The sequence below is a fragment of the Acinetobacter sp. NIPH 2699 genome, assembly GCF_022549355.1.
In the GTDB taxonomy this organism is placed as follows: Bacteria; Pseudomonadota; Gammaproteobacteria; order Pseudomonadales; family Moraxellaceae; genus Acinetobacter.
Window position 1 is genome coordinate 115,344 of the sequence record NZ_JAKZGL010000003.1, and the last position, 115,343, is coordinate 230,686.

Below are 115,343 nucleotides of genomic sequence, written 5' to 3' on the forward strand. Positions count from 1 at the left end.
TATGCATTACAACAAGATTTGTATATCGACCAAGGCAAGGCATTTGGTTTGATTTCGCCGTTAAAAGTCTTTGAAGATTATGATCATTATTACGAACTGGGTGAAAAACAAAAAGAGTCAATCGCCGCTTATGACGTGGTGTTGATGCGTAAAGACCCACCATTCGATATGAACTTTGTCTACAGCACTTATATTTTAGAACAGGCGGAGCGTGAAGGCGCGTGGATCATTAATAAACCGCAATCTTTACGTGATTGTAATGAAAAGCTGTTTGCAACGCAGTTCCCAGAGCTACAAGTGCCAACCTTGGTCACTTCACAACAAAGTTTAATTCGTGAATTTATCAAAGAACATGGCGATGTCATCGTCAAACCTTTAGATGGCATGGGCGGTACAGGGATTTTTCGCTTGTATCAAGATGGTGTCAATATCGGTTCAACTTTGGAAATGCTCACTGAACTTGGAACATGTCCAATCATGGCACAGCGCTATATTCCTGAAATCGTGGAAGGGGATAAACGCATTTTGATGGTCAATGGTGAGCCAATTCCGTATTGTTTGGCGCGTATTCCACAAAATGGTGAAGTACGTGGCAACTTGGCTGCGGGTGGTTTAGGTCAAGCCCGTCCATTGAGTGAAAATGATAAAATGATTGCGGCAAAAGTAGGTCCATTCTTACGTGAAAAAGGTTTGGTGTTTGTCGGTTTAGATGTGATTGGCAATTATGTGACTGAGATTAATGTGACGAGTCCGACCTGTATTCGAGAGATTGATGCACAATTTGGCACCTCAATTGCCGATGATTTATTTACGGTGTTAGAAGCGGGTCGTACACACTAAATTATTATCAATTTTTGACCGAATTGCCCGTTTATTTTTTATGTTAATTTAGCGGTAAATGGGCAATTAGATGTAGACATCATCATGTTTTTAGCAAACAATTGCAAAAAGTATAGCTTTCTGTTGTAAACAAGTGAAATTCGCTTTTCGTGAATCAAACTTTAGGATTAAAATAACTGCCGAAAACAATAGACGATAACCTTCTTTTTTTGAGTTGAAGAATTAGACCGTGACCAATTCACCACAGAACAAACCCAAACATGTCTTGATGATGGCCGCTGGTACGGGTGGGCATGTTTTTCCTGCGCTTGCCGTTGCAAAACAACTTCAACAAGACGGCTGCCAAGTGTCTTGGCTGGCGACCCCGACGGGCATGGAAAATCGCTTACTCAAAGATCAAAATATTCCGATTTATCAAATTGATATCCAAGGCGTGCGTGGTAATGGCATATTACGTAAACTCAGTGCGCCGTTTAAAATCTTAAAAGCAACCTTAAGCGCGATGCGCTACATGAAGCAGCTCAAGATTGATGCTGTTGCTGGTTTTGGTGGTTATGTCGCAGGACCGGGTGGTTTGGCGGCACGTTTGCTCGGTATCCCAGTACTCATTCATGAGCAAAATGCGATTGCTGGTTTTACCAATACCCAGCTGTCACGTATTGCCAAAACAGTTTGTCAGGCTTTTCCAAATACATTCCCAAGTAGTGATAAAGTGGTCACCACAGGTAATCCTGTACGGGCTGAAATCAGCGCGATTTTAAATCCATCATGGCGCTATCAAAGTCGTGAACAAGAACAACAGCCACTCAATATTTTGATTGTTGGTGGTTCATTGGGCGCACAAGCGTTAAATGAGCGTTTGCCAGACGCTTTGAAAAAACTCAATGTGCCGTTAAATGTCTTTCATCAGTGTGGTCAAAATCAGCAAGATACAACGCGAGATCGTTATCAAGCTGCACCTGAGGGGTTGCATGTCGACGTTCAGCCCTTTATTCAAGATATGGCCAAAGCTTATAGTGAAGCGGATCTGATTATCTGTCGTGCAGGCGCTTTAACGGTCACTGAAGTTGCAACTGCGGGTCTTGCTGCGATTTTTGTACCTTTGCCGATCGCGGTGGATGATCACCAAACTGCCAATGCTAAATTCCTTGCAAATGTGGGGGCTGCTAAGATTTGCCAGCAAGCAGACATGACACCTGTTGTTTTAGATGAGTTATTAGCGACGTTATTGAATCGTCAGCTCCTCTCTGAAATGGCCATTAAAGCACGTCAACAAGCACAACCGAATGCAACTCAGCATGTGGTTGATCTGATTAAAAAATTGTAATTCGAGTCTTATTTATGTCTCCAACAAATCCAAACCAAGCCAAAAAGCTGATTAAAGTGCCAGAGATGCGCCGTATTAAACACATCCATTTTGTTGGGATTGGTGGTGCGGGGATGTGCGGTATTGCCGAAGTATTGAGTAACCAAGGTTATAAAATTTCAGGTTCTGACATTAAAGCCTCAAAAACCACAGCGCAACTCGAAGCCAATGGCATCAAAGTGTATATTGGTCATAGTGCTGAAAATATTAAAAATGCCAATGTATTGGTGGTGTCGACTGCGATTGATCCTGAAAACCCAGAAATTAAAGCAGCCATCGAACAACGTACCCCGATTGTGCGTCGTGCGGAAATGTTAGGTGAGTTGATGCGCTACCGTCATGGTATCGCGGTTGCTGGAACGCATGGTAAAACCACCACCACCAGTTTGTTGACCACGATGTTGGCGGAAGAAAATCTTGATCCGACCTATGTGATCGGTGGATTGTTGAATAGTACAGGCGTCAATGCCGCACTCGGTGAAAGCCGTTTTATCGTGGCTGAAGCCGATGAGTCGGATGCGTCATTCTTGTATTTGCAGCCAATGGCGGCCATCGTCACCAATATTGATGCGGATCACATGGATACCTATGAAGGTAGCTTTGACAAGTTAAAAGATACTTTCATTCAATTTTTACATAATTTGCCGTTTTATGGCCTAGCTGTGGTCTGTGGCGATGATGCCAATATTCGCGAGATTCTTCCGCGAGTCGGTCGTCCTGTCATTACTTATGGCTTTGATGATGATAATGACGTGCGTGCCATTGATGTGGAACAGGATGGTATGCGTTCACACTTCACTGTGTTGCGTAAAGATCGTGAACCGTTACGTGTCACCGTCAACCAACCCGGCTTGCATAATGTGCTAAATGCACTTGCAGCGATTGGTGTAGCAACCGATGAAGGGGTTTCGGATGAGGCGATTTGTCGTGCTCTAGCTGGATTTAGTGGTGTCGGTCGTCGCTTCCAAGTTCAAGGTGAGTTTGAGGTCGGAGATGGCTTGGTGAAATTGGTGGATGATTATGGTCATCACCCTAAAGAAGTTGAAGCCACCATCAAAGCGGCCCGTGCCAGCCATCCTGATCGTCGTTTAGTGATGATGTTCCAGCCGCACCGTTATAGCCGTACTCGTGACTGTTTTGATGATTTTGTTGATGTGTTATCGCAAGTCGATCAATTGTTATTGTTAGAAGTCTATCCAGCAGGGGAAAAGCCAGTCGTCGGTGCGGATAGCCGTGCTTTGGCACGCAGTATTCGTCTACGCGGTCAGGTTGAACCGATCTTGGTTGATCCTGTCGAAGGTAATTTACCAAGTGTTTTACAAAAAGTGTTACAAGCGAATGACTTGTTATTAACACAAGGCGCAGGTAACGTGGGGGCAATTTCGGTAGAATTGGCTCAGCATCGCTTGTATGCCAAATAATTGTGTTTTGTGAATATTAAAAGTTTTACAGTTTTAAGGATATAAACGTGTCAAATGCTGCAAAATTCGGCAAAGTTGCTGTGTTGTTTGGTGGGAAGTCGGCTGAACGTGCTGTGTCATTGGATAGTGGTCAAGCTGTTTTAGATGCATTGCTGCGTTCGGGTGTGCAAGCAGAAGCCTTTGATCCACAAGATCGTAGTGTGACTGAGTTGGCTGCTTATGATCGCGCTTTTATCGTATTACATGGTCGCGGTGGCGAAGATGGTCAGATCCAAGGGGTATTGGAATGGTTAGATCTTCCCTATACAGGCACTGGGGTACAAGGTTCTGCGATTGGTATGGATAAGGTGAAAACCAAGCAAATTTGGCAAGGAAGTGACTTGCCAACAGCGCCATACCGTATCGTTAGCAAAGAGACTGACTTAGATGCTGTGATTGCGGATTTGGGTTTGCCTGTGATTATTAAACCTGTGCATGAAGGCTCAAGTGTGGGCATGAGTAAGGTTGAGAAAGCAGAAGACTTTGCAGCGGCGATTGAGAAAGCCACGCAGCATGATGCTGTGGTGATGGCTGAAAAATGGATTACTGGTCGTGAATTTACCATTTCATTTTTAAATGGTCAGCCTTTACCCGTGATTCGTTTACAACCGCCAGCAGATGTGGCGTTTTATGACTATGAAACAAAATATCAACGTAATGATGTTGAATATGGGATTCCTTGCGGGCTAAGTGAGGCAGAAGAGCAAAGCTTACAAGCACTTTGTTTGCGTGCTTTCCAAGCCGTTGGTGCGGAAGATTGGGGACGTATTGATGCGATGCAAGATGAGCAGGGCAACTTCTGGTTGTTGGAAGTGAATACTGTTCCAGGTATGACCAGTCATTCCCTTGTGCCAAAAGCAGCACAAGCCGTGGGTTATAGTTTCGATCAGCTCTGTGTTGCGATTTTAGAGCAAACCTTAGCAAAGTCGGCTTAATTTATGGCTCAACTCCCTGCATCTATGCGCCGTAAATCACGGCCTGCGATTAGCTCTATCCACGAGAAACCGCCTTCGCCTCAACAAAAGATGGTGAATGCGGGCGGCTGGGTGTTGCTGGTGATTGCATTTGCAGTGCTGGCGCTGGGTGTTTATGGCTTATATAAAGTCATGACCGATGCAACGGTGGCGGAATTGCAGGTGGTTGGTGCAAATTCAGAACAAGAAAACCAATTGTTGGTGCAGAAATTAACACCGATTATTAAAGATAATTATTTTACTTCAGATTTAGAACTCATTCGAGATCAAGCATTAAATGTTTCATGGGTCGACCGTGTGGTCGTGTCACGAGCTTGGCCAAATGCAATTCGTGTGCGGGTGATGCCGCGTCATGCAATTGCGCGTTGGGGAACAGGGCGTTTGCTCAGTGACAATGGTGAAGTATTTAGCGAAGCTGTGCCAAAAGCACATCCAAATTTACCGCTTTTACATGGTCCAACCAGTCAATCCAAAATGATGATGCGTCGTTATAATGAAATTAATCAGCTTTTTCTGCCTGCTGATTTGCGTTTAAAAGAGTTGTATTTAACCGAGCGTATGACGTGGTTTATGCAGTTTGATTCAGGTTTACGTATTATTGTAGATCAAGATCAGACCATGAATAAATTACAACGCTTAAGCCATTTGGCACAAACAGATCTTAAACCTGTATGGCCCAAAATCTCGGCGATTGACTTGCGTTATCGGAATGGTCTTGCCATTCAATGGAGAAATGCAACACCGCCTAAGATTGTCAACGGTCAGTTTGTTGTAACGATTGATGACACAAGCCTTGCAGGTGCAATTTAGGCAAAGCCATAATACGTGGCTTGAAAACAACAGGCAGTTTGCCCGTACTACACAACAAAATATGGTATTCAAGTAATGAGTGAAACTGTTCCCTCAGTTGTTACGATTGATATTGGGACTCATAAGGTCACAGTTTTAATTGGTAAAATCCATGCGCCGGATAAGATCCAAGTCATTGGCATGGCATCTGCTCGTAACCGAGGTATGGTTAAGGGCAAAATTGTCAGTCTGGATAAGGTCATTGCGGCAATCAAAAATGCAGTATCAGAAGCTGAGGATATGGCGGAGTGCCGTATCCATAGTGCTTGGGTTTCTATTCCGAGTACTGAATTACAGAGTTTTTATGCGTCTGGCCGTACGCCTGTAGCCAACCATGATCATATTATTACAACAAATGAAGTGGTCAGAGCGTTAGAGTTAGCGAAAGCCAGTCATGTGTCCCCAGATTATTATTTGGCGAGCGCAGTGCCACTGGGTTTTGAATTGGGTGACTCAGCAGAGTGGGTGCAGAATCCAGTCAATATGTCTGCGCACAGTATGACGGGTCATTATCAATTGATGATGATGCCGATTAGTACCATGCAAAACCTTGATCGTGCCATGAAAGGCGCAAATATCGGGGTGGAAAAAATGGTGGTCTCGTGCTTAGCAACCGCAGAAGCCAGCCTGCTCAAAGATGAAAAAGAATACGGTGTTTGTTTAGTGGATATTGGTGCGGGTATTACCAATATTGCGGTATACCTAGATGGACGTTTAGCGCTAGCGCGGACTTTGCAGCGTGGTGGTGAAAATGTAACGCGTGATATTGCCGCTGTTCTACAGACCACAACGGATGAAGCTGAGCGTATCAAGATACTACACGGTTGTGTTGACCTGAGTGTGGTGAAACCTGATCATATGATCCAAGTACAAGGAATTGATGGCACTCAAACCATTAGTCGCATTGAACTTGCAGAAATCATCATTGCTCGTTATGAAGAAATCTTCGCACTGATTCGTGAAGAGTTACAACATAGTGGTGCGATTCACGGTTTGTATCATGGCGTGGTGTTAACTGGCGATGCATGTCAAATTGAGGGTATGGTGAATTTGGCACGACGCATGCTTGGAGTTTCTGCACATTTGGGCAATCCACCTTTACAGGTGTATGCTGATGATCAACATTTACCTGCTTTGCGTCGTTCGATGTACGCTACAGCTTCTGGTTTGTTGATGTTTAGCCAAAGTGATTTGCAAGATGTGGTTGAAGAGCCAGAGGAAGCAGCGGACCGTAGTTTTGTGGATCGTGTTGCCAATGGCTGGAATGCATTGAATAGCAAATTAAAAGCTATATTTTAAGTTGTAGTTATTTTTAGGAAAATTTGTTAGGAAGTTGTAATAGTCGGTCGCTCTACTTGACAAGTTGGTGATTATTGCACAGCATCCTAAACATCAGTAGTTTTAAAAATCAGGGCAGTAACGGGCTGAAGTAACTGCCATTAATATATTAGGAAATCTAAAGGTCATGGCCTCATTTGAATTTATAGAAGATGAACTAGACGATGGCAACGGTCAAGCCCGTTTCACAGTGTTTGGCGTTGGTGGTGGTGGTGGTAATGCTGTTCAGCACATGGCGCAATCTGATATTCAAGGTGTGAAATTTGTCTGTGCCAATACAGATAAGCAAGCGCTTGACTGTATGAATGCACCATTCAAGATTCAATTGGGTGAGCAAAGTACCCGTGGCCTAGGCGCTGGTGCAAACCCAGAAGTGGGTCAGGTTGCTGCGGAAGAAAGTCGTGACCTCATCCGTCAACATCTTGAAGGCACTGACATGGTCTTTGTCACTGCGGGTATGGGTGGTGGTACAGGTACTGGCGCAGCGCCTGTGGTTGCTGAAGTTGCCAAAGAAATGGGCATCTTGACTGTGGGTGTCGTCACCACACCATTCAACTTTGAAGGTCGTCGTCGTCAAAAATCTGCGGAAAAAGGTATTGATGCTTTAGAAGCACATGTTGATTCTTTAATTATCATTCCGAACCAGCGCCTACTCAGCGTTTATGGTGATATTTCAATGAAAGATGCCTATAAAAAGGCAGATGATGTATTGTTAAATGCAGTGCGTAGTATCTTTGATCTCGTGGTCAATCGTGGTCATATTAACCTTGACTTTGCTGACTTGAAAACGGCGATGAGCACACGTGGCTATGCCATGATGGGTGCAGGTTTAGGTCGTGGTGAAGATCGTGCACGTCAAGCTGCAGAACAAGCGATTCGTAGTCCATTGCTGGATAATGTAAATATTATCAATGCGAAAGGTGTGTTGATCAATATCACGGGCGGTGATGATATTACCCTTCGTGAAACAGAAATTATTACCGATATTGTCAATCAAATTGTTGATTTGGATGATGGTGAGATTTTCTATGGCACCGTATTTGATCCAGATGCACGTGATGAGCTGCGCGTGACGGTGATTGCAACGGGTTTAACGCGCAATTCGGCTGAAGTTGATCATAAAAAACGTTCGACTACTCCTCATGCTTCGTCTCAAGGGACACAGGCAGTTGATGAAGATGATGTGCCGGCGATTAACAAGCGTGCAAATACGGAGTCTTCTGCGAGTACAGCACCAAGTTCATCACCACTTTCATCACCGATGAGTATTCAAGACTATTTGAAGAATCAGCAACGCAAATAGTAAGATTATAGAGTTGTTAGAAAGGGGTATTGATTACCCCTTTTTTTTATTTTTTAGAATACATCAGCAATAGTGTCGCTATTGCTTACGCTTTATCTCTAGTCTGATAAGATTGTCTTTGACAACGCAATCTATTTATGAAGTGCCAAAACACCCTAAATATGCTAACTTATAGCGGTTTTTGCAAATAAAGTTGGCATGGCATGTTGAAACAACGGACTCTCAAACGTGTGGTGAAAGCGAGCGGTATTGGTCTGCACAGTGGTCAAAAGGTGCTGATTAATTTTGTTCCACACCATATTGATGGAGGTATTGTCTTTCGCCGTATCGACTTAAATCCACCCGTTGACATTCCTGCTGATGCCTTGCTGATCCAAGAAGCATTCATGTGTTCCAATCTCGTTCGCGACGATATTAAGGTGGGGACCATTGAGCATGTCATGAGTGCCATTGCTGGACTCGGGATTGATAATTTAATCGTTGAGGTGTCCGCTTCTGAAGTTCCGATTATGGACGGAAGTGCAGGGCCATTTATTTATTTGCTGATGCAAGGTGAACTTGCAGAGCAAGATGCTCCAAAGAAATTTATTCGAATTCTAAAACCCGTCGAAGCATTAATCGAAGATAAGCAAGCAATTTTTACGCCCCATTCAGGTTTTCAGCTAAACTTTACCATTGATTTTGATCATCCTGCCTTTGCCAAAGAATATCAGTCCGCCACGATTGATTTTTCCACAGAAGTCTTTGTCTATGAAGTGAGTGAAGCTCGCACCTTTGGTTTTATGAAAGATCTCGATTACTTAAAAGCCAATAATCTTGCTTTAGGCGCAAGCTTGGACAATGCTATTGGGGTGGATGATACTGGTGTGGTCAATGAAGAAGGGCTACGTTTTGCAGATGAGTTTGTACGACATAAAATTTTAGATGCAGTCGGTGATTTATATCTACTCGGACATCAGGTCATTGCTAAGTTTGATGGCTATAAATCGGGTCATGCGCTCAATAATCAGCTTTTACGCAATGTTCAAAACGATCCAAGCAGTTATGAAATTGTAACATTTGATGACGAGAAAAATTGTCCAATTCCGTATGTAAGTGTGACATAAGTCATTGTCTTTCCATGCCTATGTTATAGTGTAACAGATTAAAATGAGATGTGTGTCACGGAAAATAACAACAGATTCCATCACTTAAGTTGAGCGGTTTACTTTTTATTGCTTGCCAAACGTAGTAAAGCTTGGCTAAGCTTAGGGTCGCTCACATATTCAGCGGCACTACGCAATAGCTCTTGGGTCTCTGATGTAAGTACTTTGGTTGAGGGGGAAGGTTCTTTAGGTACAATCACTTTGTGTCTTAAACGAACTTGAATTTTTCGTAAATCATGAAGTCCTTCGAGTTGAGCTAACTGCGCAACATAGTGGCTTTGCAAATAACTCAGTTGACTAATCATTGCTTGATTTTCACCGGTTATGATCAAAACACCATGTTGATAACAAACAACCTGCCATTGCTCTGGTTGGGGTAGTAAAGGTTGAATAATTTTCGTAAGTTGTGTCCATTGTGTGACTTGCGTCGTCAGAAACGTTAAGTTTCCAGTTTTTGTACGTTGTCCTTTCTGTTGAAAAACGTTACTAGGTTCAGACATGTCAACTTCCTTCGAGGTGATATGACCATCTTAAGCGTTTATTTTAACTGTTATCAAGGAAGAGATGATAAAGGGACTTTTTAAGGACGGTTTCAAGAGGTTTTTTATGCATCATACGCGTCGTATTTTACTGGCATTTTCATTGGCGGCTTCAGCTGCTTCAGTTGCTTTTGCAGACTATCAAAATATCAATCAAGCAAATGTTGCTGATCGTTTAGAACAGTTATCAAATACCTTGGCTCAAGGTTCTTATACTCATCCTGATGATATTGATCTACCTGCTGTATCCAATGTGTCGGTTAAATTACGCGAAAAAACCATTGAATTGAATAATGCCACCATTGAGAAAAAATATGGTCGTCAAGATGGTGGATCATCATTCTCAGCGGGTACAGGTCATTCTTGGTTGGTGAGTCATCCCCTACAAGAAGGTCGCGTCAGTTCCACTTGGGGCAATCGCACCTTATTGGGTTCGACTCGTCACCATTCAGGTGTAGATATTGCAGCGCCATCAGGTACAGCCATTTATGCAACAGGTCCTGGTGTCGTGACCAAAGCAGGTTGGGGTACAGGTTATGGTCAATATGTTGAAATTGATCATGGCAGCGGCTATGTGACACGTTATGCACATGCATCACGCTTAATGGTGAATGCAGGTGAACGTGTAGGTGCTGGTCAGCATATTGCCAATGTCGGATGTACAGGTCGTTGTACTGGACCTCATTTGCATTTTGAAGTTGTAAAAGATGGTCAGCGTAAAAACCCTTCAACTTATCTCGCGATGTTGCCTTAATGTAATTTGTAAACAGTTGTATATAAATATTTAAAAAAATCGCCTTTATTGGCGATTTTTTACGTTTTTTGTTAGAGTTGGGTCAATGACTATTTAGGAAAAAAATATTAAGTGGTTTTGTATTCATCTGGGGCGATACCTTTATGAAGCCAAAACATGATAAATATAGCAAGAACAATATAACTTAAGGGAAAAGGTGAATTATATGGCGTTTTATGGCGACTCTGACGCGCAGGAAACCCAAGAATGGCAAGATGCTTTTGATTCAGTATTGCAGCATATGGGCACGGAGCGCGCTGCTTTCTTACTGGAAAAGCTTTATCAACGGGCGATTGCGAAACACGTTCCAATACAACGCTTAAATACACCTTATACCAATACCATTTCAGTTGAAGAACAACCCGCGATGCCCGGTGATCAAGATATGGAGCGTCGTATTCGTGCTCTCATTCGCTGGAATGCATTAGCGATGGTATTACGTGCCAATAAAACTGGTGATGATCTGGGTGGTCACTTAGCTAGTTTTGCTTCATCGGCAACCTTATATGACGTTGGTTTTAACCATTTCTTCCGCGCTGCCTCAGATCATTTTGGTGGCGACATGATTTATTACCAAGGTCACTGTGCTCCTGGTATTTATGCACGTTCTTTCTTAGAAGGGCGTTTAACTGAAGATCAATTGAATAATTTCCGTCGTGAAGTCGGTGGCAATGGTCTACCGAGTTATCCGCATCCTTATTTAATGCCTGATTATTGGCAGTTCCCAACGGTTTCAATGGGTCTTGGCCCAATCATGTCGATCTACCAAGCACACATTCAAAAGTACTTGATGAATCGTGGTCTGATTAAAGAAGAAGAGCGTAAGATCTGGGCCTATCTCGGCGATGGTGAGATGGATGAGCCTGAAAGTTTAGGGGCAATTTCACTGGCAGGTCGTGAAAAGTTAGATAATTTAGTTTGGGTGATCAACTGTAATTTGCAGCGCCTAGATGGGCCAGTACGTGGTAATGGTAAAATCATTCAAGAGTTAGAATCGATTTTCCGTGGTGCAGGCTGGCGCGTGATTAAAGTGGTTTGGGGTCGTCATTGGGACCCACTGCTTGCACAAGATGCGACTGGTGCTTTGCAGGCTTGTATGGATGAAGCTGTCGATGGAGATTTCCAGCGCTATCAAGTGAAAGGTGGTGCTTATGCACGTGAAAACTTCTTCGGTAAATATCCCGAAGCGGCTGAGCTGGTGAAAAATCTCAGTGATGAAGATATTGATGCTTTAAATCGTGGTGGACACGATCCGTACAAAGTGTATGCCGCATATGCCGCAGCGACCAAGAGTAATGGTCAACCTACCGTGATCTTGGCGAAAACTGTGAAAGGTTACGGTTTGTCTGATGAAATTGAAGCCGTCAATAAAACCCATCAAATCAAGAAAATGCAAATTGAATCATTGCAGTATGTACGTGATCGTTTTAATCTGCCTTTTGATGATGAGCAGCTTGAAGAGCTACCATTCTATCGCCCTGCTGAAAACTCACCTGAATTGAAATACATGAAAGCGCGCCGTGAAGCGTTAGGTGGCTATTTACCTGCACGTCGTAAAGAAAGTGCAGCATTACCGATTCCTGAACTTTCGATTTTTGATGCGGTGTTAAAAGGCAGTGGTGGCAAAGCGCAATCGACCACCATGCTGATGGTTCGTTTGATCTCAGCCTTACTGAAAGAAAAAGCCATTAAAGACCATGTGGTGCCGATCGTACCTGATGAAGCGCGTACTTTTGGTTTGGAAGGTATGTTCCGTCAATTGGGTATTTACGCTGCACATGGCCAAAAATATACGCCAGAAGATAATGAACAGTTGATGAATTATCGTGAGGCGAAAGATGGTCACATGTTGCAAGAAGGGATCAACGAAGCAGGTGCCATGAGTGCATGGGCGGCGTTAGGCACCAGTTACTCGACCAATAATTTGCCAATGATTCCGATGTATATGTATTACTCGATGTTTGGTTTCCAGCGTATCGGTGATATTGCGTGGGCAGCAGGTGATGCACAAGCGCAAGGTTTCTTATTGGGTGCGACAGCGGGCCGTACTACCCTGAATGGTGAAGGCTTACAGCATCAAGATGGTCATTCGCATATCTTAGCAGGCACCATTCCAAACTGTGTTGCTTATGATCCTTGCTTTGGTTATGAACTTGCGGTGATTGTACATGATGGTCTAAAACGCATGTATCAAAATCAAGAGCGTGTGTTCTATTACCTCACGGTCATGAATGAAAACTATGAACATCCTGAGATGCCAGAAGGCGTTGAAGATGGGATTAAGCGCGGTATGTACTTATTGCAAAAAGATGAGCAGGCAAGCGTTCAACTGCTGGGTTCAGGTGTGATTCTGCGTGAAGTGATCAAAGCTGCACAGATTCTTCGTGATGAATACCAAATCCATTCCAATGTCTGGAGTGTCACCAGCTTTAATGAGCTTGCACGTGATGGGATGGCCTGTGACGAATATAACCGTTTACATCCATTAGCTGAAACAGCACAAGAATCATGGGTGTCGCAACAGTTACGCAGTACAGACGGTATTGTGGTTTCCGCAACCGATCATATGCGTGCCTATAGCGAACAAATCCGTGCCTATTTACCTGATAGCCGTCCATATGTGACCTTGGGTACAGATGGTTATGGGCGTTCAGATACGCGTGGCAATTTGCGTAGCTATTTTGGAGTTGATGCAGCACATATCGTGGTGGCGACTTTGAAGAAATTGGCGGATGAGGGTGAAGTTGAAAATCGTTTGGTCAAAGATGCGATTTCATCGTTTGAGTTAGATACTGATCGTCCAGTGGCTTGGGCACCGCAAGCACATCCACAAGTTCAAGCCGTGGCTGAATATACTGAAAATCAAGCAGGTGAGGGGAATTAATCATGCAAATCCAAGCACCTGACATTGGCGTAGATAAGGCTCTTGTTGCAGAAATTTTGGTAAAAGTCGGTGATCATGTTGCGGTTGAGGATAGCCTTTTGGTTCTAGAATCAGACAAAGCAACGGTTGAAGTACCCAGTACAGCAGCGGGAATAGTTAAGAGTATTCTCGTACAACAAGGTGATGAAGTCACAGAAGGTGTGGCGTTGATTGAGCTTGAAGAAGAATCTCAAGCGAATGAAGCAACCGTTACTGAAGCACCAAAGGCTGAAAGTCCGAAAGCGGAAGCAAAAGTTGAGAAAACTGAAGGTCAGTCAGCGCCAGTCACTGCTCAAACGGCGACTTCAAGCCAAGTGGTTGATGTAACAGTCCCTGATATTGGGGTTGAAAAAGCATTGGTTGCAGAAATCTTGGTTAAAGTGGGCGATCAGATTGAAGTTGAACAAAGTATTGTCGTGGTTGAGTCTGATAAAGCCACAGTAGAAGTGCCAAGTTCTGTCGCAGGTGTGGTTGAGGCGATTCAGGTTAAAGAAGGTGACAGCGTCAAAGAAGGCGTTGTGTTGATTCAAGTCAAAACCACAACAACTGAAACAGCGTCAGCTCCACAAGCTGAACCCGTTGAAGTGGAAGCGGCAGCATCAACCAGCACGGCAACAGGTGAAGTTGAAATCACAGTTCCAGATCTCGGTGTGGAAAAAGCAGTGGTTTCTGAGATTCTAGTGGGCGTGGGTGATCGCGTAGAAGCACAGCAAAGTCTATGTGTGGTTGAGTCGGACAAAGCTTCGGTTGAAGTGCCAAGTTCCTCTGCTGGGATCGTGAAAGCCATTCATGTGTCATTGAATCAAGATGTTCGCCAAGGCATGCCATTGGCAAGCATTGAAGTGAGTGGTCAGGCTGCTCCTGCCGCAGCAAAAGCACCGAAAACCTCTCCAGTAGCGGATACTCCTGCGACGAAACCACAACCAGTTGCAGCTCAATCACCGTCAGCACCAACGCAACCAGAAAAGTTGAGCAAGCAACAAGAAGCGGACAACGCTAAAGTTTATGCTGGGCCAGCTGTACGTAAATTGGCGCGTGAGTTAGGGGTCGTACTTGGTCAAGTCAAAGCCTCAGGTGAACATGGGCGCGTGATGAAAGACGATGTTTTTGCTTACGTCAAAACACGCCTTACCGCACCACAGGCGGCATCTACTGCTCAAGCGGTTCCTGCTGTTTCAGGTTTGCCATCATTACCAGACTTTAGTGCCTTTGGTGGCGGTGAAGTGAAAGCGATGACACGTTTGCAGCAAGTTTCTGTTCCGCAATTGTCATTGAATAACTTTATTCCTCAAGTCACACAGTTTGATTTGGCCGATATTACCGAGTTAGAAGCGTGGCGTGGTGAACTCAAAGATGGCTTTAAAAAGCAGGGTCTGAGCTTGACCATCTTGGCCTTTATTGCCAAGGCTGTGGCGCACTTGTTGAAAGAAGAGCCTTATTTTGCTGGACACTTGGCGGATGATCAAAAATCCGTGTTGTTGCGTAATGAAATTCATATGGGCATTGCCGTCGCAACACCAGATGGATTGACCGTTCCTGTATTGCGAAATCCTGACCAAAAATCGATTAAGCAAATCGCCACTGAATTGGCTGAGCTGAGCCAAAAAGCGCGTGATCGCAAGTTGTCGCCGAAAGATTTACAGGGTGCAAACTTTACCATTACCAGTTTAGGTAGTATTGGTGGAACGGCATTTACTCCACTTGTTAACTGGCCTCAAGTTGCAATTCTTGGTATTTCACCTGCAACTATGCAACCTGTGTGGAATGGTAAAGACTTTGATCCACGTTTGATGTTGCCACTGTCATTGTCTTATGATCACCGTGTCATTAATGGTGCAGATGCAGCGCGTTTTAGCAATAAACTCACCAAGTTATTAAAAGATATTCGTAGCTTATTGCTGTAAATATTGTTTGATTCAGACAACCTCGCGCAAGCGGGGTTTTCTTTTTGGGGGAATTTAAAATAAGAGCCTTTATTTGATCGGCATTTTATTTAGAATAAATCATAAGGATTCAATACTTTTTTTAGCCAAGGGGTAGAGATGTTCGCAATTTACAAAGTGATGTTACCGCTATTATTGATTGTTTTCGTATTGATGGGGCTGTGGGTGAGTTACTTGCACTTTCCATGGAATTGGATCATTTATGCTGTAATGGGCTTAGAAGTATCGCTTGCGACCATAGCGATGACAATGGAATATCAAGCGCAGCATGCGGGTAGTACCAGCGGTTGGGGAAGTATGGGTATTATTGGTGGCAATATCATTTTTGCATGCTTATTGGGTATTTTTAGATGTCTGCTGTGGTGGTATCAAAAAAGTTAAGTTCAAAGATTTAAAATAATATTGTTCTTTGATAGAATGATTTCACTTCATTGGGGAGTAGCCGCTCTTTACGCAAAGTAAAGAGGTGATGATCAACATAATTGTTCAACAGAACATGGTCATCATAGCAAAGAACCAAAAAACAGCTTTTTTGGCTGAGCTTTTGTTGGCAAGACCTTTGATTTATCACTCTGCAATCAATCTATTTGATTTTGGCTAGCAGGAGGGATAGGTCATCGGTATATTTTGCTAGCCAGAGCATTCAACAATGTATGAATTTCTCATCTCGACTTCAATTGTTGCCCTTGCAGAAATGGGCGATAAAACTCAACTTCTGGCTTTATTGCTTGCAGCACGTTTCCGTAAACCGATTCCAATTTTGATTGCCATATTATTAGCGACCTTAATTAATCATGGTTTATCGGCTGTACTTGGACAATGGATCACCACTGTATTGAGCCCTGAAATCTTATTGTGGATACTTGCATTGGGCTTCATTGGAATGGCAATTTGGATGTTAATTCCAGATGAGTTAGGCGATGAAACTGAAAACATCAATAAATGGCAAAAATTTGGTGTGTTTGGTGCAACTTTTATTCTCTTTTTCTTGGCGGAAATTGGCGACAAAACCCAAATTGCGACGGTTGCATTGGCGGCTCGTTTTGACAGTATTTTTTGGGTCACGCTGGGTACAACCTTAGGTATGCTGATTGCCAATGCGCCTGCGGTGTTTATTGGCAATAAATTGGCTGAACGTTTACCGATTGCTTTGATTCATAAGATTGGTGCAGCCATTTTCTTAATCATCGGTCTTTCTGCGTTGGTTCAGCATTACGTCTTTGCTTAATATGCCGTGGATGAAAATACATCTAATCGAGGACGGTTTAGGCCCATTTTCAGAAAAGTTTATCCTTGTTTCAGTCCCCCTTTTGATAAAAGGGGGACTTTTCGGGAAAAGGTGTAAGTGCTTGGATTAATATTTAAATTTTACCGTAAAGTTAATCTGACGTGGATCGCCTAAGCTGATTAGGTTTTCATTTAGCGCCCCCGCATAATAATCCTTATCAAACAAATTACGGATCGCCAGTTGAGCACCCCAGTGTTCGGCATCATAACCCGCCTGAGTATCAAACAAAGTGTAGCTTGGAATATCAACATCTAGGCCATTGATACTTTTCTTGGTTTCACCTCTAAAACCTGCACCGATGTACCAACCGAGCTGAGCATTTGCTTCGAAATGATAGCGCGTAGAAAAGCTATAACTGTGCTTAGGTACATTGTCGATACGTAGTCCAATATTCTCCACTTGAGTATCTGCACTGGTTTTTGCATCGGGCGTATAGGTATATGCTGCGGTCAGTGTGAGTTGATCAAACAGTTGTGCATTGACTTCGGTTTCGACACCGCGCGTCATTTGTTCACCGCGCTGTATTTTAAAGCCATTATTAATCGGGTCGGTAACCGAAACATTTTGGCGGCGTAGGTCAAACCAAGCAATGCTGCCTTGAATACGTTGGTCGGGGCTTTGCAGTTTTAAACCGACTTCGATTTGTTTGCCTTTTTCGGGTTTAAATGTGTTGTCATAGAAATCTGTTCCACTGACGGGTAAGAACGAGGTTGCATAACTGACATAAGGTGCAACGATATCATTGATGCTATACAGCAGCGAAGCATTGCCTGTAAAGGCATTGTCAGATTGCGTTGATTTGGTATTTTTGATCAAATTGGTGCTTTGTGTTTCTGCCCAATCATGACGACCCGCGAGATTTAAAACCAGTTGTTCATTCAGTTGAATACGATCACGTAGATATAAGCCCGTGTATTTGAGACGATTGATATCATGATTGGTTGGTGATTCTGGGCAAGTGACAGTCGTATTATATTGGGGTTTATATAGATTTAAATTATCGACTGTGCAGCGATTATTGATGTAATCACTTTTCTCTTGCATGGCATCGACACCAATGGTCAATTCATGCGACATATCGGCGAGCTTAAATGTTCTTTGTAGTTGGTTGTCGATCGCAAGGTTCAGATTGTCCACATCCTGATAGCGTCCCTGACGTTGAATGGTGGTGTAATCTATTTTTCCATCTTTATCTTTGGCCCAAAAGCTTTTCCCTGTTGCCGCAAACACCGCTGGACCCAGCATTTCGGTTTTTTGTATAGCGAAATTCTGTTTAAACTGCCATTCATTCTCAAAAGTATGAGCGACGTTATAACCTGCACGATAGACATCGGCGTTGTAGCCACCATGTGATGGTTCACTTATAAATAATTTTGAATCAAGTGAACCATTTGGATTGGTTAACAGCGTTCCCATGATAGGTAAGCCCTGTTGGCGCATATATTCACGATGTTGATAACTGGCAATCACGGAAAGATCAGTTTTTTCACCTAGATCAAAAGTATAAGACGGTGAAATATAGTAATTTTTAAAATAGACAAAGTCCGTTGGGTCATTCTGATCAGCAATACGTCCATTGATACGAAAGGCACCTTTATCGCTGTCATTGGGACTGTAGTTTAGATCAAATGTGCCTTGTTTGAGTTGATTGGAGCCATAGGTCAATGAACCATGATAAAAGGTTTCTGCTTGTGGCCGCTTGGTGACCATATTGACCATACCACCGGGCTGCACTAAACCAAAATTCACGGATGCGGGGCCTTTTAAAACTTGGACTTGATCCATGCCTGAAATTTCGGTGGCAACGAACGTACTTTGACCTTGGCGTAATCCATCAATAAACACCTGATCAGATGAGTTTTGTCCCCGAATAATAAAGTCATCCCAGCCACGTCGCCCGAGTTGTCCTGATACCACACCCGCAATACCATTGATGGCTTCGGTAAGGCTAGAGGCTTGCTTTTGTTCTAATTGTTGTTGGCTAATCACACTGACGGATTGAGCTGTTTTAAATAAAGGTGCATCTGACTTTAAGACCGAGCTGGCTTTGTTGGCAACGTAACTCAAAGTCGGTTCTTTTTCTGCCTGAATCTCAATCGTCGGCAAGATATTGGTTGATTGGTTATTTGGGGGAGTCACGTTTTCTGCATGACTTGTGGTCATGACGGTAAAAACAGCAAGAGCTAAGAGGGTGGGTGAAGATGGGAGTCGTTGCGATGGTCGCATAAGTGAGTCAGCCTAGACAAGCAGAAGTTGGATTTGATAATGAGAATTATTATATTTAAAAAGGGGCGTTTTTAAAATGTCCAAAATATTTATTTTTAAATTGAATGAGAGGGAAAACTACTGTCTAAAAAACAATCTAAAATCTGTAGTTATGATCAGAATCGTTGAGTGAGTCATGGATGAAATAGAAAAGAATGGGGTGTGTAAAAATTATTTCATCATAGAAAATGAAAAATACAGCGAAATTTGTTTATAATAGCTCACGGAAATTACCAGTGAGATTGTTATGCTGACCATCGTTCAAGAAGCGTTAACCTTCGATGATGTCTTATTACTTCCTGCCTACTCAACTGTTCTCCCAAAAGATGTCTCTCTAAAGACACGTTTAACTCGCGGAATTCAACTTAATATCCCTCTCGTTTCGGCTGCAATGGATACAGTGACTGAGTCACGTATGGCGATTGCGATGGCACAAAATGGTGGTATTGGTATTTTGCACAAAAACATGGATATTGCAGCGCAAGCCGCTGAAGTACGCCGTGTGAAAAAATTTGAAGCAGGTATGGTGAAAGATCCAATCACTGTGACACCTGAAACCACTGTTCGTGAATTGATTGCGATTACTCAAGCCAACAACATTAGTGGCGTGCCAGTAGTGAAAGATGGCAAAGTGGTTGGAATCGTGACAGGGCGTGATACACGTTTTGAAACCAATCTTGAGCAACCTGTAAGCAACATCATGACAGGTCAAGACCGTTTAGTTACCGTTCTTGAAAGCGAATCTAAAGAAAATATTCAAGCACTTCTTCAAAAGCACCGTATTGAAAAAGTATTGGTGGTTGATGAAAACAATGCGCTTAAAGGTTTAATCACGGTTACCGACTTCCGTAAAGCTGAGCTTTATCCAAATAGTTGTAAAGACGAACTCGGTCGTTTACGTGTGGGTGCTGCTGTTGGTACAGGTGCAGAAACACCTGCACGTGTAGAGGCGTTGGTCGAAGCAGGTGTGGATGTGATTGTCGTGGATACGGCACATGGTCACTCTGCGGGTGTGATTGAGCGTGTACGTTGGGTTAAACAAAACTTCCCACAAGTTCAAGTCATTGGTGGCAACATTGCCACTGGCGATGCAGCATTGGCATTACTTGATGCGGGTGCAGATGCGGTGAAAGTCGGTATCGGTCCAGGTTCAATTTGTACCACACGTATCGTTGCAGGGATTGGTGTTCCTCAGATGTCTGCGATTGATAATGTTGCCAGCGCTTTGAAAGGTCAAATTCCCTTAATTGCTGATGGTGGTATTCGTTACTCAGGCGATATGGCGAAAGCGATTGCTGCGGGTGCGAGCACGATTATGGTGGGTTCACTCATGGCGGGTACTGAAGAAGCACCAGGTGAGGTTGAATTTTTCCAAGGACGTTACTATAAAGCCTATCGTGGTATGGGTTCATTAGGTGCAATGTCTGGTGCTTCAGGTTCATCTGACCGTTATTTCCAAGATGCCAAAGCAGGTGTAGAGAAACTTGTTCCTGAAGGTATTGAAGGTCGTGTACCTTATAAAGGTCCAATGAGTGCCATCGTGCATCAAATGATGGGCGGTTTACGTTCATCTATGGGCTATACCGGTTCAGCGGATATCGAAGCAATGGCTCAAAACGCTAAGTTTGTGAAGATCACTTCTGCGGGTATGCAAGAATCACATGTGCATGACGTTACCATTACTAAAGAAGCACCAAATTATCGCATTGGTTGATTTTTGGTAACTGTTTAGATTGAAAAACCGTCAGTTCACTGGCGGTTTTTTGGTTTTGGTGTAAAGTGAATAACATGAGGAAGATATGGTTACAATCCATATAAAAGATAAGAAAGCGAGTAAATAATGAGTTATTTTGGTACTGATGGAATTCGTGGAAAATTTGGACAAATGCCGATTACCCCTGAGTTTGCATTAAAACTAGGCTTTGCGGCAGGAAAAGTATTAAAACGTACCAGCCCGAAAAATAAACCGATTGTCGTTTTGGGGAAAGATACACGTTTATCGGGTTATATTTTAGAAGCAGCATTGCAAGCAGGCCTCAATGCGGCAGGTGTTTATGTCCATTTATTGGGTCCGTTGCCAACACCAGCCATTGCCCATTTGACCCGTGCGCTACATGCCCATGCGGGGATTGTGATTTCAGCATCACATAACCCTTACTATGACAATGGGATTAAGTTTTTTTCGAGTGAGGGCAAAAAACTCCCAGATGCCTTACAAGAGCAAATTAACCAAGAATTAGAAAATGATCTTCAAATCGAGGACAATGCCAGCCTTGGTAAAAGTGTTCGGGTCAAAGATGCCAATGGACGCTATATCGAGTTTTGTAAGTCGACCTTCCCATATCATTTTGATTTGCGTAATTTAAAAATTGTGGTGGATTGTGCCAATGGTGCAGCCTATAGCGTTGGACCTTCGGTATTTCGTGAGTTAGGTGCGAAAGTGATTCCCCTTTATTACGAACCCGATGGTCTAAATATCAATGAAAACTGTGGTTCGACGCATCCTGAACATTTACAGAAAGCGGTTGTTGAACATAACGCTGATCTAGGTATTGCCTTTGATGGTGATGCTGATCGAGTGGTCATGGTGGATAAAAATGGTCAATTGATCGACGGTGATCATATTCTCTATATCCTTGCAACACAGGCAAAGCATAAGCCCGCAGGTGTGGTTGGAACGGTGATGAGCAATATGGCACTTGAGTTGGCATTGCAAAAAGCTAATGTTGATTTTGTCCGTGCAAACGTGGGTGACCGTTATGTTTTACAAGCACTGGAAGAAAAGGCTTGGGTCATTGGTGGTGAGCCATCAGGTCATATTCTGACACTGGATAAGAGCACCACAGGCGATGCGATTATCGCTGCATTACAAGTGCTCACCGTGATGGTTGAGCAAGGTAAAGCTTTACATGAGTTGGTCGAAGGCTTTGAATTATTCCCACAAATATTGGTTAATGTTCGCTTACAGCAGATGATTGATCCGTATTCTATTCCTGCCCTAGTTACCGAGTTTGAAAAAGCTGAACAACAATTGAAGGGACGTGGCAGATTATTGATCCGTAAATCTGGGACTGAGCCTGTGATTCGCGTGATGGTTGAAGGTGATCAACAGCAAGAAGTTGAAGCTTTAGCCCACCAATTGGCTGATGCAGTGCGCGCTCAAGCCCAAGTTGCATAGCGGAGAGTCAGCAATGAGTGATGTGATTAAAGACTTAAGTGAATTACGTTTAAGTTATGAACAAGGTGAGTTACACGAAGCGCAGATTAGTGACCACCCACATCTTCAGTTTTTAAATTGGTTTAATCATGCTCTGGCTGCACATTTGCATGAGCCGTATACCATGTCTTTGGCAACGGCAAATGCACAAGGGCGACCACATGTGCGTACCGTACTGTTGCGTGGCGCAACGGAAGTTGGCTATGACTTTTATACCAATTATGATAGTCAAAAAGGCGTCGATCTTACTGAGAATCCTTTCGCTGAGCTGTTATTTTACTGGCCGAGTTTAGAACGTCAGGTCCGTATCAGTGGTCAGGTGATCAAGATTTCTGAACAAGAATCAATGGAGTATTACCGCAAACGCCCACGTGATAGTCAGATTGCAGCACATATTAGTACGCCACAAAGTGGACGGATTGCCAGCCGTGATGAGTTACAGCAACGTTTCCAAGACCTACAACAGCAAATTGGTGAATTTGGTGAACTTGATAAGCCTGAATTTTGGGGAGGCTATCGTTTAGTTGCGGATTATTATGAGTTTTGGCAGGGACGACCGAATCGTTTACATGACCGTTTGAGTTATGAAAAACAAAATGGACTTTGGATTATCCAACGCTTGATGCCATAAATGACCAAGATACACATTCAACAAAGACCTTTTCTGACACGCCCTGAACAGTTTCAGGGCGTACCATCGTTTATGGCTGAAATTTTAGCGAGACGAGGAGTTCAATCTGAACAAGAACTTGAGCTGAAGCTCAAACATTTACGCTCACCTAACTTAAAAGGGCTAGATGTTGCGGTTGGACTGATTGATCAAGCGATTGACCAGCAGAGAAAAATTGTCATTATCGGTGATTATGATGCCGATGGTGCAACCAGTACTGCGTTGATGGTCTTAGTATTACGAGAAATGGGTGCACAGGTTGAGTATCTTGTTCCTGATCGTTTTAAATATGGTTATGGGCTGACGCCAAAGATTGCAGAGCTGGCACAACAAAGCTATCAACCTGATTTACTGATTACCGTCGATAATGGTATTTCCAGTCATGCAGGTGTAGAAACCGCACAAGCTTTGGGCATGCAAGTAATTATTACCGATCATCACTTGACCACAAAGGCGACGCCAAATGCAGAAGCGGTGGTCAACCCCAATCAATTGGGTTGTGATTTTCCGAGTAAGGCCTTGGCTGGTGTCGGCGTTGCTTTTTATGTGTTAGCAAAATTGGCGAGTTATCGTAGTCAGCAGGGCAAAAGTAGCTGTAAAGTTACCCAATATCTAGATTTGGTGGCACTCGGCACCTATGCCGATGTGGCGACCTTGGACTATAACAATCGGATTTTGATTGATACTGGTCTAAAGCGGATTCAGCAACAACAATGTCGCGCAGGAATTTTGGCTTTACTGGATATTGCGAAACGCGATGCAGCGACATTGCGTGCGCAAGACTTAGGTTTTGTTATCGGACCACGAATTAATGCCGCTGGGCGCATGGAAAGTATGCGTATCGGTATTGAGTGCCTGTTAGCTCCAGATATGGCAACGGCTTATCCGATCGCTCAGCAACTGAATCAACTCAATCTTGAACGTCGCCAAGTCGAAACTGAAATGAAGCAACAAGCATTAACGGCTTTGCAGCACATTCAGCTTGAAACTGAGCATTTACCAGCGGCTTTGGTGATGTTTGATGAACAATGGCATCAAGGTGTGATTGGTATTGTAGCGGGGCGCTTGAAGGAACAATTCTATCGTCCAAGCTTGGTATTCGCACCTGATGAAGATGGGATTCATATCAAAGGTTCAGCGCGTTCCATTGATGGGATTCATATTCGAGATATGATTGAACTGGTCGCAGAGCAGCGCCCAGATTTGATCAGCCATTTTGGTGGTCATGCAGCAGCGGCAGGGTTGACACTAAAAAAACAACACTTTGATGAATTTAAAATGGTATTTACCCAGTCGATTGCGGATATGGATAAAGATCTATTTCAAGCGACTTTGTGGACGGATGGGGCATTAGTTGATTCAGCATTGCATTTGTCTACACTGGACTGGATTGAGCAGTTGGGACCTTGGGGGCAAAAGTTTCCACTGCCGCAGTTTGAAGGTCGGTTTAAAGTGATTGATTATCGTTGGTTGAAAGACCAACATTTAAAATTAAAAGTCTCACTTGGGCAGCAATCTGTCGATGCAATTGCTTTTAATGCAGTTGATCGTTTTGAATTTAATCCAATGTTAGGTTATGTCGATTTGGTTTATACCCTAGAACGTAATATCTATAATGGAAATACCAGCTTACAATTGCAAGTGGTACATTTAACACAATAAAAAAGCCGCTTTTAATAGCGACTTTTTTATATATTTTTTAGAATTAGAAACGGAATGTACCGTTAATACCATAAGAATTTGCACCATCAATCGTTGTATAGCCAACACCTATGGCAAATTCAGGTGTAATGAATTTCTTGGCACGGATGTTGAAAATACTATCTGAGTCATCCGCAGTAGAGTCTGCAAATGAAATTCCTACGCTAAGTGTTGGATCAAGATAAAGATCAGCAGCCAAACGGTAAGTTGTTTCATCACCGATATAGGTTTGACCTTCAAAATTGGTATAAAAGCCTGCAATTTGAGAAACATACTTTGCACGAAGAGTAACTGCTGTATCTTCATCTTCTCCAGAAACAGCCGCTGCATTAGAATAAGTGGTGATAAAACCATATTGAGCGGCTTGTGCAGGATCAAAACTTTCGGATAAATCAGCAATTCCAACTGCGAATAATAAGCCATTGATAGGTAAGAAACCTGCTTCAATAGAGTAACCATTCCCATCATTGCTAGCGAATTTATAAGAATATCCCAAAGCTTTGGCAGTTGTATCGATCTCAGTTCTATGGAGGCTACCAGCAACATAGAATTGAGAGTTGGGGATAAAGAACTCACCATTGATACCTAGACTATTAAATTCTCGTTTGAGATCTACATCTGCAAGTGGCATTCCAAAAATGTTTGTAATTGGGTATTGGCCAGATTCTTTGGCATAAGTATAGCCTAATCCAATATTAGATGTTTTATCTAGGAAAGCTGCCTCAGCTAAAGGGGCACTGCGAGTTTGTACAGGATTGAAGTAATATTTACCATTGAGACTAACGGTATTTACTCGATGGCTATCAAGCTCACTGTCCTTAATATATGTATATTCATACGCACCTGCTACTTCTGTTTGATAGGCATTTGTATTCAATGCAAAAACAGATGCAAAAAGTGCTGTGGCTAAGCTGAGTTTTTTCATAAGGAGACCCCCTTCATTAAAATAATTAACTTATTAATATTTTGTTACAGCGGTAGTGTAATGAAAAATGGAAAAACGTCAATTATTAAATAAATGGTCAAATGCGTAATTCTCTTTTTATTTTAAGTGTTGTAATCAGACACTTTTTTATCATTTCGGTTGCTGATGATATTCAGTACGACATTTCATTTATGATGTTGAGATGGTTTATTCCAGCAGAGATATAAAATAAAAAATACCCTGAAAATAAATTTTCAGGGTATTTCGTTGTTGATTTAAAGTGTTTAACTTTAAGTATTAGAAGCGGTATGCACCACGGATACCGTAAGTATTGTAGTCATCACCGAAACCGACACGACCTTCAAAGCTCACTTGTTGGTTGAGGAATTTTTTCGCTGAAATGCCCCACTCATCACGATCAGTTAAGTCATTGTTGTAGTAGTCAGCTCCAACACTTAGCGTTTTATCAAGGTAGTAGTCACCTTTGATGCGATATTCGTCAAGATCACCAAACGCACCATATGCTTCTAGGTTAATGTCATTACCACCGACTTGAGTTACATATTTAGCACGTACTGTTGGATCTGCACCATCTTTACCATCTTTTTCATCATAGCCGACTACACCAAGCGCAAGTAATAGACCTGGTGCTGGTAAATAACCGATTTCTGCACCGTAGGTTGTGACTTTCTGATCAATCGGTGTCTTGTCTACTTCAAATTCGCTACGACCAAGACGACCACTTACATAGAAATCACTGTCGGGTACAAAATACTCTACACCAACGCTATATTGAGAGTTTTTCACGCCGCTATTATCAGCATAGTCGATTTTTGCGTTTACATTGCTGGCACGGTTTAAAAATGCTGCTTCTGCAAGGGGTGCATTACGAGTTTGCACTGGGTTAAAATAATAAGTCCCGTCAACACCAAAGCTATGATTACCATCGAAATCATCCCAATCTGTATAAGTATATGAACCACCTACTTCAGCTTGATAAGCATGAGCAGTTCCTGTTACTGCAAGTGCAGATAAAAGTGCTGATGCAATTGCTAATTTTTTCATGGTTATGCCCCTTTGAGATAATGAACCAAATGAAATTTCGATTACATGTTTTGTTACAACTTCCAGTCTAGGCTAAAAACATCGTGCGTCAATCATAAGTCGGTAATCGAATGGTACGAATGTAAGCATACTGTAACTTGTTTGATTTAATTTATTGATTATTATGGTAAAAAACTAATGTTTTGATTTATTAATACTTAGGAGAGATTGTGTGTTTTGGTATTTTAAGTGTAATTCATAAACACTATTGTCGCTAAATGTGTCGTTTGAAAATAATAAAATCAATAAGGAAAAAAGATCATTTTGAGATCAAAATCAGGAAATATCTTCGATTCACATAGGCTGTGTAGTGCAAAACACTTATGTTAAAATAATCGATTGAGTGAAAAATATTGTGAGACGAAACGCGTGGAAATTAATCCGTATTTAAACCAATTGAAAGATTTATCTGATCGTAGCCTGACACTACGGGGGTATCTTTGACTACGATCTAAAGGCTGAGCGCTTAGAAGAAGTTTTAAGAGAATTAGAAGACCCTGAGATTTGGAATGATCAAAGCCGTGCGCAAGCGATCGCAAAAGAAAAGGGCAATTTAGAAAATACATTGGGTGTGTTTGATCGTCTTGCTGAACAGTTGGATGATGCCAAAGCCATGCTTGATCTTGCTGTTGAAGCAGATGATGAAAGTTTGCTTATTGATGTACAAACAGAATTAGACAGTGCTGAAACTGCATTGGCCAATCTTGAATTCCGTCGTATGTTTAGTCATCCAATGGACCCAAACCCATGCTTCCTCGAAATCCAGTCAGGCTCTGGCGGTACCGAAGCGCAAGACTGGGCGTCCATGTTGTTGCGTATGTATATGCGTTGGATCGAGCGTCACGGTTTTAAAGCTGAATTGATGGAAGTGTCTGATGGTGATGTGGCAGGAATTAAATCTGCAACCATCCGTGTTGATGGTGAGTTTGCCTACGGTTGGTTACGGACTGAAACTGGCGTACATCGCTTAGTACGTAAATCACCATTTGATAGTAACAATAACCGTCATACCTCATTCTCCGCTGTGTTTATTTCTCCTGAGATTGATGACAATATTGAAATTGATATCAATCCATCCGATGTGCGTACCGATACTTATCGTGCTTCGGGTGCGGGTGGTCAGCACATTAACAAAACTGATTCGGCGGTGCGTTTAACCCATGCACCAACAGGGATTGTGGTGGCTTGTCAGAACCAACGTTCACAACATGCCAACCGTGATCATGCTTGGAAACAGTTACGTGCCAAACTCTATGAATTAGAGATGAGTAAACGTAATGAAGCCGCGCAAGCTTTGGAAGACTCGAAGTCGGATATCGGTTGGGGAAGTCAGATTCGTTCTTATGTTTTAGATGACTCACGGATTAAAGACTTGCGTACAGGTGTGGAAAACTCAAACACCAAAGCGGTTCTTGATGGTGATCTGGACAAGTTTATTGAAGCAAGTTTAAAGCAGGGTCTATAAACCTCTTTCCTAAAAAGAAAGGCTTTGTAAAATTAATTTAAACGGCAGGCTCGTTTAGCATTGGCTGGTTAATCGATAAAATATGATATTAATATCGAAAAAAATGGATATTAATATTTGAAAATTTCGATATACTGGTCTGAGGTGCTGAACGAAGCTCTGCTTGTTGAGAAACGTGGTGACTCTATGGATATTGATGTTATAAGCAAGGCCCTCGCCAATCCATTACGTCGACAGATTTTGCAATGGCTGAAAGAGCCAGAGCAATTTTTACCCGTTGAACAATGTGGTGGTAGTTTTGAACGTGGGGTATGTGCAGGGCACATCGAGCGTTTAGGCAAAGTTGCGCAATCGACCATGTCGAATCATTTGTCTGTGTTACAGCAGGCTGGTTTGATACAGGTTGAAAAATATGGGCAGTGGTCATATTTCACGCGTAATGAAGCTTTGATTCAGCAATATATCGAACATTTAAAACATACACTCTAAAACGTATTCAAGAGCAACCTCTAATACGCTGATAAAAGTGAAGTTGAGGCGATCATGGCTGAACTAAATTCTGCATTACAAGTAGGTGATTTCACAATTAAAAATCGCTTGGTATTAGCACCATTAACGAGAGCACGTAGCGGTGTGGAACGTATTCCAAACGATTTAATGGTGGAGTATTACCAACAACGTGCCAATGCGGGCTTAATCATCACCGAAGCAACGGTGATTAGCCCCAAAGCAGTCGGTTATGCCAATACGCCAGGTTTATGGTCACAAGCGCAAGCTCAGGCATGGCATAAAATTGTAGATGCTGTGCACGCGCAGGGTTCAAAAATCGTGGTTCAGCTCTGGCATGTTGGACGTATTTCACATCCAGACTTATTGGATGGTGATACGCCTGTTGCACCAAGCGCGATTCAGCCTGCTGGTGAAGTGAGTTTACTGCGTCCAAAACGCCCATTTGTGATACCTCGTGCTTTATCTCATGAAGAAATTCAGGAAATCGTCGCGCAATACAAAAATGCGGCTGAACTTGCCAAAGTGGCTGGTTTTGATGGGGTCGAATTGCATGCTGCCAATGGCTATTTGATCGATCAATTTCTGCAAAGCAAGACCAATATACGCGATGATGAGTATGGCGGTTCAATTGAAAACCGTGCGCGCTTATTGTTACAAGTGGTGGATGCTTTTATTGAAGTGTGGGGTGCTGGTCGCGTTGGCATACACTTGGCACCACGTGGTGATTCGCATGATATGGGCGATGAAGACCCATTAGCAACTTTTGGCTATGTGGTTGAGCAGTTAGATCAACGCAAAGTTGGCTTTATTTTTACCCGTGAATATGAAGCCGCAGACAGCTTATTGCCAAAATTGCGTCCTAAATTTAAAGGCGTATGGATTGCCAATGAAAACTTAACCGCAGATTCGGCGAAACGTATTTTGGCAACAGGCCAAGCGGATGCGGTTTCATTCGGTAAGCCATATATTGCCAACCCTGATTTACTAGACCGTTTAGAACATGATCTTCCTTTAAATCAGATCCAGTTTGAAACCTTATATGCGACAGGTGCAGAGGGTTATACCGATTATCCTGCATTTGAAAAGCTAGAAGCGTAATTCGTTTGAAAAATTACTCATGTCATTGTAGGGTTTGTTAAATATCAACAGACCCTACAAAAATGGCATGAGTTTTTTATTTAAATTCCGCATAATGAGCGAACATCAAATCGTGAATCATGGTCTCGAATGGCGCAGAACAACGCAGCACAGCAAACCCCATTTTGGTATAACCTTTTATTGGTTTGTCTCAAGCCGTTATATCGTTGGAAAATAAAGCAACGTGCCGAAAGTGATGTGCTGTTTCAGCAGGAATGTATCGAGCGTTTCGGACCTTTCCAGCCGCCTAAAAATCTCAATACCCTTTGGTTTCATGTGGTCTCTGTCGGTGAAACCAATGCAGCACAGCCTGTAATTGAGCATTATTTAAAACTAGGTCATCCTGTTCTAGTGACCAATACCACCAAGACGGGGCAAGCCCGCGCAAAATCATTATTTTTAAAAGAACCGTATCTCGATTTATTTCAGGCGGTATATTTGCCTGTCGATCAAAAGCCATTACTCAAGCAATTTTTTGCATTGTATCAGCCGAAAATTTTGGCTCTGGTTGAAACAGAAATCTGGCCAAATTTAATTGCTGAAGCACAACAGCAACAGATTCCATGTCTTTTGTTGAATGCTCGTCTTTCAGAAAAATCAGCCAAGGGTTATGCCAAAGTCAGTCGATTAACCAAACCGATGTTACAGCAACTCACATGGATGCTGGTTCAGGATTCTGCCACGCAACAGCGTTATGTCGACTTAGGTTTGGATCAAGCTAAAAGTCAGGTGGTGGGCAATATTAAGTTTGATATCACAGCACCAACTCATTTTATTGAACAAGCTGAACAGTTGAAACAAGACTGGCCGTTGGCTGGTCGCCAAATCATTACGCTGGCAAGCACTCATGCACCTGAAGAAGGAATCTTACTGAAGCAGCTTCAAACACATCTACATTCAAATCCAAACTTACTTTGTATCGTGGTGCCGCGTCACCCTGAACGTTTTGATGAGGTCTATAACGGTTGCCAAAATCTAAATTTAAATACTCAACGCCGCAGCTTAAAACAGCGTATTGAGGCTGATACGCAAGTTTTTTTAGCCGACAGTATGGGTGAAATGTGGCTGTGGTATGCACTGAGTCAGGCTTGTTTTGTTGGTGGTTCACTCAATGAACCTGGTGGTGGACACAATATTTTAGAGCCGATGGTACTCAATGTGCCGACGGTGATCGGCCCACGTTATTTTAATTTCCAAACGATCGTCGATGAATTTGTTGCAGAGCAAGGGATTTTGATTGGGGAAAATGCTGAGCAGGTTGTACAACAACTTTTAACCTGTTTAGATGATTCAACGCAAACCCAGCAACTGATTCAGCAAGCACAACTGGTGTTGCAACGTAATCAAGGTTCTCTACAAAAGCATATTCAGTTGCTCGATCATTATTTAACAGTAACCGATGTATCATGAATATTGTGTTACTTGAATCCGATCAAACGCTTCTCGCTGATGAATGGTTGATTGAAAATCCACGTCAATTACAACATTTAAGACAGCATATTCAGCTAAATATTGGTGATACGCTGAAAGTGGGTGTACGTAATGGTCAGCGTTATCTCACCGAAGTTTTGAGTATTTCAGAGCGGCAGATTGTGCTGAAACCGATTCAGCTCGAAGCTGTTCCAGAAAAACGACCTGTGCATTTAATTCTGGCTTTACCACGTCCTAAAGTGTTGCGTCGTATGATTATGGATGCGGTCACTTTAGGGGTTGAACGGATTAGCTTGATTCATAGTTATCGTGTGGATAAGAGCTATTGGCAAAGCCCATTTTTACAGCAGTTGAATAACTATGTCACTTTGGGGTTAGAGCAGGCAGGTGATACCATTGAACCTGAAATTCAATTGTATAAACGTTTTAAGCCTTTTGTCGAAGATGTCTTACCCACGTTGATTACTGAGCAAAAGCCAGCTTATGTGGCACATCCCTACGCTGAACAGCCGATGCCGTATGCCATTCAGCATTCATGTAGCTTGCTTGTTGGACCAGAGGGGGGATTTATCCCTTATGAAGTAGATTTGCTCAAAAAAAATGGCTGCCAAGCCATGAGCTTAGGCAACCGAATTTTGCGTACAGAAACCGCGGTGTCCCATATTTTAGGAAGATTGTTTGTCTGAAGGGTCCGTATTTTCAGCTTGATCACCACGATATACTTTGACTTCTTGAACTGGATAAGGAATAGAAATGCCTTGCTCATCGAAGGCAGTGACCACCAATTCCTGAATTTCACTGATGGAGGTGGCTGTAGAGGTTTCGGTGGTGTTGACCCACCAACGCACGGTTAAATTAATCGAGAAGTCAGCGAGTGCAGAGACATTGACGGAAAAGGCGGGTTGACTCAATACATTACGATTATGATTTAAAATTTTTAAAATAATATCTTTGGCTTTTTGCATGTCATCATCATAGCCAATACCCACGATAAAATCACAACGGCGACGCTGATAGGCGTTATTGACGGTAATTGCACTGGTGTAGACGGTGGCATTGGGAATCACGATACGGCGGCCATCTGGTGAACGTAAGAATGTTGCGCGGATTTGAATATCTTCAACATTGCCTTCCATACCATTGACCACAATATCATCGCCAATTTTGAACGGTTCTCCCAATAAAATCAGTACACCTGATAATAAGTTCTGGAAAATATCTTTAAATGCAAAGCCAATCGCGACCGAACCAATACCCAATGCCCCAATCAATTGACCTGGAGTGAAGCCTGGAATGGCAATCACCAGCGCAATCAAGAAACCAAAGAACAGAATAAAAGTACTCCCCACACGGTTCAGTACCAAGACCAGATTTTGGCGTGTGTAACTACGATTTTCTAAGGTCTTACGGATAAAGAATTTAAACAACTTGGTCAGTAGCCAAAAAATAATGAAAACTGTAATTGCAATACCGATATAGGGAATACGCTCCCAAAAACTATCCATGATTTTATCAATCGTGGTGTAGGCATCGTGATATTTTTCAGTATGCGCCAATACCGTTTGGCTGGTCTTTGTACCTGCTTGATGAATCAGTGCGCCTGTATCTTTAGCCACTTCAGTCAATGTTGTTTGTTCGTTTGCCAAAGGAAAGTCTCTATTTCGCTATGAGGGATAGTCAAGAACGTCATCATAATGAATTTCTGACTGCCCCATATGAGAAATTCATTAACCGATTTATATTTTTATTTTATAACGAGCCAGCCTGAATAGGTTATGCTGATTGTTGGGGGAAATGTTACTGGATGAACAATCAGGGTTGGTTTTTTTCTCATTGTTCGCTGTTTGGATCGATGGTCAATGATCAAAATAATGCACTTTTTTGAAAATAAAAAACATAGACAAGCAGTTCATATTTCAATTATTTTGAGTAAATTTTAAAGCTAAATTGGTTGTATAAGAACCACACTCCTACGACCAAAGCCGCATTGTTTAGGCTTGTAGTTGGTCGCCATACTGCAAGAGAGCACAACATACCCAAGAAATAGATGCGTACATCTAGGGCGTGAGATAAAAGACCAAGGAAGTATAAGTTATGAAAGAAATCTACCCAGTGCCTGAAAAATTTAAAGAAACGGCAAGAATCTCGGAAACAGACTATTTCAATCGCTATCAATATTCAATTGAACAGCCTGATGCATTTTGGGCAGAAGAAGCACAAAATATTGATTGGATGAAGCCATTTACCCAAGTCAAAAATACCAGTTTTGACCCAGATAATTTTAAAATCGAATGGTTTGCCGATGGTGAGCTGAATGTCTCTGCGAACTGTCTGGATCGTCATTTAAAAGATAACCCACTGAAGCCAGCGATTATATGGGAAGGCGATCACCCATCACGCCATAAAATCATTTCTTTTGCTGAGTTGCACGATGAAGTGTGCCGTTTTGCCAATGTGCTTAAGAAAAAGGGTATCGGCAAAGGTGATCGTGTGGTGTTGTATATGCCAATGGTACCCGAAGCGGCGATTGCCATGTTGGCATGTGCGCGTATCGGTGCCGTGCATTGTGTAGTGTTTGGTGGCTTCTCGCCAGACTCTTTGGCGAGCCGTATTGATGATAGCCAAGCAAAACTCGTTATCACTGCTGATGCTGGAATGCGCGGTGGCAAGATTATTCCACTGAAAGAAAACGTGGATGCTGCCTTAGAGATTCAAGGTACAGATAGCGTTGAACATGTGATTGTGGTGCATCGTACGGGCAACCCAATTCAGTTTAATGAAGCGCGTGATTTGTGGTATCACCTCGAAATCATGGAAGTGGATGAACATTGTCCACCTGAACCGATGAAAGCGGAAGACCCACTATTTATCTTATATACCTCAGGTTCGACAGGAAAACCGAAAGGCGTATTGCACACCACGGGTGGTTATTTAGTCTATGTGAATACGACTTTTAGAGAAGTATTTGATCTTAAAGAAGATGATGTGTACTGGTGTACGGCTGACGTGGGTTGGATTACAGGGCACAGCTATTTACTGTATGGACCGCTGTGTAATGGCACCACAACTGTGATGTTTGAGGGGATTCCTCAATACCCAACATGGGCGCGTATTGGTCATGTTATTGATAAACATAATGTCACCATTCTCTATACCGCACCAACCGCGATTCGCGCCATGATGCGTGAGGGTGATGCCTATGTCCGTGAAAGTGATCGTAGTAGCCTACGCTTATTAGGCTCGGTGGGTGAGCCGATTAATCCAGAAGCATGGAATTGGTATAATGAAGTGGTCGGTGAAGGACGCTGCCCAATTGTCGATACATGGTGGCAAACAGAAACAGGCGGTATTCTGATCTCGCCGTTACCTGGCGCAACTGCATTAAAACCAGGTTCAGCAACTCGACCAATGTTTGGGGTTCAGCCTGCTTTGGTGGATGGCGAAGGCAATGAGCTTGAAGGTGCCAATGAAGGTAACCTTGTGATTAAAGATTCTTGGCCAGGCCAAATGCGTACGATTTGGGGCGACCCTGATCGCTTTATTGAAGCCTATTTCTCAACCTTTAAAAATAGTTATTTCACAGGTGATGGCGCACGTCGTGATGAGGATGGGTATTACTGGATTACAGGGCGTGTCGATGATGTGCTCAATGTCTCTGGACACCGTCTAGGAACGGCTGAAATTGAAAGCGCACTGGTTGCACATGAGGCCGTTGCAGAGGCGGCTGTGGTCGGTATGCCACATGATATTAAAGGGCAAGGCATTTGTACCTTTGTCACCTTACAAGCAGATGTTGCGGAATCTGAAGAGCTACGCAAAGAGTTGGTGAATTGGGTGCGTAAAGTACTGGGTCCAGTGGCAACACCTGATGCCTTACATTGGGCACCAGCATTACCAAAAACTCGTTCTGGTAAAATCATGCGTCGTATCTTGAGAAAGATTGCAGCAAATGAGTTGGATACGTTAGGGGATACTTCAACCCTTGCTGAACCAGCGGTGGTCGATGCCTTAATTGCAACGGTTTATCCAGCAGTTAGCAGTGTCGAAGGATAAATAGAAAAACCCCCAAGCCGAGTCTTGGGGGTAATTTTTGCAATGCTTTTATTTTTCTTCTTATTACCTGCTGCAATCAAGCGGATTTTACTTCTAGATGATTTTCTTGTTCCTGCTCTAACTGGCGGACTAATGGCAGAACTTTCTCTCCAAAATATTCAACCTCTTCAATAAAATGTAGAAAGCCTGAGAGCACTAAATCAACACCGACACTTTTTAAAGCCACAATTCGTTCAGCAATTTGCTGCGGTGTACCAATTAAGTTGGTTTTAAAGCCATCGTTATATTGAACTAAATCATCGAAGGTTGATTTTGCCCAATTGCCTTCGCGTTCAGGCGCTGCTGCACCCGCTTCACGGGTGGCATCACCGAAAGCATTCACGGCTTCAACATTGGCTTGAGCAATGATTTCATTCAGTACAGCTTTAGCCTCTTCCTCGGTATCGCGGGCAATGATAAATGCGTTGACCCCAATCTTCACCTGTCGATGAGCTAACTTTGCTTTACTTCGAACGTCATCGACCTGTTTTTTGATTTCTGCAACACTATTGCCATTGGTAAAATACCAATCTGACACGCGGGCCGCCATATCACGGGCCGCACGTGAGCTACCACCCTGAAAAACCTCAATAGATGGTTTTTGAAGTGGCTTTGGCTTTAAAGTGTAATCTTGAAATTGATAATATTTACCTTTAAAGCTGTAATGATCAGTGATCCAGATGCCTTTCAGGGTGCGAATGAATTCTTCCGAACGGACATAGCGTTCATCATGTTCAGGCCATGGTTCGCCAATGGCATCAAATTCACCACGGAACCAACCACTGACTACATTAATCGCAATACGCCCTTGGGTCAGATAATCAATGGTGGCCAATTGTTTTGCTGCTAATACTGGTTTCCACGGACCTGGTAAGATTGCCGCAATCACTTTAAGTTTTTCAGTCTTGGCAAGTAGCGCATGACTAAAACTGACTGACTCATGTTGATTCTCTGCGCCGTAACCTGCGGTAAAGCGGATTTGGGTGAGTGCGTATTCAAACCCGCTTTTTTCTGCGGCTTGTGCTAAGCGCACATTATAGTCATAGCTCCAGTCGGTACGTTGTTCAATGTTGCTCACAACGAGACCGCCACTCACATTGGGAACCCAATAGGCAAATTTAATTGCCGATTCTGCTATTGTCATCGTTGTGTCCTCCATAAAGATTGATTTTATGCGACGTGGGTTAAGTTCTTAGCTGACTTGGGGTGTAGACGAGACTCAGCTGCATCTAAGTCTGGAACAGCCGCAGATGGTAAAACCTCTGCTTGTTCAATCTGTTTATTAATCCCCAAGTTCTGATTGGCTTGTTCGGTTTTTGCTTTGATTACCGCAGCGCGTTGACCCTTGGCTGGTGCCCACTCTAAGATGGGTAAAGCACGTGCTACAGCTAAGGTGACGCGATCAGATAATTGTTCGCTTTTTACTGTATATTCAGGTGTGAAATCTCGATCTGTGGCATAGACACCGATAGGCAAGGTCTGTGCTTGGAAAAAGCTAAACAAAGGGCGTAATTGATGTTCTAGTACCAATGCATGACGGTCACTGCCACCTGAAGCAGCCAATAAAACAGGAACATCGACCAAAGCTGTTTGTTCAACAAAATCGAAGAAGTGTTTGAATAAGCCTGTAAACGAAGCACGGTAAACGGGTGTACCCACAATCAATGCATCGGCTGCTTCTACCGCTGCCAAGTCATCTTGTACTCGTTGTGGTAATTGATTGCGGTAAATTGCACCACCCAATAAAGGTCCGATTTCGCTGAGTTTTACAAAATGTAGTTTGATATCAATAGCTTCTGCAAGCTCATCAACAATTGCCTGAATTAAACTTTCCGTTTTTGACGGGCTATTTAAACCACCTGAAACAGCAACGATATTGAGCGGAGTAGAAACAGTATTGCGATTGGACATAGTGATTACCTAAATAAAAGCATATTACGAATTGCTTTTTATTTACCTACACCTGCCGTACCACTGTAAAATAAGGAAATGCTGCAAGCTTATCTTTTTTATCGATATATCTAAAAACAAGCATGAATCAGAATTTAATTGGATTTAATCGCATGTTTCTATTCAGTATTTCTTTCAGGGGCTTACTTTTGAATAAAGAGGATGTCAGTTATATGAATATTCGATTTATTTTGCTTGAAAAAGAAATAAAAAATGTCAGAGTGCTTGACCAATGGTTTATTTAAAAATAGGCTTAGATAGGTTAATTTTAATAAACACCGTACAGTGACGTACTAAAACAGCAGATTGCTTAAGCGCTTATGAATATTTTAATTGTAGATGATCACCCTCTCTTTAGACATGCTTTAATTCAAGCGGTTCGTTACAGTTTGCCACAAGCGCAGATCCAAGAAACGGCTGATGTCGATGAATTTTATCGGCGATTAGAGCAGGGTGCAGAACCTGATCTGGTCTTGCTAGATTTAAACCTTCCTGGCGCATCTGGTTTTTCTGCTTTAGTTTATGTGCGGGCACAATACCCTGCGATGCCGATCATTGTGGTTTCAGCACACGAAGAAGCGTCGATTATTCAGCGTTCTATCGCACATGGTGCAATGGGTTATATTCCAAAGTCATCACATCCAAGCCATATTGGTGAAGCCATTAAGCATGTATTAGAAGGGGAAATTTGGTTACCACCAAGTTTACCAAGACATGCAGGTTTCGATCCAAGAGCTGCTGATGAGACCGCTTTGGCAGAGCGACTGCAATCCCTTACACCGCAACAGTTTCGTGTTCTAATGATGGTTGCTGAGGGATTGTTGAATAAACAAATTGCCTATGAGTTAGAGGTCTCTGAAGCCACGATTAAAGCGCACGTGACTGCGATTTTCCGTAAATTAGGTGTACAAAACCGAACTCAAGCGGTATTAGCCATTAGTGCATTAAATATTGAAGACAAAAAGATGTAATTGAATACAAAGAAAAGGGTCGAGATACTCTATTTCTCTCACCTTTAAAAATAAAAAACCAGTTCAAATGAACTGGTTTTTTACGATGGATCATGTGCTTTTAGAGCACAGATGCAATCTTAGAAACGGAACTTCGCGTTTACACCAACAGTTTGCGTATCTAAATTTACAGTATCACCAAATTCGTCTTGGAAGCTTTTTGCATTCGCATTAACGTAGCTTGCACCAACAGCAACAGCTGGAGTGATGAAGTAGTTTACGTTCGCGCCCCAAGCAGATTTGATTGGAGAGAATTTGTCATTTGCTGGGTTAGAGCTTGCGCTTACTTCTGCATAGGAAGCACCAACACTTAACTTAGGCGTTACATAGAAGTCAGTTTTTAATTCATAAGCAGTTGTATCACCGTACACAAGGCCGGCTTCAAAGCCTACAGCCATATTGGTACCGTCGATGTTACCTACATACTTAGTACGTGCAGTGATTGCATCTTGGTCTTCGCCAATTACTAATGGCTGAGCTACTGATTTTACGATACCGCTTGAAAGTACGCTGTTTGCATCTAAAGCAAATTGATCAGCAATGCTGGTATAACCTACAGCAACCAAGAAATTAGGTGTAAGCATCGCACCAACTTCTAAAGCATAGCGATCGCCATTGTCTTTTTCGCCGTCAACTTTAGATTTAGTGTGGCTATAAGATGCGCTGGTATATACTGGAAGGTATGGTGTAGGGATGTAAGCTTCACCTTTTGCGCCATACGATTGAGTTTCAGAAGTTACAACTTCATCACCATCATGTTTAGTATAGCTATAAGCAGCAGAAACATTAGATGCGTGGTTTAAGAAAGCCGCTTCTGCTAAAGGACCTTTAGAAGCGTCTACATCTTTGAAGTAATAAGTTGCTTGTCCAGCACCAGTAAAGTTTTTGTCATTTACAGTTGTATCTAAAAATTCAGATTGACCTTGAACTTCAACTTGGTAAGCGTTGGCACCGGTCATGGCTAATAATAAAGCAGTGGCTAAACCGAGTTTTTTCATAATAATTTCCAGCTTTAACAGTGATTGAGTTAAGTTGGACTCATTGTATTGTAACAAAGTATGATGTCAATGTCATAAATCGCAGCCTCCGACGAAGGGTGAAGCTCTGATTAGATTTAGGTTAAAAAACAAACAAAAGCAAAATTTGTTGTCAACCTTTTTTAAAATTTATAATTAACAAGTAGATATGGATTTTTACTCGTAAGGTTGAAGATTGTTTTTAAGGCTTGGATCTGATTTGTATGATTGGTTAATTCGATTAATACGATCGTTTTTTACACTTAATATATACTACCCTATGTCATAATTCTGCCATTAAAAATGAGCTTTAAGCATATTTTTTCAATAATTTTGCGATCAAATATACAAAAAATACTGAAGAAATTTTGTGTAAACCATGATCAATTTAAAGTAGACGAAGGAATGATGTAGAGATCTAATCTAATATTTCGATTAAATATTAAAATATGATTCGTTTAATCAGTTTTACATTATGAGGTGTAGTTCACATAATACAAGGCAAGAGATAGGTAATTTGCATTTTACGATCTCGTAACATTTTCTTTGTGTATTTGTAGTTTACTAGCTCGGCTTTCCCCAAGGTCGAGCTTTTTTTTATCTGTTCATTTCCTATTATAGATGAAATAACAATACAGAGTGAATCATACAAACGCTTTATAGTCATCAATTCTATACTCGATTCCCATTTTTCTATTATGTCAAAAATGCTAAAACATCTTACGCTTTGTGCATCTTTAACGATTGGGCTTACTTTGGTGGGTTGTCAAAATTTGGACTCCCGAACTCAAACAGCCGATTTAAAAAAAGATGATCAAACCGAGATCGCTGCTTTATTTCAACATGCCCAAACTGTAGGTGTATTTCTCACTTATGATGGGCAAACGCTTCGAGAATATGGCAATGACCTTGGTCGTGCGAATACTGCATATATTCCAGCATCAACTTTCAAAATATTAAATGCTTTGATTGGGATACAACATCACAAAAGTTCGCCAAACGAAGTGTTTAAGTGGAATGGCAAAAAACGTGCTTTTGTGAGCTGGGAAAAAGATTTAACTCTAGCTGAGGCGATGCAGGCATCGGCAGTCCCTGTTTATCAGGAATTGGCTCGGCGTATTGGATTAGAGTTGATGGCGAACGAGGTAAAACGAGTTGGCTTTGGCAATGCTGAGATTGGAACGCAAGTTGATGATTTTTGGTTGGTGGGCCCACTTAAGATTACACCTGTTGATGAAGTAAAATTTGCTTATGCTTTGGCAAATAAGCAGCTTCCATTTGAGCAAACTGTTCAACAGCAAGTGAAACACATGGTTTTGGTTGATGACGTTCAAGGAACCAAGATTTATGCCAAAAGTGGTTGGGGTATGGATGTAGTACCGCAAGTGGGCTGGTGGACGGGTTGGATTGAACAACCCGACGGAAAAATTACTGCATTTTCTCTCAATATGGAAATGAATAAACCAGAGCATGCAGATGCGCGTAAAGCCATCGTCTATCAAGCATTACAACAGTTGAACTTATTACCCAAATAGACTTTTCTCAAAAAAAGACCCAGCTTTTTAGATAAAGCTGGGTTCGAAAAAGGATGTTTATCATTGGGGGAGAAAACATCCTTGAGGGTTTCTGTTTTAAATTGATAAATCTTGGTGCTTGAGTCAATTATGTTCCTTGGAAAGTAATTTGTGAAATTGATAGTTTTTATAATAATGATCTGTTATGTCGATCATTATTTTTGGTGAACCTTCTAGACCCTTAGATAAATGAAGAAAGTCATCACAGCTTTTTGGGATTCGGGTAGAATGATTCACTGTTTATAAATTAATCGAAATAGCTTTTGAAAAGCCCAAGGTGTGTTCATGGGAGGTGACTTAAAAAATTCAAAATTGCGTTCAGAGCACATAAGCCGTCGCCTATTTCTTTGCATGCTTGTCATTATTTTTTCGATTTCATATCTTTCTATTCCTTTAATTATTAATAGCTATCAAGAGTATATAAGAACAAAACAAACACTAGCAGAAATTATTAGCCTTCGTACTTTGGTTAAAACCGTAAATAAGATATCTAGAGAACGTGCGCCTGCAAATAAGGTCATGTCGAGTCAACCCAAAGATTTATTCAATAATCGACAAGAATTAGAAGAATATCGAATAGTTGTTGATACACAGATCAATCAGACGATAGATGTTTTAAAACAAAATGGTTTTGAGCGGATCGCACAGGGGTTAGAGATAAACCTCAAGGCTAAATTGGCTCAAGCGCGCACAATTGTTAATGCGTATCCAAATATACCCATTGAGCAACGGACATCTGCTCAATTTGACCACGCGATCTTATCAATGTTTGAGGTTTGGGATGAGAGCCGTGAGTTTTTAACTGAGTTACTGGTTCAGTCGAATAGTAAGAGCAGTAAGATGTCGAATTATTTTACATCGATCCTTGTTTTAACGGATATGCGAGATCAGGCGGGTCGGGTGGCTTCAAATATTATGGCGCCTGTGACTTTTGATGAAAAAATCTCTGATGAAAATAGAGCACGATCATTACAAACACAGCATCAAGCAGTCTATCTGTGGAAGTTGATTGATACGATTCAGCCTGAGCTATCGAAAACACCTGAATATGTACAGCTCTACAAACGGGTAAAAACCGAGTTCTTGGATAAAGGTCTTCCCATTGTTTCGAGGTTGCTTGATGAAAGTAACAATAATGAAGCATATTTTCTAACTGGAACACAACTTACTGAGCGAATAGTCGGTAAATTTACAACGGTGATAGATTTGCAAAACTATATTTTGGATTACAGCATAGAGGTTGCAGATCAACAAAATCGACAAGCCAAATTACAATTTATTTTTACACTTTGTATTTCTAGCTTATCTTTGCTCATCGCTATTTTCACGATGATTTACACCAAGAGAAAAGTTTTTAGCCCATTAATTCATGCACGAAATATGATTTTGAGTTTGTCGGGAACGTCTGATGAGTACGTTTCAATGAACAAAAATAAGGAAGAATTTTTCTCATTATTTGAAGCAATTGATAAATTAAAGGGCATGTTGAAGCAACGCGACATGATGGAGTTGCAGCTTAAGAAAATTGCAAATTCAGATGTGTTGACTGGTGTGGCGAATCGTTTGGCGCTGGAAGAATATATTCATGTTATTGAGTCAAAATCTGAGTCATTGTCTAACACCTGCGTGATCGCGATTGATATTGATAATTTTAAGTTCGTGAATGATCAGTATGGACATATCGTGGGCGATCAAGTGATTACGATGATCGCAGATCAGCTTAAACAGAATGTGCGTGCTTCTGATTTGATCGTTCGTTATGGCGGTGATGAGTTTTTGGTTGTTATTGAAAATATTCAAATGGATGCGGTCAAAGTCATTGCAGAAAGTATCCGTTTAGCAATTTTAAAACAGAGTATTGCTGTTTTGAGTCGGGGTGAATCGATTCAGGTTTCTGTCAGTATTGGCGTGGCAATTGGGGCAAATAGCTGGTTAGGGTTATTAGAAAAAGCGGATCAGTCGTTGCTCAAAGCGAAGGCGAAAGGGAAGAATATAGTGGAGGGGTAGGGACACAGTTTTAACAATAATTTTGTACCCAACTTTTTAATTCTACTAAAAATAATGGGAATACTTCATTCAATTCATATTTAGAACATTCATATAATGCGAGATGAAATTCATCAGCATAATGATTTATAAAACTATATAACTCATCATCTTCGATATATTGGGCGATATTTAGGAGTCGCTGAAAAGCATGAGATATAAACTCTGTTGACAGAGTTGTATTAAAAAGATGTGTAATGTGATTACCTATTTTTTTATAAATGATTTGCCTACTTTGATTTATTAATAAATTACTTCGGTCGATGTTCTTGAAATAATCCAAGATTTGGTCAGTTGTAGACAAAAAACAAATATCTAATGCTAATTCATTTGAAGAATCAATTTCTAGAGCATGTATAGCCCATTGTTGAATATCTTCTGTTGTCTTTAGGCTAAATTCTAAATCAAATTTAAATTGCAATTTATTTGTATCTAATTCATGCATTTAATTGTCACTGGTTTTTATTCGAAGGTGTTCAAATTGTTGTGTCACAAGCAGGACTAAGTTTGTTGCTTAATCCTGCTGAAAACTTTAGCATTTATTAATGGTAAAGGAAAATGCACTATTTCAACAAAGCTTTTAAAAATTTCCCTGTATGAGATGCTTTTACTTTCACCACATCTTCAGGGGTTCCTTCGGCAATAATCTGACCACCACCCGAACCACCTTCAGGCCCTAAATCAATCACCCAGTCGGCAGTTTTGATCACATCCAAATTATGTTCAATCACCACAATGGTATTCCCCTTATTGCGTAGCTCATACAAAATGTCGAGTAGCTTGGCAATATCATGGAAATGCAGACCTGTAGTTGGTTCATCCAAGATATATAAAGTTTTACCTGTATCTCGTTTTGCTAACTCACGTGCCAGCTTAACTCGTTGTGCTTCACCACCTGAAAGCGTGGTTGCCGCTTGCCCTAAACGAATATAACCAAGACCGACTTGAATTAACGTATCTAAACGACGGTGAATCACAGGAATCGCACTGAAGAACTCGGCTGCATCTTCCACAGTCATTTCCAGTACATCAGAAATATTCTTGCCTTTATAACCCACTTCTAAAGTCTCGCGGTTATAACGTTTGCCATGACAGGCATCACACGGCACATACATATCAGGTAAGAAATGCATAGCCACTTTGATCATGCCATCGCCTTCACAGGCTTCACAACGTCCACCTTTGACGTTAAATGAGAAACGACCTGCACTATAACCACGTGCTTTGGCTTCAGGTGTTTGCGCAAATAACTCACGAATTGGGGTGAATAAACCAGTATAAGTCGCAGGGTTGGAGCGTGGGGTACGTCCAATTGGACTTTGGTCAATATCCACCACTTTATCGAGATGCTGTAAACCATCAATCGAATCAAATTTTTCAGCAGTAAGTGTGGTCGCACCATTGAGCTGGGTTGCAGCCAAAGGCAATAAGGTCCGATTAATTAAGGTTGATTTACCTGAACCAGAGACGCCTGTGACACAGGTCATAATCCCAAGTGGAATGGTAAGATCAACATTTTGCAGGTTGTGTCCACTTGCACCAGAGAGCTTGATGAATTCATCTGGGCGTGGCGATAGGGTGCGTTTTTTGGGTATCGCAATTTTCAGTTTGCCTGAAAGATACTGACCTGTGAGAGAGTCTTGATTGCTGGCAATTTCGTCATAGCTACCTTCACCAATAATGACGCCACCATGAATCCCTGCACCTGGTCCAATATCAATAATATGATCAGCAGCACGAATCGCATCTTCATCATGCTCAACCACAAGCACCGTATTGCCCAAGTCACGTAAGCGAATCAGGGTTTGTAAAAGGCGATCATTATCCCGTTGATGCAGACCAATCGACGGTTCATCCAGTACATACATCACGCCCATTAGGCCAGCACCAATCTGTGATGCAAGACGAATACGTTGCGCTTCACCACCTGAAAGCGTTTCGGCTGAGCGTGCCAAACTCAAATAATTGAGACCGACACTGACCAAGAAATGTAAACGCTCACGAATCTCTTTAAAGATTTTATCGGCGATTTCACCTTTAGCACCTTCAAGATTCAGATCTTGATAGTAATTTTCAGCATCACCAATCGACATTTGGGTAATTTGGGCAATGGTTTTATCTTTCACTCGGACATGACGAGAGATTTCATTTAAACGTGAACCATCACACGCATCACAGGCTGCATTGGATAAATATTGCGCCAAATCATCACGGACATAATTCGATTCAGTTTCACGATAACGGCGTTCTAAATGCGGTAGAACCCCTTCAAACGCTTGTACACGACTGTGCTTACGACCACGTTCATCAATATAACTGAGGTCAATTTTCTCTTTGCCCGTGCCTTGTAAGAATTTCTTTTGCGTATCCTTATCCAGCATATTCCACGGTTCATCTAGGCCAATACCAAAATGATCTGCGACTTTTTGCAACATGGTGTAGTAATACGGGCGCTGTCTATCCCAACCACGGATCGCCCCTTGGCTGATCGCGAGTTCAGGATTTGGAATCAGTTTGTCAGCGCTGAAATGGCTACGTGTGCCTAAGCCATCACAGACAGGGCAGGCACCAAAAGGATTGTTGAACGAGAACAAACGTGGTTCTAATTCTGCTACTGCACGATCACATTCAGGGCACGAGTGTTTGGCTGAAAAAACACGTTCAGGGTGTTCACCATTCATCCACGATAAAACGGCAATGTCACTGCCTAAACGCAATGCTGTTTCAAAGGATTCAGCAATACGATTGCCTAAATCATCACGGACCTTAAAACGATCCACTACCACTTCAATGGTATGTTTTTTCTTTTTATCCAGCTCAGGTGGAGTATCAATATCAATAATTTCGCCATCGACACGCGCACGTACAAAACCTTGACCTTGGAGTTGTTCAAATAGTTGTGTGTATTCGCCTTTACGCTCACGTACCACGGGCGCAAGCAACATCAGTGCCGTGCCTTCTTCCAGTGATTTGACGGCATCGACCATTTCTGAAACGGTTTGTGCGACCATCGGTAGGTCATGTTCAGGACAATAGGGCGTGCCTACACGTGCATACAGCAAACGTAAATAGTCATAAATCTCGGTAATGGTACCGACGGTTGAACGAGGATTGTGGCTGGTTGATTTTTGTTCAATAGCAATGGCAGGAGATAAACCTTCAATTGAGTCAACTTCGGGTTTTTCCATTTGCGACAGAAATTGGCGGGCATAGGCCGAAAGCGATTCGACATAACGGCGTTGACCTTCAGCATACAGCGTATCAAATGCCAAGGATGATTTACCTGAGCCAGAAAGTCCCGTAATCACCACAAACTTGTCACGTGGAATATCGAGCGACACATTTTTTAAATTATGGGTACGTGCACCTCGGATACGGATATGACTTTGACTCATAAAAACATCTCAATTAAGGTAAAAATAAAAATTTGGGGAGAGTTGCCACTTCAAGCCTAAAAAACTTGCGGTAACGAAGTGTATGTTGCAAGTACCTGTGAAGTTTGCTCAGACCCTCTATATAATAGCGATTTAAAATTGTTCAAGCTGTAACAAAACGATTTTAAACGACAGCTTGTGTCGGATACATGATGTGCTTGCATGTTTTAACATGAAATTTCTATACCACCCAAGTGTTTATCTGTGTGTTTTAAATACCATTCAGTAAAAATAAATTTCTAATCTTGAGGCGATGATGTCAAAAAAATTAAAAACTTCTATAGTTGTGGTGCTGTTATTGGTTGTGGGCTATTTATTCGCTGCTCCTTATCTCACGATTTATCAGATTCACCAAGCTGTGAAAAATGATGACAGTACCGCTTTGGCAGGTCATATTGATTTCCCGAGTGTACGGCAAAGTTTAAAAGATCAGGTCAACGCTCAAATGCTGAAAGATATTCCTCAAGTATCTTCATCTGACCGAGGTTTAGCGGCTTTGGGGGCGGTATTGGCATCGTCAATGGTGGATAAACTGGTGGATGTCATGGTGACACCACAAGGTGTCAGTATGCTGTTACAAGGTAAAAAGCTAAAAGAAAGTTTGCCATGGCAAGACAAAGTGGAGTTTCAGCCTGTGCAACCGTCTGAATTCGAGCTGTCATCTGGTACAGAAAAAGCCAGCGATAAAAAAGCCAACTATAAAGCTCGCTATCAATCCTTTCATCAATTTGCGGTTGAAATACAGCAACCTGAGCAGCAAATGCCAGTCAATATTATCTTGCAAAGACAGGGTTTGAGCTGGAAAGTCACACAAATCTTGCTGCCGACCGAGCAATTGAAATAGATCGGTGCTAAATTGAAATGAATGATCGGTATAACAAGGAATAAATAATAATGTTCGCTCAGATTCTTATTGCGTTGATTGCTGTGTTGCATGTTTATATTTTAGTGTTGGAAATGTTTTTGTGGGATAAACCGATGGGTTTAAAAGCCTTTGGTAATAGCTTGGAAAAAGCACAACTGACCAAAGTGCTGGCACAAAATCAAGGTCTTTATAATGGTTTTCTTGCCGCAGGTTTATTTTGGGCTTTACTTGCACCCGCAGATTTTGCTGTTTCGATTGCGAATTTCTTTTTAGGTTGTGTGTTGGTCGCGGGTATTTATGGTGGATTGACTGCCAGTAAAAAGATTATTTATATCCAAGCTGTACCAGCATTGATTGCTTTAATCGTCGTCAACGTGTTTTGATGGATAAAAGGTGTTCATCCTCTGCGCTTTATGTTTTAATGCGCTTAGTTTGAGATGAGCCTCATACAGTATATCGAAGATACGATATACGACTAAGCCCCTTTATTGGGGCTTTTTTACGGCGGTATAAATGATTCTAATCGGTTAAATGTGGTCTAAACCCAGCCATTGACGTTGTTGGTACGCGCTATCCCAAAATAACCATTCTAGTTTTGCACCCATGGTATAGGCTGCATGCATTTTCGCTAAAGTATCTTCATCACAGCGTGCAGCGACTTTATCAACAGTGGCAATTACATTGCGTACCGCGCTATGGAACTCCTCACCCGAATAAGTATCAATCCAAGCTTGATATGGATTGTTGGCGACTGATTTACTGACAATATCCTTGCCCACTTCTGCATAAATCCAGAAACAAGGAAGTAATGCCGCCAAAATCACGGGATAGCTTTCTGACCAAGCGGTTGCTGTTAAGAAAGAGGTGTAATGATGACAAGCCAGCGTCAATGGCGTGGTTTCAAACTCCGTTTTTGTGATGCCAAATTCCTGCATAAAATCATTGTGTAAACTGCGTTCGACAATGATGGCAATTTTTGCAGCTTCAGAAAACTGAATCACATCATCGGCTTCAAAGGCTTTTGCTGCGGCAACGGCAAGTGCGCGACCATAAGCCAATAAATAATGTGCATCCTGAATCACATAATGACAAAAAACCGTTCGATCCAAAGTGCCAGCAGCAAGTTCTTGGTTAAACGGCAAAGCTAAAATTTGTTGATATAAATTGTGATTACTGCGCCAAAGTGTTTGGGAAAAAGTCATCGAATGAACCTAGTCGAAAATGAATAAATAAATCGTGGAAAAACTATAGCAGACTCTGGGTCAATCATACGGTTTCATTAAAATAAGTGAAACAATCTGCACTATCTTTCAGCCAAAACTCGCCTACAATAGACACATTTTTATGACCCAACAATTTCGCATAAAAGGCTGCTCATGAAGCATTTTCGTTTTTCAATATTCTTTACGATCGTGTGCTTGGCACTCTCTGCATATTGGGGCTATACGCATGGCCCTGAGGCGGGTGTGGCAACCATGCTCAAAGCACTGACCATTACCGCTATTTTGGCGATTATGGAAGTCTCACTCTCCTTTGATAATGCTGTGGTGAATGCATCGGTATTACGCAACTGGGATCACTTCTGGAAGATGCTTTTCTTAACCGTTGGTATTCTCGTTGCTGTATTTGGCATGCGTTTGATTTTCCCCGTCATGATCGTGGCTGTGACCGCAGATATGGGCATGATGGAAGTGGTGAGATTGGCACTGAATGATCCACAGGCATACTCAGCACGCCTCATGGAACATCATCCTGAGATTGCAGCCTTTGGTGGTACATTCCTACTCATGGTGTTTTTAAACTTCTTCTTTGATGATGAAAAAGAAACGCATTGGTTCCGTTGGATTGAATCTAAACTCGCGCATTTGGCAAGCGTGCCTGCGATGTCGGTGTTTATCGCATTGGTGGCGATGTTGATTATGGCGGCGCATGTCGATGAAGCGAAACGTCTAGTCGTGACCATGGCTGGTATTTGGGGCATTGTGGTCTATATTGGCGTGAAAGTCTTGAGTCATTTATTGGGTGGCGAGCCTGAAGTGGATGAGAGTGGAAATGCAGTCACACAAGGTGCTGATGGTGCGGCTAAAGGTGTGGTGAAGGCTGGTATCGGTGGATTCCTTTATCTGGAAGTGTTAGATGCATCTTTTAGTTTTGATGGTGTGATTGGTGCATTTGCGATTACCAGTGATGTGGTGATCATTATGCTGGGTCTTGCGATTGGTGCGATCTTTGTACGTTCAATGACGATTTATTTGGTTGAGAAAGGGACTTTAGAGGCCTATATCTTCCTCGAACATGGTGCTCACTATGCGATTGGTGCTTTGGCATTTATCATGATTACCAGTGGTACTGGTGTGCATGTACCCGAGGTGGTCACAGGTTTGATTGGTGTGGCGTTTATTGTTTGGGCGGTCATCGCTTCGATCCAATATAACAAACGACAGCAACAACGGCCTTAAGCTTGAATTCAGTTTAAAGGCTTAAAATAAAAACAAGGGACGGAAACGTCCCTTTTTAATTTTTAGATCATGTTTTTTTCAACGCTTTGTGAGCGGATGGCTTATAATCCGCTGAGCCAGTTTTAGTATCTTGAAATGATGAATGCTTTAGAACGCCGTTCAACCTTTGCCTTAAGTAGCATCTTTGCCTTACGCATGTTGGGCTTGTTCATGATTATTCCTGTTTTCGCGGTTGCAGGACAATCCTATCAGTATGCCACTCCAGCACTGATTGGTTTGGCCGTCGGCGTATACGGACTGACCCAAGCACTGTTACAAATTCCATTTAGTTTGTTGGCTGATCGTTTTAATCGGAAGCCTTTGGTCATCCTTGGACTCTTGTTATTTGCGCTGGGTGGTGCGATTGCTGCCATGTCGGAAACGATTTATGGGGTGATTATTGGTCGGGCGATTGCTGGTGCAGGTGCGGTCTCTGCTGTCGTGATGGCATTGCTTGCTGATGTGACACGTGAAGAACAACGGACCAAAGCAATGGCGATCATGGGTATGAGTATTGGCCTGTCTTTTGTGGTGGCTTTTAGCTTAGGTCCTTGGTTGACCCATCTCGTGGGAATCTCAGGGCTGTTCTGGGTGACGACATTGATGGGTTTGATTGCGATCGTGATGTTATCGCTGGTACCGAAAGTAACTCGTCATCATCGAAATTTTAGACAAGGTTATTTGCTTCAGCTTAAACAAGTCATTCAAATGCCAGATCTGAATCGACTGCATGTTTCTGTTTTTTCTTTACATTTACTTCTCACTTCGATGTTTCTGTATGTACCGTCACAGTTAATCGAATATGCTCAAATTCCATTGGCACAACATGGTTGGGTGTATTTGCCACTCTTGCTGATTAGTCTGTTTTTTGCTTTTCCAAGCATTATCATTGCCGAAAAATATCGCAAAATGCGCGGTATTTTCCTCTCTGCAATTGCAGGAATTATTCTCGGACTCTTTATTTTGATTTTTGGTTATGAATCAAAATATGTGCTGCTCGCGGGTTTGGGGATTTTCTTTATTGCATTTAATGTGATGGAAGCATTACTGCCATCGTGGCTGTCTAAATCTGCACCGCTACAATCCAAAGCAACCGCAATGGGGGTGAATGCCAGTGCCCAATTTTTAGGGGCATTTTGTGGTGGTATTCTGGGTGGTCAATTGATCATGTTACAGAATACTGCACTGGGTTGGAGTGTGCTCACGGTCATTGCTATACTATGGCTGTTGATTAGTTTTAGTCTCGCCCAGCCGCGTTATTTATCTTCAGTGGTGCTCTCATTACCTGAAATTAAACAAATGGATGAGTGGACTTCAAAACTATTGGCAATTCGTGGTATTGAAGAAGTTGTGGTGATGCCTGATCAGCAAGTTGCTTATATTAAAGTCGATAAACAGTGCTTAGATGCTGCCGCGCGACATGATTTAACGCAGCTATTGGGGAAAGAGCTAGCCATTTAAGCATAACTCTTATAAAGTAAAACACAGAAATACATAGGATGATGACAGCAAATGCGTGGTGTAAATAAAGTAATTTTAGTCGGTACTTTAGGTAAAGATCCTGAAACAAAAACCTTTCCAAATGGTGGATCGTTGACACAGTTTTCGATTGCAACAAGTGAATCGTGGACAGATAAAAGTACGGGCGAACGTAAAGAACAGACTGAGTGGCATCGTATTGTATTGCATAACCGTTTAGGTGAAATTGCTCAGCAATATTTGCGTAAAGGCTCAAAAGTGTATATCGAAGGTTCATTGCGTACCCGTCAATGGACAGACCAAAATGGTCAAGAGCGTTACACCACTGAAATTCGTGGCGATCAAATGCAAATGCTGGATTCACGTCAACAAAGTAGTGAACAGAGCGGTGGCGATTTTAACCAACCACGCTTTAATAACAATAATAATCAAGGTAGCGGTTACCAAAACACAGGTTATAACAACAATAACCAAGGTGGTCAGGGTCAAGGCAGCTATGCAGGCAATCCACAAGCAGGTAATGGTTTTAATACACCAAAAGCTGCACCACAACCTGCTGCGGCAGCACCGGCTGATTTAGATGATGATTTACCGTTCTAGACCTCAAGCTTAGAAATATTAAAAAGGCATAAAACTGAGTTTTATGCCTTTTTTATTTTTAGCTGGATATTTTATCGAGCTGAGTCAAGAATTTCATGATTGGTCACAACGTCTTGAGCTTTACTATAGCTTTCTATCAGTAATTGATAGGCTGGGAAGATTTGCGTGTAAACCTGTGCCCATTCAAGCGCATCATCACGATTCCATGTACGCTGGATTTCAGAAGCAACCGCAGCAGTGTCCATCGGAACCACACCCGCTTGAACCACACGCGCTAAAGTAATTTCTTGTGCCATCTTGCTATACGTTCCTGATGCATCGACCACCACAAAGACTTTATAGCCTTCAGCGACCGCACTAATGGCAGGAAAAGCCATACATACGCTGGTAATCGTTCCTGCGATAATCAGGGTTTTACGTCCAGTATCTTTTACCGCTTTAACAAAATCTTCATTATGCCATGCATTAATTTCGCCTTTACGTGCGATATATTGAGCATGTAGTGCATTGGCATGAATTTCAGGAATTAATGGGCCATTCGGTCCTTGTGGAACAGAAGCGGTAGTAATGACAGGAATATTCGCTAAACTTGCAATCTTCGCAAGTGCAGCAGCACGTTGGCGTAATTCAGGCATTGGCATATCACCAACAGTTTGGAATAAACCACTTTGATGGTCGATCAGTAGCATGACGGCATCATTGGCATCGATGACAGGTGCTTGACCATTGAAATTTGCTGGCGTTGTCATTGTTATGTCCTCATCATATTTTAGAAGGTATAATTGATAATATAGATAGGACGATAGATTAAAAACATCTGAAATAGGATTCATTGTCATATCAGCGGTACAATTGGATTCTAAACACATCAGTCGAGTGTATAAAATGAAGGATTTAAATGACTTATATTTCTTTGTAAAGGTGATTGATTGTGGTGGTTTCTCTGCGGCCAGCCAAGAATTAATGGTAACAAAATCATTATTGAGCCGTCGTATTGCTGAATTGGAAGATCGGCTCAAGGTTAAACTCATTAATCGAACCACTCGACAAGTTTCGATTACTGAAGTCGGAAAAATATATTATCAGCATTGTAAAGCGATGTTGATTGAGGCTGAGGCAGCAGAGGAGGCGATTGAATTCTTAACTGCTGAACCGCGAGGATTGATCAAATTATCGTGTCCAACCAATTTATTGCATATCAATGTCAGTCAAATGTTGAATGAGTTTTTGCGGACATATCCCAAAATTAATTTGCATGTCGAAGCAACAAATCGCCGTGTTGATTTGATTCATGAACGCTTTGATTTAGCCATCCGTATTCGTCCTTTGCCTTTAGCTGATAGTGACTTGATTGTTCGAGATTTGGCATTGGCAAGACAGTTCATTGTGGCAAGTCCTGATTTACTCCATCAGTTTTATTCGATCATAGAACCACAGCAATTGGCAAAATTCCCAATTTTAATGATGGAATCTTTTGCACCAGAATACTATTGGTACTTATATTCAAATGAGCAGCAAGAGGCTCGTGTACAGTGTACTCCACGATTAACCACAACTGATCTTACGGCATTAAGAGAAGCAACCTTACAAGGTTTAGGTATTGCCAAATTACCTGAGTTGATGGTGGCAGAAGACATTAAACAAGGACGGCTGATTCATGTTTTACCCAACTGGCAGCCTAAACCTGAGTTGATCCATTTGGTCTATACCTCTAGACGAGGTTTGTTGCCATCAATGCGATTACTGATTGAATTTTTGGTGAAGAAATTTGCTGAACTCAAACATGATGCTTCAGTTTTATATTGAAATTCATTTATAAAGAATAACCACTATTGGTTTCTCCAAGTTGACGCAGCCCCTCGATTAAAGTGTCGATAAGCTTTTCCACCACCAAGCGTTGCCCTTTTCGAGATGCATACACTAGTTGAACCGTTCCTCGATTGGATTTCCATTCAGGTAGGATATGAATCAATTTGCCTTTCTCAATATCGGCTTGCACGGTTAAATAAGGCAGATCTGCGATCCCTAAGCCGTCGCTTACCGCATAATATACTCCCGCTAGATCATTACTTTTCACACGAGGTGAATAAGGCACATCAATCGTTTCATCACGATTCACGTTGCACAAATGCCAAATATATTGATTTTTTTGGATGCCTAAAGCGACACTAGGATAGTGTTGTAATTCTGAATAATGTTGGATGTGTTGCCCTTGTAATAATTCGGGAGCTGCAACCAAACAATGTTCAGTACGGATCACATCACGAACGATCAGGCTAGAATCTTGGGTGGGCTCAAAGTTGGTTCTGATCGCAATATCGACATCATCATGCAAAACATCCACACGGCGACTGGTCAGTTCTAAGGAGATTTCAACTTTGGGGTAGGTTTTTAAAAACTGATTTAGCAATTTTCGAATTTGGAAATGCATCATTAACGGCGGACAGCTAATTTTGACCAGTCCTTGAGGTTCACTTTTTTGTTTGAGTAATACATTTTCAGCACATTCAACTTGAGCAATCACCTTGCAACACTCTTCATAAAACTCTTGTCCGAGTTCGGTGACTTTAAAATGTCGTGTTGTTCTTTGAATGAGACTGACATTAAACTTGTTTTCTAGATCAATAATACGGCGACTCAGTTTAGATTTACTGATATTTTCTGCTTCACTGGCTGCACTGAAGCCACCATGTTTTACCACGAGATAGAAATAATGAAAGTCATCAAATGAGTTCATCAAAGCAAATGCAGCCCTAGATGTGTTGAAAGATTAGAATAGCATTAACTATTCTAATCTTGATGAGTGGATGTTTTATTTTTGTGAGGTATTTTGATTGTAACTATTGATCAGGTTACGATAATCAGGGATATGATTTGAGAACAATGCACCTAAGCCCTCAATATCATTGCGCCAGTCACGGTGTAATTCACACGCCATGCCAAACCAAGTCATCAGTTGGGCACCAGCGCTAGACATGCGATCCCAAGCAGCGTCGCGTGTTAAGGCATTAAATGTCCCTGATGCATCAGTAATCACAAACACTTCAAACTCTTCAGCAAGCGCAGATAAAGCAGGGAAAGAAACACATACTTCAGTGACCACACCCGCAATAATCAATTGCTTTTTACCTGTGGCTTTGACGGCTTTTACAAAGTCTTCATTGTCCCATGCATTAATTTGACCAGGACGCGCGATATAAGGTGCATCTGGGAATAGTTCTTTCAATTCCGGAACCAATGGACCATTTGGACCATCTTCAAAGCTTGTTGTTAAAATCGTAGGTAAATTAAAATACTTGGCAGCATCTGCCAGCGCCAATACATTATTTTTAAATTTATCTGGATCAATATCGCGGACCAATGAGAGTAAGCCAGTTTGGTGGTCAACCAATAGTACAGCGGCATTGTCTTTGTCTAGGCGAATATAGTCTTGACTCATCGTAGTATCCTCATGTTTTTGTAAAATGAATACGAGATTGGATGTGCTCTTTTTCGTATTGCTTAAAATGATGCTAGCTAAATTTGTAAGGTGAATGAAGTCTAGGAAATGAGATTAAGAATATCAAAAATAGGATGATTACTGATTCTAACGACTCAAGTGGTTTTTATTAATTGAATTGTCTCATATATAGAATAATGTGTTGTCAATCTATGGCTATAAGCCCTCCTCGCTGAAGCGTACAATCGATATTAATAACAGAACTTCTACGTTACAGGAGAAACCAAATGAAAAAAATTCTCGGTGTGTATCAAAACAAACAGATGCACTGGGTAGGCGATGGTTTTCCAGTCTATAACTTATTTTCCTATGATCGTTTAGGGCAAAGTATTAGTCCATTTTTACTTTTGGATTATGCTGCGCCTTATCGATTTGATCCAACCACAGCACAGCATGGTGTGGGCTCCCATCCACATCGCGGTTTTGAAACGGTCACCATCGCATACCAAGGTGAGGTGACACATAAAGATTCCAGTGGCGGTGGCGGTACCATCAAAGCAGGTGATGTGCAATGGATGACGGCAGGCGGTGGAATCCTGCATCAAGAGTTTCATTCACCTGAGTTCGCACAGCAGGGTGGTTTATTTGAAATGGTTCAACTTTGGGTGAATTTACCAGCGCATTCAAAAATGACGCCAGCCAAATACCAAGCGATTGAATCGGATCAAATTCAGCATATTGCGCTGGATGATGCGGGAAGTGAATTGCGCGTCATTGCTGGTCAATATCAGGATACAGCGGGTGCGGCAACGACTTTTAGCCCAGTCAATGTATGGGATGGAAGTATTGTTGAAGATCAATCACATACTTTTTATGTGACTGAAGGACATAGCACCTTATTTATCTTGCTTTCAGGACAAGTAACACTCAATGAAACTCAAACGATTGAAGCGCCAAGTCTGGTTGTTTTAAGCCGAGAGGAAATTGATTTCAATGTTAAGGCTCAGCAGAACAGCAAATTCCTGATTTTGACAGGTCAGCCACTGAATGAACCAATTGAAGGCTATGGCCCATTTGTCATGAATAACAAGGCAGAAATCATGGAAGCGATCAATGATTTCAATCATGGTAAATTTGGCGGGATAGTGCATTAATTCATATATTAATCAGCTGTATATATAAGAAAGCCCACAACTTCTTTCAAGTTGTGGGCTTTCGCTATAAGGGTTCTCTATTGATTTTTTTAATATTAGGTCACTTATAATTATTCAGCTTATTATGTGACTCAGTTCTCGTTGTTGTAATAACAGAATAGCGCGATTTTTGTACTTTGCAAAGCCTCTCAAGCACTAAAAATGAATAAATAAAGACTGATCTGTATTGTTTTGGCTATTTTTATGTAATAAGTTTAATAATTTCATGTATTTAGTGCTGTAATTTAAATTGTGATAAAGTGTAACAATAGATATTAACGACATTTCGACAAAACTCTGACTTTAATGCTGAATCTGGTATTTTTTAATACCGTGTTTAGGTTAAGGATCAGTCATAATCAATAAAAATCATCAACTGATGGGACATAATTTTGGATATTGCAATTATAGGCAGTGGAATGGCAGGGCTTGCTGCAGCCAGAATCCTACATGATGCAGGACATAAAGTAACGATATTCGAAGCACTTGCTGGTCGAGGCATGGATAGTCATAGTATTGATTTCGATGGGGGCATCATTGATGCACCTTTACGTGTGATGAACCCAAAGCTTTGGAAAAATACGCTGAGTTTAGCGAGCTACTTGGGGATTGAAACATTCCCAGTACGTACCTTTATGGCATGCAGTTGGTTATTTGAAGACAAAACTGAGACATGGTTGACCACATCGCGTAGCCGTATTGGTAACTTCCCGATTATTAATAACCGTAAAGGTATTCAGCAATATGGTTGGCGACTGGTTAAAGGCCTGTTGCAACTCAAAACTGCAGTAAATCAATTTTTTAAATCAGAAAATCAAGACATCACCTTAGCTGAGTTTATGAATCAATATCATATTGAGGAAGTATTTTGGCATGGTACGGTGATGCCTGTCCTGTATACGATTTGCACCTGTCACCCTAAAACCATTGGTGAATGGCCAGCTAAACCGTTGTTAGAGTTTATTCGCCAACTCACTGAAGGCGAAGCTTTGTTGCGGATGAAGGGCGGTACACCTGCTTTGGTCAGTCGCTTAATCGAAGGGATTGAAATTCATAGTGGTTCACCTGTACAAAAAGTAGAACAGCAGGGCGAACAAATTTTGGTGGAAAATGAGCAAGGCGAAAGACAGCTTTTTGATCGTGTGGTGATTGCAACACCGACTCCAGTCATTGAAAATTTCTTGCAACAACCACAATTTTCGGATGACATTGCCTTGCTACAGAAGTTCAGATTTGAACAAGGTGATTTAGTGATTCACACGGATCCAATTGTGATGCCACAGCGTCGTAAAGATTGGGCTGTATTAAGTTATATGATGGATCGTAAGTTTACTCGTCAGCAATTTACGGTCTGGATTAATGCGATTGAACCAACGTTGGTTGGTAAAAATGCAGTGTTCCAAACATGGTGTCCTGTGATTGATATTGATCCGAAGAAAATTATTTCGAAGGTAAAACTCACGCGTGCTGTGGTTGATTCGGAAACAGTGGCACTGAATAAACAGATTCAACAGCGTCATTTAGACATCAATCGTAAAGTCTTCTATTGTGGTTCATGGTCATGTGACGGTTTGCCAATCTTAGAATCAGCGGTCACTTCGGCAATGAAAATTGCTGAGATTATCGGTGCACCAGTTCCTTTTGTTGGACTTAAACCGAAAGTGACGGTAGCACCTGAACTCGGTTATTAACATGACCAGTTTCAAGCAAGTGCTGATTGAAAAAGTTCTAGGGCATAAGTATGCAATTGATGCAGAACGCCTTGGTGATGATTCATTGCTTGCTTGGAGTAATTTGGGATATTGGCAAGCACAGCAGCATGATTCACAGCAACATCACTATCGGCTTGCTTGCCAGAGTTTAGCCGATCAAGTGGCAAGTTCCGTTCAACTCAAACAATCAGATCGTGTCTTGGATCTGGGCTGTGGTCAGGGTGCAAGTTTATTGCACTGGTTGAATCAATATCAGATTGAGCAATTGAGTACAGTCGAATTACAGGCAGATTGTATCCAACGAATTCAAAAAAACTTGCCGCAGGTTGATGCCTATTGCCAATCTTTTTTGAATTTAAAACAACTTCATTTTTTAAATTCATTTGATGCTGTGATTTGTATTGATGCTGCTTATCACAGTGATTTGAATTCATTTCTCAATTCAACGGCTTCAGTTTTGAATTCAAAAGGTCGTTTGGCATTTCATTATTTGATGTGGTCAGATGCTTGGCAAAATTGTAGCTATCTACAAAAACAACAATATCGCTATCTATTAAAAAGTGCTGATGTGAAGTGGCAGCATTTGATGGATGAGCAGCGACTGGTAAAAACCTTAACACAACATGGTTTTGGCGATATTGTCATTCAGGACTTTTCAGCGCCTGTATTCAATGGTTTTGCCCAATATATCGAAACTGGTGGCATAGAGAAGAAGTCCTTTGATCTTGCTCAATTTAAAATAGGGATGACAGCGAAATTATGTCGCAAACTCTATCACGATGGTTTGGTGCGTTATATTCAGATCAGCGCTGTTAAACATGAGACCATAAAAAAGACTTAAACCCGATGAGTTTAAGCCTTTTTTGAATTTGATGGTGCCGGCACACGGATTCGAACTGTGGACCTACTGATTACAAGTCAGTTGCTCTACCAACTGAGCTATGCCGGCAACGTGGCGTGAATTTTACAGATTCTATCGAAAAAAACAAGCGAAAAAATGATCAAATGAATTAGTCCCGAATGTCTGTTGCCATTTCACGAGCTAAGGCGAGAAAGGCTTTCAAGCCAGCAGATTGATTACGTCGTCCAGAATAATATAAACAAAGACCAGAAACACAAGGCATCCAATCGTCCAATACAGAAATTAGTTGACCTGACTCAATCTCTGCACCAACATCCTGTTCCATAAAATAGCCTAGACCAACATGCTCTAATACAGCGACTCTGACTAAGCTTGCTTCATCAAGGGTAATCGGTCCTTGCACATCAATCTGCACGATTTCCCCCTCTTTTTCAAACTTCCAGCGAAATAATGCCCCATCGGGGAGACGTACTCGAATACATTGATGCTTGAAAAGATCTGTCGGTATTTTTGGCTTCCCATAACGCTCGAAATACTTAGGTGAACCTACAACAACATAGCGTTGAGCTTTGCCAAGAGAAACCGCAATCATGTCACTTGGCACAAGATGGGCAACACGAATGCCTAAATCAAAACCCGCAGCGATAATGTCAACCAGTTTACCCTCAGTCACCAAATCAATATTCATTTCTGGATAACGTCTAAGGAACTCAATAATCAAAGGGGATATAATTTCTCTCGCCGCAAACGCAGCCGCATTGATTCTTAATGTACCAGAGGGTGATTCTCTCTGCGAACGTACAATATCCAAAGCACTATGAATATCCTGAAGAGCGGGACCTACTTGTTCCACAAATAATCGCCCTGCCTCTGTCAATGAGACACTACGTGTTGTCCGATTAAACAGACGCACACCCAGATTTCCCTCTAGTTTGCCGATTGCATGACTTAAAGCCGTTGTAGACATCCCAAGTTCAATCGCAGCGCCACGAAAAGTTCCTCGTCTGGCGATTGCCATCACAGCTTTTAGATCATTTAAATTTGCTCTTTCCATTATCCTGATTTATTCAACTAAACATCCCATTTTATACGGATTGTCCAAACAATCGTCAAATTATAAACTTTAAATTATCAATTTGGACTATTCAAAAAGAGCGACTTATGAAAGATATACCCGAAGTGGTTAGTGCATATTTTGATGCAGATCAAGCGCACGATATAGAGGCTTTAAACCAGATTTTTTCTGATGTTGCCACTGTTGAAGATGAAAATATTCAGCACAACGGCATCGTGGAAATTCGTACATGGTGGTTCGCAGTAAAAGAAAAATACCAACATTTTCTTAAACCTCTTGAGGTGTCTAATACAGATCATATCAGCACGGTTTTAACACAAGTAAGCGGAAATTTTCCGAATAGCCCTGTGACACTTAAATTTCAGTTCACACTTGAGAATGGCAAAGTCGTTAAATTGAGGATTTACTAATGGAAAATTTCCTGACTTTAAAAGGAAAACGTGCCCTCATCACATCAGGTACAAAGGGTGCTGGCGCTGCCACAGTTCAATTATTCCATGAACTCGGTGCAACCGTACTGACCACTGCCCGTACCCAACCCGATCATTTGCCAAATGATATATTGTTTGTTGCGGCTGATCTGACGACTCGAGAAGGTTGTGACACCGTTGCCCACGCAGTACAAGAATTATTAGGTGGTGTTGACATCATTGTACACATGCTTGGTGGTTCATCTGCACCAGCAGGTGGATTTACAGCATTGACCGATGAAGACTGGTATACCGAGCTGCACCTCAATCTGATGCCTGCGATACGTCTGGATCGTCAATTAATCCCAGATATGATTCAGCAAGGTCAAGGGGTTGTCATCCACGTCACGTCAATACAACGCTCACTCCCGTTACCAGAAGCCACGACAGCTTATGCTGCTGCAAAAGCGGCACTGGCAACCTATAGCAAAAGTCTGTCAAAAGAAATATCCCCAAAAGGTGTTCGTGTCGTGCAAGTCTCGCCTGGATGGATTGAAACCAAGGCAGCAGTTGCGCTCGCAGAACGATTGGCTCTACAAGCGGGTACAGATTACGAAGGTGGTAAAAAGATGATTATGGATTCACTCGGAGGTATTCCGATTGGTCGACCATCCAAACCTGATGAAATCGCCAATCTCATTGCTTTTTTGGCATCCTCTCGTGCTGCTACGATTACAGGCACAGAATATGTGATTGATGGTGGGACGATTCCTACAATTTAATAGTAATATTGAATCATTCCATACTATATTTTCTCTTTATTGGAGCAATTTAGAATTAAACTAGATTGCTCAATATTTAAAAAATTGACTGAGAAAGTAAGAATAGAACATATAACTAAGATTGGATTTAAAATGGCGAATCTTATAGAGCATGAAAACAATAATGCCCACAAACATGCATTTGATGGAGCTCTGTTACAGTTCATTGCAGAATCAATCTCTCGGCACTTTCCATCCTTTCGTTCTCAAGAATTTCTAAAAATTGAATCTGCTCTTACAGCGATGGAAATGAAATCTAGGGTAAAGCTCATTCGAGATGCTTTGGCGAAAGAGTTACCTCAAGCGTATCCCCAAGCTCTTGAGATTCTGGTAGCCGTACTTCACGATGAAGAATTGAGAGGCTTTTCTGTATGGCCGATTGCCGAGTTTATCCAAACCTATGGTCTCCATCATCCAGATATTTCATTAGAAGCTTTAAAACTCGTCACGATGCGTTTTACATCCGAATGGGCTGTTCGACCATTCATTAAGAAGTACCCTGAAAAAACCATGGATTTCTTGCTGCAATGTACCCAAGATGAAAATGTGGATATTCGTCGATGGGCTTCTGAAGGAACACGTCCACGTATTCCTTGGGGCGAGCGTCTTCAGGTGTTTATTCAGAATCCCTCAGCGACCCATGATATTTTAGAGACCTTAAAGTTTGACCCTGAACTTTTTGTGAGGAAAAGTGTTGCCAATCATCTGAACGATATTGCTAAAGACCATCCTGAATATGTCATTACCGTATTAAAGCGTTGGCAAAGACAAGCTCAAGGTGAGAATCAGAAAAAGATCGACTGGATCATTAGACAAGCGCTTCGAACATTGATTAAAAATGGCAACCCTGACGCTTTAGCACTGATTGGCGTGAAGTATGGTGCCTCTATAAAAATTGAACATTTTGCAATCAAACAGGAACAGATTAAACTCGGTGAAAATCTTGAGTTTGCAGTTCAGGTTCAATCAACAAGCGACCAACCACAAAAAATTGTGATTGATTACATCATGCATTTTATGAAATTAAATCAAAAGACGGCTCCCAAAGTATTTAAACTTCGTTTCTTTGAGCTTCCAGCACATGGGATCGTTGCAATTGCAAAAGCACATCCGATCAAGAAAATCACGACACGGCAATACTATTCAGGGATGCAGAGAATTGAAATTCAGATCAATGGTGAAGTTTTGGCAAGTAAAGATTGGTCTCTAAAACTGATGGATGATTAATCTGACGTATTAAAATAGTCAACAATTCAAACCAATATTCCAATAAAGCCACATTTTCGGATATGGCTTTTTAAGCTCTTAAATGGATTAACATTCACCTCTTAAGTATTCAATCTGAGAGATCGTCGCTTTGGTTAATTTGGATGTTGCTATAAAAGGTAAAGACATCCCATTAATATCCAGTTGGGGAGCTTGTCCATCAGGGGTGCACAATAAGGCTTTTACGTTTTCTAGCTGTATTTTGATCATAGGTCATATTGACATCAAATAGCGCCATGTTGAGCAAGTGAATAAATACTTGATTGCGGATTTGGCAATGAAAGTTTAAGTCACTTCTATAATGGCTTTACGATCTTCTATTTATTCCATCGTAAGACTTAAATATTTTCTTTTCAGTTCAAGCAAAACTTTATACGGTAATGGATACTACTTGATGGTGACACAAATCGTCACAAATAGACGAAACCGTCTGGGCACAAGCGTCTTTTTTTCTGTAAAATGCGTTTAAGTTTAAGAAAACTCAATAAGAAGCAATGTTCAAGACTATATATTCGGCATTAGAACAACTTGGTTTAACTGCACAAAAACGTGCAATTCATATTCAATTTTCAAATCCTGCTTTAGCCAATCAGGTATTTCTGCAACGTATTGATGGTACACATTGCCTCAATGATGGCGTTACTGCCGAGCTTATATGCTTATCAACGAACGCGACGATCCCCTTAAAACAATTCATAGGTAGTCAGGTTGCAATTGATCAAGTCACTGACATAGGCACACTATTTAGAACCACAGGGATTATTACCGAAGTTGTACAAGGGCAAAGTGACGGCTCATTGACCCTATATAAGCTCAAACTCCAAGACCCGACTGCACTGTGGCACAAACGTAGAAACAGCCGCGTGTTTATGAATAAAACCGTGCTGGATATTGTTCAAACAATTTTTAAAGAATGGCAACAACGTAGTCCACTGTTTGCATCCAGTCTCAGCCTTGATTTAAGCAGCGTGACTCAAGATTACGATATCCGTCCATTTGTGATGCAAGCCAATGAAAGTGACTACGACTTTATTACCCGATTGTTGAGAAGTGAAGGGATCAATTGGCTGATTGACGAAGCCCAACTCACCGTTGCAAACAGTAATGCTCCAATCCAAGCCCAAAAACTGCGTTTGATTGACGATAATAACCAATACCAAGCCCTCAATCGAAGAACAATTCGCTACCACCGCAGCAGTGCCATCGAACAATACGACAGCATGACCAGTCTGATTGCGGAACGCAGTCTACAACCGACAGCCGTGCATATCCAACGTTGGCAAGCAGATGTTTTAGAACAAGAAGATGGTGCTGGCAGCGTACAAAGCAAACATCAGCATAGTCAACAACATGACAATGCCAGTCTAGGACTCGAAGATGCATGGCACTTCACCCCAGCATGGATGCAAGATTTGAATGGCGAAGATGGCGCAACCGCATCTGGCAACCGCCAAATTGAAAAACTCACTCAAAACCTCAGTCACTACCATGATGCCCAAGCCAAACACTTTATTGCCAACACCACTGTACGAGACACGCAAGTCGGCTATTGGTTTAAGCTGACTGAACACTCTGAAATTGACCAACACAAAGGATCAGACCAAGAATTTTTGATCATCGCTAAAAGCTACTACAACCAAAACAACCTACCCAAAGATTTAAATGAGCAAATCAGTCAATTAGTTGAACAAAGCCAATGGCAGTATTCTAACAATAGCGAAGAACGCCAAGCCAACCAACTGACCCTGCAACGTCGTAACATCAAAACTGTACCTGAATACCAACCACTACAACACCGCCCAGCAGCCCAGCCACAACGCGCCAAAGTGGTCGGGCCAGCAGGTGAAGAAATCCATGTCGATGAATGGGGCAGAATCAAAGTTCGATTCCTGTTTACCCGAAACGATGACCATAGCCACGATGGTGGTGCAGGCAGTAATGACAACGACACCGATTCAGCATGGGTGGATGTACTGACCCCTTGGGCAGGCGAAGGCTATGGCGCACGCTTTCTACCGAGAATCGGTGAAATCGTAGTGATTGACTTCTTTGACGGCAACATTGACCGCCCTTATGTCACAGGACGATTGCACGAAGCACAACGCAGCCCAACTAAATTCGACAATGCAGGACAATTGCCTGACACCAAAAAACTAGCAGGTATTAAAAGTAAAGAATATCAAGGCACAGGTTATAACCAACTACGCTTTGACGACACCACTGGACAGATCAGCGCACAACTACAAAGCAGCCATGCAGCGAGCCAACTCAATCTTGGCAAACTCAGCCATCCCAAAGCAGAAGCAGAAAGTGAAGACCGAGGAGAAGGCTTTGAACTACGGACGGATCAATGGGGAGCAGTCCGAGCAGGAGAAGGCTTACTGATCACGACCCATGCTCAAGCACAAGCTGAGGGTGATCATCTCGAAGCGCAAACTGCCAAACAACAACTGGAAGGCAACCACGGTAATGCCAAAGCTCTGAGTGAAGTGGCTAAGAATCAACAGACGGATGAGCTGGAAGCCTTAGAACAATTACAGGCATTCGCCGAAAAAATTCAAGATAAGATCGCTAAATTTAATGAAGCCATCTTATTACTTAGCTCACCAAATGGTATTGGACTGAGCACCGCAGAAGACATTCATTTATCAGCAGATGGACAACTGAATCAATTTGCAGGGGATAGCATCAACCTGACCACACAGAAGAACCTAATTGCTCAAGCCAGTCAAAAGATCAGTCTATTTGCAGCACAAGGTGGGATTAAACAAGTCGCGGCAAAAGGTAAGTTTGAGATACAGGCACAGTCGGATGGTTTAGAGATATTGGCAAAGGCCAATATTCAGATTATCTCTACAGAGGATGCGATCTATATCACCAGTCCAAAAGAAATCGTGATTACGGCAGATAGCTCGCAGCTCAAGCTCAATAGTTCTGGCATATTCCCAACCACAGGTGGCAAGTTCGAGGTCAAAGCAGGACAGCATTTGTTTAACGGGGGAGCTACTGTTGAAGTCGCAGAGCGGAAATTTAATAGTTCTCCTTGTTATTTAACATATCAGGTGACAGATAGTGCAGGTCAGCCTTTGAAGAATAAAAACTATGTCATGTATTTAGCTGATGGAACGATTAAGCACGGTAAAACCAATGCCAAAGGTGAAACTGAAAAAGTTGAAACAGCAGGTCCTCAGAAAGTCAATGTGTTGATTGAAGATGATGATCACAAGGGTTATCAAATCAGTCAGTTAAGCTAATTTTGAGAGAATAAAATGACAAATAAGGCACAATACAAATTTAAATTAATGCTTGGTACTACGGGTAATAGACCACTGGCGAATGTTGGATATGCCATATTGGCGAATGGTAAGATTTTAGCGAAAGGAAAAACGACAGGTACTGGAGAAACCGATGTATTTGAGGTTGTCGGCTTAGCTTCTGTAAAAGTTGAAATCTTTAATCCTAGATTGAACCAAGGCAAAGGGGGGTATATTATCCCAGACTTGCACGGTAAAAATGCCTCAGCAATTTTGTTAAATAATAGAGTGTTGGACCAAATTAGTCAGGTTCAGAATAAATCATTAAAAATGAGTGATGTATTCAATAATAAGACATCAAATACAACACAACCGCCTTTGATGATCAAACCAGAGCCACAAACAATCCCTTTGAGATTAAAGTCATATATTATTGTAGAACTTAGAGACCATTTAAAAAGAGCATTTAAGACACGTTTAAATTACGATGTATTAGATGAAAGTGGCAAGATTATCACGATTGATAATAAGGAACTCAAAGGGTTAAGGACAACCAGAGCCGGGTTAACGCAACAGCATTTTGTTGAACATGCGGTGAAGTTGAGATTCTATGGAGGTGATTTAGGAAGTGTTAAAGTTTCTACGGAACAAGTCTCTCCATTTTTTGCACATCAGGATATTTTAAGAACACTAGATGTCAAAACTGCTCCAGCAATCACAGTGCCGAATGTAAAAAACACGACTTTATTAGCTGGTAAAAAGAATATTCCAATCATCGTTGACCCTAAAACCAATGAAATTTATGTACTGAGTCCACAGGATTTTAAAGATTTCTTAGAAATTTCTGGAAGCTTAACCAGTGCAATGAAAAATGTGCATGAGCGACGTGAGAAAGTAAATACGTTAATGGCATTGGAAGCTAAAACGCCTGCACAGATTCGAGAAGCTGAAAAGAATCTTGGACTTGCTCAAGATGATGCAATTAAAGCATTGAATCAACGATTTAAAAATCAGGCGGATATTCGTGAGGTGGTTGCGTTCGAGATGTTTACCACAGCGGATGGTAAACAAAAGTTAAATGCTGTTCGAAAATATACCAGTGATAGTCAGCATGTCAAAAATAAAAACAACCGTTTAAACAAGTTTGAATATAAATTGAACTACCAAGTGCCATGGAAAAATGCATCTGATACAGCAAAAACAGATCATAAAGATGGGACATTGATGACAATTGATGGTAAAAAATTTAAGGAAAATCTAGTCAAAACCATTAAAGATATCAATGTTGAACTGGTAAAAGTTAAAGGTGGGTCATCGGTCACTTATGTTCCTGATCCGAATATCTTTGGCATCACTGCCACAGAATTAGTGGAAAGCTATCAAACCAGTGAATCTTCTACAGTGGATGTACAAGCACAATGGTTACGGTTGATTGCAGGCACAGGTTATGACGGTACGGTAAAGTGGGGTACTCAGGGATTTCAGGCGAAAGGCTCGGCGTACGCTCAGGCGAAAATGGTCTTGCTTGAAGGCAAGAAAAAGTGGTTATGGGCATATCCAAGTTTGAAAGGTTGGATTATGGAGGCGGATGGCGTTCCGATGGGGGCAATCCGTTTTATTTGTGGTGCTGAAATTTACGGTTTTTCTGGGGCGATATTTGCTGCATCATCTGCTTTTGCTGTGACTGTCAGTAATGATGGCAGCAAACAGATGTTGACCAGTATCGCTAAAGACCCTAAAGAAACACTCTCGACACGATTGAACTCAGCAGGTCGTAGTGTACTGGCCATCAAAAAAGGGCAGATGGATGACAAAGTGTCGCCTGATAACCAATTTAATGCGGGAATCAATGCCTTTGCAGGGATGCAGGCAAGTATTAGTCCGTTTGGAGGACTCCAATGGCTTGATCCCGAAAACTCAAAAGATTTTAGTGATCTTGCAAAAATATCACCAACACTGGGTTTAAGTGCTGGTATTGGAGGAAGTGCTGATTTTCAACTGTATTATGATCGAGGTGCATTCCGCTTTAAAGCCAGTATTGCCGCCTGTTATGGCGTCGGAGGAAAAGGGGCTTTAGAGTTTGTTGTTGATTTTAAAAATATTTATCAGTTGATGCGCTTTGTTGCGTACCAACTCACCTATGTGACCTTTAAAAAACTGGTGTACATGTTACATGCTGACTTTATTTTATTGCATAAAATCAGCATGATGTTGCCTTTTGAGGAGGATAGTTCATTTGTTCAAAGTATTTCGGCAATCAATAGAAAGTTTGTAGTTTTTACACAAAAATTAAAAATAGCAGAACAACGTATTGCCATGTGTCGGAAAATCAACGAAAAGGGACAATGGCTTAAATATTTAAGCCCAGAGAGTCGTGGTTGCTTCCTCTATCATATTACCCGACATGGTCTCTTGACCCGTTGGCATGATCCAACTGAATCTGAAGGTTGGAGAATTATTGGAACTGATAAAGAATATGATTTTCCTGAACATAAAGAGGCGGTATTAAATTTATTTAAAAGTGTCACGGTAGTGAATCACTGGACCAATACCTTGCAACATATGAGCCCTGATGGTGAGCGATCGGCAAAGAGTATTTCTGAAAATGAAAGTGAATTACTGGATTTTTTAAATTTAGGTCGTCGTATACAGGGGATATTACCACTTGCTGATCTAAAGAAAATCAAAGAACGAATTAACCAAGATCATAACTTCCCTGAAAATTATAGCTCAGGCAATAAATATATTGATGAATATCTGAAAATACGTGGACAGCGAATCTTGGCTTATCCAAAAGATTATAAGATTGCTAACTTTGGTACGCAGGAGTTTAAACAAATACAATTAGCGCAGCATTTAGAAAAGCCTGAGATATTTATAGCACAAGCGCCACAGCCAATCGAAGAGCTTGATATATCAAGATATACCGAAACAGACACTAAAACATGGATAGCATAAGTGCTATCCATGTCAAGCTGGGTTATTTATTTGGGTAAAAATGGTTGTTGAGAATTTGAAGCACAGCGGACAGTTGTTGCATCATTAGGATTAAGATAGTTTATATCGGCATCATTTATTTGTGGTTCAGGATTCTCACCACCTCGATAAATTGTGGTGACACTCCCACCAATTTGTAAACTTTGGGCAGCACCAACTTGATATGTACTGCGGATTGATTTTAGTGTTCCTGTTGCAGGACCTTGTGGATTCTGTTCAGGTGAGTTTTTATAATAGTTTGGATCAAACCAATCGGACATCCATTCATACCCATCAGTCGCTAGATCATAAAAACCCAGTGGAGTTGGAGGAAACTTTCCTAAAATAGGAATTGGCATATCTATGCCAACAGATTTTTTAACTTCACTTCGTTGTTCATCGCTCCAAACATTGCGTCCTAGTTCATATTCACCATTATCAGTTGGATAAATAATGTACTCTCCACGATTGCGTGCTGCATATTCCCATTGCGCTTCGGTCGGGAGGTTCATCGGGATTCCCACTTTTTCACCTAACCATTGACAATAATTATGGGCTTGTTGCCAACTGACACCAGCAGGTGCGTTAGGTTGGCGGAAAAACCTGGAGACTTCCTGAGTGCTGATTTTAGGTTGTCCAGTCGCTTCAGTATAAAGATCAAAGTCATCAAAGGTGGTTTTATAGGCATTTAGGCTAAAATTGTCGAGTGTGACTTTATGTACTGGCATCGCTGCATAGAGCCCTGTGATGGGTAATTTATCCTTACGGGTGATTGGGCCAAAGTCTCCCATCATAAAAGAACCGCCTTCGACAAAGATCATATTCTTTTTAGTTTTATCTACTAACTGTTGAATCTTTTGCTGTAATTCTGGGGAAGGCTGCGTATTTTTATTATTTTTCTCTGAAGGTTTAGCACAGGCAGTTAAGGCAATACTGGACAGTAAAATGATTGCAAGGTTTTGTTTAATCATCTTTTTTAAAATCATTAGGTTGCAAATATTGCTCAAATTTTAAGGGAGTTTAGGGGGATTGAAAAGAAACGTTGTGTTAACGATTTATTATAAGATGAGCGTCCCAGCTAATATTTAAAAAAACCTAAGATACTTATAGCACAAGCGCCACAGCCAATCGAAGAGCTTGATATAACACAATATACCGAAATTGATGCTAAAACATGGATTGCCTAATGGCTATCCACGTTTTAGTGAGGGGGATTCATTTTTTATTGATAAATGGTTGTTGGTGGTTGGATGCACAACGTGCTGAAGTTGAGCCATTTATATTGATATATTGATGATTCTCTTGATCGTCTTTATCAAATTGTGGATTAGGTTCTTTACCACCTCGGTAGATTGTGGTGACACTTCCACCGATTTGCAGACTTTGGGCAGCACCAACTTGGAAGGTACTGCGAATAGATTTTAATGTGCTTGTTGCAGGGCCCTGTGGGTTATGTTCAGGTGAGTTTTTATAATAGTTTGGATCAAACCAGTCAGACATCCATTCATAGCCATCAGTTGCCAGATCATAGAATCCTAATGGTGTTGGAGGGAATTTACCTAGAACTGGGATTTTCATTCCATCAGCCTCTGGAACAGATTTACTAAATTCACGTCTTTGCTCATCACTCCAAACATTACGTCCTAGTTCGTACTCTCCATTATCAGTTGGGTAAATAATGTATTCACCACGATTCCGTGCTGCATATTCCCATTGTGCTTCGGTCGGAAGGTTCATCGGAATCCCCACTTGTTCACCTAACCATTGACAATAATCATGAGATTGTTGCCAACTGATCCCAGCCGGTGCATTAGGAACACGCTTAATTTTAGAGATTTCTTGCATCCCGACTTTGGGTTGTCCTGTTGCTTCAGTATAAAGATCAAAGTCATCAAAGGTGGTTTTATAGGCATTTAGGCTAAAACTATCGAGTGTGACTTTATGTACTGGCATCGCTGCATAGAGTCCTGTGATCGGTAATTTATCCTTACGGGTGATTGGACCAAAATCTCCCATCATAAAAGAACCACCTTCGACAAAGATCATATTCTTTTTGGTTTTTTCGACCAGTTGTTGAATTTTTTGCTGTAATTCAGGAGAAGGCTGCGTATTTTTGTTATTTTTCTCTGAAGGTTTAGCACAGGCAGTTAAGGCAATACTAGACAGTAAAATGATTGCAAGGTTTTGTTTAATCATCTTTTTTAAAAATCATTAGGTTGTAGATATTATCCAAATTTTAAGGCAGTTTGTGGATATTGGAAAGGAATGATGCGTCATCTAATGTAGGTGCTTCTGAATCAATCGCTAAAGCATTGCAACGTTTCCCTTAGAAACTAAGGGATAATTTATTATACCCCCAGTTATACCCCCAACTATCTCAGGATTCAATAGGGTCAATTGGAAAACATAAGGCAATAAAAAAAGCTTAAACCCTTTGGATTTAAGCCTTTAGAACTCTATGAAATATCATAGAAAGTAATCTTGGCGGTGAGAGAGGGATTCGAACCCTCGATACGCGCAAACGTATACACACTTTCCAGGCGTGCTCCTTAAGCCACTCGGACACCTCACCAAGGTGTGCGATAGTAACCAAAAAAGAACAAGCTGCCAAGCTACAAAATCATAGATTTGCAGAAAAAGTTTTTAGCCAGTGGTAATATGGCGCAATCTCAAATTTGATTTGATTGAAGTATATGCAAAGTTCTGCAAAAAAAGCCGCATTGCCAGTGATGACATTGGCAGCCTTAGGGGTGGTCTTTGGGGACATTGGTACGAGTCCGCTATATGCGATACGAGAGTGTTTCAATACAGGGCATATGGCGATCAATGAAGCATCGGTATTGGGGATTTTATCCCTGATTTTTTGGTGTATGAACTTAACCATTAGCTTTAAATATGTTTCAGTGATCATGCGCGCGGATAACAATGGTGAAGGTGGAATTATATCTTTGCTGGCGTTGAACCTCCGTTCTAAAGTATTTTCAGATAAGAATAAGATTTACCTGATCGCACTTGGTTTTATCGGTGCATCATTATTCTTTGGTGATGGCATTATTACGCCTGCGATTTCAGTGCTGTCTGCGATTGAGGGGCTGAGTATTGTGACGCCTGCTTTTAATCAGTGGTTGGTTCCGATTGCTTTAGGGATTTTAACAGGACTCTTCCTTGTACAACGACATGGCACGGCCACGATGGGGAGACTGTTTGGGCCAGTGACGTTGTTGTGGTTTCTTTCCATTGGCTTGATTGGCCTGTGGAGTATTATTCAAACGCCTTATGTGCTGATGATGGTGAATCCATATTGGGCATTCAACTTTGTCTATGAGCAGCCAGCGATCGCTTTTATTACCATGGGCGCAGTGATCTTGACCATGACTGGAGGCGAAGCGTTATATGCCGATATGGGGCATTTTGGTCGTATGCCGATCAAATTGGCTTGGTTTATTATCGTGCTCCCTTGTTTGTTGTTGAACTATGCAGGTCAGGGGGCATTATTGCTTCGCAGTCCACAAGCGATCGAAAATCCATTCTATCTATTAGTGCCTGATTGGGCGTTATTTCCCATGATTGGTCTGGCAACGGCTGCTGCGGTGATTGCTTCTCAAGCTGTGATTACAGGGGTATTTTCGGTTGCCAATCAAGCGATGCAGCTACGTTATTTACCACGTTTAACCGTGCACCATACTTCTGATGTAGAACAAGGTCAGATTTATCTCCCTTTTATCAATTGGGTACTCTTTGTCTCGGTCGTGATTTTGATCTTATTGTTTGAAACTAGTACAGAGCTAGCCAGTGCTTATGGGGTGGCAGTGACCATGACCATGTTGTGTGGCACCATTCTTGTTTCGACTTTGGCCTATGGAGTATGGCGCTGGTCTTGGTGGAAAGTTGCTTTGCTTGCGATTCCTTTTTTACTGCTGGATTTAGTCTTTGTTGCCTCTACCTCATTAAAGATATTAGCGGGCGGTTGGGTGCCGATTTTAATTGGTGCGGTGGTGTATACCATTTTGATGACATGGAAACGTGGACGTGAGATTGTGTATAAACGTATGGAAACGGATGCGTTATCACTGGACTTATTTATTAAAAGTATCGGTATGAGCAAAGAAACCAAGTTTGTTCCAGGGGAAGCAATCTTTTTAACAGGGACTCCAAATATTGTTCCTCATGCAATGCTGCATAACATTAAACATAATAAGGTCTTACATGAGCGCAATGTGATCGTCACGGTATATACCGAAGACATTCCATACGTAGCGACAGAGGATCGTGTGAAAGTAGAAAAACTGGACGATCATTTTTATCGCATCTATATCTATTATGGATTTAAAGATCAGCCCAATGTGCCAGATGCTTTGCAACAGGCTTATCAGGAGCTTGGGTTTGAATTCGATATGATGCAAATGAGCTTCTTTATTTCTCGTGAGCGTATTGTGCATACCGTTGGGGATGGCATGTCGCCTTGGCGTGAAAAACTGTTTATCTCGATGCAGCGCAACACCAGTCCTGTCAGTGACTTCTATCAAATCCCAACCAATCGTGTGGTGGAGCTGGGTAGTCAGATCGAAATTTAGTGATGGATTGAAATGGAAATGGCACCATCGCGTGCCATTTTTTTATGGTTTGATGATCAAGTGAACAGTTTGGCGACATAATGTGTCGTTCTTGCTCACTTGTGAATATACAGTCTGTGTTGGACTTGTTAAGCTGCGCGTTGATATTGATTTTGAAGTGGTTATGGCAAAAAGAACAACCCGAAAGCGTAAAACGCAATTCGCTTTTTTGAGCCAAAATGTTGGAAAAATTTTATTGGCTTTGCTCGCAACGAGCAGCTTTGCGATTGCATTTGGCAATGAAAAAATTTCTAAATTGATTCCATTACAGAGCAATAATGGAACATGTTTAAAACAATTTTATCGTGATGTTCCGCCTTTATTAAATAAAGAAAGTCTGCAAAGAGACAGTTACGCGTTGTGCTTTAATGATTTTAATGTGATGTATTCTGGCATCTCAAAAACCCCACTGTGGACAGCCGAATATTTAACTCCACAGCGTTTAAGTATCAAGATTAAGCGAGAAGATAATTTCCATGAAGAAACTCGTGTAGCAGAGCGACATCGGGCATTGTTGTCAGACTATCGTGGTTCAGGCTACGATCGTGGGCATATGGCACCGAATGGTGATATGAACAATAAGGCCGCGCAATATGACAGTTTTTCATTGGCCAATATGGTGCCACAAGCGCCTAAAAATAATCAGGAAACGTGGCGTAAAGTTGAGGAGGCGGTTCGTTCCATTGTTACTAAGCAACATAAAGATGCTTATGTTCTAACGGGTCCGATTTTTGAAGGGCAGCGGTTAAAAACCATTGGCAATGGGGTGATTGTGCCCACAGCGGTGTATAAAGCCGTATATTTACCCAAACAGGGCATCATTGGTGCCTACTATGCGCCAAATAATGCATCACTACAGGTTAAAGTGGTCAGTGTGTGTTATTTGGAAGAAAAGCTTGGGATCAACTTATTTCCACAGTTAACCGAGCAGCAGAAGCGTAATATTTATCAGCTACCACTTTCTGCGCAACAGGTGACACCAAATAAAGACATCAGCTATTTGCATTGGGATGGGCAAAGCCAATGTGCAGAAGAAGCAACCACAGCAAGTATTCAAGCGCAGCAAAACCAGTTTAGTTCGGGTCGAACCCAAGCCGCCGAAAGCCAGTTGCCACACATTGATGAAGAGGCTAAACAAGCGGTAATTCAGCACTTGGTGGATATGTTGGTTCAGTATTTTTTACAATTGTTGAGATAATGTAGACGCTCTTGCAAAGCACGTGAGCTTGGCTCATGTTGTAAAGCAGACAATAAGAATGGGAGGTGAAATGTTTAAACCTTTTGAACATGGCAATGAGTCTTCAGCGATTTATGATCTGACTTTAGAAAATCAGGTCGATTGCGTGAGCTTATATGGCAATTTGCAAATTACTAAAGATCAATCAGGTCTTAAAACAGCGAAAGCCTTGCAAAGTTTTATCAATGATGTGGTGACGGCGTTGGAGAAAGAAAATCTACCTGCACAGATCGAACGTCAATCGGAACAAGAAATCGAAAATCCATTTCTTTGACTGCAAATTTAACAATAAAAAAACAGCCTAAGTTAAGGCTGTTTTTTTTATGAAGATTAAGTCTTAGTCTTGTTCACGTCCAACAATTTTATAAATCACAGCACCAATCACGGCACCAATAATTGGAGCGACCCAGAATAACCATAATTGACTGAGTGCTGCGGTTTCAGCAAAGAATGCCACACCTGTACTACGTGCAGGGTTTACTGAGGTGTTGGTTACAGGAATACTGATTAAGTGAATTAAGGTTAAAGCCAAACCAATTGCAATCGGTGCGAATCCAGCAGGTGCACGACGATCAGTTGCCCCCATAATAATAATGATAAAGAATGCAGTCAGTACTACTTCGATAATGAAAGCAGAGCCAAGAGAAAAATTATTTGGTGATAAATCACCATAGCCATTGCTGGCAAAGCCACCTGTACCAGCGAAGCCTGCTTGACCTTGTACAATAATATAAAGGACCAATGCTGCAATGGTTGCACCAATCACTTGAGAAATAATATAAGGGGCAAGTTCTTTAGCTTCAAAGCGTCCACCGACCCATAAACCCACACTGACAGCAGGGTTAAAGTGACCACCTGAAATATGACCAAACGCGTAAGCACCCGTTAAAACGGCGAGACCGAATGCCAATGCCACACCCATAAAGCCGATACCAAGTTCTGGATAGGCTGCTGCAAGTACAGCACTACCACAACCACCAAAAACGAGCCAAAAAGTTCCAAGAAACTCTGCTAAATATTTGTTCATTGTTATCACCACATATTTTTAAAAAGAAAAATTAGGTATCCAAAACATTATTATGAACACGTTTAACCCTATGTGAAAAAAATGTGAACTGATCCACATAGGGGTGTGGGTTATTGTATAAAGGGTGTAACAAAAAGGATCAGTTGTGAAACAGTGAGTTCATCAATGGTTTTATTACGAATTGTAAGTTGTGTTGTTGTTCCGCCACTGTTGCGGTGTCTGTCCTGTCCAAAGTTTAAAAGCACGTTGGAAAGCACTTTGCTCTGAATAACAAAGCAGCAAGGCGATTTCTTGTAAACTGAGATGAGGGTCTTTTAAATATTCAGTCGACAACATAAAGCGAATTTGTTGTACACGCTCCTGAAAAGTGGTGCCTTGTTGTTGCAAATGTCGTTGTAACTGTCGAACAGAAAGCCCTAATTTTTCTGCAATAAAATCGATCTGATATTGGTTCTTTTGCAAACCTGTCAAAATGGCATGTTGTAGACGTTGATCCAGTTGAGTTGAATTCGGTAACTTGTCTAATAAAGCTTGCGCCTGTTGTAACAGCAGTTGTTGTAGGGTGTGGTCACTGCTTTTTAATGGTTTAAACGCTTCAGCTACTGGCAATAGCAGTTGCGTTTTAGGCTGTTCAAAACGAACCTTGCAGCGAAAATATTGCTCATAAATACTGATATTTTTTGGAGGCGGATTGACGAAATGCACTTCGTGTAAATGGATACTTTCACCTGACATAAACAACTTGAGGAATTGCACCATCAATGCAATGGCAATTTCATCGGTGAGTTGGGTTGGATGCGGTTCAGGTGCTTCCCAACGAATGGAAACATAAGGGTCATTAAACTCGACTACCAAAGGGCTGCCATCATAAATCAAGCGATGAAAGTCATGATAGCGTGCTAATGCTTCGCCCAAATTTTCACATGAAAGCGCGAGGTAAGCGATTATACCGAGATGTTTAGGTTGCACATAGGCTGCAATTTCTAACCCAAGTCCAATTTTGGGATCTAAGCGATTGAGATCTTCAAGCAAGTCACGCCAAATCACATAATCGAAGCGTTCTAAGTTTCGAATTTGTTGTAATTGCTCAGGAACAGCGATATTTTCTGCCTCACAATAGGCTTTGAGTAAATGCCCCAAACCACCAAAAACAGAGCCAGTATAGTTCTTGAGTTGAGACATCCTGTCGACTCCTTTGTTTGTCGTGTTTTGTCAATACAACTATAGCGTATCGTCAATACTTCGCCTACCAAAATTTATATGCTGAATATAAGTCAGGACAGATTGGGGAAAAATCATGCTAAAAGGTTTTATTGCAGGTTTGGCAGTTGCCAATGCATTTGAATGGTTTGCACATAAATATATTTTGCATGGCGTGCATCGCTCAGGGCAGCCACGATATAGTCCTGTACCGAGAAGTATGGAATCACATTGGGCCCATCATCGTGAAGTGCGTAAGCAGGAATTTGCCGATGAATGTTATGTGCAAGGATTCGAACATTGGCGCACACGTAATGAAGTGATGTCACTGGCGGTGGTGGCGGGGGTGGCAAGCGTGGCGTTTTATCCATTCTCAAAAGGCATGTCTTTGGCGGCACTCTACAGTGCTGGCAATTATTATTATGTGCATCGCCGTGCGCATTTAGAACCTGATTGGGCGAAAGCTAGCATCCCTTGGCATTATGATCATCATATGAACTCTAACCAAGATGCCAACTGGTGTGTGACGCGTCCTTGGTTTGATTATGTGATGGGAACCCGTGTGGTCTCTTCTGCGGACTTAAAAGAAGCGAATCCATTGGGCATACCTTTACCCGCAACATTCTCTAAGCTGCTTACCCAAGCGATAGAATCTGTTTTTCCTGCCAAGTGGGTGGAACAAAAGCCCAAATTGCTTGCATCTGCTGCTGTTGAAGAAGCGGAAAAGGAATCGGTTGCTTAAGTGATAAAAACGAGGGAAAAGAGGTCATCTTTTTTGACCAATCATGACGGAATGAAAGGGCGGTTGTCGTGAATTGTCAATAAAATAGGGTTTTAATGTCAATATTTCTGCTGCTTTTATCGCTATTTTGGCTCAGGCACTTTAAATGCTTAGAATTTACTCAAAATGGCTGTATGTTCTCTTACCCTCTGGCGTTGTTTATACGCAGTTTCTATACCTTGCTCAGCAAGGTATTTTTTTGTCTGTGATAAATGTCGAACGAATAAAAAACCTCTCAAATCATTGATTTGAGAGGTTGCTTTTAAAGCGCATGCAATGCTTATAAGCGCATTTCAATGCCTTGTTCCGCTAGATATTGTTTTGCTTCAGGAATGCTATGCTGACCAAAGTGGAAAATAGAGGCTGCAAGCACAGCATCTGCACCACCTTTTAATATCCCATCTGCTAAATGCTGTAAGTTGCCAACACCACCTGATGCAATGGTGGGTACACTGACACGGTCATTGATCGCACGCATCAGCGCAATGTCATAACCTGCTTTAGTTCCATCGGCATCCATACTGGTAATCAACAGTTCACCTGCACCGAAGTCAGCCATTTTCACAGCCCATTCAATGGCATCAATGCCTGTGGTTTTACGACCACCGTGAGTAAAGATTTCCCACTTATTTTCACCTGTTTTCTTGGCATCAATAGCAACCACAATACATTGTGCGCCGAAACGTTGCGAGGCTTCCTGTACAAACTCAGGATTAAATACGGCTGCTGAGTTGATGCTGACTTTATCGGCACCTGCATTGAGCAGTAAACGAATATCTTCTACTTTACGCACACCACCGCCAACGGTTAAAGGCACAAATACACTTTCTGCCATCCGTTCTACCGTGCGATAAGTCGTATCACGTCCATGATGGGTAGCGGTAATATCTAAAAAGGTAATTTCATCGGCACCTTGTTCGTTATAACGACGAGCAACTTCGACAGGATCACCTGCATCACGAATATCAAGGAATTGAACGCCTTTGACGACTCGACCATTATCAACATCTAAGCAAGGGATAATACGTTTTGCGAGCATAAAATTTTCCAAAAAATCGCCAATAAAGAAAGGAGACCGATTTAGGTGCTACACCTTCATGAAGGGAACAGGTATTCTAGCAAACTTCACAGCTATTTTTTGCAGGTTTTCCATGTCGGTTTATACCCCGTTGAGTTTAGAACAAGTTCAAGCCTTTGCTGAGCCTTATGGTTTAGCAGTGATTGACCTGATTCCAATCCAAGGCGGTATTCAAAACACCAATTATTTTTTGGTGGATCAAAATCAGAAGCAGTATGTTTTAACGGTTTTTGAAGAATTAGATGCGATCGGGGCAGGTGAGCTGGTGCCTGTACTGGATTGTTTGGGACAGGCAGGTGTGCCTGTGGCAGTACCCTTGAAACACCACGGTCAAGCGATTCATAGTATTGCCGATAAACCTGCACAAATTGCGCCACGAATCATGGGTCAACATCCAGAAGATACGACCATTGAGCAGATTGAAGCGATTGCTCAAGCACAAGCAAAATTGCATTTGGCTTTGCAGGGTTTTCCTTTGGTGCGTGATTTTAACCGCAATCATCAGTATTGGACTGAGGTTGCTGAACAGTTGAAACCTCACATGAGTCAAGCGGATCAGGATTTATTGGCGCTGGTTTTTCAGCAGTTTGCCGACATCACACAACAACATCCTGATCGTCCAGTGGGCTTTATTCATTCAGACTTATTTAGAGACAACACACTATTTGAAGGCAATCAGTTAAACGGTATTCTTGATTTTTATGAACTCAATCAAGATGAGTGGCTATTTGATATTGCGATTAGTATCAATGATTTCTGTACTGCCTATCCACAAGCGTATCTTGATCAGCGTAAAGCAGATGCATTTTTGGCGGCTTATCAGGCGATTCGCCCGCTTAGCGACGATGAGCTGGCGTGTTTAGATATTTATTTAGCGATGGCCGCCTGCCGTTTCTGGAGTATGCGTTTGCAAGTGGCGCAGAAAAATGCAGCGCATGGTCGTACAGGTGAAGATATTTCTCAGAAAGATCCAGTTGAAATGCGAATGATGTTACTAGACCGATTACAACGAATCACAGCTTAGGAAAAAGTCATGCGAGATCAAGGACGTTTAGTGGAATGGTTTGATGACAAAGGCTATGGCTTTATTCAACCCAATGATGCGAAGAAAGAGCGAGTTTTTCTACATATTAAAGACTTTGCTCGCACTGGCCCAAGACCGATTGTGGGCTGTGCTTTAGATTATTTGGTGATTTTAGATGAGCGTGGTCGCTATCGCGCGCAACAAGTCGTTTATTTAAAAGCATCACAAGTGATTGAGCATAAAGCCGCGCCTGTTCGACCGACCACAGCGACTGGATGGTCGTCGATGAAAGTCGGGATTGGGGTTTATATTGTCTTTATGGTGATTGCGAGTTTTAGCAAGCTATTGCCACCGTTTACCTTACTCTTTGTAAGTTTGATGAATGCACTGAGTTATTGGTTGTATTCACAAGACAAAGAAGCAGCACAATTGGGCAATCGTCGGATACCTGAACAGACTCTGCACATCGTTGATTCTTTGGGTGGATGGTGCGCTGGTTGGCTTGCCCAGCAAAAACTGAGACATAAAACACAAAAACAACCGTTTCGTAAGATTTATTTCTGTACCATAGCTTTTCATATATTATTGATATGTTGGTTAATTTCTCCACTCAATATTTTTCATTGAGGGAGGTTTTGGAGCTAAATAAAAATGAATTACTCTGTTGATCAAGACCCGAATCGCACTTTGACCTTGATTCTTTATGTGCTTTATATTATTGCGATTTTTAGCGGTGGTTTATTGGCGATCATTGCCTTGATTATTAACTATGTGAAACGTCGTGATGTACAAGGTTCAATTTTTGAAAGCCACTTTACTTGGCAAATTCGCACCTTTTGGTGGTATTTAGCGTGGAATATTATTGCCTTTATCCCATTTTTCTTCCTGTTTTTGACAGGCGATAATCCAAATGCATTTGCTGGTGTTGCGCTGTCTGGCACAGTTTTCTGTGTATCAGTTATTTTTGTGGCATGGATATGGATCGTTTATCGCGCGATTCGTGGTTTGATTGCATTAAATGACAATAAACCGATGTATCAGTAATTTGAACAGAAAGCGGATAATAATCTTATCCGCTTTTTTCAATAAAATTTGAATATCACTTTATATCCTTAGATATCAATAACCATATATTTGATTTTATAAAAAATTACCTTCAAATTGTGTTTGAAGAATTTAAACAGGTTTAATTATGATTATAGAGCATGTGCATTTAAATATTAAGCCAAATCAAAGTCAGGCTTTTGAAGCAGCATTTCAACAAGCCAAAGCGATTATTTATCCAATGGCTGGGCTGAATGCCGTGCAATTGATCAAGCATGTTCAAGATGATCAGCGTTATATTCTAATGATCTTTTGGGACAGAATTGAACATCATACCGAAGGGTTTAGGAAATCTGCGGCATATCAAGAATGGAAGGCATTACTACACCCATTCTACGATCCGATACCAACGGTAGAGTACTATCAACCGCATATGTTGTTGAAGAAGAACCAACCACCAAACAAAGATTAATACGGAAGTTTTATTTTTCTTTGGGATGATTGAGTATTTTAAACTTCAACTCACTCACCAAAACCCCTAAGACCACCAGTAAACCACCAAATAATGCCAGTAGTGGCAACCGTTCACCTGCGATACGCCCAAATAATCCTCCCCAAACAGGTTCGCCAGCATAAATGATGGCAGCACGGCTTGGATCAACCATACGTTGTGCCCAGTTCATCACAAATTGAATCAATGCGCTCGCAAGCCCTAAGCCCACTGCGATCATCACTAAGGGCCAAGAAAAAGTTGGAATACTATGTTCGCCAACAAGAGGCATACTGGCAAAAGACAGTCCAGAAGCAACCACCAACTGAACCACCGTGACACGTCTCAGATTTACTTTCCCTGCAAAATAACCAATCAAAATAATTTCTAAGGCAATCACAAAGGCACAGATCAGGGTGAGTATTTGCCCATAATTTAGGCTAATACTTGAAAAGCCATTTCCTGTTAAGAACACTAAACCGGTAAATGCCAAGCTTGTACCGATCCATGTCATTAAGGATGGTCTTTTCTGGAAAATGATCCACATTAATACTGGAACCAGTGGAACATAAAGTGCTGTCAGAAAGGCTGATTCACTACTGAGAATGGTCTGTAAGCCAATGGTCTGTGTACCATAACCAATTGCAATCATGATACCAATCGCTGTACCAGCAAGCGTTTCTTTGAGCGTCAAGCCGCGAATAGATTTCATCGAAATAAGGAAGATCACCAATGCCGCTACCGCAAAGCGGCAACCGACAAAAAACATCGGCGTACTAAAATTCAGCGCATATTGCACGGCTAAAAAAGTTCCGCCCCAAATCATGGTAATAAAAATCAGTGCGAGTTGTGCTGCTTTTGGAGAGGATGAGAGATTCGATAACATGCTTTAGAAACAGGAAAAATCAACTTTATATTGTGTATAAATTGATAGGTTTTATGCAAGAAAAATAATCTAATTTATTTCAGTTGAGGCGATTTATTTCACTCAAAATAAAAAAGAGCCTGACGGCTCTTCTTTAAGCGTTGTGTTTAGAGGCGATCTTCATCTAACAATAACTGGGCGTCACGAAGACTCAATGTGCCTTCATAAATCGCACGACCTGTAATCGCACCTAAAATGCCTGTCTGACCTTTTAAATGACGCACATCGTGAAGATTGGTCACGCCGCCAGAGGCAATCACAGGCAAACCTGAATATTGTGCCAAGTTGACAGTCTGTTCAACGTTGACGCCTTGCATCATGCCATCACGTGCAATATCGGTGTACACAATGCTCGACACGCCTGCATCGGCAAAGCGTTTAGCAAGATCAGTGGCTTTCACATCAGTGACATTGGCCCAACCATCTGTTGCCACCATACCATTGATGGCATCAATGCCTACGATGATATGACCTGCAAAGCGTTTACATGCTTCGTCCACGAACTCAGGGTTTTGAACCGCTTTGGTTCCAATAATGACGAACGAGACACCTGCTTCAAGATAGTGTTCGATCGTTTCCAGTGAACGGATGCCGCCACCGATTTGAATAGGGAGTTCTGGTTGGGCACGCGCAATTGCCTCAACCACAGGTTTATGAATGGGCGTACCAGCGAAAGCACCATTTAAATCAACTAAATGTAAACGGCGTGCGCCTTCATCCACCCAGTGTTGTGCAGTTGCGACAGGATCATCAGAGAACACAGTATCGTCTTCCATACGCCCTTGTTTTAAACGAACACATTTGCCATCTTTCAGGTCAATTGCAGGGATGATTAGCATGCTTTCGCTCCTTGCGTCATCATAGAGTTTAAATTGGCTACATATTAGCAAAGTATTGATCAATCGCTAAGCCTTGGATGTTGAACCTTTGAGTATTCTGATGATTTGTTGTTGCTGTGGACTTAATAACCGATGCTGATAGAGATGTTCAAAGATTAACAGAGCTGTATACGCGTCTGCTGTGGCGTATGCAATTTGCTGAGGGCTTAACTGTTTAACGGACCAATTCGAGGTGCTTATTTTTTTACTTTTAGCAAAATAACGATGAAAGAGTAGGGCAACTGCTGTCTGTATACCGACTTGAGTGCGGTAACCAAAACTCGCAAAGCTTTTAGAAAGCTCAATCAGTTGTTTAGGCTCAATTCCTTTAGCACGGAAAATACTGGCATCATTTTTGAGTCCAAAACCAACTTTGAGTTGTTGTTCACTTTCTAAAATAGGTTTTAAGAAATTCAAAATCTCAGGTGTGACTTGGAAAAGATAAGCTTTGTCATGGGTAGCTAACTGGATTAAATGTGGTCCTGTCGATTTTTCACCCACTTTAAATGTGGGTTTAGATTCTGTATCGAAACCAAAAATGAGAATGGCGTTGAGTTCAGCTTGAACTGCTAAACATTGTTCGAGTGTTTGAATGACCAGAATATTTTCATGGTTTAAATTTTGAAAGGCGGGTAATGCTCTGATCTGTTCTTTGGTTAAAGGAATCATTGGTTGCTGCATTTCCATCTTTATTAAAACTCAAGCCATTTGTTGGAGCTTAAACGTTTTCGTCTAGATGAAAAAGCCAAGTAGCAGAACTTGGCCTTTAATCAAGGGAAATATTTATTCAGAATAGTTTTGTTGATATTCCATTTGGATTTGTTGGCTTCTTTCTATGTAACCCTGATACGCTGGCAGCGCGATTGCTCCGATAATACCGAAAACAAATGCCAGTGGAAGAATCACAATATAGATCCAGCCCAATACTTTTTCCCAACCTGCTGTTTCCCGCAGAGGACCATAATTATTTTCACCGTCCGAGCCTTTTGCAGCGAGCAGATAGATTAAAAATATAAGGTTAAAGAAGGGAATAAGCATTAACAATGATAGCCAGCCCGTTTGATTGCGATCATGTAAACGGCGAATAGTAAAAATAAAAGAGATATAGATCATTGCAGCATAAATCACAATGAAAAGTAGTACGGTGATTAAGGGAAAATCACTATTTACTAGAAGATTGCCACCAAAACTTGCGAAGGCCAAAATGAAAATCACGATACAGAAAACAATCGTCATTAACATTGTCCATGCAGCAAAAGACAATCGACCAAAACGACCTTTAGCGCTGAGTGGTTTATCTACGGTTTGGATAGGTGAATTCATTTTTATTCCTATTTAGGTGTTTTTATACAATTGTTTAAATGGAGTGATCTGTATAGTTGGGGATAATAAAGAAAATAATATGAGAATTACAGAATATTTTGATAAAAGCAGATCAAATGCATGGATTTAATCTGCTACAGTTTTTGTAATTAGATGTTCCATTCCACAAAGTTTTTCAACAACTGCAAACCTGCGGTATGACTTTTTTCAGGGTGGAATTGCGTGGCAAATAAATTATCTTTATGAATTGCGGTACAGAAATTCACACCATAATCACAGGTTGCTGCAATAACAGTCGAATCTTGTGGTTCAACATAATAGCTGTGCACAAAGTAGAAACGCGCATCTTGCTCAATGTTGTTCCACATCGGATGACTTGGATCAAGTTGATGCACTTGGTTCCAACCCATGTGAGGTACTTTTAGATTTGGTGTTTCTGGGAAATGTTTAACTACGCCATCAAAAATACCGAGTGCATCCACACCACCATTTTCTTCAGATGTTTGCAGTAGGGCCTGCATACCGACACAAATCGCTAAAACAGGCTTGTTGAACGCGGCTTGGCGAACCACTTCATCAATGCCAGCCTCATGCATGCCTTGCATACAATCACGCATTGCCCCTACACCTGGAAATACGATTTTATCGGCTTTGGTAATCAGTTTCGGGTCATTGGTGACATCAACAGTCGCACCGACATGTTCCAAGGCTTTTGCCGCAGAGTGCAAATTGCCCATACCATAGTCAAGTAAAGCAATACGCGTCATTACAAGCTACCTTTGGTCGAAGCAATGGTATTTTCTGCACGTGGATCAACTTCACAAGCCATCCGCAGCGCGCGCGCTAACGCTTTAAATACACTTTCAATCTGGTGGTGGCTGTTTTTACCTTTCAGGCTATCAATATGTAAGGTCATCAGGGCGTGATTGACAAAACCTTGGAAAAACTCCGAAAATAAATCGACATCGAAGCTGCCAATACGGGCACGAGTGAATGGAATATCCATAAATAAACCCGGGCGACCTGATAAATCGACCACAACGCGAGACAATGCTTCATCAAGTGGCGCATAAAAATGACCATAACGACGTAGGCCTTTTTTATCGCCTAAAGCTTGTGCAAAGGCTTGCCCTAAGGTGATTCCACAGTCTTCTACTGTGTGGTGATCGTCAATTTCAAGGTCACCATCACAATGAATATCGATATCAAATAGACCATGGCGCTTGATTTGATCAATCATATGGTCTAAAAATGGAACTCCAGTGTTGAGTGTGCCTTGACCAGTACCATCGAGATTGAGACGAACTCGAATTTTTGTTTCGTTGGTATTTCTTACCACTTCACTGATACGTTGCGTCATGGACACGTTCCTCAAAAAACGTCAAAAATGATTAAATTAAAAACCGATAGTTTCGCTGTGACGAAAAAGTGACAGCATCATAGTTTGCTCAGGAGGGTTAATCAATGCCTATTAGCGTACACGCTTACAGTTCTCTAGATCATCTAGGGATTCGTACCCAGCTAGAGCGACTTTACGATACCAGCCCAGAGTTTGGTGATGGACAAGATGCTGTGGAGCAACTTGAACAAAATCTACAGCAATATACCACAGTTTATACTGCCGAATTTAACACCAAAATTATAGGTGCAATTTGGGCAACAGGGCAAGGAGAAAGCCGTGTTTTAGAATATATCGTGGTACATCCAGCTAACCGCGGGCGTGGTGTTGCAGAACGTTTGGTTGAAGAGGTCTGTCGTTTTGAAGAAGAGCAAGGGGTAAAACAGTTTGAACCAGGGTGTGGTGCAATTCATCGTTGCTTATCGCATATTGGTAAAATCTAAATAGGTGGTGGGGCATTGTTGTCTTTGCCGCAAAATTAAACGCTAGATAGAAAAATCCGCAAATTTGCTTGACGGATTTTGGCAAACATTGTTTAATACGCCCACTTTGGCGCGATAGCTCAGTCGGTAGAGCAACGGATTGAAAATCCGTGTGTCCCCAGTTCGATCCTGGGTCACGCCACCATGATTTGTATTTTCAATCCCTGATCCCATCAGGGATTTTTTTTGTCCAAAATTTTTGCAGCACACTTTTGGATAAGAAATGGTCATTTAAATCAAAAGCTCAGGATAGTTGTTGACTATTTATCTGAGATACGGCTTAATACACGCCATTGGCGCGATAGCTCAGTCGGTAGAGCAACGGATTGAAAATCCGTGTGTCCCCAGTTCGATCCTGGGTCACGCCACCATATTCAAAAAGCCTCAAACGAAAGTTTGGGGCTTTTTTTATATGAGAAATATTTAGACTGTGTTATTTATTATTCTTGTCTTCATAGAACACTCAACAATAAAAAAGCCATGAAAGATTTATTTTCTGAACAAAGTGAACTTTATCAACAGGCACGCCCAACTTATCCACAATTGTTGGTTGAAGCGCTTCTAAAGCATGTATGTGGTTTTGAGCAGGCTTGGGATTGTGGGGCTGGCTCAGGGCAATTCACACAATTACTTGCACCGCATTTTCACAAGGTGATCGCCACTGATATTAGCCAAAACCAGTTAGATCATGCACCGCCTATGGCAAATGTATAATATCTCCAGCAAGCCGCAGAGCAAATGTATTTCCCAGACCAAACTTTTGATTTAATTACGGTGGCTCAAGCGATTCATTGGTTTGATTTTGAAAAGTTTTATGCTGAGGTCAAACGTACTCTAAAGCCTGACGGTGTATTTGCGGTGATTGGTTATGGTCTTTTACATATTGATGATGTGGATTTGAATCGTCGTATTACGCAGTTATATGCAGAGACTTTAAATGGCTTTTGGGATGCTGAGCGTCGATATATTGATGAGCATTATCAAACTATTCCATTTCCTTTTCAGGAAATCGGCATGCCTTCATTTGATATTGAGTTGAGATGGACAGGGGCACAGTTGTGGGATTATCTAAATACATGGTCTGCGGTCAAACATTATCAAAAACAGCGCAATGTGAATCCATTGGCGCAATTGCATGATATTTTGGAAATGCAAAAGGCAATAAAAGTTTCGTTTCCAATCTTGTTACGAGTAGGACGAATATAAAAATTGAAATATGAAAATAAAAAAGCATGCTTTCACATGCTTTTCTAAGGTAAATAGAGGGTTTGTTAAGCCGATTTAGCAATATTTAAATTCACTAGCATCTGACCATTTTCTTCAAAGTTCGCATGCCAAGACAGGGCCTCACGCAAAATGTGTGGCGTGTGACCACCTCTTTCACAAGCACGATCAAAATAATCATTCAATGCATGTTGATACAGTGGATGTACACAATTGTCAATAATGACACGTGCACGCTCACGTGGTGCTAAACCACGCAAATCAGCCAAGCCTTGTTCAGTCACTAAAATATCAACATCATGCTCACAATGATCAACATGACTCGCCATAGGAACGATCGAAGAAATATCACCCCCCTTGGCAATTGATTTGGTTACGAAGATAGCCAAATGCGCATTGCGGGCAAAGTCACCAGAACCACCGATCCCATTCATCATTTTGGTTCCGCAGACATGGGTTGAATTGACGTTACCGTAAATATCAAACTCAAGTGCAGTGTTAATGCCAATAATACCTAAGCGACGCACGATTTCGGGATGATTGGAAATTTCTTGTGGGCGTAATACCAGTTTGTCTTTGTATTGATCCAAATTGCCAAAAACACGTTCGCCACATTTTGCTGATAACGTAATGGAGCTACCTGAGGCAAATTTCATTTTACCTGCATCAATTAATTCAAAGGTGCAGTCTTGTAGCACTTCTGAATACATGACCAGATCTTCAAAATGAGAATCTTTTAAGCCTGTTAATACAGCATTGGCAATCGAGCCAATCCCTGCTTGTAGTGGACCTAAATTCTTCGCTAGGCGACCTGCCGCAACTTCTTGTTCAAAGAAGGCAATCAAGTGATTGGCAATCGCCTGTGTTTCTGCATCGGGTGCAGTGACCGTTGACGGAGAGTCTGCGGTATCGTTGAGTACGATACCTACGATTTTTGCGGGATCAATGGGAATCGCCGTTGAACCAATACGGTCATCCACTTGGGTTAAGGGGAGAGGGGTTCGTGTCGGGCGATAGCTTGGAATATAGATATCGTGTAAACCTTCAAAGTCTGCGCTCAATGCTGTGTTGATTTCAACAATCACTTTTTCAGCAAAAATCGCAAAGCTGGCAGAGTTACCCACTGATGTGGTCGGAACAATATGTCCTTCTTCAGTAATGGCAACGGCTTCAATCACCGCAATATCAGGGCGTTTGAGTTGCTGGTTACGCATTTGCTCGACGGTTTCAGATAAGTGTTGGTCTACAAACATCACTTCGCCATTATTGATGGCACGACGCAAGGTGTTATCGACTTGGAAGGGCAGACGACGCGCCAATACACCTGCTTCAGTCAATTGTTTGTCTAAATCATTACCGAGGCTTGCACCTGTGATTAATGTGATTTTTAACGGATTTATTTTAGCCCGATTGACCAGTGCTTGAGGAACAGCTTTTGCCTCACCAGCACGTGTGAAACCACTCATGCCAACGGTCATGCCATTTTCAATAAAGCTAGAAGCCTGATCAGCACTCATGACTTTGTCATGAAGGCTGTGAAGGCGAATGCGACTTAAAGACATCATCCATTCTCAATGTTGCTTTCTATAAGTGCTGGATTTTAGCCTTAAAATGTGAAAAGTGTATCGAATTTAGGCTAAGGTCTAACGCAAATTACGGCATATTTGATCAGAAATTGTCTTTCTAAAAATGTCCAGTCAGTGTTTGTCTGATTTTGCCAATGGTGTTGTTTGGTGGTTCGTCTGATTCAGGTACTGGAATGGGCAATGAAATAACCACTTCTAAGCCACCTTGTTCGCGATTACGGATATTGATTTGTCCTTGATGAATATCAACAATACGCTTCACGATCGCAAGTCCAAGCCCACTGCCTTGAACGGTACGTGCTGAATTTCCACGGACAAACGGTTGCATCAACTCTTCCACCTGTTCGGGAGGAATACCTTCACCATGATCAGCAACTGTAATTAAAATATGATCATCGACGTGGCTAGCAGAGAGTTCAATGGGTTCGGAACCATAGCGTTTAGCGTTATTGAGTAGATTCGCGATTAAACGTTTCAACGATAGACTACGTGCTGGAATGATCGGCAACTCTTGTGCTTCAAACTGTATATCCATGGGCTGGAATTGCACCACCAACTCTTGTAGTAAGGTGTTGAGATTGGTGTCTGTCAGTTCTTCATCAGAACCATCACGCATATACGAAATGAATTGATTTAAAATCGCATCCATATCATCAACATCGTAGATCAGCCCTTCTCGAAAGAATTCATCAGGTAGCATTTCTGCGGTTAAACGAATACGCGTCAACGGGGTGCGGAGATCATGTGAAATTCCTGCCAACATGATTTGTCGATCACGTTCGGTTTGCTCAAGGGTATAGACCATATGATTAAAGGCTTGGTTCACTTGGCGGATTTCAAGTGGACCGTGATTGGTGTCGAGATACGGCGCTTTACCTGTTTTACTATAATTGTTGGCGGCATTTTGTAATCGACGTAAGGGGCGATTCATTTGGCGGACCAGAATTAGAATAATAATCGAAGACAAGATAGGCACACCAAATAACCACGATGCAATCAACTCAACGCTATAGTTGTCATAGGTTTTGAGTGGTTCACGAACCCAGTTGCCATTCATTTCTGGCGTTTGAATCCAAATACGTGGAATCGGTTTAAACTTGAAGTAAACCGTTACATCTTTAACACCTAACTCTTTGGCTAGTTTGGCTTCAATTTGATTGGTAAATAATTCAGCAAGGAATTTTTCTTCGACTTTAGGAAATTCTTTTGGATCGGTAATGTACTCGATACCAATACGATTCTTTAGCCAATCATCAATATCGACTTCGTTATCTCGATGTAAAATACGAATATCGGGATTGTTGATCAGTTCGAGTTCAATCGCAAGATAACGTGCATGTTGCTGTAACTCAGGTAAATATAAGGTACGCCAAAAGAACCACAAAGACATAAACAGACTGAAAAAGACCATAGACAGTACCAAAATGGTGGTACGCATGGCGGCAGAACGCGGTTTAATTTTATCTAAAAAACGTTCCCATTTTGTTCGCGGCCTTTCAGAGTAGGTCGCGAAGTCAGTAAATTCTTGCGGATCAATTGGTTCAAGTTTCAAGGTCTAGTTTCCTGCGCTTATTCCGCACCATCTGGAACAAACACATAGCCTACACCCCAAACGGTTTGGATATAGCGTGCTCGCGCTGGGTTGTCTTCGATCAAGCGACGTAAACGAGAGACTTGTACATCAATTGAACGCTCCATTGCGCCCCATTCACGGCCACGTGCTAGATTCATGAGCTTGTCACGGGTCAATGGTTCACGTGGATGTTGTACCAATGCTTTGAGTACGGCAAACTCGCCTGTGGTTAAGGTGACAACTTGACCTTCACGGGTTAAGGTTCGGGTGGAAAGATCTAAAGCCCAAGGTCCAAAACTAACCACTTCAACGTGCTGGCTTGGTGCACCTGGTACTTCACGCACTTGACGACGTAATACAGCGCGAATACGGGCAAGTAACTCATTTGGATTGAACGGTTTTGGTAGGTAATCATCGGCACCTGCTTCTAAGCCCGCAATACGATCAGAGTCGCTGCCACGCGCGGTGAGCATAATGATTGGGGTGTCAATATTGGATTGACGTAAGCGACGGCAGATACTTAGGCCGTCTTCAACAGGTAACATGAAATCAAGGACGATGAGAGAGAACAACTCACGTTGTAGCAAACGGTCCATTTGTGTTGCGTCATGGGCAGTTTTAACTACAAAGCCTTTGTCTTCGAGGAAGCGTTGTAAAAGCGTACGCAAGCGCACATCATCATCGACCACTAAAATGCGTTCGACCCGGTCTGTTTCATGGTGAACAGTTTCCGTCGATTCGGCAGGTACAACTAAACTCATGCTGTGCTCCTTTATCGTTTATTGTCATCGTCTTTATGCAATGCTATAGGGGTATTATATTTCAACCCTGCTTTGCGTTATCGGCTAAAATCTAGCACCGTATACGGCTTATGTCGTAATGAGAGCTATAGCTCGTAAGGTGAAAGTGAATAGACTCTGCAGTATACGACTCATTGCACAGTTTTGGCTATGTTATAAAGCAACAAATATTGCCAATAAAATCAAGAGAAAGATACCAAATATATACAGGTAAAATTATGACAATCAATCTATTTTTCAATATTTAGGCGGAAAAAGCTTGGTATTTTAGAAACATTGCTCAATTAGCATAATCTGTAGGGTTTATGGGGAAAGAACTGACCATATGCACAATATTTTAAAAAAACAATAGTGGATTTTATAGCCATGGACTTTATAATCATTGCTTTTAGACTCAACCCTTGTGGAATCAATCACGATGACTGACTTAGTTCAGCAGTTGGCAAATGAACTTGCCGTACGTCCAAACCAAGTAGAAGCTGCTATTCGTTTAATTGATGAAGGCGCTAGTGTTCCTTTTATCGCACGTTACCGTAAAGAGGTCACTCAAGGCTTAGACGATACGCAATTACGTCAACTTGATACACGTTTAACTTACTTGCGTGATTTGTACGAGCGTCGTGAGAAAGTGATCCAGTCTTTACAAGAACAAGATAAATTGAACGATGATTTATTAGGACGTGTAAATGCTGCTGAAACCAAGAATGCGTTAGAAGAAATTTATGCGCCGTATCGCCCGAAGCGAACCAGTAAATCATTTAAAGCAAAAGAAGCGGGTTTAGGTGCAATTGCTGAAAAAATCATCAGTGATCAAGTTGATCCAACTGAAGCTTTGGCTGGTTTTAGTCACGAAGACTATTCAGATGTTGAAAGCCAGCTCGATGCGATTCAGCATATTTTAATTGATGATTGGGCGCAAAATATCGCTTTAACCACTGAATTAAAACAAACTTTTTCTAAAACGGCAGTATTGAAAAGTGCTGTTGCTTCTGAAGAGAAAAAAGAAGTCGGCAAAAAATTCCGTGATTATTTTGAGTTCTCAGAAAACTTAAATAAGGTTCCTTCACATCGTTTATTGGCGATGTTACGTGGCCGTCAAGAAAATGTATTGGGTTTGAAAGTGGATGGTGAAGATGATGCACCATTGGTACGTATCGAAACGGAATACAATCTTGAACAAATTCAACCACAAATGCGCCAAGATTATTTAAAACAAACGGCCAAATTATTTTGGTTGGGTAAGATTCGTCCACAAATTGAACATTCATTATTAACAGATAAGCGTTTAGCTGCTGAAGCTGAAGCAATGGATGTCTTTGCTGAAAACTTACGTCATTTATTGCTTTCTGCACCAGCAGGCAGCCGCACAACATTAGGCGTAGATCCTGGTATTCGTACCGGTGTGAAGCTTGCTGTGGTCAGTGATGCAGGTGATGTACTTGCGCATAGCACGATTTATCCATTTGCACCGAAAGAAGATAAAGTAGGTTCGACTGCTGAGCTTGCGCGTTTATGTCGAGAGTTCCACGTGGAACTTATTGCCATCGGCAATGGTACAGCGAGTCGTGAAACTGAAGCGGTGGTTGCAGAAATGATGGCGGCGAATGCTGACCTGAAACTGACGCGTATCACAGTGAGTGAAGCGGGTGCATCGGTCTATTCAGCAAGTGAATTGGCATCGCAAGAATTGCCAGAACTGGATGTGTCTATTCGCGGTGCGGTCTCAATTGCCCGTCGTTTACAAGATCCATTGGCTGAACTGGTTAAAATCGACCCGAAATCGATTGGTGTTGGTCAGTACCAACATGATGTGAACCAGACAGGTTTAGCAAAAACACTAGATGCTGTGGTTGAAGACTGTGTGAATGCGGTGGGGGTCGATGTCAATACTGCTTCTCCTGCGATTCTGGCTTATATTGCAGGTCTCAATAAATCAATCGCACAGCAAATCTTTGAATACCGTAAAGAACACGGTCGCTTTGAAAGTCGCCAAGCATTGAAAAAAGTACCACGCTTAGGTGAGCGTACTTTTGAACAATCAGCAGGTTTCTTGCGTATTCAAAATGGTTCCGAGCCTTTAGATGCTTCGGCCGTTCACCCTGAAAGTTATGGGTTGGTGGAAAGAATTGTTGCGGCGAAAGCGACGACGGTTAAAGACATCATTGGTAATACTGAAATTATTCGTCAAGTTACAGCGGATGAGTTTGTCGATGACAAATTTGGTTTACCAACCATTCAAGACGTTTTAGCTGAACTTGAAAAACCAGGTCGTGATCCACGTCCAGAGTTCCGTACTGCCAAATTCCGTGAAGATATCACTGAAGTTGCTCAACTCACTGAGGGTTTGCAGCTTGAAGGTGTGGTGACCAATGTCACTAACTTTGGTGCTTTCGTTGATGTTGGTGTGCATCAAGATGGTTTAGTGCATATTTCTGAACTGGCCAATGAATTTGTTTCTGATCCACATAAAGTGGTGAAACCGGGTCAAATTGTACAAGTTCGTGTGATTCAAGTAGATGCAGAACGTAATCGCGTCAACTTGAGTATGCGTGCGGAAGGTTCTGCACCTGTGAAAGCGCCACGTCAACAACAGCGTCCGCAGCAAGATCGTGCTGAACGTTCAGAGCGTAAGCCACAAGGTCCGCGTCCACCACGTAAAGAGGGTGACTTTAAGCGTCCGCAAAATAACAAGCCAAAAACTGAGAAACCACAAGAGCAAAAAATTGGTGGTTTAGGTGCTTTGTTATTGCAAGCAGGGATTAAAGGGTCGAAATAATTGATCAAATGAAAAAAGCCTCTTCGGAGGCTTTTTTTTAAGAACTATTATTCTAATTTTTGAATGTCAGTGATGACGATAAGCATAAAATGCCCAAAGGTTAAATAATGAAAAAACTACTTTTATTGGCGATTTCAAGTTTGAGCTTTGTTGCTCTGGCTAAAAAATCTTATACCGTAATCGCTGAATGTTGGTTTGATTTTGACTTTTGTTCCAAGCACAGTATTGCTAAATATAACGCCGCATTGGCAAAACAGTCTCCGAATTATGATGCAACAAAGACAGTGTCGATGCTTATCGAGATGCGTATGATAATGTCAAAGTGTGCAATATCATGGAAAAAGACCAAGGATCTAAATATGGTCAAGAGATTAGATGGGTTGATATTCCAGAACCATTAAAGTAATCAAAGTCTTAATAACCTCTTTTGGGAGGTTTTTATTTGTGCGTAATCGGCGCTTTAAACTTGAGAAGTTGTTGTTCTCTTAATTCGAGTTGAGCGATGTTCTTTTCATTTGATGCTATTTTTAATGCTTGGATATCCAACAGAATGTCATCAAGTAGGTGTTGATATTGTTGCGGATCGAGTATTTGAGAGGCGAGTAATATACCGTCAGTTTTGGCGTGGTAATTTAAACTAATTTTTCGTAATAGATTTAAAGCAAAAGGGGGGCATAGTAATGCATCCAATAATAGCTGCATGATTTTAAACCAAGAAAGCAGGAGTTTTTTCCTTTTCACCATCACAAAAAGGATTGAAATGAGATTCAAGATATAAATGACGACTAAGATGATCGCAAGTGCAAGATAGCCTGCTTTAAATACAATCAAAAAGGGTAAAACCGCTATGGTCAAAATGAATACTAAAATATTGACCCATTGTAGTGGTTTTAAGGTTTGGCTGATGTTTTTGAGATGGGTAATATCATTGGTATGGATGGAGGGGGCAGGATCTTTGATCTTCCATGCACATTTAAAAAGTAGTTGATGGGAGAACAATAGATTGGGAATCAGTAAGTATTTACGAAAGACGTTCAGTTGTCGTGAAATTAATTGTGACTTAAACGCAGACCCCAGTCCTTTTTGAATATTGAACTCATTATAGAAATAGAGATGAGCCGAGTCATAAATATAGAACCCGACTATCCCAATCATAATCAGTATGTCGAAGGGTAACGACATTTATGATTTGTTTTTATTAAACAGGGAACGGAGCCATCCACCTACGGCAATCGCACCTACGGCAATGAATTTCCATGTTGCTGCGAAGAATGCGGCAATCGCAGCCCAGAAGCCTTTTTTTGTTGCAACGACCGCAGCACCACCTGCAATTAATGCAGCTAGGCCGTATTCAGCCACTTTATCGCCTTCACGATATTCTGCGTATTTCTCACCAAAATTATAATCAAAGCCCTTTAAGCTAGTTTTAAACGCATTAATATTCTGGGTTAAATGTTCTTCGTCAGACACTAATGTTGCACTAGTCACACCAGTACGACCTAAAATACGAATGGTGTAGTTAATGGCTTCATTATTATCCTCATCACGAATTTTGAGTGCCCATTCTAAACGTTTGGTTTGATTGTCATAATGTGGCGGAACAGCCCAGCCAATGGTATACAGTTTTGGATAACCTAAACGCGAGCGTTCTTCATTAGAAGGTTCATCAGAATCCTTGAGTTGTTTTAATAAGGCATCGGCATCGATTTTTTCATCATCTTTGATATAACCCAATGGATCAAAATCGAAGGTCGCCCACCATGAATCATCTGGAGCGACTAAAATATTGGTACTGCCGGTGGTTAAATTTCCCGTGAGTTCTAAAAATTTATCTGCATTCTTTGGATCTAAGAATCCTTCATCTTTGAGGGTATTTAAAGTTGCCACATTGGCGACATTTTCTTTTTTCGGTCCTAAATGCCAATCTAATTTGGCCATTGGGTTTTCTGCAACATTTTGAGCTGTGGCGTTATTTGTTGCAGTTTCTTCTGTAGATGCCGAGGCATGCACATAATTTGGAGTCATCGTTGTCCCTAATACAGAAAGACTTAAGGCGATGGCATAACTTAAAGGGATTAATTTTTTAGGGTGTAAGGGATTTAACATATAGTTCTCTCAAATTTTTTGCTTTTGGTTTTATTACAATTTATTGCATAAATTATGGGCGAATTTTAAAATATTTTAACTGAAAATTAAATATGTTTAGATGATTATATTTTTTAATTTCTTTGAATAGGATTATATAAAATAGATTCCTTATTTTAATTAACCAATTTAAGTTGATAAATAAAAGCTTATCAATCAGTTTTTATTTATCAACTCAGATTCATCTTTGTTTTGAACAAACAGCAATTTTGTTCTATACATCTATCTGAATCGCGTTAACCTGACATGATGCAAAAATCCAAAGGAGGTCGTGATGTCGCGTAGACCTCGTGAACAAGTTGATTACTTACACCTCGAAGAACTCGGTGGTTTAGAAATGCTGAAAGCCAGTTATTTTCAGCAGGAGTTCTCACGACATGTGCATGAAGGATTTTGTATCGGTGTGATTGAAGAAGGGGCACAACGCTTCTATCGTACAGGTGGCAATCATGTGGCACCGCAGGGCGATATTATTCTGGTCAATGCCGATGAAGTACATACAGGTTCTTCAGCAGTGGAGACGGGTTGGCGCTATCGGGCAATTTATCCAACACCAGAAGTGTTTAATGAATTGACACGCGATTTGACCACGGTGCATGGTACTGCACCATGGTTTAGAGAAGCGGTCTTGCATGATGAAGGCTTGGCACAACAACTCCGCCTGCTATTCGACTTATTAGAACAACCCACCAATACTTTACTCAAACAAACCTTATTTCTTTCTACCATTGCTTGGCTAGTATCTAAGTATAGTCAAGTGAAGCCTCAAGCTACTGAGTTGAGTAATGCCAAACAGCGTATCTTAAATATTAAAGAGCTGATGGCATCGATGCCTGAACAAGAATTTTCTTTGGCCGCATTAGCGGATATGGCAAATCTGAGTCAGTGGCATTTTCTACGCCAGTTTAAAAAACATGTGGGTTTGTCACCACATGCATGGCTAGTGCAAGCACGTTTGCAAAAATCGCAAAAGCTATTAAGACAAGGATTAAATTTATCTGAGATTTCACAGCAATGTGGCTTTTCAGATCAAAGTCATTTTAGCCGTCACTTTCGTCAAACCTTTGGGATTACCCCAGGTGGCTATATTGCTTATCTCAAATAAAATAGCAATTTTATGCAATTATCGCTGATCAAATTTTGGCATAGTCATTAATCTCTTATAAACGATTGTAATTCTGATGTTCACTGAGACGATCGACGACAGGCCAATCACTGTATCACGAGCATTTTTCAACGGAGTGATCAAAATACTGCCGTTATGTGTTGCTGTACTGCCATGGGGATTACTGGCAGGTTCAATGGCGATTCAAGCAGGCCTCACGACAGGACAAGCAGTTGCTATGTCGGCACTAGTGTTTGCTGGCGCAGCGCAGTTGATGACACTCGGTTTGGTCATGGCAGGAACACCCGCTGTGACTATCATTATTTCGGTATTTTTAATTACCACACAGCATTATTTATATGCGTTGTATTTACGCGAAGATATTTCTAAGCAACCGTTAAAACATCGGCTGATGCTTGGCTTTTTACTCACAGATGAGTTATTTGCGGTCAGTATTAAAAAACAACAGCACTATATTTACTATCTTTTAGGTGCTGGTAGTTGTTTCTATCTAGCTTGGGTGCTGTTTAGTGTCTGCGGTGTGTTGCTTGCATCGTCTGTACCGAACTTAGATCAATATCATCTGGATTTTTCCATTGTGGCGACTTTTATCGCTATCGTGATTCCCTTTATTAAAAACTTCAATACCTTGGTTGGCGTGCTGGTTTCGGTCATTTTAACCGTGGTGTTCCTAAGTTTCGGTTTTAAAAGTGCAGCAATCATGGCAGGGGTAATGGGTATGTTCACAGCGACTTGCCTACAAAATCTTCGGGAGCGTGCAGCATGAGTTGGTTTGTCCTGATTATTTTAGCGCTGGTGGTGTTTATGAACCGCTACATTTTGCTGGAACCGAATATTCCTTTGCGTTTACCGAAATGGTTTCAACAGTCATTGCAGTACTCAGCACCATGCTTATTGACGGCGATCGCTACTCCGATTGTGTTTATGGATGAGCATGGCGCATTTCGTGAAACTTTATTAAATCCGTATTTTCTGGCCACGATTTTAACCATTCTTATTGCTTATTTTGTTCGGCATACCTTAGTCACGATTATTCTGAGCTTGGCGTGTTTTTATGGGCTGGTGTTTTGGTTAAATTAAAAAAGCTTGGCACATGTTGAACATGTCCCAAGCGTTTGTCATGAAAATGAATTACCGCGTGGTATAGCCGCCATTGGCGAAAATGGTTTGTCCTGTAATCCACCAGCCATCGGTGACTAAGAAACGAATCAAAGGCTCAATATCTTCGATTTTGGTTAAGCCTCCGAGCGCAGATGCCGATTTATGATAAGCCACCGCTTCAGGTGCTTCTTGACCGTAGAAAAATGGAGTATCCATTGGACCAGGTGCAACTGCGGTGACGGAAATACCACGCTCACCAAACTCTTTGGACGCGGCACGGGTGTAATGTTCAACAGGGGCTTTTAATCCTTCGTAGGTCGAATAGAGACCTGTATACGCCGCCAATAAACTGGTCACAATGCTACAGATTTTTCCGTGTGGATTGAGATGACGACCTGCCGATTGAATAAAGAAATAGGCAATTTTATTGTTGATGTCATTCATCACATCAAACTCTTGTTCGGTGGTGTCCAAATAAGGTTTTTTCAGCACCTGACCGACAGTGTTAATGGCAATATCAACGCCACCAAATTCAGCTTTGGCTTTTGTAAATAATTTTTCGATGTTTTGAATATCTGATAAATCAGCCTGAACCAAAATGGCTTTGACACCGAGTTCTTGCACTGCTTTTAAGGTGTCTTCGGCATCGGCTTGCGTCGCTGCGCTATGATAATGAATCACTAAGTTTGCGCCTTGCTCAGCAAACTTACGTGAGATCAAACCACCTAAATTTTTTGCACCGCCTGCGATTAGTACGGTTTTATCTTTTAGATCATGCTGTGACATTATTTCGTCCATCTTTTGTTTTGTGTGAAATTTATCCTAATTGAATTCTTTTGTTTGAAATAGTTGTTAGTATTGAACTGATTATGCAAGAAAGTTGAATAATAAATGGATAAGATCGAACGGCTAAAAATATTTTGTTTGGTGGCAGAAAAGCAGTCTTTTGCACAAGCGGCACTTCAATTGGGACTACCGCGTTCCAATGTCACTTATGCGATTCAAGCGCTTGAAAAAGAATATGAAGTGCTGTTGTTTTATCGCACCACACGTAAGGTTGCTTTAACGCATGAGGGTAGTCTATTTTACGATGAAGCAGTACGGTTGGTGGCCCAGTTAAAAGAACTCAATCGTTTTAAAACCCATATTCGCAGCCAAGAGGGCAAGATCAGTATTGGCATGCCGAAACGGTTGGCAACACAGCTTTTGATTCCAAATTTACTGGCATTTTATCAACGCTATCCAAAAGTAAAAGTATTGATCAATGGCAGTGATGATTTTTCTAATTTGATTGAACAACAACTCGATTGTGTGGTGCGGGTAGGGCAAGTTCAGGATGAATATTTACTGATTAGACCGATTACCCAGACTAAGATCTGGACATTGGCATCTCCCGAATATGTTGTAGAGTTCGGTGAACCCAAAAGTTTTGATGAGTTACAGCAGCATTTCGCCGTGGATTATCATGTCGCAAAACATTATCGTGAAATGAGTGAGCTTACGTTTCGTGATCATCGCATCAATATGCCGTATCGCTTACTGATTGAAAATACCGAAGCTTATATTCATGCGGGTCTGGCAGGTATAGGCATTATTCAAATTCCTGCGTTTGATGCTGTGCCCTATGTGCAGCAAGGAAAACTGCAACGCTTATTTGCCGATATTCCAAGTTTGCAATTACCTGTCAATATTTTGTTGACGGATCGGCAGTATCGACCCCAGTATTTTCAAGACTTTATTGATTGGTTGGATGATTTACTCAAAAAACAGCTTTAATGTTTGCTTTTCTTAAGCTGTGATTGCTTTGACATCTGTCATGATTTACAGTAAAACTTAAATTAGAGTAATTACTCTAATTTTGTGTGGGGATAATAATGCACATTGGTCAACAAGCATGGATGATGCAAACGTCAGGTGATTTATCTTTGAAAGATCGTATGACTCTATTGGGTCATAGCCTATTGCCTGTATTGAAACAAAGCTTAAAAATGTATGGCTTAGCACATCGTTCAAAGAGGACTGTATCGCAGGATTTGAGTCTTGATGATCTGTATTTACCTGATAGCACAGATGTAAAGCAGGCATTGCAGAAGATGCAATCTTGTAGCTCTGAAGCCTTACAGAATCATTGTTTGAGAACTTGGTGTTATGCCATCGCATTTGCCAAGATGCAGGACTTAAAGCGTGATGATGAGTTATTGGCAGTGTCCTGTTTATTGCATGATTTGGGTATGACTGAACAGCATTATCAGCACCATGAAAATTGTCGTTGCTTTGCTGGGCAGGGCGCTTATGCGGCAAAAGATTGGTCGATTGAACAAGGCTGGCAAATACCACGTGCCGATCAATTATTTGATGTGATCAGTATGCACATGAATCCTTATGTTGCACTGGATGATGGCATCGAAGCACATTTACTGCAACAAGCTGCCAGTTGTGATGTGATTGGCAGTCGTGGTTTTGAATTTTCTTTGCAGTTTAGACAACAATTGCAACAGCATTATCCACGTTTAGATTTTAATGAAAACATGATTGAATTTACTCAACATGAAGCAAAGCAACGTCCTAAATCTCGTACCGCCATGCTGGTACAGAGCGGCTTTAAGCATCTTGTAAATTTAAATCCCTATTTGAAATAACTGACCAAAATAAAAAACCACTTTTGCCTGCACAAAAGTGGTTTCTTTTTGAGAGAGAGTTGAATTAGTGTTCATGTTCCAGATATTTAGGTTTTTTCGGCAGTGCCCAGCTACAGAAGAAACAGATCAGCAACATGATAATCACATAGATAAAGAAGATATTTTCAATCCCTGCATCTTTAAATATTAATGCCACAGAGGGCGCAGAACCACCAAAGAGCGCATTCCCGACGGCATAGGAAAAGCCAACACCTAAAGCACGGACATGGGGTGGGAACATTTCTGCTTTGACCAAGCCACTAATCGAGGTATAAAAACTCAGTAGCATCATCAAGAAAATCAGCAATAAGGTGATGATAATCGGTGAGTCAGCAAAACTGCGCATCCCCGTCACCATCACTGGATAAATAAACAGAGCACTGAGCAAACTAAAGGCCAGCATTGAGTTACGACGACCAATCCGATCCGAGAGCATGCCAAAGAATGGTTGCGCAATCATGAATACGAATAGTGCAGTAGTCATGATGAAACCGACTGTTCTGCCATCCATACCGATGTTAGTGAGGTAAGTTTTAGAATACACCGTCACCACGTAGAACGTGAGTGAACCCGCGGAGGTATAACCCACCACCAATAAGAACGTTTTCCAATGCTTTTTGAGTAGGGCAATTAAGCTGCCTGATTCTTCACGTTCGGCATCTTCGTGCGATAAGGTTTCTTCTAAACGGCTTCGTGCCACTAAAGAAAGCAATGCTGCAATACCGCCAATGACGAAAGGAATACGCCAGCCACCGTCATTCAGTTGTTGTTCGGTCATAAAACCAAGCAGAATAACCCCGAGCAAACTGGCAAGTAATTGACCACCTGACAAAGTCACATATTGGAATGAAGCAAAAAAACCGCGTTGTCCCTTTAAGCCCAGTTCACTCATATAAGTGGCAACAGCACCGTATTCACCACCAACAGACAGACCTTGTAGTAAACGAACCATGAGCAGTAAAAATGGTGCCCACATGCCAACTTGGTCATAAGTCGGTAGGGCTGCAAACAGGAATGAACTGAGTGCCATCAGGCAAATCGAGATCACCATGGATTGTTTACGGCCTTGACGGTCGGCAATACGTCCAAATAACCAACTACCGATTGGGCGCATGAAAAAGCTAGCACCAAACACACCCCAAACATAAATGGCTTTGGTGGTTGGTTCCATATCTGGGGCAGTCAGTGCATGCGTAAAATAGGCAGCAAAAACGGCATAAATATAGAAATCAAACCATTCGACTAAATTTCCTGATGCCGCACCGACAATACCTTTGATGCGACTCCTTTTTTCTTCCCGACTATACGTTTGACCCATATCTGTTCCTTTCCCATCCAAGCAAGATTTTTTAAGTGAATCTTGACCGAATGTTATATACCGCTAAAAAGCATGAAAATTACACTATTTTTTATGCTTTTTCTAACAGTATTTTTATATGGCGAGAATTTGATGGTTATTTGAAAATGTGGGTTGGGACGTAAGGAGCGATTTGGTCATTTTATTATTTTGAAAAACAATAAATTTAATTGAGAAATTAAGATAATTGTTTCTGAGAGGCAAAATTGCACCTTGCCGAAAATCGAATGAACATTGTTTTGGTTTGAGTGAGTGGCGCCATTTTGATCGCGCATCACTGGCTGTTCTTAAAAACGTTGTAGCAAATAAAAAAGCAGCGCATATATCAATGCGCTGCTTTTTTTGTATTTTGCAGGGAGTGGCTTAAATTACCAATGTTCACCTGGGAACAAACGTGCATAGGCACGCTGCATGATGTTTAACTTTTCTTGCTGTCCTACTGAAGCAGTAGAACTTGGGAATAAATTAAAGCCAATCGACATCAGAATATTGTTAACGTCAGGTGCAATCGCATAGGTGATTGAAGCTAAGCGACCTAAGTTGGTGGCAATTTTCTTAGGACGTTTCACGATTGCATATGCAATTAAATCAGCCGCTTGCTCTGGTGAAAGTGTCGGTACATATTTATACATTTTGGTTGGTGCAATCATTGGTGTGCGCACTAACGGCATATAAATAGAGGTAATCGCAATTTTGTGCGAGTGAACTTCAGCAGATAGACAACGACTAAATGCATCAAGTGCAGCTTTAGACGCAACATACGCTGAAAAACGGGTTGCATTGGCAAGTACGCCAATTGAACTGATGTTAATGATTTGCCCATCTTTACGTTGCATCATATGCGGTAAGATATTCAAAACTAGGCGTACAGCGCCAAAGTAATTTAGCTGCATGGTTCGTTCAAAGTCATGGAAACGATCAACTGACTCGTGCACGGCACGACGGATTGAACGTCCTGCATTGTTCACTAAAATATCAATGTGATCAACAGCCGCTAAAATCTCTTTTGAAACCGCATCAATTGATTCCATATCATTGAGATCGCATGGAAAAACGGATGCTTTTCCACCCTCAGCTTCAATCTCAGCTTTTACCTCATCTAACTTCTCTTTCGTACGAGCAAGCAATAAGACATGTGCACCTGCCTGAGCAAGGTATTTTGAAACCGTTAAACCAATACCACTTGAAGCACCTGTGACAATGATTGTTTTCCCGTCGACTTTTTGCTGAAAAAGTTTTTTGAGTTTTGCGTTCATGTAAGTGTCCTACATTAATCGAGCTGTTGTTTGCAATGTATCCTTGTTGCGATTAAACATTGCACTTTATTTTGTACTAATATTAACCGATTTTTTTTGTTTGTCCAGTGTAAATATTTGAAATATAATAATATTTTTAGAGTAAAAGCTCTAAAACAAATGATTGTAATAGTTGAAAATGCAATAATATTTCTCTTTAAAAGAATAAAAAAACAGCCTCTAGTGAGGCTGTTCTTATTTTATTCGATTTAAACTTGGGCGAGGGCTTGTTCTAGATCTGCAATCAGATCGTCTATATGCTCAATCCCAATAGATAAACGCACTAGGTCTTCACTCACACCAGCAGATTTGAGTTCTTCAGCATTGAGTTGACGATGGGTCGTCGTTGCAGGATGACATGCCAAGCTTTTTGCATCACCAATGTTTACGAGACGAGTAAATAGCTGTAATGCATCAATAAAGCGAGTTCCTCCTTCTAAGCCATCTTGTACGCCAAAGGAAAGGATTGCAGAAGGTTTACCTTTCACATATTTTTGTGCTAAATGATGCTGTGGATGATCGGTTAAACCCGCGTAATTGACCCATTTTACTTTTGGGTGTTGTTTTAAATATTCTGCAACTTGAATGGCATTTTCGGTATGGCGCTGCATACGAAGGTTTAAGGTTTCTAAACCCTGTAAGATCAGGAATACGCTGAGTGGGCTAATGGCTGCACCTGTATTGCGTAAAGGAACGACGCGGGCGCGAGCGATATATGCCGCTTCACCAAGTACTTCAACGTAATTGACACCGTGATAACTTGGGTCAGGTGTATTCAGCGCTTTAAAACGCTCTGGGTATTTACCCCAAGGGAATTTGCCGCTGTCAACAATAATGCCACCAATACTATTACCATGACCACCGATGTATTTCGTCAATGAGTGAATCACAATATCTGCGCCGAATTCAAAGGGCTTTAATAGGGCAGGTGTTGCAACGGTATTATCAACAATCACGGGTACGCCATATTCATGTGCAATTTTTACAATGGCTTCCAGATCAATGATATTGCCGAGTGGATTACCAATCGACTCAATAAAAACCAGTTTGGTTTTATCATCAATCAAGCTGCGTAAGCTTTCAGGATTTTGATAATCAAAGAAGCGAACTTCAATGCCTTGTTTTGGCAGAGTATGTGCGAATAGATTATACGTTCCACCATACAATGTTGAAACAGATGCAATATTGTCACCTGCTTCCGCAATGGTTTGAATCGCATAGGTAATCGCGGCCATACCTGATGCTAATGCCAACGCCCCAATACCGCCTTCAATGGCTGCAATCCGTTGTTCAAGCACCGCCGTGGTTGGATTCATGATACGAGTATAGATATTCCCCTGAACTTTTAAATCAAATAGGTCAGCACCATGTTGTGTGTTATCAAAGGCATAGGATGTGGTTTGATAAATTGGAACGGCCACAGCCTTTGTGGTTGCTTCTGGTGAATAGCCCGCATGAATCGCTAAAGTTTCATCTTTATAAGTCATGATTACATCATCTACGTGAGTTAAATAGTGACCGAGTTTAGCTTAAAAGCTATCCAAAATGGTGCATAATTTATGCGATTTATTGCGTTTTTATTCATATAAACAGCATATTTGTTTTTTTCTATTTTTTATTATGACTGCACCTTTGATCATGTAATGTCTTGAAAAAGAAAATCCTTTGATTGAGGCAAACAAATATCATCTTAACTTCATGTTAATCGGGTTTTCAGCGTATAATACGTGCGATTATTTTTCGCTTTTTGCGATTTATTGGTTTTTCAATTGAGGAGTCCTGCGTGGCCCAATATATTTATACGATGAATCGAGTGTCGAAGATGGTTCCGCCTAAGCGCGAAATCTTGAAAGACATCTCTTTATCATTTTTCCCAGGCGCAAAAATTGGTGTGCTTGGTTTGAACGGTGCAGGTAAATCGACTTTGCTCCGTATTATGGCTGGCGTAGATAAAGATTTCTCAGGTGAAGCGCGTGCACAGCCAGGAATCAAAATCGGTTACTTAGAACAAGAGCCACCATTAGATCCAAGTAAAGATGTTCGTGGAAACGTTGAAGATGGCGTACGTGAAGCACTTGATGCTTTAGAACGTCTTGATCAAGTGTTTGCTGAATACGCTGATCCTGATGCAGATTTTGATGCACTTGCAAAAGAGCAAGAAAAATTAGAATCAATTATTCATGCATGGGATGCACATAACCTCAATAACCAACTTGAAATTGCGGCAGGTGCCTTGAACCTTCCAGCTTGGGATGCTGATGTATCCTTACTTTCAGGTGGTGAACGTCGTCGTGTGGCACTTTGCCGTTTATTGCTATCTAAGCCTGACATGTTGCTTCTTGATGAACCGACCAACCATTTAGACGCTGAATCAGTGTCTTGGTTAGAGCGTTTCTTAAAAGACTTCCCCGGCACAATCGTTGCGATCACGCATGACCGTTATTTCTTGGATAACGTTGCTGAGTGGATTCTTGAACTTGACCGCGGCATGGGTATTCCTTATCAAGGTAACTATACCTCTTGGCTTGAGCAGAAAAATGCGCGTTTAGAGCAAGAAAATAAGCAAGAAGAATCTTTTGCTAAAGCATTGAAGAAAGAACTTGAATGGGTTCGCTCAAATGCCAAAGGTCAGCAAAAGAAAAACAAAGCGCGTATGGAACGTTTTGAAGAGTTAAACTCTAAAGAATTCCAACAGCGTAATGAAACCTCTGAAATCTATATTCCACCTGGTCCTCGTTTGGGGAATAAGGTTGTAGAAGTTGAAGGGATCAGCAAATCATTTGATGGTCGTCTGCTGTATAAAGACTTAACCTTTACCATACCGCCAACTGCGATTGTGGGTATTGTTGGTCCTAACGGTGCAGGTAAAACCACCCTATTCCGTATGATGACAGGTGAACAGCAACCTGATACAGGTACGGTAACTTTAGGTGAATCGGTTAAAGTGGCGTATGTGGGTCAGATTCGCGATACTTTAGATAATAATAAAACTGTTTGGGAAGAAGTTTCTGGCGGTTTAGATATCTTAAAAATCGGCGATTATGAAATTGCATCGCGTGCTTATATCGGTCGTTTTAACTTCAAAGGTCAAGATCAGCAAAAACGTGTCGGTGAGTTGTCAGGTGGTGAGCGTAATCGTTTACAACTGGCAAAAATCTTACAGTTAGGCGCAAACGTGATTTTACTGGATGAGCCATCAAACGATTTGGATATTGAGACTTTACGTGCGCTTGAGGATGCGATTCTTGTCTTCCCAGGTACTGTAATGGTGGTATCGCATGACCGTTGGTTCTTGGATCGTATTGCGACTCATATTTTGTCATTTGAAAATGAAAAGCCTGAATTCTATGAAGGCAACTATGCAGAATATGAAGCCTATCGTCAGTCACGTTTAGGTGATGAGGCAACGGCCAAACGTTCGAAGTATAAAAAGATTACAGGTTAATACCTGATATAAAAAAACCAGCCTAAGGGCTGGTTTTTTTATTAATGTAATTTTATTACATGCACATTGCTTGTTATAGTAAGGCAAATTTTGACCAATTGGTGAAACGTGCGACGTTGCGCTGTATTTATGACACTCTTGCTAAGTTTGTTCATATTCCAAAGTATTTGGAATGTGGCAGCGGCTTATTGCAGTCATGAAACGATAAGCAAACCAACGATAGCCGTTACTCATTTCGGTCATCATCTTTTAGAAAGTTCAAAAGATCAGGTGAGTTCTTTCACTGCGACTGAAGAGACAGTGGACATATTCAAACCGCTGAACCTGCAAGATCACCATGATCATTTGCCATCATGTTTCCATGTGGTTGTGATCTCAACGCAGCAACAGCTTGATGAACCCATTTTTCAGACGCAAAAATTAGAACAAAAATATTACTGGTCTAACTTTTACCAGTCTCCGTATTTGTCTGGATTAAACCCTCCTCCTGTATTCACCTCGCTTTCGGTGGGGTAGCCAAAACAACCCACTAGAAATATGTCTATTTCAAAGGGTTAGTCTATTGTTAATGATGCATTTTAACCATGTAGAGCATTCTTGCTGATAGACCTCTCAATCAAATATTTGAATATTCATTCTGATGCTTTGTTGATATGTACAGCCGTGTCAAGGCTTTGCAAATCGTGATTGAGCAAAATTTTGAGATCAAAACTGCTGATTATGAGTGGACCCTCAGCCCATCCCGTGGGCGATTGAACTAGATCATCAATGAATCATTGTTATTCATTTTATTTGAGGACTAAATTTCTCAATCAAATGAATTGAAACATGTTTAAATCAGGTGAATGTGATGTCTATTAAATTAAATACAACGTTAGGTTTGATGATTTTATTTCTTTCTGCAAGTTTGGCGAATGCTGATGGTGGTTTGATTTTTCTAGAAAAAAATCTACAGTCTCAGCAGGAAGTAAAAGCGCATCTAGAAAAGAATATGAATCACAGCAACATTAAGCAGAAGTGTAAATAATCATTTTTGTGTTTAAGGAAACTGCTGACTCAAGTCGGTAGTTTCCTTTATATGTATGACTACATGTATGATCTTATGTTGTTTTGCGAAGAGATTTTATGGCTGAACGTGTAGATGTAATTTTATTACATCGAGTTTACTTGCTATAGTCCATCTGAGCAATTTTTGTCTAAAGAGAAACTTTTGCGTCGTTCCAGTATTTTTATCACCGTCTTGCTAAGTTTGTTCATGTTCCAAAGCCTTTGGAATGTGGCAGCAGCGTATTGCGGTCATGAAAATATCAACCAACCATCAACGTTCTCAGGCCATTTTGGGCATCATATTCCTGATGCGGCTGAAGCGACAACAACGCACATCCAAACGTCCAAACAAAATGCAACAGATTTGCCCATGCCTTTAAGTTTGCAAGATCACCACGATCATTTGCCTTCTTGTTTTCATGTGGTTACCCCTGAAGCACAGCAACAGTTTGATGTTCCTATTTTACGAACTCAAAAATTACAACAAAAATATTATTGGTCTAACTCTTATCAGTCGCCACATTTATCAAGACCCAATCCGCCCCCTGTTCTGACCCCGCTATTGGTGGGGTAGCCGAAAAATAGCCCACCGCAACTTTATTTATTTGCGGGGCTTTATATGTCTTTAAGTTTAAATCAGCGTATCTCTGCGTTTAACAACCATACGCTAAAAAATCCTATCCATGCATCGCCATTCAAATGGTCAGTATTGGGTCTTGCTTTAACGATGCTGGTTTTTAGCCAATCCGTTACAGCAGGCTCCTTACTCGATGCGAATCTGAATCTAACATCCGCAAACGCGGTAAAGCGCAGTGCTCATTTTGAGCAGATTTTAGAACAAGTCCGTGCATATCAGGCCAATCAGTCGAGCTGGCAAATACAGCAACAGATGGCCAGTACGCAACTGAAGCAAAGTGGTTTATGGGCGAACCCAAGTATTTCGATTGAGCAAACAGGTTTACAAAGTGATCAAGATCGAGAGTTGGCGATTGGTATTTCCCAGCCTTTAGATGTGTTTGGACAACGTAAAGCGGCACAAAAAGTGGCTCGGCTTTCGGGCAATCAAGTCGATTTAGATCAGCAACGTTATAACGCTGAACTCGAATTGATTGTGCAATATGTTTGGTCACAAGTGGCTTTGTTACAGTTGGAAAAATCAGTGATTGCCGAGCAATTACAAGTCAGCCAGCAGAATTTAGATGCTTCTCAAAAACGTTATCAGGCAGGTGGTATTGCCCAAGTGGATGTTGAGCGGATTCGAATTGCACATTTAGAAAATCAGCGGATTTATCAACAAGCCGATTTACAGCTACAAGTGGCTCAAAAGCAATTGGCGAGCCTGTGGGGAGAAACTTCCAGTCAATTTGCAATTGCCCCAACGGTGACGGAATTGTGGTCACAGGCAATAGGCATCAAGGCGGTGGCTGAGCAAAATGAAAATCTATTTGAGCGAGGTTTACAGTTAGAAACCCAGCGTCAACAAGCACATATTGATCAACTCAAAGCACAATCTCGTCCACAACCGATCATGACCTTGGGTGTCAATCGCACACGTTCGGTGGATCAAAACACTGAAAATCAAATTCTTTTAGGCGTTGAAATCCCCCTCAATATTTTCAATTCGCAGAAGTATGGCGTTCAGATTGCTGAGGCAAAACAAACCTTGATCCAACAGCAACAACGTTCTTATCGCCAGCAAAATCAGATGGATATTGAGGTTCGCCTAGTTGAAATGAAAGGCTTGCAAGCGCAATTCCAGCAGCTTGATGATCAACAAATTCCACTTGCGAATCAAGTTCAACAAAAGACTTTACAAGGTTTTCGTTTAGGCAAATTTTCAGTGACGGATGTGCAGCAAGCCACGATGCAGCTACAAGACGTTCGTTTACGTAAAGTGCAACTGCTTAAACAAGCATGGCAACTCAGTATCGAAGTACAAAGTGCGCGGATGGGACTTCCAACTGAACAAATCACCGCAAAAGATGCCTTGATGCAATTGAATCAACGCATATGGCAACAAAGTAATGCTTTCCCAACCCAAGTAGGAGAATAACCGAATGAGTATCAACCAAAAAATGCGTTCTCAATGGGTTTGGATTGCCATCATTGTTGTGGTGACAGTGCTCTTGGCCAGTGTGCTGTTGTGGAATAGTAAAAGTAAAACCACTGCAAATACGGAACATGGAGAACAAGGACATTCTCATCAGGAAAATGAACAAGATGAGCATGCACATGATGAAGAGGGTGAGGAGCATGATTCTGAAGAAGGCTTAAGTCTGAGCACAGCGCAAATGCAGCAACATAGCGTCAAACTTGCTCAAGTTGCACTCGGTGAAGTCAATCAAGTGCAGAGTTTCCCAGCGAAGTTAGTGGTGAATACCGACCGTCAAGCCCACGTTTCTCCAAGCTTTGCAGGGCGTGTTGAGGCTGTATATGTGGAGTTGGGTCAACAGGTCAAGCGTGGTCAAGCATTGGCAAACTTGCTTGTGCCTGATTTGGTTGATCAACAGGCCAATCTGCAAATTGCTCAAACTAACTTAGATCTGGCAAAACAGGATTACGAGCGTGAGCGCAGTTTGTGGTCACAAGGTATTTCTGCAAAGCAGGATGAACAACGTGCATATAACGCTTATCGCCAAGCACAAATTCAGGTGCAAGCTGCGCGTTCGCGTTTAACCGCATTTGGGGCGGGTTCTGGTTCAAATGGTCGTTATACCTTAACCGCGCCGATCAATGGGGTGATCAGCAATAAAGATATTGTCATTGGAGAGAATGTTCAATTAGCGGATCAACTGTTCATTATTGATCAGCTTGATCAACTTTGGCTGGAGTTTATTTTACCGACCATGGCCAATGTTAGTGTGCAGCCGAATCAGCAAATTCATTTTAAATCACTACAAACTGGTAATCGCTTTAATGCTCAAGTTCAAAGTTTAACGACTGAGGCAGATGCACAAACGGGGCGCTTACAAATTCGTGCCAAAGTTTCCTCTAATGCATCCGAGTTACGTCCAAACTTGATGGTCAATGTTGAACTGCAAGCAGGTTCAAAAGCATCGGTAATGCGCGTCAGCGCAGAAGCGATACAGCAAGTTGAAGGGAAAGACGTGGTCTTTGTTGCGAAATCAAATCAGGAAAAAGGTTTTGACTTTGTAGCAGTGCCTGTACAAATCGGTCAGCGTACCCAAGATGGTCAATGGGTTGAAATTACCCAAGGTTTAACGGCTGGGCAATCCTACGTTGCAACGGGCAGTTTCTTGTTGAAATCAGAACTTGAGAAAGGAGAGGCTGAACATGGGCACTAACGCTTCTCAACTCCCGAAGCCGGAAGGTTTATTTGATCGCCTGATTCAATTTGCGATCAGTAATGCCATTTGGGTCATGCTGTTTGTGATGACATGGATTGCTGTCGGTGTTTGGAGTTATCAGAAACTGCCGATTGATGCAGTGCCTGATATCACCAACACGCAGGTACAGATTAATACCCAAGCCAATGGCTATACTGCTTTAGAGGTGGAACAGCGGATTACCTATCCGATTGAAACGGCCATGGCGGGTATTCCTGACTTAGAGCAAACTCGTTCGATTTCACGTTATGGCTTATCGCAAGTCACCATTATTTTTAAAGATGGTACCGATATTTACTGGGCCAGACAGTTGATCAATCAACGTTTGCAGGAAGCAGATGGGCAATTGCCTGATGCTGTCGATCCCGTCATGTCGCCTGTTTCAACAGGTCTAGGTGAAATTTATCAGTGGGTGGTCAAAGCCAAGACAGGTGCGAAAAAAGAAGATGGTACGCCTTATAGTGCAATGGATTTACGTGAAATCCAAGACTGGATTGTTCGTCCGCAATTGCAGCGTGTCAAAGGTGTTGCCGAAATCAACAGTATTGGTGGCTACAATAAAACCTATATTGTTTCACCAGATTTAAAGCGTCTACAACAGTTACAGATTTCACTTGCTGAATTTCAAACGGCCTTGCAGGAAAATAATGAAAACCGTGGTGCGGGTTTCATTGAGGAAAATGGTCAACAACTGACGGTTCGTGTGCCGGGTATGTTGGCCACGGTTGAAGACATCCAGAACATCAGTGTCAGTATTAAAAATGGTTTACCGATTCGCGTGTCAGATGTTGCAACGGTTGCGATTGGACATGACTTGCGTACAGGTGCGGCGACCTATAACGGTGAAGAAACCGTACTCGGTATCGCCATGATGATGATGGGTGAAAATAGCCGTACCGTTGCTCAGTCGGTAGATGCAAAGATCAAAGAGATTCAGTCAACGCTACCCAAAGGCGTAGAAATTGAAACGGTGTATGACCGTACCACTTTGGTCAATAAAGCCATCAAAACTGTGCAGAAGAACTTGGTTGAAGGCGCGATTCTAGTGATCGTGATTCTATTTATTTTCTTAGGAAATTTCCGCGCGGCTTTAATTACTGCCTGTGTGATTCCACTTTCTATGTTATTCACTTTAACAGGCATGGCACAGCAGAATATCAGTGCCAACCTTATGAGCTTGGGAGCATTGGACTTCGGGATTATTGTCGATGGTGCGGTGGTGATTGTTGAAAATTGTATTCGACGGCTAGCCGAAGCCCAACATCATGCAGGACGCTTGCTGACACGACAAGAACGTTTTAAAGAAGTCTTTCTTGCCGCAAAACAAGCACGTAAACCCTTACTGTTTGGGCAAGCCATTATTATGGTGGTGTATTTACCGATTTTTGCACTCACAGGTGTGGAAGCGAAAATGTTCCATCCGATGGCAATGACTGTGGTGATGGCATTGCTCGGTGCGATGATTCTGTCGGTGACTTTTGTTCCAGCCGCGGTTGCATTATTCATTACCGGTGAGGTGAAAGAAAAAGAATCACGTTGGATGCAGGCTTTAAAAGGTAAATACCGACACATTTTGGATTGGGCTTATCAATTTAAATTGGTGGTTGTGGCATTTGCCCTGAGTATTTTGGTTCTGACGGGTGTTTTAGCCACACAAATCGGCAGCGAATTTGCGCCACAACTGAGTGAAGGTGATTTCGCCGTACAACAAATGCGTTCGCCAAGTACAGGCTTAGAGCAGTCCTTGCGTATGCAGGAAAATACGGAGAAGTTGATTCTCAAAAACTTTCCTGAGGTGAAATCAGTATTTGCGCGGACAGGTACAGCAGAGGTCGCAACGGATGTGATGCCACCGAATATTTCTGATGCGGTTATTCTATTGAAACCCAAAGATCAATGGGCAAATCCAAAAGAAAGTATTGATGCGCTGCGGACTCGCATGCAGGCATTTTTAGAAACCATCCCTGGCAATAACAGTGAGTTTTCTCAACCGATTGAATTGCGTTTTAATGAGCTGATTTCAGGGATACGCAGTGATGTCGGGATCAAAGTGTTTGGCGATGATATGAATGTGTTGGATACCCAAGCACAAGCGATTGCCCAAAAGGTACAACTAATCTCAGGTGCAACGGCTGTAAAGGTCGAACAAACCAGTGGTTTGCCTGTACTTAATGTCGATATCAACAATGCGCTTGCTGCGCAATATGGCTTGTCGGTGAAAACCATTCAAGATGTGGTTGCGGCCAGTGTGGGCGGGCAAAATGTCGGACAGATTTTACAAGGTGACCGTCGCTTCGATTTTGAAATCCGTTTGCCTGATAGTCAACGTACCGCACAGAACTTGGCACAGCTCCCGATTCAATTACCGAATGGTGGTTTGATTCAGTTGCAGGATGTTGCCAAAGTCGAAACGATTTCAGGGATGAGCCAAGTTGGACGTGAAAATGGTAAACGTCGCGTTATTGTGACTGCAAATGTCGAAGGACGTGATCTGGGTTCCTTTGTGCAAGAGTTACAAACAACCCTGAAACAGCAACCTTTACCCGCAGGATATTGGTTGGAATATGGCGGACAATTCGAGAACTTGGCGTCTGCGGCAGCACGTATGCAAATTGTGATTCCATTGGCATTGATTGCGATTTTCACTTTATTGATGGCGGTATTTCACAACTTTAAAGAGAGCTTACTGGTGTTTAGTGGTGTGCCATTTGCCTTGTCAGGTGGACTGGTTGCGCTGTGGTTACGAGATATTCCATTGTCGATGTCTGCGGGTGTAGGTTTTATTGCACTTTCAGGTGTGGCGGTACTGAATGGTTTGGTGATGCTGAGTTTTATTAAAGAACTTCGTGAGCAATTCGACCTACATGCCGCCACATGGCAAGGTGCGGTCTTACGTTTGCGTCCTGTCTTGATGACGGCTTTTGTGGCATCACTGGGCTTTATTCCAATGGCAATCGCCACTGGAACGGGTGCAGAGGTACAGCGTCCACTGGCAACTGTGGTGATCGGAGGGATTATTTCATCGACCTTACTGACTTTAGTGATCTTGCCTGTGGTGTATCGCTGGATGAATGAGAAAGCTAAATGATTTTAACTCAGCTAATGCAGTAATTAACCCAAGTGCGGTATAGCGTTTTTATATGGAATAGGATACTCGGTAATGTCATCCACAACCTGCGTGGTATCGATAGTATATACGGCTTGGTGTTGTTTGTTGGTGTACGATAGGTGCAAGAATTGAACAGGTTTTGTGGATGACAAATGGTTTTGCCTACTTTTCCCGAAAGAAAAGTAGGTCGAGCCGAAGGCTGGCCCTATAGTTGGATGAGAACTCGGCAAGACTCCGAAAAGGTTATTTTTTGTCTAAATAAATCAAATCTATCTACAACTTGAGACTGTGTACGTAAGATAAAAGAAAGATTCTTACTTACATAATTATAAGGAGTCCAACATGAGTGGACATCAAGGTCATGACCATAGTCATGCAGTGGTGACTGAAGGCAATGTCAAAAAACTGACCATTGCACTGATACTCACCTCGACATTTTTAGTGGTCGAGGTGATTGCGGGTTTAATGACACAAA

General features: G+C 41.6%; 99 protein-coding genes, 4 tRNA genes, 1 pseudogene and 1 riboswitch (2 of these 105 cut by a window edge). Of the genes and pseudogenes, 67 read left to right on the plus strand and 37 right to left on the minus strand.

Translation table 11 applies throughout. The annotated features are described in order from the left end of the window. The 8 genes from gshB to lpxC all read left to right on the plus strand — a co-directional run. Window positions 1-840 carry the 3' portion of a glutathione synthase gene (gene gshB / locus MMP72_RS04095; RefSeq protein WP_241314805.1) on the plus strand. Its footprint begins 105 nt before the window's first position, so 840 of the gene's 945 nt are visible here — the last part of the coding sequence; its start codon lies beyond the left edge, outside the window; the stop codon is at window positions 838-840. Window positions 841-1,069: 229 nt separating this feature from the next. After that, complete coding sequence (gene murG, locus MMP72_RS04100; RefSeq protein WP_241314808.1) at window positions 1,070-2,167, plus strand: undecaprenyldiphospho-muramoylpentapeptide beta-N-acetylglucosaminyltransferase; 1,098 nt, start codon at window positions 1,070-1,072, stop codon at window positions 2,165-2,167. Between the two features lie 14 nt (window positions 2,168-2,181). After that, the gene (gene murC / locus MMP72_RS04105) at window positions 2,182-3,627 is read left to right on the plus strand and encodes a UDP-N-acetylmuramate--L-alanine ligase (RefSeq protein ID WP_241314810.1); all 1,446 of its coding nucleotides are present in this window, start codon (window positions 2,182-2,184) and stop codon (window positions 3,625-3,627) included. Between the two features lie 47 nt (window positions 3,628-3,674). Continuing rightward, window positions 3,675-4,601 carry a D-alanine--D-alanine ligase gene (locus MMP72_RS04110; protein WP_241314811.1) on the plus strand — a complete coding sequence of 309 codons (927 nt, stop codon included), beginning with the start codon at window positions 3,675-3,677 and terminating at the stop codon, window positions 4,599-4,601. Between the two features lie 3 nt (window positions 4,602-4,604). Further along, window positions 4,605-5,450, plus strand: a complete 846-nt coding sequence (locus tag MMP72_RS04115; RefSeq protein ID WP_241314813.1) for a cell division protein FtsQ/DivIB — start codon at window positions 4,605-4,607, stop codon at window positions 5,448-5,450. Window positions 5,451-5,525: 75 nt separating this feature from the next. After that, window positions 5,526-6,788: a cell division protein FtsA gene (gene ftsA / locus MMP72_RS04120; RefSeq protein ID WP_241314815.1), complete on the plus strand. Its 1,263-nt coding sequence runs from the start codon at window positions 5,526-5,528 to the stop codon at window positions 6,786-6,788. A gap of 166 nt (window positions 6,789-6,954) precedes the next feature. Further along, window positions 6,955-8,130 carry a cell division protein FtsZ gene (ftsZ, locus tag MMP72_RS04125; RefSeq protein WP_241314817.1) on the plus strand — a complete coding sequence of 392 codons (1,176 nt, stop codon included), beginning with the start codon at window positions 6,955-6,957 and terminating at the stop codon, window positions 8,128-8,130. Between the two features lie 203 nt (window positions 8,131-8,333). Further along, on the plus strand, window positions 8,334-9,236 hold the full coding sequence (gene lpxC / locus MMP72_RS04130) for a UDP-3-O-acyl-N-acetylglucosamine deacetylase (RefSeq protein ID WP_241314819.1): 903 nt from the start codon (window positions 8,334-8,336) through the stop codon (window positions 9,234-9,236). Window positions 9,237-9,334: 98 nt separating this feature from the next. Here the strand turns inward: lpxC and MMP72_RS04135 are convergent, their stop codons facing one another. Continuing rightward, window positions 9,335-9,775, minus strand: a complete 441-nt coding sequence (locus MMP72_RS04135; protein WP_241314821.1) for a DUF721 domain-containing protein — start codon at window positions 9,773-9,775, stop codon at window positions 9,335-9,337. A gap of 106 nt (window positions 9,776-9,881) precedes the next feature. Between MMP72_RS04135 and MMP72_RS04140 the strand changes: the two genes are divergently transcribed. From MMP72_RS04140 to MMP72_RS04160, 5 genes are all read left to right on the plus strand, one after another. After that, window positions 9,882-10,568: a M23 family metallopeptidase gene (locus MMP72_RS04140; protein ID WP_241314823.1), complete on the plus strand. Its 687-nt coding sequence runs from the start codon at window positions 9,882-9,884 to the stop codon at window positions 10,566-10,568. Between the two features lie 205 nt (window positions 10,569-10,773). Continuing rightward, window positions 10,774-13,491, plus strand: a complete 2,718-nt coding sequence (gene aceE, locus MMP72_RS04145; protein ID WP_241314825.1) for a pyruvate dehydrogenase (acetyl-transferring), homodimeric type — start codon at window positions 10,774-10,776, stop codon at window positions 13,489-13,491. Between the two features lie 2 nt (window positions 13,492-13,493). Continuing rightward, window positions 13,494-15,434 carry a 2-oxo acid dehydrogenase subunit E2 gene (locus MMP72_RS04150; protein ID WP_241314827.1) on the plus strand — a complete coding sequence of 647 codons (1,941 nt, stop codon included), beginning with the start codon at window positions 13,494-13,496 and terminating at the stop codon, window positions 15,432-15,434. A gap of 138 nt (window positions 15,435-15,572) precedes the next feature. Continuing rightward, entirely contained in the window at window positions 15,573-15,854 is a 282-nt protein-coding gene (locus MMP72_RS04155; RefSeq protein ID WP_241314828.1) for a hypothetical protein, read from the plus strand. A 40-nt stretch (window positions 15,855-15,894) separates the two neighbouring features. Continuing rightward, window positions 15,895-16,037: riboswitch (yybP-ykoY riboswitch) on the plus strand. Window positions 16,038-16,122: 85 nt separating this feature from the next. Further along, complete coding sequence (locus MMP72_RS04160; protein ID WP_241314829.1) at window positions 16,123-16,701, plus strand: TMEM165/GDT1 family protein; 579 nt, start codon at window positions 16,123-16,125, stop codon at window positions 16,699-16,701. A gap of 126 nt (window positions 16,702-16,827) precedes the next feature. Here MMP72_RS04160 and MMP72_RS04165 read toward each other — a convergent pair whose 3' ends face one another. After that, complete coding sequence (locus MMP72_RS04165) at window positions 16,828-18,987, minus strand: TonB-dependent siderophore receptor (RefSeq protein ID WP_241314830.1); 2,160 nt, start codon at window positions 18,985-18,987, stop codon at window positions 16,828-16,830. A 286-nt stretch (window positions 18,988-19,273) separates the two neighbouring features. Between MMP72_RS04165 and guaB the strand changes: the two genes are divergently transcribed. From guaB to recJ, 4 genes are all read left to right on the plus strand, one after another. Then, entirely contained in the window at window positions 19,274-20,740 is a 1,467-nt protein-coding gene (guaB, locus tag MMP72_RS04170; RefSeq protein ID WP_004673427.1) for an IMP dehydrogenase, read from the plus strand. Window positions 20,741-20,866: 126 nt separating this feature from the next. Further along, on the plus strand, window positions 20,867-22,204 hold the full coding sequence (gene glmM / locus MMP72_RS04175) for a phosphoglucosamine mutase (RefSeq protein WP_241314832.1): 1,338 nt from the start codon (window positions 20,867-20,869) through the stop codon (window positions 22,202-22,204). A gap of 13 nt (window positions 22,205-22,217) precedes the next feature. Beyond that, window positions 22,218-22,874: a pyridoxamine 5'-phosphate oxidase gene (gene pdxH / locus MMP72_RS04180; protein ID WP_241314834.1), complete on the plus strand. Its 657-nt coding sequence runs from the start codon at window positions 22,218-22,220 to the stop codon at window positions 22,872-22,874. Then, a complete protein-coding gene (gene recJ, locus MMP72_RS04185; protein WP_241314836.1) occupies window positions 22,875-24,575 on the plus strand; it encodes a single-stranded-DNA-specific exonuclease RecJ in 1,701 nt (566 codons plus the stop codon). A 43-nt stretch (window positions 24,576-24,618) separates the two neighbouring features. Here the strand turns inward: recJ and MMP72_RS04190 are convergent, their stop codons facing one another. Both MMP72_RS04190 and MMP72_RS04195 read right to left on the minus strand, forming a co-directional pair. Continuing rightward, window positions 24,619-25,539 (minus strand): putative porin, encoded by a 921-nt coding sequence (locus MMP72_RS04190; protein ID WP_241314838.1) that lies wholly within the window; start codon window positions 25,537-25,539, stop codon window positions 24,619-24,621. Window positions 25,540-25,836: 297 nt separating this feature from the next. Beyond that, on the minus strand, window positions 25,837-26,604 hold the full coding sequence (locus tag MMP72_RS04195) for a putative porin (protein ID WP_241314840.1): 768 nt from the start codon (window positions 26,602-26,604) through the stop codon (window positions 25,837-25,839). Window positions 26,605-27,012: 408 nt separating this feature from the next. Between MMP72_RS04195 and prfB the strand changes: the two genes are divergently transcribed. From prfB to MMP72_RS04220, 5 genes are all read left to right on the plus strand, one after another. After that, window positions 27,013-28,108 (plus strand): peptide chain release factor 2 gene (gene prfB / locus MMP72_RS04200; protein WP_241314842.1). Its coding sequence is split into 2 segments (ribosomal slippage): window positions 27,013-27,084 and window positions 27,086-28,108, totalling 1,095 coding nucleotides; the frame shifts between segments, so codons are not numbered across the junction. 186 nt (window positions 28,109-28,294) lie between these two features. Further along, window positions 28,295-28,597, plus strand: coding sequence for a helix-turn-helix transcriptional regulator (locus MMP72_RS04205; protein ID WP_241315149.1), 303 nt, complete (start codon window positions 28,295-28,297; stop codon window positions 28,595-28,597). A gap of 54 nt (window positions 28,598-28,651) precedes the next feature. After that, on the plus strand, window positions 28,652-29,716 hold the full coding sequence (locus MMP72_RS04210) for an alkene reductase (protein WP_241314844.1): 1,065 nt from the start codon (window positions 28,652-28,654) through the stop codon (window positions 29,714-29,716). A gap of 129 nt (window positions 29,717-29,845) precedes the next feature. Then, complete coding sequence (locus MMP72_RS04215) at window positions 29,846-31,165, plus strand: 3-deoxy-D-manno-octulosonic acid transferase (RefSeq protein WP_241314846.1); 1,320 nt, start codon at window positions 29,846-29,848, stop codon at window positions 31,163-31,165. After that, entirely contained in the window at window positions 31,162-31,872 is a 711-nt protein-coding gene (locus tag MMP72_RS04220) for a 16S rRNA (uracil(1498)-N(3))-methyltransferase (protein WP_241314848.1), read from the plus strand. The genes MMP72_RS04215 and MMP72_RS04220 overlap by 4 nt, the downstream gene beginning before the upstream one ends. Here the strand turns inward: MMP72_RS04220 and MMP72_RS04225 are convergent. Continuing rightward, complete coding sequence (locus MMP72_RS04225; protein WP_241314850.1) at window positions 31,852-32,832, minus strand: mechanosensitive ion channel family protein; 981 nt, start codon at window positions 32,830-32,832, stop codon at window positions 31,852-31,854. The two genes, MMP72_RS04220 and MMP72_RS04225, sit on opposite strands and share 21 nt — an antisense overlap. Before the next feature lie 448 nt (window positions 32,833-33,280). Here MMP72_RS04225 and acs point away from each other — a divergent pair, with 448 nt between their 5' ends. After that, a complete protein-coding gene (gene acs, locus MMP72_RS04230; protein ID WP_241314852.1) occupies window positions 33,281-35,239 on the plus strand; it encodes an acetate--CoA ligase in 1,959 nt (652 codons plus the stop codon). 76 nt (window positions 35,240-35,315) lie between these two features. Here the strand turns inward: acs and sfnG are convergent, their stop codons facing one another. Both sfnG and msuE read right to left on the minus strand, forming a co-directional pair. Further along, window positions 35,316-36,422: a dimethylsulfone monooxygenase SfnG gene (gene sfnG, locus MMP72_RS04235; RefSeq protein ID WP_241314854.1), complete on the minus strand. Its 1,107-nt coding sequence runs from the start codon at window positions 36,420-36,422 to the stop codon at window positions 35,316-35,318. Between the two features lie 26 nt (window positions 36,423-36,448). Next, a complete protein-coding gene (msuE, locus tag MMP72_RS04240; protein ID WP_241314856.1) occupies window positions 36,449-37,189 on the minus strand; it encodes an FMN reductase in 741 nt (246 codons plus the stop codon). 359 nt (window positions 37,190-37,548) lie between these two features. Here msuE and MMP72_RS04245 point away from each other — a divergent pair, with 359 nt between their 5' ends. Beyond that, window positions 37,549-38,199, plus strand: coding sequence for a response regulator transcription factor (locus MMP72_RS04245; RefSeq protein ID WP_241314858.1), 651 nt, complete (start codon window positions 37,549-37,551; stop codon window positions 38,197-38,199). 119 nt (window positions 38,200-38,318) lie between these two features. Here the strand turns inward: MMP72_RS04245 and omp33-36 are convergent, their stop codons facing one another. Next, entirely contained in the window at window positions 38,319-39,239 is a 921-nt protein-coding gene (gene omp33-36 / locus MMP72_RS04250) for a porin Omp33-36 (protein WP_347005570.1), read from the minus strand. Between the two features lie 713 nt (window positions 39,240-39,952). Between omp33-36 and blaOXA the strand changes: the two genes are divergently transcribed. Together blaOXA and MMP72_RS04260 are read left to right on the plus strand one after the other, a co-directional pair. Then, window positions 39,953-40,789 (plus strand): class D beta-lactamase, encoded by an 837-nt coding sequence (gene blaOXA, locus MMP72_RS04255; RefSeq protein ID WP_241314862.1) that lies wholly within the window; start codon window positions 39,953-39,955, stop codon window positions 40,787-40,789. Between the two features lie 324 nt (window positions 40,790-41,113). After that, the gene (locus MMP72_RS04260) at window positions 41,114-42,835 is read left to right on the plus strand and encodes a GGDEF domain-containing protein (RefSeq protein ID WP_241314864.1); all 1,722 of its coding nucleotides are present in this window, start codon (window positions 41,114-41,116) and stop codon (window positions 42,833-42,835) included. 10 nt (window positions 42,836-42,845) lie between these two features. Here MMP72_RS04260 and MMP72_RS04265 read toward each other — a convergent pair whose 3' ends face one another. Then, complete coding sequence (locus MMP72_RS04265; protein ID WP_241314866.1) at window positions 42,846-43,319, minus strand: hypothetical protein; 474 nt, start codon at window positions 43,317-43,319, stop codon at window positions 42,846-42,848. Window positions 43,320-43,437: 118 nt separating this feature from the next. Continuing rightward, on the minus strand, window positions 43,438-46,269 hold the full coding sequence (gene uvrA, locus MMP72_RS04270) for an excinuclease ABC subunit UvrA (protein ID WP_241314868.1): 2,832 nt from the start codon (window positions 46,267-46,269) through the stop codon (window positions 43,438-43,440). Between the two features lie 295 nt (window positions 46,270-46,564). Between uvrA and MMP72_RS04275 the strand changes: the two genes are divergently transcribed. Further along, window positions 46,565-47,152, plus strand: coding sequence for a DUF2939 domain-containing protein (locus MMP72_RS04275; protein WP_241314869.1), 588 nt, complete (start codon window positions 46,565-46,567; stop codon window positions 47,150-47,152). A gap of 50 nt (window positions 47,153-47,202) precedes the next feature. Further along, entirely contained in the window at window positions 47,203-47,556 is a 354-nt protein-coding gene (locus tag MMP72_RS04280) for a DUF1304 domain-containing protein (protein WP_241314872.1), read from the plus strand. Between the two features lie 144 nt (window positions 47,557-47,700). Here the strand turns inward: MMP72_RS04280 and tenA are convergent, their stop codons facing one another. Continuing rightward, the gene (gene tenA, locus MMP72_RS04285; protein ID WP_241314874.1) at window positions 47,701-48,375 is read right to left on the minus strand and encodes a thiaminase II; all 675 of its coding nucleotides are present in this window, start codon (window positions 48,373-48,375) and stop codon (window positions 47,701-47,703) included. A 174-nt stretch (window positions 48,376-48,549) separates the two neighbouring features. On the opposite strand from tenA, the gene MMP72_RS04290 reads away from it, so the two are divergent. The 3 genes from MMP72_RS04290 (at window position 48,550) to ssb (ending at window position 51,750) form a co-directional block, all read left to right on the plus strand. Beyond that, complete coding sequence (locus MMP72_RS04290; protein ID WP_241314876.1) at window positions 48,550-49,632, plus strand: DUF475 domain-containing protein; 1,083 nt, start codon at window positions 48,550-48,552, stop codon at window positions 49,630-49,632. Window positions 49,633-49,767: 135 nt separating this feature from the next. Continuing rightward, window positions 49,768-51,132, plus strand: coding sequence for an MFS transporter (locus tag MMP72_RS04295; protein ID WP_241314878.1), 1,365 nt, complete (start codon window positions 49,768-49,770; stop codon window positions 51,130-51,132). Between the two features lie 51 nt (window positions 51,133-51,183). After that, a complete protein-coding gene (ssb, locus tag MMP72_RS04300) occupies window positions 51,184-51,750 on the plus strand; it encodes a single-stranded DNA-binding protein (RefSeq protein ID WP_241314880.1) in 567 nt (188 codons plus the stop codon). A gap of 71 nt (window positions 51,751-51,821) precedes the next feature. Here ssb and MMP72_RS04305 read toward each other — a convergent pair whose 3' ends face one another. After that, window positions 51,822-52,499, minus strand: a complete 678-nt coding sequence (locus MMP72_RS04305; RefSeq protein ID WP_241314882.1) for a hydrolase — start codon at window positions 52,497-52,499, stop codon at window positions 51,822-51,824. Between the two features lie 136 nt (window positions 52,500-52,635). Between MMP72_RS04305 and MMP72_RS04310 the strand changes: the two genes are divergently transcribed. Next, window positions 52,636-53,556: a LysR substrate-binding domain-containing protein gene (locus MMP72_RS04310; protein WP_241314884.1), complete on the plus strand. Its 921-nt coding sequence runs from the start codon at window positions 52,636-52,638 to the stop codon at window positions 53,554-53,556. Window positions 53,557-53,563: 7 nt separating this feature from the next. On the opposite strand, the gene MMP72_RS04315 is transcribed toward MMP72_RS04310, so the two are convergent. Both MMP72_RS04315 and ycaC read right to left on the minus strand, forming a co-directional pair. After that, complete coding sequence (locus tag MMP72_RS04315; RefSeq protein WP_241314886.1) at window positions 53,564-54,487, minus strand: LysR substrate-binding domain-containing protein; 924 nt, start codon at window positions 54,485-54,487, stop codon at window positions 53,564-53,566. 75 nt (window positions 54,488-54,562) lie between these two features. Further along, the gene (gene ycaC, locus MMP72_RS04320) at window positions 54,563-55,189 is read right to left on the minus strand and encodes an isochorismate family cysteine hydrolase YcaC (RefSeq protein ID WP_241314888.1); all 627 of its coding nucleotides are present in this window, start codon (window positions 55,187-55,189) and stop codon (window positions 54,563-54,565) included. Window positions 55,190-55,476: 287 nt separating this feature from the next. Here ycaC and MMP72_RS04325 point away from each other — a divergent pair, with 287 nt between their 5' ends. The 3 genes from MMP72_RS04325 to MMP72_RS04335 all read left to right on the plus strand — a co-directional run bounded on the left by MMP72_RS04325 (window position 55,477) and on the right by MMP72_RS04335 (window position 58,935). Continuing rightward, the gene (locus MMP72_RS04325; RefSeq protein ID WP_241314890.1) at window positions 55,477-56,343 is read left to right on the plus strand and encodes a pirin family protein; all 867 of its coding nucleotides are present in this window, start codon (window positions 55,477-55,479) and stop codon (window positions 56,341-56,343) included. A 431-nt stretch (window positions 56,344-56,774) separates the two neighbouring features. Beyond that, the gene (locus MMP72_RS04330) at window positions 56,775-58,073 is read left to right on the plus strand and encodes an FAD-dependent oxidoreductase (protein ID WP_241314892.1); all 1,299 of its coding nucleotides are present in this window, start codon (window positions 56,775-56,777) and stop codon (window positions 58,071-58,073) included. A gap of 1 nt (window position 58,074) precedes the next feature. Further along, on the plus strand, window positions 58,075-58,935 hold the full coding sequence (locus MMP72_RS04335; RefSeq protein WP_241314894.1) for a class I SAM-dependent methyltransferase: 861 nt from the start codon (window positions 58,075-58,077) through the stop codon (window positions 58,933-58,935). Window positions 58,936-58,967: 32 nt separating this feature from the next. Here the strand turns inward: MMP72_RS04335 and MMP72_RS04340 are convergent. Together MMP72_RS04340 and MMP72_RS04345 are read right to left on the minus strand one after the other, a co-directional pair. Continuing rightward, window positions 58,968-59,043: transfer RNA gene (locus tag MMP72_RS04340), tRNA-Thr, on the minus strand. 61 nt (window positions 59,044-59,104) lie between these two features. Next, window positions 59,105-60,010 carry a LysR family transcriptional regulator gene (locus tag MMP72_RS04345; RefSeq protein ID WP_241314896.1) on the minus strand — a complete coding sequence of 302 codons (906 nt, stop codon included), beginning with the start codon at window positions 60,008-60,010 and terminating at the stop codon, window positions 59,105-59,107. Between the two features lie 107 nt (window positions 60,011-60,117). Here MMP72_RS04345 and MMP72_RS04350 point away from each other — a divergent pair, with 107 nt between their 5' ends. The 5 genes from MMP72_RS04350 (at window position 60,118) to MMP72_RS04370 (ending at window position 68,740) form a co-directional block, all read left to right on the plus strand. Next, window positions 60,118-60,441 (plus strand): nuclear transport factor 2 family protein, encoded by a 324-nt coding sequence (locus tag MMP72_RS04350; RefSeq protein WP_241314897.1) that lies wholly within the window; start codon window positions 60,118-60,120, stop codon window positions 60,439-60,441. Next, window positions 60,441-61,223 (plus strand): SDR family oxidoreductase, encoded by a 783-nt coding sequence (locus MMP72_RS04355; protein ID WP_241314898.1) that lies wholly within the window; start codon window positions 60,441-60,443, stop codon window positions 61,221-61,223. Before MMP72_RS04350 ends, MMP72_RS04355 begins: the two co-directional genes overlap by 1 nt. 132 nt (window positions 61,224-61,355) lie before the next feature. After that, complete coding sequence (locus MMP72_RS04360; RefSeq protein ID WP_241314900.1) at window positions 61,356-62,489, plus strand: hypothetical protein; 1,134 nt, start codon at window positions 61,356-61,358, stop codon at window positions 62,487-62,489. A gap of 533 nt (window positions 62,490-63,022) precedes the next feature. Beyond that, window positions 63,023-65,782, plus strand: a complete 2,760-nt coding sequence (locus MMP72_RS04365) for a type VI secretion system Vgr family protein (protein WP_241314903.1) — start codon at window positions 63,023-63,025, stop codon at window positions 65,780-65,782. Between the two features lie 15 nt (window positions 65,783-65,797). After that, on the plus strand, window positions 65,798-68,740 hold the full coding sequence (locus tag MMP72_RS04370) for a hypothetical protein (RefSeq protein ID WP_241314905.1): 2,943 nt from the start codon (window positions 65,798-65,800) through the stop codon (window positions 68,738-68,740). A gap of 26 nt (window positions 68,741-68,766) precedes the next feature. On the opposite strand, the gene MMP72_RS04375 is transcribed toward MMP72_RS04370, so the two are convergent. The 3 genes from MMP72_RS04375 to MMP72_RS04385 form a co-directional block, all read right to left on the minus strand. After that, window positions 68,767-69,744 (minus strand): SUMF1/EgtB/PvdO family nonheme iron enzyme, encoded by a 978-nt coding sequence (locus tag MMP72_RS04375; RefSeq protein WP_241314908.1) that lies wholly within the window; start codon window positions 69,742-69,744, stop codon window positions 68,767-68,769. Between the two features lie 229 nt (window positions 69,745-69,973). After that, window positions 69,974-70,954 (minus strand): SUMF1/EgtB/PvdO family nonheme iron enzyme, encoded by a 981-nt coding sequence (locus tag MMP72_RS04380; RefSeq protein ID WP_241314909.1) that lies wholly within the window; start codon window positions 70,952-70,954, stop codon window positions 69,974-69,976. 286 nt (window positions 70,955-71,240) lie between these two features. Further along, window positions 71,241-71,330: transfer RNA gene (locus MMP72_RS04385), tRNA-Ser, on the minus strand. Between the two features lie 121 nt (window positions 71,331-71,451). Between MMP72_RS04385 and MMP72_RS04390 the strand changes: the two genes are divergently transcribed. From MMP72_RS04390 to MMP72_RS04400, 3 genes are all read left to right on the plus strand, one after another. After that, complete coding sequence (locus MMP72_RS04390; RefSeq protein WP_241314911.1) at window positions 71,452-73,332, plus strand: potassium transporter Kup; 1,881 nt, start codon at window positions 71,452-71,454, stop codon at window positions 73,330-73,332. A gap of 163 nt (window positions 73,333-73,495) precedes the next feature. Continuing rightward, the gene (locus MMP72_RS04395; RefSeq protein ID WP_241314913.1) at window positions 73,496-74,569 is read left to right on the plus strand and encodes a DNA/RNA non-specific endonuclease; all 1,074 of its coding nucleotides are present in this window, start codon (window positions 73,496-73,498) and stop codon (window positions 74,567-74,569) included. A 70-nt stretch (window positions 74,570-74,639) separates the two neighbouring features. After that, window positions 74,640-74,882 carry a hypothetical protein gene (locus MMP72_RS04400; RefSeq protein WP_241314915.1) on the plus strand — a complete coding sequence of 81 codons (243 nt, stop codon included), beginning with the start codon at window positions 74,640-74,642 and terminating at the stop codon, window positions 74,880-74,882. Between the two features lie 63 nt (window positions 74,883-74,945). Here the strand turns inward: MMP72_RS04400 and aqpZ are convergent, their stop codons facing one another. After that, on the minus strand, window positions 74,946-75,635 hold the full coding sequence (gene aqpZ / locus MMP72_RS04405; protein ID WP_241314917.1) for an aquaporin Z: 690 nt from the start codon (window positions 75,633-75,635) through the stop codon (window positions 74,946-74,948). Window positions 75,636-75,809: 174 nt separating this feature from the next. After that, complete coding sequence (locus MMP72_RS04410) at window positions 75,810-76,817, minus strand: AraC family transcriptional regulator (protein WP_241314919.1); 1,008 nt, start codon at window positions 76,815-76,817, stop codon at window positions 75,810-75,812. Window positions 76,818-76,932: 115 nt separating this feature from the next. Here MMP72_RS04410 and MMP72_RS04415 point away from each other — a divergent pair, with 115 nt between their 5' ends. Next, the gene (locus tag MMP72_RS04415; RefSeq protein WP_241314922.1) at window positions 76,933-77,577 is read left to right on the plus strand and encodes a hypothetical protein; all 645 of its coding nucleotides are present in this window, start codon (window positions 76,933-76,935) and stop codon (window positions 77,575-77,577) included. Between the two features lie 319 nt (window positions 77,578-77,896). Here MMP72_RS04415 and hisF read toward each other — a convergent pair whose 3' ends face one another. Next, window positions 77,897-78,655, minus strand: a complete 759-nt coding sequence (gene hisF / locus MMP72_RS04420; protein WP_241314924.1) for an imidazole glycerol phosphate synthase subunit HisF — start codon at window positions 78,653-78,655, stop codon at window positions 77,897-77,899. 112 nt (window positions 78,656-78,767) lie between these two features. Here hisF and MMP72_RS04425 point away from each other — a divergent pair, with 112 nt between their 5' ends. From MMP72_RS04425 to MMP72_RS04440, 4 genes are all read left to right on the plus strand, one after another. Then, window positions 78,768-79,718 carry a homoserine kinase gene (locus MMP72_RS04425; protein ID WP_241314926.1) on the plus strand — a complete coding sequence of 317 codons (951 nt, stop codon included), beginning with the start codon at window positions 78,768-78,770 and terminating at the stop codon, window positions 79,716-79,718. A 9-nt stretch (window positions 79,719-79,727) separates the two neighbouring features. Then, window positions 79,728-80,345, plus strand: coding sequence for a DUF1294 domain-containing protein (locus tag MMP72_RS04430; protein ID WP_241314928.1), 618 nt, complete (start codon window positions 79,728-79,730; stop codon window positions 80,343-80,345). A gap of 24 nt (window positions 80,346-80,369) precedes the next feature. Further along, entirely contained in the window at window positions 80,370-80,762 is a 393-nt protein-coding gene (locus MMP72_RS04435) for a hypothetical protein (RefSeq protein WP_241314930.1), read from the plus strand. 148 nt (window positions 80,763-80,910) lie between these two features. Next, complete coding sequence (locus tag MMP72_RS04440; protein WP_241314934.1) at window positions 80,911-81,234, plus strand: antibiotic biosynthesis monooxygenase; 324 nt, start codon at window positions 80,911-80,913, stop codon at window positions 81,232-81,234. A 10-nt stretch (window positions 81,235-81,244) separates the two neighbouring features. Here MMP72_RS04440 and MMP72_RS04445 read toward each other — a convergent pair whose 3' ends face one another. From MMP72_RS04445 to hisB, 6 genes are all read right to left on the minus strand, one after another. Next, a complete protein-coding gene (locus MMP72_RS04445) occupies window positions 81,245-82,138 on the minus strand; it encodes a DMT family transporter (protein ID WP_241314936.1) in 894 nt (297 codons plus the stop codon). 146 nt (window positions 82,139-82,284) lie between these two features. After that, window positions 82,285-83,016, minus strand: a complete 732-nt coding sequence (gene hisA / locus MMP72_RS04450) for a 1-(5-phosphoribosyl)-5-[(5-phosphoribosylamino)methylideneamino]imidazole-4-carboxamide isomerase (RefSeq protein WP_241314938.1) — start codon at window positions 83,014-83,016, stop codon at window positions 82,285-82,287. A 66-nt stretch (window positions 83,017-83,082) separates the two neighbouring features. After that, entirely contained in the window at window positions 83,083-83,742 is a 660-nt protein-coding gene (locus MMP72_RS04455; RefSeq protein WP_241314940.1) for a 3'-5' exonuclease domain-containing protein 2, read from the minus strand. Between the two features lie 96 nt (window positions 83,743-83,838). Continuing rightward, window positions 83,839-84,378 carry a DUF805 domain-containing protein gene (locus MMP72_RS04460; protein ID WP_241314942.1) on the minus strand — a complete coding sequence of 180 codons (540 nt, stop codon included), beginning with the start codon at window positions 84,376-84,378 and terminating at the stop codon, window positions 83,839-83,841. Between the two features lie 149 nt (window positions 84,379-84,527). Beyond that, window positions 84,528-85,145: an imidazole glycerol phosphate synthase subunit HisH gene (gene hisH / locus MMP72_RS04465; RefSeq protein ID WP_241314944.1), complete on the minus strand. Its 618-nt coding sequence runs from the start codon at window positions 85,143-85,145 to the stop codon at window positions 84,528-84,530. Beyond that, window positions 85,145-85,738 carry an imidazoleglycerol-phosphate dehydratase HisB gene (gene hisB, locus MMP72_RS04470; protein ID WP_004673288.1) on the minus strand — a complete coding sequence of 198 codons (594 nt, stop codon included), beginning with the start codon at window positions 85,736-85,738 and terminating at the stop codon, window positions 85,145-85,147. The genes hisH and hisB overlap by 1 nt, the downstream gene beginning before the upstream one ends. Window positions 85,739-85,842: 104 nt before the next feature. On the opposite strand from hisB, the gene MMP72_RS04475 reads away from it, so the two are divergent. The 4 genes and pseudogenes from MMP72_RS04475 (at window position 85,843) to MMP72_RS04490 (ending at window position 87,465) form a co-directional block, all read left to right on the plus strand. After that, a complete protein-coding gene (locus MMP72_RS04475) occupies window positions 85,843-86,220 on the plus strand; it encodes a GNAT family N-acetyltransferase (protein ID WP_241314947.1) in 378 nt (125 codons plus the stop codon). Between the two features lie 108 nt (window positions 86,221-86,328). Further along, window positions 86,329-86,404 (plus strand) — tRNA-Phe (locus tag MMP72_RS04480). A gap of 150 nt (window positions 86,405-86,554) precedes the next feature. Continuing rightward, a tRNA-Phe gene (locus MMP72_RS04485) sits at window positions 86,555-86,630 on the plus strand. 109 nt (window positions 86,631-86,739) lie between these two features. After that, window positions 86,740-87,465, plus strand: a pseudogene (locus tag MMP72_RS04490) (class I SAM-dependent methyltransferase). A 65-nt stretch (window positions 87,466-87,530) separates the two neighbouring features. On the opposite strand, the gene MMP72_RS04495 reads toward MMP72_RS04490, so the two are convergent. From MMP72_RS04495 to ompR, 3 genes are all read right to left on the minus strand, one after another. Beyond that, on the minus strand, window positions 87,531-89,045 hold the full coding sequence (locus MMP72_RS04495) for an acetyl-CoA hydrolase/transferase family protein (RefSeq protein ID WP_241314949.1): 1,515 nt from the start codon (window positions 89,043-89,045) through the stop codon (window positions 87,531-87,533). A gap of 121 nt (window positions 89,046-89,166) precedes the next feature. After that, window positions 89,167-90,621 carry an ATP-binding protein gene (locus MMP72_RS04500; RefSeq protein ID WP_241314951.1) on the minus strand — a complete coding sequence of 485 codons (1,455 nt, stop codon included), beginning with the start codon at window positions 90,619-90,621 and terminating at the stop codon, window positions 89,167-89,169. A 17-nt stretch (window positions 90,622-90,638) separates the two neighbouring features. Then, the gene (gene ompR, locus MMP72_RS04505; RefSeq protein WP_004673280.1) at window positions 90,639-91,403 is read right to left on the minus strand and encodes a two-component system response regulator OmpR; all 765 of its coding nucleotides are present in this window, start codon (window positions 91,401-91,403) and stop codon (window positions 90,639-90,641) included. Window positions 91,404-91,860: 457 nt separating this feature from the next. Here ompR and MMP72_RS04510 point away from each other — a divergent pair, with 457 nt between their 5' ends. Together MMP72_RS04510 and MMP72_RS04515 are read left to right on the plus strand one after the other, a co-directional pair. Then, window positions 91,861-94,218, plus strand: coding sequence for a Tex family protein (locus tag MMP72_RS04510; protein ID WP_241314953.1), 2,358 nt, complete (start codon window positions 91,861-91,863; stop codon window positions 94,216-94,218). Between the two features lie 107 nt (window positions 94,219-94,325). Beyond that, on the plus strand, window positions 94,326-94,619 hold the full coding sequence (locus MMP72_RS04515) for a hypothetical protein (RefSeq protein ID WP_241314954.1): 294 nt from the start codon (window positions 94,326-94,328) through the stop codon (window positions 94,617-94,619). A gap of 37 nt (window positions 94,620-94,656) precedes the next feature. On the opposite strand, the gene MMP72_RS04520 is transcribed toward MMP72_RS04515, so the two are convergent. Then, window positions 94,657-95,400 (minus strand): hypothetical protein, encoded by a 744-nt coding sequence (locus MMP72_RS04520; RefSeq protein ID WP_241314956.1) that lies wholly within the window; start codon window positions 95,398-95,400, stop codon window positions 94,657-94,659. Then, window positions 95,401-96,324: a DUF2167 domain-containing protein gene (locus MMP72_RS04525; RefSeq protein ID WP_241314958.1), complete on the minus strand. Its 924-nt coding sequence runs from the start codon at window positions 96,322-96,324 to the stop codon at window positions 95,401-95,403. It abuts the gene before it with no gap. Window positions 96,325-96,637: 313 nt separating this feature from the next. Here MMP72_RS04525 and MMP72_RS04530 point away from each other — a divergent pair, with 313 nt between their 5' ends. The 3 genes from MMP72_RS04530 to MMP72_RS04540 all read left to right on the plus strand — a co-directional run bounded on the left by MMP72_RS04530 (window position 96,638) and on the right by MMP72_RS04540 (window position 98,569). Beyond that, entirely contained in the window at window positions 96,638-97,468 is an 831-nt protein-coding gene (locus MMP72_RS04530) for an AraC family transcriptional regulator (RefSeq protein ID WP_241314959.1), read from the plus strand. A 76-nt stretch (window positions 97,469-97,544) separates the two neighbouring features. Then, window positions 97,545-98,255 (plus strand): AzlC family ABC transporter permease, encoded by a 711-nt coding sequence (locus MMP72_RS04535; RefSeq protein ID WP_241314961.1) that lies wholly within the window; start codon window positions 97,545-97,547, stop codon window positions 98,253-98,255. Next, the gene (locus tag MMP72_RS04540) at window positions 98,252-98,569 is read left to right on the plus strand and encodes an AzlD domain-containing protein (protein WP_241314963.1); all 318 of its coding nucleotides are present in this window, start codon (window positions 98,252-98,254) and stop codon (window positions 98,567-98,569) included. The genes MMP72_RS04535 and MMP72_RS04540 overlap by 4 nt, the downstream gene beginning before the upstream one ends. 51 nt (window positions 98,570-98,620) lie before the next feature. On the opposite strand, the gene MMP72_RS04545 is transcribed toward MMP72_RS04540, so the two are convergent. Next, window positions 98,621-99,376, minus strand: coding sequence for an SDR family oxidoreductase (locus MMP72_RS04545; protein WP_241314965.1), 756 nt, complete (start codon window positions 99,374-99,376; stop codon window positions 98,621-98,623). Between the two features lie 105 nt (window positions 99,377-99,481). Between MMP72_RS04545 and MMP72_RS04550 the strand changes: the two genes are divergently transcribed. Both MMP72_RS04550 and MMP72_RS04555 read left to right on the plus strand, forming a co-directional pair. Beyond that, complete coding sequence (locus MMP72_RS04550) at window positions 99,482-100,366, plus strand: LysR family transcriptional regulator (RefSeq protein WP_241314967.1); 885 nt, start codon at window positions 99,482-99,484, stop codon at window positions 100,364-100,366. A gap of 98 nt (window positions 100,367-100,464) precedes the next feature. Then, a complete protein-coding gene (locus MMP72_RS04555) occupies window positions 100,465-101,229 on the plus strand; it encodes an HD domain-containing protein (protein WP_241314969.1) in 765 nt (254 codons plus the stop codon). 64 nt (window positions 101,230-101,293) lie between these two features. On the opposite strand, the gene MMP72_RS04560 is transcribed toward MMP72_RS04555, so the two are convergent. The 3 genes from MMP72_RS04560 to MMP72_RS04570 all read right to left on the minus strand — a co-directional run bounded on the left by MMP72_RS04560 (window position 101,294) and on the right by MMP72_RS04570 (window position 105,407). Next, complete coding sequence (locus MMP72_RS04560; protein ID WP_241314971.1) at window positions 101,294-102,586, minus strand: MFS transporter; 1,293 nt, start codon at window positions 102,584-102,586, stop codon at window positions 101,294-101,296. Between the two features lie 407 nt (window positions 102,587-102,993). Next, entirely contained in the window at window positions 102,994-103,881 is an 888-nt protein-coding gene (locus MMP72_RS04565) for an SDR family NAD(P)-dependent oxidoreductase (protein WP_241314973.1), read from the minus strand. A gap of 248 nt (window positions 103,882-104,129) precedes the next feature. Further along, a complete protein-coding gene (locus tag MMP72_RS04570; RefSeq protein ID WP_241314975.1) occupies window positions 104,130-105,407 on the minus strand; it encodes an aminotransferase class V-fold PLP-dependent enzyme in 1,278 nt (425 codons plus the stop codon). Between the two features lie 296 nt (window positions 105,408-105,703). Here MMP72_RS04570 and ettA point away from each other — a divergent pair, with 296 nt between their 5' ends. From ettA to MMP72_RS04610, 8 genes are all read left to right on the plus strand, one after another. Next, a complete protein-coding gene (gene ettA, locus MMP72_RS04575) occupies window positions 105,704-107,365 on the plus strand; it encodes an energy-dependent translational throttle protein EttA (protein WP_241314977.1) in 1,662 nt (553 codons plus the stop codon). Window positions 107,366-107,494: 129 nt separating this feature from the next. Further along, window positions 107,495-107,881 (plus strand): cation efflux protein, CzcI-like, encoded by a 387-nt coding sequence (locus tag MMP72_RS04580; RefSeq protein WP_241314979.1) that lies wholly within the window; start codon window positions 107,495-107,497, stop codon window positions 107,879-107,881. Between the two features lie 334 nt (window positions 107,882-108,215). Beyond that, on the plus strand, window positions 108,216-108,392 hold the full coding sequence (locus MMP72_RS04585) for a hypothetical protein (protein WP_241314981.1): 177 nt from the start codon (window positions 108,216-108,218) through the stop codon (window positions 108,390-108,392). Window positions 108,393-108,575: 183 nt separating this feature from the next. Beyond that, entirely contained in the window at window positions 108,576-108,986 is a 411-nt protein-coding gene (locus MMP72_RS04590; RefSeq protein WP_241314982.1) for a cation efflux protein, CzcI-like, read from the plus strand. A gap of 45 nt (window positions 108,987-109,031) precedes the next feature. Beyond that, window positions 109,032-110,465, plus strand: a complete 1,434-nt coding sequence (locus tag MMP72_RS04595; RefSeq protein WP_241314984.1) for a TolC family protein — start codon at window positions 109,032-109,034, stop codon at window positions 110,463-110,465. 4 nt (window positions 110,466-110,469) lie between these two features. Further along, window positions 110,470-111,717, plus strand: a complete 1,248-nt coding sequence (locus MMP72_RS04600; protein ID WP_241314986.1) for an efflux RND transporter periplasmic adaptor subunit — start codon at window positions 110,470-110,472, stop codon at window positions 111,715-111,717. After that, window positions 111,707-114,847: a CusA/CzcA family heavy metal efflux RND transporter gene (locus tag MMP72_RS04605; protein ID WP_241314988.1), complete on the plus strand. Its 3,141-nt coding sequence runs from the start codon at window positions 111,707-111,709 to the stop codon at window positions 114,845-114,847. The genes MMP72_RS04600 and MMP72_RS04605 overlap by 11 nt, the downstream gene beginning before the upstream one ends. 363 nt (window positions 114,848-115,210) lie before the next feature. Further along, a protein-coding gene (locus MMP72_RS04610; protein ID WP_241314990.1) for a cation diffusion facilitator family transporter crosses the window boundary here: on the plus strand, window positions 115,211-115,343 show its beginning. Its footprint extends 803 nt past the window's final position; only the first 133 of its 936 coding nucleotides appear in the window; it begins with the start codon at window positions 115,211-115,213; its stop codon lies beyond the right edge, outside the window.

Coding starts and splice junctions, on each gene's coding strand:
- murC (WP_241314810.1), top strand. CDS start 2,182: ATGTCTCCAACAAATCCAAACCAAGCCAAAAAGCTGATTAAAGTGCCA.
- MMP72_RS04115 (WP_241314813.1), top strand. CDS start 4,605: ATGGCTCAACTCCCTGCATCTATGCGCCGTAAATCACGGCCTGCGATT.
- ftsA (WP_241314815.1), top strand. CDS start 5,526: ATGAGTGAAACTGTTCCCTCAGTTGTTACGATTGATATTGGGACTCAT.
- ftsZ (WP_241314817.1), top strand. CDS start 6,955: ATGGCCTCATTTGAATTTATAGAAGATGAACTAGACGATGGCAACGGT.
- lpxC (WP_241314819.1), top strand. CDS start 8,334: ATGTTGAAACAACGGACTCTCAAACGTGTGGTGAAAGCGAGCGGTATT.
- MMP72_RS04135 (WP_241314821.1), bottom strand. CDS start 9,775: ATGTCTGAACCTAGTAACGTTTTTCAACAGAAAGGACAACGTACAAAA.
- MMP72_RS04140 (WP_241314823.1), top strand. CDS start 9,882: ATGCATCATACGCGTCGTATTTTACTGGCATTTTCATTGGCGGCTTCA.
- aceE (WP_241314825.1), top strand. CDS start 10,774: ATGGCGTTTTATGGCGACTCTGACGCGCAGGAAACCCAAGAATGGCAA.
- MMP72_RS04150 (WP_241314827.1), top strand. CDS start 13,494: ATGCAAATCCAAGCACCTGACATTGGCGTAGATAAGGCTCTTGTTGCA.
- MMP72_RS04155 (WP_241314828.1), top strand. CDS start 15,573: ATGTTCGCAATTTACAAAGTGATGTTACCGCTATTATTGATTGTTTTC.
- MMP72_RS04160 (WP_241314829.1), top strand. CDS start 16,123: ATGTATGAATTTCTCATCTCGACTTCAATTGTTGCCCTTGCAGAAATG.
- MMP72_RS04165 (WP_241314830.1), bottom strand. CDS start 18,987: ATGCGACCATCGCAACGACTCCCATCTTCACCCACCCTCTTAGCTCTT.
- guaB (WP_004673427.1), top strand. CDS start 19,274: ATGCTGACCATCGTTCAAGAAGCGTTAACCTTCGATGATGTCTTATTA.
- glmM (WP_241314832.1), top strand. CDS start 20,867: ATGAGTTATTTTGGTACTGATGGAATTCGTGGAAAATTTGGACAAATG.
- pdxH (WP_241314834.1), top strand. CDS start 22,218: ATGAGTGATGTGATTAAAGACTTAAGTGAATTACGTTTAAGTTATGAA.
- recJ (WP_241314836.1), top strand. CDS start 22,875: ATGACCAAGATACACATTCAACAAAGACCTTTTCTGACACGCCCTGAA.
- MMP72_RS04190 (WP_241314838.1), bottom strand. CDS start 25,539: ATGAAAAAACTCAGCTTAGCCACAGCACTTTTTGCATCTGTTTTTGCA.
- MMP72_RS04195 (WP_241314840.1), bottom strand. CDS start 26,604: ATGAAAAAATTAGCAATTGCATCAGCACTTTTATCTGCACTTGCAGTA.
- MMP72_RS04205 (WP_241315149.1), top strand. CDS start 28,295: ATGGATATTGATGTTATAAGCAAGGCCCTCGCCAATCCATTACGTCGA.
- MMP72_RS04210 (WP_241314844.1), top strand. CDS start 28,652: ATGGCTGAACTAAATTCTGCATTACAAGTAGGTGATTTCACAATTAAA.
- MMP72_RS04215 (WP_241314846.1), top strand. CDS start 29,846: ATGGCGCAGAACAACGCAGCACAGCAAACCCCATTTTGGTATAACCTT.
- MMP72_RS04220 (WP_241314848.1), top strand. CDS start 31,162: ATGAATATTGTGTTACTTGAATCCGATCAAACGCTTCTCGCTGATGAA.
- acs (WP_241314852.1), top strand. CDS start 33,281: ATGAAAGAAATCTACCCAGTGCCTGAAAAATTTAAAGAAACGGCAAGA.
- sfnG (WP_241314854.1), bottom strand. CDS start 36,422: ATGACAATAGCAGAATCGGCAATTAAATTTGCCTATTGGGTTCCCAAT.
- msuE (WP_241314856.1), bottom strand. CDS start 37,189: ATGTCCAATCGCAATACTGTTTCTACTCCGCTCAATATCGTTGCTGTT.
- MMP72_RS04245 (WP_241314858.1), top strand. CDS start 37,549: ATGAATATTTTAATTGTAGATGATCACCCTCTCTTTAGACATGCTTTA.
- blaOXA (WP_241314862.1), top strand. CDS start 39,953: ATGTCAAAAATGCTAAAACATCTTACGCTTTGTGCATCTTTAACGATT.
- MMP72_RS04260 (WP_241314864.1), top strand. CDS start 41,114: ATGGGAGGTGACTTAAAAAATTCAAAATTGCGTTCAGAGCACATAAGC.
- MMP72_RS04265 (WP_241314866.1), bottom strand. CDS start 43,319: ATGCATGAATTAGATACAAATAAATTGCAATTTAAATTTGATTTAGAA.
- uvrA (WP_241314868.1), bottom strand. CDS start 46,269: ATGAGTCAAAGTCATATCCGTATCCGAGGTGCACGTACCCATAATTTA.
- MMP72_RS04275 (WP_241314869.1), top strand. CDS start 46,565: ATGTCAAAAAAATTAAAAACTTCTATAGTTGTGGTGCTGTTATTGGTT.
- MMP72_RS04280 (WP_241314872.1), top strand. CDS start 47,203: ATGTTCGCTCAGATTCTTATTGCGTTGATTGCTGTGTTGCATGTTTAT.
- tenA (WP_241314874.1), bottom strand. CDS start 48,375: ATGACTTTTTCCCAAACACTTTGGCGCAGTAATCACAATTTATATCAA.
- MMP72_RS04290 (WP_241314876.1), top strand. CDS start 48,550: ATGAAGCATTTTCGTTTTTCAATATTCTTTACGATCGTGTGCTTGGCA.
- MMP72_RS04295 (WP_241314878.1), top strand. CDS start 49,768: ATGATGAATGCTTTAGAACGCCGTTCAACCTTTGCCTTAAGTAGCATC.
- ssb (WP_241314880.1), top strand. CDS start 51,184: ATGCGTGGTGTAAATAAAGTAATTTTAGTCGGTACTTTAGGTAAAGAT.
- MMP72_RS04305 (WP_241314882.1), bottom strand. CDS start 52,499: ATGACAACGCCAGCAAATTTCAATGGTCAAGCACCTGTCATCGATGCC.
- MMP72_RS04310 (WP_241314884.1), top strand. CDS start 52,636: ATGAAGGATTTAAATGACTTATATTTCTTTGTAAAGGTGATTGATTGT.
- MMP72_RS04315 (WP_241314886.1), bottom strand. CDS start 54,487: ATGAACTCATTTGATGACTTTCATTATTTCTATCTCGTGGTAAAACAT.
- ycaC (WP_241314888.1), bottom strand. CDS start 55,189: ATGAGTCAAGACTATATTCGCCTAGACAAAGACAATGCCGCTGTACTA.
- MMP72_RS04325 (WP_241314890.1), top strand. CDS start 55,477: ATGAAAAAAATTCTCGGTGTGTATCAAAACAAACAGATGCACTGGGTA.
- MMP72_RS04335 (WP_241314894.1), top strand. CDS start 58,075: ATGACCAGTTTCAAGCAAGTGCTGATTGAAAAAGTTCTAGGGCATAAG.
- MMP72_RS04345 (WP_241314896.1), bottom strand. CDS start 60,010: ATGGAAAGAGCAAATTTAAATGATCTAAAAGCTGTGATGGCAATCGCC.
- MMP72_RS04350 (WP_241314897.1), top strand. CDS start 60,118: ATGAAAGATATACCCGAAGTGGTTAGTGCATATTTTGATGCAGATCAA.
- MMP72_RS04355 (WP_241314898.1), top strand. CDS start 60,441: ATGGAAAATTTCCTGACTTTAAAAGGAAAACGTGCCCTCATCACATCA.
- MMP72_RS04360 (WP_241314900.1), top strand. CDS start 61,356: ATGGCGAATCTTATAGAGCATGAAAACAATAATGCCCACAAACATGCA.
- MMP72_RS04365 (WP_241314903.1), top strand. CDS start 63,023: ATGTTCAAGACTATATATTCGGCATTAGAACAACTTGGTTTAACTGCA.
- MMP72_RS04370 (WP_241314905.1), top strand. CDS start 65,798: ATGACAAATAAGGCACAATACAAATTTAAATTAATGCTTGGTACTACG.
- MMP72_RS04375 (WP_241314908.1), bottom strand. CDS start 69,744: ATGATTTTAAAAAAGATGATTAAACAAAACCTTGCAATCATTTTACTG.
- MMP72_RS04380 (WP_241314909.1), bottom strand. CDS start 70,954: ATGATTAAACAAAACCTTGCAATCATTTTACTGTCTAGTATTGCCTTA.
- MMP72_RS04390 (WP_241314911.1), top strand. CDS start 71,452: ATGCAAAGTTCTGCAAAAAAAGCCGCATTGCCAGTGATGACATTGGCA.
- MMP72_RS04395 (WP_241314913.1), top strand. CDS start 73,496: ATGGCAAAAAGAACAACCCGAAAGCGTAAAACGCAATTCGCTTTTTTG.
- MMP72_RS04400 (WP_241314915.1), top strand. CDS start 74,640: ATGTTTAAACCTTTTGAACATGGCAATGAGTCTTCAGCGATTTATGAT.
- aqpZ (WP_241314917.1), bottom strand. CDS start 75,635: ATGAACAAATATTTAGCAGAGTTTCTTGGAACTTTTTGGCTCGTTTTT.
- MMP72_RS04410 (WP_241314919.1), bottom strand. CDS start 76,817: ATGTCTCAACTCAAGAACTATACTGGCTCTGTTTTTGGTGGTTTGGGG.
- MMP72_RS04415 (WP_241314922.1), top strand. CDS start 76,933: ATGCTAAAAGGTTTTATTGCAGGTTTGGCAGTTGCCAATGCATTTGAA.
- hisF (WP_241314924.1), bottom strand. CDS start 78,655: ATGCTCGCAAAACGTATTATCCCTTGCTTAGATGTTGATAATGGTCGA.
- MMP72_RS04425 (WP_241314926.1), top strand. CDS start 78,768: ATGTCGGTTTATACCCCGTTGAGTTTAGAACAAGTTCAAGCCTTTGCT.
- MMP72_RS04430 (WP_241314928.1), top strand. CDS start 79,728: ATGCGAGATCAAGGACGTTTAGTGGAATGGTTTGATGACAAAGGCTAT.
- MMP72_RS04435 (WP_241314930.1), top strand. CDS start 80,370: ATGAATTACTCTGTTGATCAAGACCCGAATCGCACTTTGACCTTGATT.
- MMP72_RS04440 (WP_241314934.1), top strand. CDS start 80,911: ATGATTATAGAGCATGTGCATTTAAATATTAAGCCAAATCAAAGTCAG.
- MMP72_RS04445 (WP_241314936.1), bottom strand. CDS start 82,138: ATGTTATCGAATCTCTCATCCTCTCCAAAAGCAGCACAACTCGCACTG.
- hisA (WP_241314938.1), bottom strand. CDS start 83,016: ATGCTAATCATCCCTGCAATTGACCTGAAAGATGGCAAATGTGTTCGT.
- MMP72_RS04455 (WP_241314940.1), bottom strand. CDS start 83,742: ATGGAAATGCAGCAACCAATGATTCCTTTAACCAAAGAACAGATCAGA.
- MMP72_RS04460 (WP_241314942.1), bottom strand. CDS start 84,378: ATGAATTCACCTATCCAAACCGTAGATAAACCACTCAGCGCTAAAGGT.
- hisH (WP_241314944.1), bottom strand. CDS start 85,145: ATGACGCGTATTGCTTTACTTGACTATGGTATGGGCAATTTGCACTCT.
- hisB (WP_004673288.1), bottom strand. CDS start 85,738: ATGACGCAACGTATCAGTGAAGTGGTAAGAAATACCAACGAAACAAAA.
- MMP72_RS04475 (WP_241314947.1), top strand. CDS start 85,843: ATGCCTATTAGCGTACACGCTTACAGTTCTCTAGATCATCTAGGGATT.
- MMP72_RS04495 (WP_241314949.1), bottom strand. CDS start 89,045: ATGTCTTTAAGTCGCATTCGCCTTCACAGCCTTCATGACAAAGTCATG.
- ompR (WP_004673280.1), bottom strand. CDS start 91,403: ATGAGTTTAGTTGTACCTGCCGAATCGACGGAAACTGTTCACCATGAA.
- MMP72_RS04510 (WP_241314953.1), top strand. CDS start 91,861: ATGACTGACTTAGTTCAGCAGTTGGCAAATGAACTTGCCGTACGTCCA.
- MMP72_RS04515 (WP_241314954.1), top strand. CDS start 94,326: ATGAAAAAACTACTTTTATTGGCGATTTCAAGTTTGAGCTTTGTTGCT.
- MMP72_RS04520 (WP_241314956.1), bottom strand. CDS start 95,400: ATGTCGTTACCCTTCGACATACTGATTATGATTGGGATAGTCGGGTTC.
- MMP72_RS04525 (WP_241314958.1), bottom strand. CDS start 96,324: ATGTTAAATCCCTTACACCCTAAAAAATTAATCCCTTTAAGTTATGCC.
- MMP72_RS04530 (WP_241314959.1), top strand. CDS start 96,638: ATGTCGCGTAGACCTCGTGAACAAGTTGATTACTTACACCTCGAAGAA.
- MMP72_RS04535 (WP_241314961.1), top strand. CDS start 97,545: ATGTTCACTGAGACGATCGACGACAGGCCAATCACTGTATCACGAGCA.
- MMP72_RS04540 (WP_241314963.1), top strand. CDS start 98,252: ATGAGTTGGTTTGTCCTGATTATTTTAGCGCTGGTGGTGTTTATGAAC.
- MMP72_RS04545 (WP_241314965.1), bottom strand. CDS start 99,376: ATGTCACAGCATGATCTAAAAGATAAAACCGTACTAATCGCAGGCGGT.
- MMP72_RS04550 (WP_241314967.1), top strand. CDS start 99,482: ATGGATAAGATCGAACGGCTAAAAATATTTTGTTTGGTGGCAGAAAAG.
- MMP72_RS04555 (WP_241314969.1), top strand. CDS start 100,465: ATGCACATTGGTCAACAAGCATGGATGATGCAAACGTCAGGTGATTTA.
- MMP72_RS04560 (WP_241314971.1), bottom strand. CDS start 102,586: ATGGGTCAAACGTATAGTCGGGAAGAAAAAAGGAGTCGCATCAAAGGT.
- MMP72_RS04565 (WP_241314973.1), bottom strand. CDS start 103,881: ATGAACGCAAAACTCAAAAAACTTTTTCAGCAAAAAGTCGACGGGAAA.
- MMP72_RS04570 (WP_241314975.1), bottom strand. CDS start 105,407: ATGACTTATAAAGATGAAACTTTAGCGATTCATGCGGGCTATTCACCA.
- MMP72_RS04580 (WP_241314979.1), top strand. CDS start 107,495: ATGACACTCTTGCTAAGTTTGTTCATATTCCAAAGTATTTGGAATGTG.
- MMP72_RS04585 (WP_241314981.1), top strand. CDS start 108,216: ATGTCTATTAAATTAAATACAACGTTAGGTTTGATGATTTTATTTCTT.
- MMP72_RS04595 (WP_241314984.1), top strand. CDS start 109,032: ATGTCTTTAAGTTTAAATCAGCGTATCTCTGCGTTTAACAACCATACG.
- MMP72_RS04600 (WP_241314986.1), top strand. CDS start 110,470: ATGAGTATCAACCAAAAAATGCGTTCTCAATGGGTTTGGATTGCCATC.
- MMP72_RS04605 (WP_241314988.1), top strand. CDS start 111,707: ATGGGCACTAACGCTTCTCAACTCCCGAAGCCGGAAGGTTTATTTGAT.